100 protein-coding genes, 4 pseudogenes and 1 riboswitch (2 of these 105 only partly in view) are annotated in these 115343 nt (G+C 71.7%); of the genes and pseudogenes, 45 read left to right on the forward strand and 59 right to left on the reverse strand.

The annotated features are described in order from the left end of the window. Positions 1–229, reverse strand: partial view of a DUF6077 domain-containing protein gene (locus tag ACLQ29_RS10295; RefSeq protein WP_425771391.1) — the 5' end (the start) only. Its footprint begins 1886 nt before the window's first position; only the first 229 of its 2115 coding nucleotides appear in the window; its start codon is at positions 227–229; its stop codon lies beyond the left edge, outside the window. A gap of 123 nt (positions 230–352) precedes the next feature. Then, positions 353–991 carry a TetR/AcrR family transcriptional regulator gene (locus ACLQ29_RS10300; RefSeq protein WP_425771392.1) on the reverse strand — a complete coding sequence of 213 codons (639 nt, stop codon included), beginning with the start codon at positions 989–991 and terminating at the stop codon, positions 353–355. A gap of 179 nt (positions 992–1170) precedes the next feature. Here ACLQ29_RS10300 and ACLQ29_RS10305 point away from each other — a divergent pair, with 179 nt between their 5' ends. The 4 genes from ACLQ29_RS10305 to ACLQ29_RS10320 all read left to right on the forward strand — a co-directional run bounded on the left by ACLQ29_RS10305 (position 1171) and on the right by ACLQ29_RS10320 (position 6251). After that, positions 1171–2064, forward strand: a complete 894-nt coding sequence (locus ACLQ29_RS10305; RefSeq protein ID WP_393367413.1) for an ABC transporter permease — start codon at positions 1171–1173, stop codon at positions 2062–2064. A 34-nt stretch (positions 2065–2098) separates the two neighbouring features. Continuing rightward, complete coding sequence (locus tag ACLQ29_RS10310) at positions 2099–2875, forward strand: ABC transporter ATP-binding protein (protein ID WP_393367955.1); 777 nt, start codon at positions 2099–2101, stop codon at positions 2873–2875. Between the two features lie 135 nt (positions 2876–3010). After that, positions 3011–4528: a D-ribitol-5-phosphate cytidylyltransferase gene (locus ACLQ29_RS10315; protein WP_425771393.1), complete on the forward strand. Its 1518-nt coding sequence runs from the start codon at positions 3011–3013 to the stop codon at positions 4526–4528. A 34-nt stretch (positions 4529–4562) separates the two neighbouring features. Continuing rightward, positions 4563–6251, forward strand: coding sequence for a CDP-glycerol glycerophosphotransferase family protein (locus ACLQ29_RS10320; RefSeq protein WP_425771394.1), 1689 nt, complete (start codon positions 4563–4565; stop codon positions 6249–6251). 9 nt (positions 6252–6260) lie between these two features. Here ACLQ29_RS10320 and ACLQ29_RS10325 read toward each other — a convergent pair whose 3' ends face one another. From ACLQ29_RS10325 to ACLQ29_RS10350, 6 genes are all read right to left on the reverse strand, one after another. Next, entirely contained in the window at positions 6261–7379 is a 1119-nt protein-coding gene (locus tag ACLQ29_RS10325; RefSeq protein WP_425771395.1) for a hypothetical protein, read from the reverse strand. 58 nt (positions 7380–7437) lie between these two features. Beyond that, positions 7438–8184 carry an alpha/beta fold hydrolase gene (locus ACLQ29_RS10330; RefSeq protein WP_425771396.1) on the reverse strand — a complete coding sequence of 249 codons (747 nt, stop codon included), beginning with the start codon at positions 8182–8184 and terminating at the stop codon, positions 7438–7440. 133 nt (positions 8185–8317) lie between these two features. Beyond that, a complete protein-coding gene (locus tag ACLQ29_RS10335; RefSeq protein ID WP_425771397.1) occupies positions 8318–9166 on the reverse strand; it encodes a C39 family peptidase in 849 nt (282 codons plus the stop codon). A gap of 231 nt (positions 9167–9397) precedes the next feature. Then, positions 9398–9539: riboswitch (cyclic di-AMP (ydaO/yuaA leader) on the reverse strand. Between the two features lie 284 nt (positions 9540–9823). Beyond that, on the reverse strand, positions 9824–10594 hold the full coding sequence (locus ACLQ29_RS10340; protein WP_425771398.1) for a hypothetical protein: 771 nt from the start codon (positions 10592–10594) through the stop codon (positions 9824–9826). A 133-nt stretch (positions 10595–10727) separates the two neighbouring features. After that, entirely contained in the window at positions 10728–11087 is a 360-nt protein-coding gene (locus ACLQ29_RS10345; protein WP_425771399.1) for a hypothetical protein, read from the reverse strand. Between the two features lie 92 nt (positions 11088–11179). Continuing rightward, positions 11180–12415, reverse strand: coding sequence for an acyltransferase family protein (locus ACLQ29_RS10350; RefSeq protein WP_425771400.1), 1236 nt, complete (start codon positions 12413–12415; stop codon positions 11180–11182). Positions 12416–12680: 265 nt separating this feature from the next. Here ACLQ29_RS10350 and ACLQ29_RS10355 point away from each other — a divergent pair, with 265 nt between their 5' ends. After that, complete coding sequence (locus ACLQ29_RS10355; RefSeq protein ID WP_425771401.1) at positions 12681–13850, forward strand: glycosyltransferase family 2 protein; 1170 nt, start codon at positions 12681–12683, stop codon at positions 13848–13850. A gap of 130 nt (positions 13851–13980) precedes the next feature. Further along, positions 13981–15033, forward strand: a complete 1053-nt coding sequence (gene pseI / locus ACLQ29_RS10360) for a pseudaminic acid synthase (RefSeq protein WP_425771402.1) — start codon at positions 13981–13983, stop codon at positions 15031–15033. A gap of 95 nt (positions 15034–15128) precedes the next feature. Here the strand turns inward: pseI and ACLQ29_RS10365 are convergent, their stop codons facing one another. From ACLQ29_RS10365 to ACLQ29_RS10400, 8 genes and pseudogenes are all read right to left on the reverse strand, one after another. After that, on the reverse strand, positions 15129–15317 hold the full coding sequence (locus ACLQ29_RS10365; RefSeq protein ID WP_425771403.1) for a hypothetical protein: 189 nt from the start codon (positions 15315–15317) through the stop codon (positions 15129–15131). Between the two features lie 26 nt (positions 15318–15343). Further along, positions 15344–15748 (reverse strand): DUF6896 domain-containing protein, encoded by a 405-nt coding sequence (locus tag ACLQ29_RS10370; RefSeq protein ID WP_425771404.1) that lies wholly within the window; start codon positions 15746–15748, stop codon positions 15344–15346. A 5-nt stretch (positions 15749–15753) separates the two neighbouring features. Beyond that, the gene (locus tag ACLQ29_RS10375; protein ID WP_425771646.1) at positions 15754–19647 is read right to left on the reverse strand and encodes a DUF6531 domain-containing protein; all 3894 of its coding nucleotides are present in this window, start codon (positions 19645–19647) and stop codon (positions 15754–15756) included. A 60-nt stretch (positions 19648–19707) separates the two neighbouring features. Beyond that, positions 19708–20211, reverse strand: a pseudogene (locus tag ACLQ29_RS10380) (putative T7SS-secreted protein); the annotation flags it as partial. 251 nt (positions 20212–20462) lie between these two features. Further along, entirely contained in the window at positions 20463–20972 is a 510-nt protein-coding gene (locus ACLQ29_RS10385) for a hypothetical protein (protein WP_425771405.1), read from the reverse strand. After that, entirely contained in the window at positions 20956–21711 is a 756-nt protein-coding gene (locus ACLQ29_RS10390) for an SDR family NAD(P)-dependent oxidoreductase (protein WP_357569970.1), read from the reverse strand. Before ACLQ29_RS10390 ends, ACLQ29_RS10385 begins: the two co-directional genes overlap by 17 nt. Next, positions 21704–22993 (reverse strand): AMP-binding protein, encoded by a 1290-nt coding sequence (locus tag ACLQ29_RS10395; protein WP_425771406.1) that lies wholly within the window; start codon positions 22991–22993, stop codon positions 21704–21706. The genes ACLQ29_RS10390 and ACLQ29_RS10395 overlap by 8 nt, the downstream gene beginning before the upstream one ends. Further along, positions 22990–23241 carry an acyl carrier protein gene (locus ACLQ29_RS10400; protein WP_091401397.1) on the reverse strand — a complete coding sequence of 84 codons (252 nt, stop codon included), beginning with the start codon at positions 23239–23241 and terminating at the stop codon, positions 22990–22992. Before ACLQ29_RS10400 ends, ACLQ29_RS10395 begins: the two co-directional genes overlap by 4 nt. Before the next feature lie 100 nt (positions 23242–23341). On the opposite strand from ACLQ29_RS10400, the gene ACLQ29_RS10405 reads away from it, so the two are divergent. Continuing rightward, on the forward strand, positions 23342–23851 hold the full coding sequence (locus tag ACLQ29_RS10405; RefSeq protein WP_425771407.1) for a GNAT family N-acetyltransferase: 510 nt from the start codon (positions 23342–23344) through the stop codon (positions 23849–23851). Positions 23852–23944: 93 nt separating this feature from the next. Here the strand turns inward: ACLQ29_RS10405 and ACLQ29_RS10410 are convergent, their stop codons facing one another. Next, a complete protein-coding gene (locus ACLQ29_RS10410) occupies positions 23945–25678 on the reverse strand; it encodes a hypothetical protein (RefSeq protein ID WP_425771408.1) in 1734 nt (577 codons plus the stop codon). A gap of 365 nt (positions 25679–26043) precedes the next feature. Between ACLQ29_RS10410 and pseB the strand changes: the two genes are divergently transcribed. The 7 genes from pseB to ACLQ29_RS10445 all read left to right on the forward strand — a co-directional run bounded on the left by pseB (position 26044) and on the right by ACLQ29_RS10445 (position 33904). Then, the gene (gene pseB / locus ACLQ29_RS10415) at positions 26044–27027 is read left to right on the forward strand and encodes a UDP-N-acetylglucosamine 4,6-dehydratase (inverting) (protein WP_425771409.1); all 984 of its coding nucleotides are present in this window, start codon (positions 26044–26046) and stop codon (positions 27025–27027) included. After that, the gene (locus tag ACLQ29_RS10420) at positions 27024–28181 is read left to right on the forward strand and encodes a DegT/DnrJ/EryC1/StrS family aminotransferase (protein ID WP_425771410.1); all 1158 of its coding nucleotides are present in this window, start codon (positions 27024–27026) and stop codon (positions 28179–28181) included. The genes pseB and ACLQ29_RS10420 overlap by 4 nt, the downstream gene beginning before the upstream one ends. Positions 28182–28191: 10 nt before the next feature. Then, positions 28192–29085: a hypothetical protein gene (locus ACLQ29_RS10425; RefSeq protein ID WP_425771411.1), complete on the forward strand. Its 894-nt coding sequence runs from the start codon at positions 28192–28194 to the stop codon at positions 29083–29085. 1 nt (position 29086) lies between these two features. Beyond that, complete coding sequence (locus ACLQ29_RS10430; protein WP_425771647.1) at positions 29087–30856, forward strand: class I SAM-dependent methyltransferase; 1770 nt, start codon at positions 29087–29089, stop codon at positions 30854–30856. Between the two features lie 146 nt (positions 30857–31002). After that, positions 31003–31755, forward strand: a complete 753-nt coding sequence (locus ACLQ29_RS10435) for a cytidylyltransferase domain-containing protein (RefSeq protein WP_425771648.1) — start codon at positions 31003–31005, stop codon at positions 31753–31755. Next, positions 31752–32855 carry a PseG/SpsG family protein gene (locus ACLQ29_RS10440; RefSeq protein ID WP_425771649.1) on the forward strand — a complete coding sequence of 368 codons (1104 nt, stop codon included), beginning with the start codon at positions 31752–31754 and terminating at the stop codon, positions 32853–32855. Before ACLQ29_RS10435 ends, ACLQ29_RS10440 begins: the two co-directional genes overlap by 4 nt. 413 nt (positions 32856–33268) lie before the next feature. After that, the gene (locus ACLQ29_RS10445; protein WP_425771412.1) at positions 33269–33904 is read left to right on the forward strand and encodes an alpha-ketoglutarate-dependent dioxygenase AlkB; all 636 of its coding nucleotides are present in this window, start codon (positions 33269–33271) and stop codon (positions 33902–33904) included. 82 nt (positions 33905–33986) lie between these two features. Here ACLQ29_RS10445 and ACLQ29_RS10450 read toward each other — a convergent pair whose 3' ends face one another. The 5 genes and pseudogenes from ACLQ29_RS10450 to ACLQ29_RS10470 all read right to left on the reverse strand — a co-directional run bounded on the left by ACLQ29_RS10450 (position 33987) and on the right by ACLQ29_RS10470 (position 40655). Further along, positions 33987–34505, reverse strand: a complete 519-nt coding sequence (locus tag ACLQ29_RS10450; RefSeq protein WP_425771413.1) for a TrmH family RNA methyltransferase — start codon at positions 34503–34505, stop codon at positions 33987–33989. A gap of 283 nt (positions 34506–34788) precedes the next feature. Beyond that, a pseudogene (locus ACLQ29_RS10455) lies at positions 34789–36870 on the reverse strand (DNA gyrase subunit A); the annotation flags it as partial. Between the two features lie 393 nt (positions 36871–37263). Further along, a pseudogene (locus tag ACLQ29_RS10460) lies at positions 37264–38145 on the reverse strand (LAGLIDADG family homing endonuclease); the annotation flags it as partial. 12 nt (positions 38146–38157) lie between these two features. Further along, positions 38158–38559: pseudogene (locus ACLQ29_RS10465) on the reverse strand (DNA gyrase subunit A); the annotation flags it as partial. Between the two features lie 38 nt (positions 38560–38597). After that, the gene (locus tag ACLQ29_RS10470) at positions 38598–40655 is read right to left on the reverse strand and encodes a DNA gyrase/topoisomerase IV subunit B (RefSeq protein ID WP_425771414.1); all 2058 of its coding nucleotides are present in this window, start codon (positions 40653–40655) and stop codon (positions 38598–38600) included. Between the two features lie 399 nt (positions 40656–41054). On the opposite strand from ACLQ29_RS10470, the gene ACLQ29_RS10475 reads away from it, so the two are divergent. Next, complete coding sequence (locus ACLQ29_RS10475; RefSeq protein WP_425771415.1) at positions 41055–42311, forward strand: hypothetical protein; 1257 nt, start codon at positions 41055–41057, stop codon at positions 42309–42311. Between the two features lie 100 nt (positions 42312–42411). Next, entirely contained in the window at positions 42412–43275 is an 864-nt protein-coding gene (locus ACLQ29_RS10480; RefSeq protein ID WP_425771416.1) for an alpha/beta fold hydrolase, read from the forward strand. A 24-nt stretch (positions 43276–43299) separates the two neighbouring features. On the opposite strand, the gene ACLQ29_RS10485 is transcribed toward ACLQ29_RS10480, so the two are convergent. Then, entirely contained in the window at positions 43300–43470 is a 171-nt protein-coding gene (locus ACLQ29_RS10485; protein ID WP_393367388.1) for a hypothetical protein, read from the reverse strand. A 196-nt stretch (positions 43471–43666) separates the two neighbouring features. Between ACLQ29_RS10485 and ACLQ29_RS10490 the strand changes: the two genes are divergently transcribed. Both ACLQ29_RS10490 and ACLQ29_RS10495 read left to right on the forward strand, forming a co-directional pair. Continuing rightward, entirely contained in the window at positions 43667–44296 is a 630-nt protein-coding gene (locus ACLQ29_RS10490; RefSeq protein ID WP_425771417.1) for a hypothetical protein, read from the forward strand. 156 nt (positions 44297–44452) lie between these two features. Next, complete coding sequence (locus tag ACLQ29_RS10495) at positions 44453–44824, forward strand: hypothetical protein (RefSeq protein WP_425771418.1); 372 nt, start codon at positions 44453–44455, stop codon at positions 44822–44824. Between the two features lie 15 nt (positions 44825–44839). Here the strand turns inward: ACLQ29_RS10495 and ACLQ29_RS10500 are convergent, their stop codons facing one another. Further along, on the reverse strand, positions 44840–45751 hold the full coding sequence (locus tag ACLQ29_RS10500) for a DUF72 domain-containing protein (protein ID WP_425771419.1): 912 nt from the start codon (positions 45749–45751) through the stop codon (positions 44840–44842). A 129-nt stretch (positions 45752–45880) separates the two neighbouring features. Here ACLQ29_RS10500 and ACLQ29_RS10505 point away from each other — a divergent pair, with 129 nt between their 5' ends. Continuing rightward, positions 45881–46384, forward strand: a complete 504-nt coding sequence (locus ACLQ29_RS10505; RefSeq protein ID WP_425771420.1) for a DinB family protein — start codon at positions 45881–45883, stop codon at positions 46382–46384. 9 nt (positions 46385–46393) lie between these two features. On the opposite strand, the gene ACLQ29_RS10510 is transcribed toward ACLQ29_RS10505, so the two are convergent. Then, on the reverse strand, positions 46394–46918 hold the full coding sequence (locus tag ACLQ29_RS10510; RefSeq protein ID WP_425771650.1) for a mycothiol transferase: 525 nt from the start codon (positions 46916–46918) through the stop codon (positions 46394–46396). A gap of 78 nt (positions 46919–46996) precedes the next feature. Between ACLQ29_RS10510 and ACLQ29_RS10515 the strand changes: the two genes are divergently transcribed. Then, entirely contained in the window at positions 46997–47512 is a 516-nt protein-coding gene (locus tag ACLQ29_RS10515) for a 2'-5' RNA ligase family protein (protein ID WP_425771651.1), read from the forward strand. 336 nt (positions 47513–47848) lie between these two features. Here ACLQ29_RS10515 and ACLQ29_RS10520 read toward each other — a convergent pair whose 3' ends face one another. Beyond that, a complete protein-coding gene (locus ACLQ29_RS10520; RefSeq protein WP_425771421.1) occupies positions 47849–48571 on the reverse strand; it encodes a hypothetical protein in 723 nt (240 codons plus the stop codon). 211 nt (positions 48572–48782) lie between these two features. Here ACLQ29_RS10520 and ACLQ29_RS10525 point away from each other — a divergent pair, with 211 nt between their 5' ends. After that, complete coding sequence (locus ACLQ29_RS10525) at positions 48783–48968, forward strand: hypothetical protein (RefSeq protein WP_357245912.1); 186 nt, start codon at positions 48783–48785, stop codon at positions 48966–48968. Positions 48969–48983: 15 nt separating this feature from the next. Here ACLQ29_RS10525 and corA read toward each other — a convergent pair whose 3' ends face one another. Beyond that, entirely contained in the window at positions 48984–50114 is a 1131-nt protein-coding gene (corA, locus tag ACLQ29_RS10530; protein ID WP_425771422.1) for a magnesium/cobalt transporter CorA, read from the reverse strand. A 166-nt stretch (positions 50115–50280) separates the two neighbouring features. Between corA and ACLQ29_RS10535 the strand changes: the two genes are divergently transcribed. Both ACLQ29_RS10535 and ACLQ29_RS10540 read left to right on the forward strand, forming a co-directional pair. After that, entirely contained in the window at positions 50281–52239 is a 1959-nt protein-coding gene (locus tag ACLQ29_RS10535; RefSeq protein WP_425771423.1) for an amino acid transporter, read from the forward strand. 34 nt (positions 52240–52273) lie between these two features. Beyond that, positions 52274–52489: a hypothetical protein gene (locus ACLQ29_RS10540; RefSeq protein ID WP_425771424.1), complete on the forward strand. Its 216-nt coding sequence runs from the start codon at positions 52274–52276 to the stop codon at positions 52487–52489. 41 nt (positions 52490–52530) lie between these two features. Here ACLQ29_RS10540 and ACLQ29_RS10545 read toward each other — a convergent pair whose 3' ends face one another. The 3 genes from ACLQ29_RS10545 to ACLQ29_RS10555 all read right to left on the reverse strand — a co-directional run bounded on the left by ACLQ29_RS10545 (position 52531) and on the right by ACLQ29_RS10555 (position 58049). Further along, positions 52531–54165: a Na+/H+ antiporter gene (locus ACLQ29_RS10545; RefSeq protein ID WP_425771425.1), complete on the reverse strand. Its 1635-nt coding sequence runs from the start codon at positions 54163–54165 to the stop codon at positions 52531–52533. 181 nt (positions 54166–54346) lie between these two features. Further along, complete coding sequence (locus tag ACLQ29_RS10550) at positions 54347–57769, reverse strand: BTAD domain-containing putative transcriptional regulator (RefSeq protein WP_425771426.1); 3423 nt, start codon at positions 57767–57769, stop codon at positions 54347–54349. Positions 57770–57824: 55 nt separating this feature from the next. Next, positions 57825–58049 carry a hypothetical protein gene (locus ACLQ29_RS10555; protein ID WP_425771427.1) on the reverse strand — a complete coding sequence of 75 codons (225 nt, stop codon included), beginning with the start codon at positions 58047–58049 and terminating at the stop codon, positions 57825–57827. A 396-nt stretch (positions 58050–58445) separates the two neighbouring features. Between ACLQ29_RS10555 and ACLQ29_RS10560 the strand changes: the two genes are divergently transcribed. Together ACLQ29_RS10560 and ACLQ29_RS10565 are read left to right on the forward strand one after the other, a co-directional pair. Next, a complete protein-coding gene (locus tag ACLQ29_RS10560; protein ID WP_425771428.1) occupies positions 58446–58895 on the forward strand; it encodes a hypothetical protein in 450 nt (149 codons plus the stop codon). After that, complete coding sequence (locus tag ACLQ29_RS10565; RefSeq protein ID WP_393367374.1) at positions 58892–59287, forward strand: hypothetical protein; 396 nt, start codon at positions 58892–58894, stop codon at positions 59285–59287. The genes ACLQ29_RS10560 and ACLQ29_RS10565 overlap by 4 nt, the downstream gene beginning before the upstream one ends. A 3-nt stretch (positions 59288–59290) precedes the next feature. Here the strand turns inward: ACLQ29_RS10565 and ACLQ29_RS10570 are convergent, their stop codons facing one another. From ACLQ29_RS10570 to ACLQ29_RS10590, 5 genes are all read right to left on the reverse strand, one after another. Then, on the reverse strand, positions 59291–61462 hold the full coding sequence (locus ACLQ29_RS10570) for a hypothetical protein (protein ID WP_425771429.1): 2172 nt from the start codon (positions 61460–61462) through the stop codon (positions 59291–59293). An 8-nt stretch (positions 61463–61470) separates the two neighbouring features. After that, the gene (locus tag ACLQ29_RS10575; RefSeq protein ID WP_425771430.1) at positions 61471–62394 is read right to left on the reverse strand and encodes an SDR family NAD(P)-dependent oxidoreductase; all 924 of its coding nucleotides are present in this window, start codon (positions 62392–62394) and stop codon (positions 61471–61473) included. Between the two features lie 381 nt (positions 62395–62775). After that, the gene (locus ACLQ29_RS10580) at positions 62776–63543 is read right to left on the reverse strand and encodes a TetR/AcrR family transcriptional regulator (protein ID WP_425771431.1); all 768 of its coding nucleotides are present in this window, start codon (positions 63541–63543) and stop codon (positions 62776–62778) included. 56 nt (positions 63544–63599) lie between these two features. After that, a complete protein-coding gene (locus tag ACLQ29_RS10585; RefSeq protein ID WP_425771432.1) occupies positions 63600–65234 on the reverse strand; it encodes an MFS transporter in 1635 nt (544 codons plus the stop codon). Further along, the gene (locus ACLQ29_RS10590) at positions 65228–65923 is read right to left on the reverse strand and encodes an SDR family NAD(P)-dependent oxidoreductase (RefSeq protein ID WP_425771433.1); all 696 of its coding nucleotides are present in this window, start codon (positions 65921–65923) and stop codon (positions 65228–65230) included. The genes ACLQ29_RS10585 and ACLQ29_RS10590 overlap by 7 nt, the downstream gene beginning before the upstream one ends. 153 nt (positions 65924–66076) lie before the next feature. Here ACLQ29_RS10590 and ACLQ29_RS10595 point away from each other — a divergent pair, with 153 nt between their 5' ends. The 3 genes from ACLQ29_RS10595 to ACLQ29_RS10605 all read left to right on the forward strand — a co-directional run bounded on the left by ACLQ29_RS10595 (position 66077) and on the right by ACLQ29_RS10605 (position 69169). Then, a complete protein-coding gene (locus ACLQ29_RS10595) occupies positions 66077–67366 on the forward strand; it encodes a histidine kinase (protein ID WP_425771434.1) in 1290 nt (429 codons plus the stop codon). Continuing rightward, the gene (locus tag ACLQ29_RS10600) at positions 67354–68019 is read left to right on the forward strand and encodes a response regulator transcription factor (RefSeq protein WP_393367366.1); all 666 of its coding nucleotides are present in this window, start codon (positions 67354–67356) and stop codon (positions 68017–68019) included. Before ACLQ29_RS10595 ends, ACLQ29_RS10600 begins: the two co-directional genes overlap by 13 nt. An 88-nt stretch (positions 68020–68107) precedes the next feature. After that, entirely contained in the window at positions 68108–69169 is a 1062-nt protein-coding gene (locus ACLQ29_RS10605) for a Gfo/Idh/MocA family oxidoreductase (RefSeq protein WP_425771435.1), read from the forward strand. A 102-nt stretch (positions 69170–69271) separates the two neighbouring features. Here ACLQ29_RS10605 and ACLQ29_RS10610 read toward each other — a convergent pair whose 3' ends face one another. From ACLQ29_RS10610 to ACLQ29_RS10625, 4 genes are all read right to left on the reverse strand, one after another. Next, on the reverse strand, positions 69272–69475 hold the full coding sequence (locus ACLQ29_RS10610) for a hypothetical protein (RefSeq protein ID WP_425771436.1): 204 nt from the start codon (positions 69473–69475) through the stop codon (positions 69272–69274). A gap of 142 nt (positions 69476–69617) precedes the next feature. Then, positions 69618–69851 (reverse strand): winged helix-turn-helix domain-containing protein, encoded by a 234-nt coding sequence (locus ACLQ29_RS10615; protein ID WP_425771437.1) that lies wholly within the window; start codon positions 69849–69851, stop codon positions 69618–69620. 296 nt (positions 69852–70147) lie between these two features. Continuing rightward, positions 70148–70369, reverse strand: coding sequence for a hypothetical protein (locus tag ACLQ29_RS10620; protein WP_030335934.1), 222 nt, complete (start codon positions 70367–70369; stop codon positions 70148–70150). A gap of 157 nt (positions 70370–70526) precedes the next feature. Beyond that, positions 70527–71615, reverse strand: a complete 1089-nt coding sequence (locus ACLQ29_RS10625; RefSeq protein ID WP_425771438.1) for a hypothetical protein — start codon at positions 71613–71615, stop codon at positions 70527–70529. Here ACLQ29_RS10625 and ACLQ29_RS10630 point away from each other — a divergent pair. Beyond that, positions 71605–72594 carry a hypothetical protein gene (locus ACLQ29_RS10630; RefSeq protein WP_425771439.1) on the forward strand — a complete coding sequence of 330 codons (990 nt, stop codon included), beginning with the start codon at positions 71605–71607 and terminating at the stop codon, positions 72592–72594. The two genes, ACLQ29_RS10625 and ACLQ29_RS10630, sit on opposite strands and share 11 nt — an antisense overlap. Before the next feature lie 68 nt (positions 72595–72662). On the opposite strand, the gene ACLQ29_RS10635 is transcribed toward ACLQ29_RS10630, so the two are convergent. Together ACLQ29_RS10635 and ACLQ29_RS10640 are read right to left on the reverse strand one after the other, a co-directional pair. Then, complete coding sequence (locus ACLQ29_RS10635) at positions 72663–75323, reverse strand: AAA family ATPase (RefSeq protein WP_425771440.1); 2661 nt, start codon at positions 75321–75323, stop codon at positions 72663–72665. A 146-nt stretch (positions 75324–75469) separates the two neighbouring features. Next, positions 75470–76564 carry an NYN domain-containing protein gene (locus ACLQ29_RS10640; protein ID WP_425771441.1) on the reverse strand — a complete coding sequence of 365 codons (1095 nt, stop codon included), beginning with the start codon at positions 76562–76564 and terminating at the stop codon, positions 75470–75472. A 221-nt stretch (positions 76565–76785) separates the two neighbouring features. Between ACLQ29_RS10640 and ACLQ29_RS10645 the strand changes: the two genes are divergently transcribed. Then, positions 76786–78822 (forward strand): glycosyl hydrolase family 28-related protein, encoded by a 2037-nt coding sequence (locus ACLQ29_RS10645; protein WP_425771442.1) that lies wholly within the window; start codon positions 76786–76788, stop codon positions 78820–78822. Positions 78823–78864: 42 nt separating this feature from the next. Here ACLQ29_RS10645 and ACLQ29_RS10650 read toward each other — a convergent pair whose 3' ends face one another. The 4 genes from ACLQ29_RS10650 to ACLQ29_RS10665 are packed head-to-tail and all read right to left on the reverse strand — an operon-like array spanning position 78865 to position 82859. Then, entirely contained in the window at positions 78865–79494 is a 630-nt protein-coding gene (locus ACLQ29_RS10650) for a CG0192-related protein (protein ID WP_425771443.1), read from the reverse strand. A gap of 13 nt (positions 79495–79507) precedes the next feature. Continuing rightward, on the reverse strand, positions 79508–80611 hold the full coding sequence (locus ACLQ29_RS10655; protein WP_425771444.1) for an SRPBCC family protein: 1104 nt from the start codon (positions 80609–80611) through the stop codon (positions 79508–79510). Positions 80612–80665: 54 nt separating this feature from the next. After that, positions 80666–81715: an NAD(P)H-dependent flavin oxidoreductase gene (locus ACLQ29_RS10660; RefSeq protein ID WP_425771445.1), complete on the reverse strand. Its 1050-nt coding sequence runs from the start codon at positions 81713–81715 to the stop codon at positions 80666–80668. Between the two features lie 31 nt (positions 81716–81746). Continuing rightward, positions 81747–82859 carry a hypothetical protein gene (locus ACLQ29_RS10665; RefSeq protein ID WP_425771446.1) on the reverse strand — a complete coding sequence of 371 codons (1113 nt, stop codon included), beginning with the start codon at positions 82857–82859 and terminating at the stop codon, positions 81747–81749. A 321-nt stretch (positions 82860–83180) separates the two neighbouring features. Here ACLQ29_RS10665 and ACLQ29_RS10670 point away from each other — a divergent pair, with 321 nt between their 5' ends. Continuing rightward, positions 83181–83453, forward strand: a complete 273-nt coding sequence (locus tag ACLQ29_RS10670; protein WP_425771447.1) for a hypothetical protein — start codon at positions 83181–83183, stop codon at positions 83451–83453. A gap of 57 nt (positions 83454–83510) precedes the next feature. Here ACLQ29_RS10670 and ACLQ29_RS10675 read toward each other — a convergent pair whose 3' ends face one another. After that, positions 83511–84779 (reverse strand): Nramp family divalent metal transporter, encoded by a 1269-nt coding sequence (locus ACLQ29_RS10675; protein ID WP_425771448.1) that lies wholly within the window; start codon positions 84777–84779, stop codon positions 83511–83513. Between the two features lie 204 nt (positions 84780–84983). Between ACLQ29_RS10675 and ACLQ29_RS10680 the strand changes: the two genes are divergently transcribed. The 3 genes from ACLQ29_RS10680 (at position 84984) to ACLQ29_RS10690 (ending at position 87356) form a co-directional block, all read left to right on the forward strand. After that, complete coding sequence (locus ACLQ29_RS10680) at positions 84984–85391, forward strand: GntR family transcriptional regulator (RefSeq protein WP_425757728.1); 408 nt, start codon at positions 84984–84986, stop codon at positions 85389–85391. An 88-nt stretch (positions 85392–85479) separates the two neighbouring features. Continuing rightward, entirely contained in the window at positions 85480–86370 is an 891-nt protein-coding gene (locus tag ACLQ29_RS10685; protein WP_425771449.1) for an ABC transporter ATP-binding protein, read from the forward strand. After that, positions 86367–87356 (forward strand): ABC transporter permease, encoded by a 990-nt coding sequence (locus ACLQ29_RS10690; protein ID WP_425771450.1) that lies wholly within the window; start codon positions 86367–86369, stop codon positions 87354–87356. Before ACLQ29_RS10685 ends, ACLQ29_RS10690 begins: the two co-directional genes overlap by 4 nt. Before the next feature lie 55 nt (positions 87357–87411). On the opposite strand, the gene ACLQ29_RS10695 is transcribed toward ACLQ29_RS10690, so the two are convergent. Both ACLQ29_RS10695 and ACLQ29_RS10700 read right to left on the reverse strand, forming a co-directional pair. Next, a complete protein-coding gene (locus ACLQ29_RS10695; protein ID WP_425771451.1) occupies positions 87412–88242 on the reverse strand; it encodes an ABC transporter permease in 831 nt (276 codons plus the stop codon). After that, a complete protein-coding gene (locus ACLQ29_RS10700) occupies positions 88239–89210 on the reverse strand; it encodes an ATP-binding cassette domain-containing protein (RefSeq protein WP_425771452.1) in 972 nt (323 codons plus the stop codon). The genes ACLQ29_RS10695 and ACLQ29_RS10700 overlap by 4 nt, the downstream gene beginning before the upstream one ends. Positions 89211–89299: 89 nt before the next feature. Here ACLQ29_RS10700 and ACLQ29_RS10705 point away from each other — a divergent pair, with 89 nt between their 5' ends. Further along, complete coding sequence (locus tag ACLQ29_RS10705; protein ID WP_425771453.1) at positions 89300–89644, forward strand: hypothetical protein; 345 nt, start codon at positions 89300–89302, stop codon at positions 89642–89644. Between the two features lie 3 nt (positions 89645–89647). On the opposite strand, the gene ACLQ29_RS10710 is transcribed toward ACLQ29_RS10705, so the two are convergent. The 4 genes from ACLQ29_RS10710 to mmsA all read right to left on the reverse strand — a co-directional run bounded on the left by ACLQ29_RS10710 (position 89648) and on the right by mmsA (position 95008). Then, positions 89648–90904, reverse strand: coding sequence for an ROK family transcriptional regulator (locus ACLQ29_RS10710; protein WP_425771454.1), 1257 nt, complete (start codon positions 90902–90904; stop codon positions 89648–89650). Positions 90905–91016: 112 nt separating this feature from the next. Then, positions 91017–92120 (reverse strand): substrate-binding domain-containing protein, encoded by a 1104-nt coding sequence (locus ACLQ29_RS10715; RefSeq protein ID WP_425771455.1) that lies wholly within the window; start codon positions 92118–92120, stop codon positions 91017–91019. A 54-nt stretch (positions 92121–92174) separates the two neighbouring features. Then, entirely contained in the window at positions 92175–93464 is a 1290-nt protein-coding gene (gene mmsB, locus ACLQ29_RS10720; protein ID WP_425771456.1) for a multiple monosaccharide ABC transporter permease, read from the reverse strand. After that, entirely contained in the window at positions 93461–95008 is a 1548-nt protein-coding gene (gene mmsA, locus ACLQ29_RS10725; protein WP_425771457.1) for a multiple monosaccharide ABC transporter ATP-binding protein, read from the reverse strand. The genes mmsB and mmsA overlap by 4 nt, the downstream gene beginning before the upstream one ends. An 870-nt stretch (positions 95009–95878) precedes the next feature. Here mmsA and ACLQ29_RS10730 point away from each other — a divergent pair. Both ACLQ29_RS10730 and ACLQ29_RS10735 read left to right on the forward strand, forming a co-directional pair. Beyond that, the gene (locus tag ACLQ29_RS10730; RefSeq protein WP_425771458.1) at positions 95879–96463 is read left to right on the forward strand and encodes a TetR/AcrR family transcriptional regulator; all 585 of its coding nucleotides are present in this window, start codon (positions 95879–95881) and stop codon (positions 96461–96463) included. Next, positions 96460–97305, forward strand: a complete 846-nt coding sequence (locus ACLQ29_RS10735) for an alpha/beta fold hydrolase (protein ID WP_425771459.1) — start codon at positions 96460–96462, stop codon at positions 97303–97305. The genes ACLQ29_RS10730 and ACLQ29_RS10735 overlap by 4 nt, the downstream gene beginning before the upstream one ends. A 117-nt stretch (positions 97306–97422) precedes the next feature. Here the strand turns inward: ACLQ29_RS10735 and ACLQ29_RS10740 are convergent, their stop codons facing one another. Both ACLQ29_RS10740 and ACLQ29_RS10745 read right to left on the reverse strand, forming a co-directional pair. Further along, entirely contained in the window at positions 97423–97653 is a 231-nt protein-coding gene (locus tag ACLQ29_RS10740; protein ID WP_425771460.1) for a tautomerase family protein, read from the reverse strand. A gap of 30 nt (positions 97654–97683) precedes the next feature. After that, on the reverse strand, positions 97684–98400 hold the full coding sequence (locus ACLQ29_RS10745; RefSeq protein WP_425771461.1) for an SDR family NAD(P)-dependent oxidoreductase: 717 nt from the start codon (positions 98398–98400) through the stop codon (positions 97684–97686). 68 nt (positions 98401–98468) lie between these two features. Here ACLQ29_RS10745 and ACLQ29_RS10750 point away from each other — a divergent pair, with 68 nt between their 5' ends. From ACLQ29_RS10750 to ACLQ29_RS10760, 3 genes are all read left to right on the forward strand, one after another. Next, positions 98469–99089: a TetR family transcriptional regulator C-terminal domain-containing protein gene (locus ACLQ29_RS10750; protein ID WP_425771462.1), complete on the forward strand. Its 621-nt coding sequence runs from the start codon at positions 98469–98471 to the stop codon at positions 99087–99089. Positions 99090–99200: 111 nt separating this feature from the next. Further along, a complete protein-coding gene (locus ACLQ29_RS10755; RefSeq protein ID WP_425771463.1) occupies positions 99201–100916 on the forward strand; it encodes an ATP-binding cassette domain-containing protein in 1716 nt (571 codons plus the stop codon). Further along, positions 100906–102360 carry an aminotransferase class V-fold PLP-dependent enzyme gene (locus ACLQ29_RS10760; protein ID WP_425771464.1) on the forward strand — a complete coding sequence of 485 codons (1455 nt, stop codon included), beginning with the start codon at positions 100906–100908 and terminating at the stop codon, positions 102358–102360. The genes ACLQ29_RS10755 and ACLQ29_RS10760 overlap by 11 nt, the downstream gene beginning before the upstream one ends. An 18-nt stretch (positions 102361–102378) precedes the next feature. On the opposite strand, the gene ACLQ29_RS10765 is transcribed toward ACLQ29_RS10760, so the two are convergent. Continuing rightward, positions 102379–102777 carry a hypothetical protein gene (locus ACLQ29_RS10765; RefSeq protein ID WP_425771465.1) on the reverse strand — a complete coding sequence of 133 codons (399 nt, stop codon included), beginning with the start codon at positions 102775–102777 and terminating at the stop codon, positions 102379–102381. Positions 102778–103128: 351 nt separating this feature from the next. Between ACLQ29_RS10765 and ACLQ29_RS10770 the strand changes: the two genes are divergently transcribed. From ACLQ29_RS10770 to ACLQ29_RS10785, 4 genes are all read left to right on the forward strand, one after another. Continuing rightward, a complete protein-coding gene (locus ACLQ29_RS10770) occupies positions 103129–104376 on the forward strand; it encodes a family 16 glycosylhydrolase (RefSeq protein WP_425771466.1) in 1248 nt (415 codons plus the stop codon). 168 nt (positions 104377–104544) lie between these two features. Next, positions 104545–105567: a DUF4331 family protein gene (locus ACLQ29_RS10775; RefSeq protein WP_425771467.1), complete on the forward strand. Its 1023-nt coding sequence runs from the start codon at positions 104545–104547 to the stop codon at positions 105565–105567. Positions 105568–105687: 120 nt separating this feature from the next. Next, positions 105688–106236: a hypothetical protein gene (locus ACLQ29_RS10780; RefSeq protein WP_425771468.1), complete on the forward strand. Its 549-nt coding sequence runs from the start codon at positions 105688–105690 to the stop codon at positions 106234–106236. 130 nt (positions 106237–106366) lie between these two features. Further along, a complete protein-coding gene (locus tag ACLQ29_RS10785; RefSeq protein WP_425771469.1) occupies positions 106367–107257 on the forward strand; it encodes a hypothetical protein in 891 nt (296 codons plus the stop codon). Between the two features lie 51 nt (positions 107258–107308). Here ACLQ29_RS10785 and ACLQ29_RS10790 read toward each other — a convergent pair whose 3' ends face one another. Further along, a complete protein-coding gene (locus tag ACLQ29_RS10790; protein WP_425771470.1) occupies positions 107309–107539 on the reverse strand; it encodes a DUF2188 domain-containing protein in 231 nt (76 codons plus the stop codon). A gap of 72 nt (positions 107540–107611) precedes the next feature. Further along, positions 107612–108259 (reverse strand): M23 family metallopeptidase, encoded by a 648-nt coding sequence (locus ACLQ29_RS10795; protein ID WP_425771471.1) that lies wholly within the window; start codon positions 108257–108259, stop codon positions 107612–107614. Between the two features lie 190 nt (positions 108260–108449). Here ACLQ29_RS10795 and ACLQ29_RS10800 point away from each other — a divergent pair, with 190 nt between their 5' ends. Then, the gene (locus ACLQ29_RS10800; RefSeq protein ID WP_425771472.1) at positions 108450–108947 is read left to right on the forward strand and encodes a hypothetical protein; all 498 of its coding nucleotides are present in this window, start codon (positions 108450–108452) and stop codon (positions 108945–108947) included. A 67-nt stretch (positions 108948–109014) separates the two neighbouring features. On the opposite strand, the gene ACLQ29_RS10805 is transcribed toward ACLQ29_RS10800, so the two are convergent. Together ACLQ29_RS10805 and ACLQ29_RS10810 are read right to left on the reverse strand one after the other, a co-directional pair. Then, positions 109015–109698 carry a hypothetical protein gene (locus ACLQ29_RS10805; protein ID WP_425771473.1) on the reverse strand — a complete coding sequence of 228 codons (684 nt, stop codon included), beginning with the start codon at positions 109696–109698 and terminating at the stop codon, positions 109015–109017. Positions 109699–109714: 16 nt separating this feature from the next. Beyond that, positions 109715–115343: the 3' portion of a beta strand repeat-containing protein gene (locus ACLQ29_RS10810; protein WP_425771474.1), read on the reverse strand. The gene runs 5684 nt beyond the window's last position; 5629 of the gene's 11313 nt are visible here — the last part of the coding sequence; its start codon lies beyond the right edge, outside the window — the gene reads right to left on this strand; its stop codon occupies positions 109715–109717.

Consider the following 115343-nt stretch of genomic DNA (forward strand, 5'->3'; position numbering starts at 1 on the left):
GCCAGATCCGGAAGGTCACCGACGGACGCAGGTCACCCAGGAAGGCCAGGTGGTAGATCACGGTGAAGAGCGCGAACGCGAGCACGGCGCCATCGGTGAGCACCGCCGGGGCGACGGCCACCAGCGCGCGTACCCGGGACTGGGCCGGACGACGGCCGACCGGACGGGGCGCGGGCCGTGTCGGGTCCGGGTCGGCGGGCGCTACGGCGATGCTGTCGACGTTGGCCACGGTCGTCCTTACTCGTCAGACGGATGAGGGTTTCGGCACGGTGCCGGCCGGGTGTCCGGGGGCAGCGTAGCGGAATCGGACAGGGCGACCGCCGCTGCGGGCGGCGGTGTGTCGGACGCCTGGTCAGCCCGAGATCGGGGCGGGCCGAGGCTGGAGCAGGACAGTGTCGGCGCCGAGCCCGGCGGCCACGGACTCGACCAGGTTGTCGAGATAGCCGTCGGTGAGCGGGAGACGGGCGATGGCCAGCCGCCAGTAGAGCGGGCCCACGATGAGGTCGATCGCCGCGTCCGGATCGGTGTCGGCGGGCAGCTCGCCGCGCTGCACGGCACGGGTGACCAGGCGACCGCCGATCTCCTGCTGACGGGCGTGCAGCACCTGACGCAGGGTCGCGTCGATGCTGGGGTTGCGCGCCGCCTCGGCCAGCAGATCCGGGATGATCTGGGACGCCAGCGGGTGGCGCAGCGCACGTGCCACCGCCTGGAACAGCAGGGCGAGGTCGCCGCGCAGGGTGCCGGTGTCCAGGGCCGGTAGCTTGCCCTGGGCCGCCGCGGCGACGATCTCCAACACCAGGTCGAGCTTGGAGTTCCAGCGCCGGTAGATCGCCGTCTTGCTGACACCGGCGCGACGCGCCACCGCCTCGATGGAGAGCCGGCCGTAGCCGACCGCGGCCAGCTCCTGCGTCAGGGCACGCCGGATGGCCGTGGTGATCTCCCCACGCAGCACTGCCGCACCGGCCGGGGCACGCCTCTTCTCGGTCGTCACCAGGGACTCTTATCGCAGGTCACGGTGCCCAGGGTAGCGCAACGACGATACGGTTGCGTCCCGACGTGTTTCGGACTACTGTCCACGCAGCGACGAGGCGGCGCCCCGCGCACATCTCCCACTAGGATTCCATCGTCGCGAGCTACCCCGTCTGCACGAAAGATCGGAGCGCCATTTCCATGGCCACCACCGCGCTGGTCGACCCCGACACGGGCCTGACCCAGGCGCAGCTGGCCGCTCGGCACGGGTTACGGGTCGCCGGTGAGCGACCGACCCTCGTCGAGTACAGCCGCCAATTGTGGGCCTACCGGCACTTCATCGCCGCGTACGCCAACGCCAAGCTGGTCGCCTCCTACAGCAACGCCAAGCTGGGCCAGCTCTGGCAGGTGCTCACCCCGCTGACCAACGCGGCGGTCTACTACCTGATCTTCGGGGTGGTGCTGGCACAGAACGACATGCCGAACTACATCGCCTACCTCACCACCGGGCTGTTCATCTTCAACTTCACCCAGAGCGCCGTCCTGGCCGGCACCCAGGCGATCAGCAGCAACCTGGGGCTGATCCGGGCGCTGCACTTCCCCCGGGCCAGCCTGCCGCTTTCCACGACGTTGACGCAGTTCCAGCAACTGCTGGCGTCGATGGTGGTGTTGATCGGCATCGTGCTCGTCACCGGCGAGCCGATCACGTTGAAGTGGCTGCTGCTGGTGCCGGCCCTGTTCCTCCAGGCCGTGTTCAACGCCGGCGTCGTGCTCGTGGTGGCGCGGTTGGGCAGCAAGTCGAGCGACCTGAAGCAGGTCATGCCGTTCATCATGCGCACCTGGATGTACGGCTCCGGCGTCCTCTACAACGTCAGCCTCTTCGAGCGGCTGCCGAGCTGGGCGACGACGCTTGTGCAGTACAACCCGCTGCTCGTCTACATCGAGCTTGCGCGGTACACACTGCTGGAGGAGGCACCGCTGCTCAACGAGTCGCTGGCCCAGCTCTGGCTGGTCGGCGGCGGGTGGGCGCTGCTCGCCGGCTTGGGCGGTTTCATCTACTTCTGGCGCGGCGAACAGGAGTACGGCCGTGGTTGAGCACTTCGAGGCCCCCACCGAGGCGACCGCGACGATGACCGCGGCCCAGGAGCGCATCCCGACCGTGGTGGTCGACGACGCGCACATCATCTACCGGGTGCACCAGGGCGCCGGCGGTGGCACCACCCCGGTGGCCGCGCTGCGCCGGCTGGTCAAGCGCACCCACGCCCCGAACATCCGGGAGGTGCACGCGGTCAAGGGTGTCTCCTTCACCGCGTACCGGGGCGAGGCGATCGGGCTGATCGGCAGCAACGGCTCCGGCAAGTCCACGATCCTGCGGGCCATCGCCGGCCTGCTGCCGGTCAACCGGGGCGCGATCCACACCCAGGGGCAACCGTCGCTGCTGGGCGTGAACGCCGCCCTGCTCAACGACCTCTCCGGCGAGCGCAACGTCACCCTCGGCTGCCTGGCCATGGGCATGCACCCGGACGACGTGGCCCAACAGGCCGCCGGGATCATCGAGTTCTCCGGGATCAACGAGCGGGGCGACTTCGCCAGCCTGCCGATGCGGACGTACTCCTCGGGCATGGCGGCCCGGCTGCGGTTCTCCATCGCCGCCGCGAAGAAGCACGACGTGCTACTCATCGACGAGGCGCTCGCCACCGGCGACAAGGGCTTCCGCAAGCGCAGCGAGCAGCGGGTACGGGAGCTGCGCGAGGGCGCGGGCACGGTGTTCCTCGTCAGCCACCAGCTCTCCTCCGTACGCGACACCTGCGAACGAACGATCTGGCTGGAATCGGGCGTCCTGCGGATGGACGGGCCCACCGACGAGGTCATCCGGGCCTACGAGGCGTACGCGAACAGCAAGTAGACAGCCTGCATCGACACGACGCCACGGACCGCGTCGCCCGCGTTGGGGCGGCGCGGTCCGCGCGTTAAGGTTCATTCCGTCGCCGCTCGGGCGGAACCTTCCGTTAACGCATCCGAAGAGAGTGAGGATCCGGCAATGACGCAGGACCAGACCACTGGCCCGGACGCCACAGCGGAGACCCCGACGCCGTGGCGGCCCTCGCGGACGGTGGCCGTGGTTCTGGCCGGAGGCACCGGGACCCGACTGGGCCTCGGCATCCCCAAGCAGCTCCTCAAGATCGCCGGCAAGCCGATCATCGAGCACACCCTGGCGGTCTTCGAGGCGGCGCCGGAGATCGACGAGATCATCGTGCTGATGGCGACCGGCCACGTCGACGACGCCCAGCAGATCGTCGAGAAGGCCGGCCTGCGCAAGGTCACCAAGGTGATCGAGGGCGGCGACACCCGCAACGCCACAACCCGGATCGCGCTGGACGCGGTCGGCCCGGAGGACTGCAACATCCTCTTCCACGACGCGGTCCGCCCGCTGCTCAGCGGCCGGATCGTGCGCGAGTGCGTCAACGCGCTGTGGACCTACGACGCCGTGGACGTGGCCATCCCGTCCGCGGACACGATCATCCAGGTGGACGACAACGACTGCATCACCGACATCCCGGTGCGCTCCCGGCTGCGCCGTGGGCAGACCCCGCAGGCGTTCCGCTCCCCCACCATCCGCGAGGCGTACCGGATCGCCGAGGACGACAGGGACTTCGCCGCCACCGACGACTGCGGCGTGGTGCTGCGCTACCTGCCCGGCACCCCGATCAAGGTGATCGACGGCTCGGACGAGAACATCAAGGTCACCCACCCGGTCGACGTGCACCTGGCGGACAAGCTCTTCCAGCTCGCCGCGGCGCAGGCGCCCCGGCTGACCGACCACCGCAGCTACAGCGAGGAGCTGACCGGCCGCACCATCGTGGTGTTCGGCGGCAGCTACGGCATCGGCCACGAGCTGACCGAGCTGGCCCGACGCTACGGCGCCCAGGTCTTCCCGTTCAGCCGTTCCAGCACCGGCACCCACGTGGAGCGGGCCGCCGACGTCGAGGCCGCGCTGACGACCGCCTTCGAGGCCACCGGCCGGATCGACCACGTGGTGGTCACCGCCGGCATCCTGGAAAAGGGCGCCCTCGCCGAGATGGACGAGGAGACGATGGACCGGCTGCTCCAGGTCAACTTCGTCGGCCCGGTGACAATCGCCCGCCAGGCGCTGCCCTACCTCCAGCAGACCAAGGGTCAGCTGCTGCTCTACACGTCCAGCTCCTACACCAGGGGGCGGGCCCGCTACGCGCTCTACTCGGCCACCAAGGCGGCCCTGGTCAACCTGACCCAGGCGCTCGCCGACGAGTGGGCCGACGTCGGCGTGCGCGTCAACTGCATCAACCCGGAGCGGACCGCCACGCCGATGCGGACGCGGGCCTTCGGCGAGGAGCCGGAGCACACCCTGCTCGCCGCCGAGGCCGTCGCCCAGTCGTCGCTCGACGTGCTGATCTCCGACCTGACCGGCCAGGTCATCGACGTACGCCGGGCGCCCGGCGACGGGCCCACGCCGAGCGTGCCGGCCCAGTCCGGGCCGGGTCTCCTCAAGGCGCCGGCCGGCGCGGCGTCGACGAGCTGACACCTACCGGCGGCGGAACCACGAACGGAGCGACATGCGCGGCGACCTGGTCCGAAAGCTGGCCGCCCGGTGCCTGAGCACCGGGTTGGCCGTGCTGGCCTTTGTCGTGCTGGCGCTCACCGGCGCCACCGGCTGGGGGCTGGCGCTGGCCGTCGCCGCGCTTGTCGCCTCGGCGGCCGAGCAGCGGATCCGGCCCGGCGCCGACCTCGTCGCGGAGACGACTCTTGTCGCCGCCGCGATCCTGGTCGGATACTCCCGGCGGCTGGACGACGGGCTCAACCTCACGCTCGTCGCCACCTCCCTGGTCCTGCTGGGGCTGGTGCTGCTGGTGGGGCCTCTGCGTACCGCCGGCAACCTGGAGATCCGCGCGGCCAACCTGCCGATCCGCGCCTGGACGCCGCTGGTCGCCGACCGGCTCGGCACCGTACTGCTCGGGCTGCTCGCCGTCCTGGCGCTCGCCGCCGCGCTCACCCTGCCGGCCGGCGTGGCGTTGGCCGCGAGCCTGCTGGTCGGCGCGGGCACCGGGGCTGTCGCCCTGGACCTGGCCCGGCGGCGGTTCCGGCCGGGAGCCGGTGGCGGGCCGGTGGCCCGCGCGCTACGCCGCCACCAGCCGGAGTTCCTGCTCTACTTCTCCGCGCCGCCCGGCTCGGAATACCAGGTCACCATGTGGCTGCCGTATCTGCGGCGGATCGGCCGGCCGTTCCTCGTCGTGCTGCGCGAGCCGGAGTTCCTGGCCCCGATCGCCGCAGCCACCGACGCGCCGGTGGTCTACTGCCCCACCCTGCGGGCGATGGACGAGGCGCTGGTGCCGAGCCTGCGGGCCGCGTTCTACGTCAACCACGGGGCGAAGAACAGCCACTGCATCCGCTTCACCCAGCTCACCCACGTCCAACTGCACCACGGCGACAGCGACAAGGCGCCGAGCGCCAACCCGGTGTCCGGGATCTTCGACCGGATCTTCGTGGCCGGCCCGGCCGCGATCGACAGGTACGCCCGCGCCGGCGTGCGGATCCCGGCGGACAAGTTCGTGGTGGTGGGCCGCCCGCAGGTGGAGTCGATCGACGTACGCCCCGAACCGGCCCGGGGGTTGGCCCACCCTACGGTGCTCTACACCCCGACCTGGACCGGGCACCACGCCGACGCCGACTACTGCTCGTTGCCGGTGGCCGAGGGGCTGCTGCGTCGGCTCCTGGAGCGCGGCGTGACGGTGATCCTGCGGGCGCACCCGTACACGACGCAGAACCCGGCGTCGGCACGCCAGTTGGGCCGGCTGACGGAGTTGCTCGTCGCCGACCGGGCCCGCAGCGGACGCCCGCACGTCGTCGGCGCGGCGGCCCGCGAGCTGAGCCTGACCGAGTGTGTGAACTCCTCGGACGCGCTGATCTCCGACGTGTCCGGGGTGATCTCGGACTACCTCTACTCCAGCAAGCCGTACGCGGTCACCGACATGGGCGACGAGGGCGACAGGTTCGCCGAGCGGTTCCCGTTGGCCGCGTCGGGTTACGTGCTGCGTCGGGATCTGTCCAACGTGGACGAGGTGCTGACCGCGCTGCTGGACACCGATCCGCTGGCCGCGGAGCGCTGGGCCACCCGCCGGCGCTACCTGGGTGACTTCCCCGCCGAGGCGTACGCCGAGGCGTTCCTGACCGCCGCCCGCCGGGAGCTGGCGGCGACGGAGGACCCCGCGGCCGAGCGTGCGCCGCAGCTCTCCCCCCTCGCCTGACACAGGCCCCTAGCTCAATCCGAGCCTGCGCCCCGCGGTCAGCTCGATGCGAACGATCCCGGACGTGCCGGCCGGCGCGTGCCACTCGGCTGTCGCGATGTCGTCCGCCGACTCGGGGCGCGAGAACTCCCACGGTTGGAGTTCGGCGGAGGCGATGACGAACCGCAGCACCTCCTCGGCGCCCATCAGCGTGGCCCCGAGGTGCGCCACGATCCTTTGCCGCCCGTCGGTGAGGGTCTCGCTATCGACCGACTCGATGTCCTCCTCGTCGATCCCGACGACGTCCCGGACGACGGCCGCGGCGTCCGCGACCGGGCCGACGACGTCGACGGTCAGCACGACCCGTACGGCGTCCCGCAACGCACCCTCGATCGCGCTGATCAACTCGGCCTCGTCCGGACCGTCCTCACTCCGGCCCCGCAGCGCCATCTCCCGGGTCTCCACCGGCCGGTCGACCGGCCCCGGGTCGAACGGGTCGATGCCGGTCCGCACGTACAGCGCCTCGACCGTCGGGTCTTCGGTGAGTGGTCGGTCCGCCTCCATCGCCGCCACCATCCAGACGCCGAGCGGTGACCTACGCAGGTGCCCCGTCAGGAATCCGAACTCGGCGGCCAGGGCGTCCACCCCGGTCCCGAAGGGAGCCTGCGGTGACACCTCGACCAGGGGCAGCACCAGGAGCAGGGCCAGACCCCAGACGCCACCCCCGTCGACCGCCACCGGGTGGAGGTCGACGGACCACACGTCCGCCCGCCCGAGCAGGGGAAGGCAGCGGACCAGAGCGGTGTCGAGATCCGGGGCCGTCAACCGGGCGTGCACCCGGGCCACCACGTCGTCGTCGGACGCCGCCGCCGGCAGTCGCCGGACCCGTCGCCGGACGGCGAGGACGGAGGCGTCGGCGGGCAGCCACTCCGGCGGATCCCACCACTCCTCGGCCGTGCCACCGACCGCGCCGACGGACACGCTCACCCCGCCCTGGGGGCCGTCGACCTCGGTTCGGGACGCCGTGAGGCTCACCGCGCCGAGCGACGCGACGAGCGGCCGGCAGCGACGTGCCGCGTCGTCGAGTCGGGTGTCGACGAGGTTCAGGCTCACGCTGGTGATCGGGTCTTGCTCGGCGGTGGACATCACCGCGGAATGGTAGGCGTCGAGGTGGGGCGGCACTACGGGTTTATCACCCCGACGAAGCTCAGCGGTACGCGTCCAGCAGCGCCAGGACGGCCGCCGGATCCTCCACGTGCGCGTTGTGTCCGAGCCCGGGCAGCGTGGCGACCGGTACGCCGTACTCCTTGAGCTGCGCGTCGGTGACCATCGGATCGTGCTCGCCACGCGCCAGCAGCACCGGCACGTCGGTCGCCGCCAGCAGCGCGCTCAGGTCGGGCTCGCCGACGGCGAAGGCGTTCGGATCCATGGCGAGACGCCACCGGCCGTCGACCTGACGGAGGCCGGCGTCCACCACCGGGTGGTCCGGCGGGAGCAGGCCGGCCAGCCCGGAGACGCGCAGGTAGCGGCGGGCCGCCTCGGTGCGGCTGGCGAACCAGCTCACCGGACGGGCGGCCAGCTCGGCGGCGCGGTCCAGCTCGACGGGTGACCAGAGCGCCTTGATCCCCAACCCGACCACCGCGTCCACAGGCATCCCGGCGTCGCGCGCGGCCAACGCGAGGCCGACCACGCCACCCAGCGAGTGCCCGAGCACGACGAGCCGGTCGTCGGGGGCGAGGGCCGGCGCGATCCGCCCGGCGAAACCGGCGAAGGAGTACGACGGCAGCGGCGGCGTCCAACCGTGGCCGGCGAGGTCCGGCGCCAGCCACCGGCCGGGCCAGTGTCGTTCCAGGTGCGGCGCCCAGGGCAACCACACGTCACCGGTCGCCCCCATGCCGTGCAACAGCAGCAGGACCGGCCGTCGACCGGTGTGACCACCCGATTCATCCACCACGGCCGCAGTCTCCCACGGTTCACCGACAGGGACGAGAGTCGTCGACGGGGGCGTGCCCCGGACCGGCGGGACAGACGCCGCGGGCGCCGGCCCCTCGTGAGGGACGGCGCCCGTGGCGGTCAGCGTGCCTGGGTCAGGCGGAGTAGCCCCGGCTGGCGATCCAGTTGGCCAGGTCGATTGTGGTGATCCAGTACGACGGGTCGGACGGGTTCGCCGAGTCGGCGATGCGTACCGTGCGGCCGTTGTCCTTGTAACCCACGACGGCGATGTAGTGCCCGCCGCCGTAGGAGTGCCAGCTGCCGTCGGTGTCGGTGGCGTCCCCGACGACGTTGGCGACCACGCCCCGGCCGTCGGTGATGGCCTTGACGACGTCGGCCTGGAGGCGGTCCATCTGGGCCCGGCTGGGCGCACCGGCGAACATCCGGGTCCGGTACGGGGAGCCCTTCACCTCGGCGTTGAGCACCCTCGTGGTGTCCTCGGCCGAGTTGGTGCCCATCTCGGTGGTGCCCAGTTCGGCACCGAGTTCCTCCTGGGTACGGTCGATCCCGGTGGCGCTGAGCGCGTTACGGGTGGCCGCCGGACCGCAGTTGTAGTAGGTGTTCTGCGCCTCGTACTCGTAGTCGAGCACCTTTGTCGCGGGCGGCTTCGGCCGCTCCGGCTTCCGGGTCAGGTCCGGGTTGCTGCTGGCCTTGGCGGCGGGCGCGGCGGCGCTGGTGGCCGGGGCGGCGCTTGTCGGCGCGGCGCTGGCCGACGGGGAGGCGTCTCGCACCTCGCCACGGGAGGCGGCGACGTCGCTGCGCATCTCGGCGACAGTGGTCGCGGTGCGCTGGCCGGCCGGCGCGTCGTCGGTGGTGGCGAGCAGGGTGCCGGTGGTGGTGGCGATCACGAGGGCCGCGGCGGAGGCGGCGGCGATCTGGTACGGGCGCTGGGTGGCGAAGCGGCGGAGCTGACGCTGCATGGTGTGCTTCACGGGGTCCTCCACGGATCGGGGGGAGAGCGGCACACCGGGGCCGGACGGGTATCCGGGCAGGGGCCAGCGCGCGGACGATGGTCCGCGGATGGTGAACCGCTCAGGGGAACACCCGGCGTGGCCGGGCGGTTGGGCGATGACCCGGGGGTCAGCTCACCGTCACGTGACTGATGAGCGGGGGCACCGCTGCGCCGTGGAGGCGAGGGAACAGCCGAGGGGTGGAGAGATGCTGCACGAGGATGGAACTCCTTCCGAGACCGCCTACCGGGTTAGCTGACGGATTCGGGCGGGAAGATCGCCCTACCGCGGGCCGTGGCTCGCGGATTCACCCCGGACTTACTGATGGGTCCCCGGTTCGTTCATCACGATTGAGCGGGTCGGCGCGGCGTCGCCTCTTGCGATCGGTTACCGCACCGGACGGGACGACACTACTGGCCCGTTCACACCCTGCCAAGCCAGGTTCACCTGCGTAAACCCGGATCGGCGCAGCAATTTCTGCGCGTCTGGCCGATGACGTGACTCGATGGGACAAGCGGTTACGGTGACGCCTACGGGCGACAACCGGACAGGTCGCCAAAAGTGCGGCCACAATCCCGGGAACAATCGAGCCGATCGTGCCGGACGCCCGATTTCGGAATGCGGTGAGCGGGCTCACATAACGGATCGAGCTCAACCCGCACGGGCGGGACGCCAGCGTGTCACGACGGCGGGGCGGGTCGAGCCGCGCACCAGCCGGCGGGCCGGTGCCCGGCTCGGCCGCAGCCGGGCCGCTGCCAAACCCGCCTCCTCGGCAAGAGCCCGCGCCGACTCGGCGGCCAGTTCGGCGGCCCGCCACGCGGCCCGCTCCGCGTCGGCGGCGGCCTGGTGGTCGACCCGTCGCGCGTCCCGGATCGCCCGGCTGAGCAGCGCTTCCTGCTCGACCGGGTGCCGCCGGGGATCCCAGCCGTGCCGCCGCCCGAACACGTCGCTGAGCTGCGCCATGCTCAGGTCGCCCCGCCAGTACGCCGCCGTCGCCGCACGGTGTAGGTAGCGCTCCCGGGCGGCGTACTCGGCGGGGGTGCGGGGGGTGCCCGGAGTGGGCAGCGCCCCGGATCCCGCGAAGCGACGCGCCGCGGCGTCCGCCTCGGCGTACCGCGCCCAGGCACGTTCCGCCTGCTCCTGACTGATCAGCCAGGCATCGCGCCGCCGCTGGGCCGTCCTGGCCGCGCCCGCCGCGGCGACGGCCACCTCCTCGGCGTACCGGCGCCTGTCGACGATCTCGGCAGCGGCCACCTCGCGGGCGGTCGGCACGGCCGGCGACGGGTCACCGATGGGCCGGTCCCGTTCGGGCCTGGCGACCAGCACGGCGAGCACGCCCAGCGCCAGGAGGAACAGAGCCGACCAGATGGCGGCGGCCTGCGGTACCTCGGTTACGAACTGGTAGAAGACGGCGGTCTCCATGGTCGGCACCTCGCGGAGGAAGCAGAGCGATGAGGGCCCCGCGAGCCACCTGACCACGGGCGGGCCAGGGGTCGGCGGGGTGCGGAGCTGGTCTGTCGACAGGGCGCGGCGACGGGACGCTTGTCCCGTTGGCTCAGCGCCCGGGTGGGCCCCGGGGCGCCCGGCTGCGGGAGCCGTCGACGAGGGGCAGCCGGTCGGACGCCGCCGCACGCACCGGCAGCGCACCGGTCACGACGGCGCCCTGGCCGCCGGGGAGCGCCGGTTGCGCGTCGACCGACCAGGCCGGGAAGGCCTCCCCGGCGACACCCGCACTCGGCGCGGTGCCCACGGTCGGCGCGGTGCCCAGGCTCGACGCGGCGGCCGGGCTCGACGCGGCGGCCGAGGCCGGGCCGGCGCCGAGCGCCAGGGCCGCGACGACGGCGAGGCTGGTCAGCACCCGGGTCGCCCAGCGCGCCACCCACCACAGGGGACAGGTGAACGCGACCGGAAGCACGTCCCCACGCTACCGTCGGGCCGACCTGGGCGCATCGACCACGGGCGTGTCGACGCGCGCCGCGCCGAGCCCGCTGACCAGGGCGGATGGCGTCAGCGCGTGTCCGCGTACGTTGATCGACTGTCGGTCTGGTCGGGCCCGCCGGCCTCGGTGCGGGTCCCCACGCCGGTCTCGGGGGCGTCGTTGCCGGCGGCCCGGGTGCCGGCCGTGCGTTGTCCGGGGACGGACGCCGATCGGGCCGGGCGGCGCGGTGCGAGCCGGCGCATCATCGGGGTTTCGACGTAGCGATGCAGCAGCCCGGCGAGCAGCAGTGTCACCAGCAGGAAACCGAGCACCACGACCGGGCCACGCCAGCCCTCGAAGCCCGTCCCCCAGTCGCCGGTGAAGCGCAGCACGCTCGTCATCACCAACACGTGGACCAGGTAGAAGGCGAAGGAGACCTCGCCGAGCCAGACCAGCGGGCGGGACCGCCACGGCGACCGCTGGTCCCGCACGTCCGCGTCCGCGGCGGCGGTGATCACCAGCAGGTACGCGACCGCGAGCAGCGTGGTCCACAGCTCCGCGGGAATCCACTGCGTGGCAGCCGCCCAGGTGCCCACGAAGATGACGCTGGCCCAGGTCAGCCCCGGACCGCGCCAGAGTCCCCGGCGCATCAACTCGGCCGCCACCGCGCCCAGCCAGAACTCCAGCGACCGGACCGGCGGGAAGATCTGGGTGAACCACCACCGGCTCACCTCCGGCACCAGGTGCTGGGCCGGCCAGAGCGCGAGGATCAGCAGGGGCAACGCGACGACAAGCGCCACCAGCAGCTTCGGCCGGGCCCGGCGCAGCAGCGGCAGCACCAGCGGCAGACAGAGGTAGAAGAAGAACTCACAGGACAGCGACCAGCTCACCGTGTTGAGGCTGTAGAACCAGCCCGGCCGGGGATCCCAGGCCTGCAACAGCAACACGTTCTCCAACGCGGCCGCCGGCAGGACCGGGTCGGCGAACCACCAGGCGACAAGCAACGTCGCCCCGAACAGCACCAGGTGGTTGGGGTAGATCTTGGCAATCCGCCGCCGCCAGAAGGTACGCCGGGAGTCGCCGACCCGGGCCGACCAGACCAGCACGAACCCGCTGAGGATGAAGAAGAACTGCACCCCGGACAGGCCGAGGCCGAACAGCTTGTCGACAACGGCCTTGTAGTCCGGCTCGGCGATGATCCGCATGGTGCCCGCGTGGAACCCGAAGACCAGCAGCGCGGCGATCCAGCGCAGCCCGGTCAGCGAGGGCAGCCGGGGCGGTGCGGGGGCGGGCCGGGCGGTTGACGGCGCGGCGGCGCTCGTCATGAGCGGATACCGAGGCTTGGCAGGGTCACCAGCACGTTCGTATCCTCCTCGGCACGGCGTGGACGGCCCGGCGGCGACGCCCGCGACGGCCCGGCGGGGCCGCACCCGGGGCACCCTACCGGGTGAACCGGACGAGTCCCACCGGTCCCGGGCGTGGTGGGGCAGGCGGCGTTAACCTGCCGCTGGGCGGGAGTTCAGCGACTCCACCATCGGCGGCCACGTGCGGTTCCGGGGCCGGCCACCCGGGTCGTCGAAGGTGGCGGGCGTGGTCAATGAGCCGACGCACGCACCGCTGCTGAGCATCGTCGTGCCCGTGTACGGCGTCGAGGCGTACCTGTACCAGTGCCTCGAGTCGATCCGGGCCGACATCCCGGCCGGTGAATCGGACGCGGTCGAGTTGATCGCCGTCGACGACGCCTCCCCGGACGGCTGCGGCGAGATGCTCCGCTCGTACGCCGCCGGCCACGACCGGGTCCGCGTCGTGCACCTGAGCAGCAACGTGGGTCTGGGTCTGGCCCGCAACGCCGGGCTCGACGTGGCCACCGGCCGGTACGTCTGGTTCATCGACAGCGACGACTGGGTGCCGCCCGGCACGATCGCTGCGGTGCTGGACCGCCTTCGCCAGCACCAGCCCGACGTGCTGATGCTGGACCACCTGCGGGTGCACGAGGACGGCCGGCGGGAGGTCGACGCGAGCAGTCATCTGCTGCGCGGGATTGCCGACGTGACCCGCCTCGACGACCAGCCGCACCTGCTGCGGGTGCAGCACACCGCCTGGAACAAGGTGGTCCGCAGGGACTTCCTGGACCAGTTGGAACTGCGGTTCTTCCCCGGCTGGTACGAGGACATCCCGTTCAGCCACCCGCTGCTGATCGGCGCGGAGAAGATCTCCGTGCTGGACCGGGTCTGCTACCTGTACCGGCAGGGCCGGCACGGCGCGATCACCTCCACCCGCAGTGGCCGGCACTTCGACGCGTTCGCCCAGTACGAGCGCCTGTTGGACTGGGTCGCCCGCAGGCACCCCGACGAGCGGTTGCGGGCCGAGCTGTTCCAACTGATGATCAGCCACTACCTGGTGGTGGTGGGCAACGACGACCGGCTGCACCCGCACCTGCGGCGGGACTTCTTCCGCCGGGCCGCCGCGCACTACCGCCGGTACCTGCCCACCGGCGGCTATCCGCTGCCCACCGGGGTGACCGGGCTCAAGCACCGCCTCGTCGGGCGCGGTGACTGGCTGGCGTACTCGGCGCTGCGCCAGGCGCACCGGGTCGCCGGTCGTCTGCGCCGCGGCGCCCCGGCGGGTGGCGTCGGCACCGCGGCCAGCCCGGTGAACGCCGACGAGGACCCGGGGCGAGGGGCGGACGTCGCGACGACGCGGGGCGGCGGGATCACGACGGATCGGCGCGACGCGCTGGCCGGGAGTCGCCTGCCGTGACCACCGCACACCACGCCGGGAGCCGGATCGACTCCCGGCGCACCGGTTTTCCAGGTCGTCCGCCCGCCGGGTGGGCGACGACAGCAGCACCACCGCACGCGGGTGCGGGCATACCTGAGCAGAGGTCGGAATGACGGCGACAGTCAAGATCGGACCGCACCTGGTCGGTGCCGGGGAGCGACCGTTCGTGGTGGCCGAGATGTCCGGGAACCACAACGGCGATCTGAACCGGGCGCTGGCCATCGTCGACGCGGTGGCCGAGAGCGGGGCGCACGCGCTGAAGCTCCAGACCTACCGGCCCGACACGATCACGATCGACGTCGACACCCCGGCGTTCCGGATCTCCACGGGGCACGAGTTGTGGGGCGGGGAGAACCTGTACCGCCTCTACGAGCGGGCGCACACCCCGTACGAGTGGCACGCGCCGATCTTCGAGCGGGCCCGCGAGCGTGGGCTGACCGTCTTCTCGTCACCGTTCGACGCGACCGCCGTGGAGCTGCTGGAGTCGCTGGACGCGCCGGCGTACAAGATCGCTTCTTCGGAGCTTGTCGACCTGCCGCTGATCCGGCTCGTGGCCAGCACCGGCAAGCCGATGGTGATCTCCACGGGGATGGCGACGGTCGCCGAGATCGACGCCGCGGTACGCACCGCCCGGGACGCGGGCGCGGCGGGCATCGTCCTGCTGGCCTGCACCGCGTCCTACCCCGCGCCGCCGGCCGACAGCAACCTGCGCCGGCTGCCGGTGCTGGCGGGCGCGTTCGACGTGCCGGTCGGGCTCTCCGACCACACGCCCGGCATCGGGGTGGCGGTCGCCTCGGTGGCGCTCGGCGCCTGCTTCATCGAGAAGCACGTCACCCTGGACCGGGCCGATGGCGGCGTGGACTCGGACTTCTCGCTGAATCCGACCGAGCTGACGGCGCTTGTCGCCGAGTCCGGCCGGGCGTACGAGGCGCTGGGTGGCACCGCGATCGGCCCGACCCCGGCCGAGCGGGAGGGACTGCGGTTCCGCCGCTCGCTCTTCGTGGTCGAGGACGTGCGCGCCGGTGACGAGGTGTCCGCGCAGAACGTGCGCTCGATCCGGCCGGCCGGCGGCCTGCCCCCCGTGGAGATCGACCGGGTGCTGGGCCGCACCTTCACCACCGACGTCTCCCGCGGCACTCCCCTGAGCTGGGATCTGATCTGACGGTGCGGTTGGCCGGGTTGACCCGGAGGTGATGGGCCGCTGGGCCTATGCAGCAGGGAAACTCAGCCTCGGTGTGAGGCTGGGGTTGCCTGGGTCTAGCCAACCTTGGGCGGTTTCCTGGCTGGAGGCTTGCGCCCGGCGGGGGTTGGCCTGGGTGGCGGAGGAGGGACGAACTGCACGTGCTCGGGCATCAGGAACAGGGAGCGTCGGGCTATCGCGTCGCCCTTGTCGTCGAGCTGGTAGCAGTCGATCCAGCACCAACCGTCGTAGGTGCTCCAGTCCACGACGGCCGGCGTGCTCGCGAGTAGCACTAGGGACGATCAACGAACTCGAAAGTCACCTTGTCGACCCGTCGTAGGGCACCTTTCTGAGCATATCCGTCGCAGGCAGTGGAGAGAGCCTCAAGCGATGGGATGTCATCGGTAATCTCATCCAAGTAGAATCTCAGATCGTACAATTTGAAGCAGTCCCGCTGCGCCCCGCTCGCATCAATGTGAGCCTGCGCATCGTTCGAGAAGGTCACGGTGTACCCCACACCGTGCACCATGTACTCGACCCCATCCTGGCAATGACCATTTCGCGGCACGCTGCCATTCAACACCGCCGCCACCAGTTCAGCGGCGGAAGCAACACCGAGGCACCGGCTGATGATGCGACGCGCCTCGAAGAACGCGTCGATGACCTCACCCAGATTATTGTCTACCGCCTTGGTCATCCTGCTCACCTCAACTTGTGTGGGTTGAGACGGTTACCGGTGAAGGATTCCGCCGATCTCAGCACGTCGTCCATATCCCGGTAGCCGAGGAAGCCTTCTCTGACAAGGTCGTCAGTCACGTCCCGGACCCGAACCTCGTCCACATTCGCGTACTTGGCCGCAGCGAGCCGGTGGTGCCCGTCGACCACGTACGTGGACCCATCATGACGAACGACCGAGATCGGGCTCTGCTCCCAGTCGAATTCACCGTTTCGCATGTCGTTGCGGTAACGCGCGACACGCTTCGAGGAGGAGTCGCCCGATATGGGATGCGTCGGCCGCAGGTCTGCTGGCTTGGCCGGGTAGGGCGTCAACCCGAGAGGATCTGACTCGGACCAGGGGTTGGGGACGTAGCTATGCGGATTCGGGCCGGCATCAAGGCCCAGCGGATCCATCGTGAGATACCGAGCGGTGTCGGGATCGTAGTAGCGGTGATAGTTGTACGAGGCGCCGGTCTCCGGGTCATGAACCTGCCCAGGAAAGCGCAGCGGGCAGTCGACATCCGAGGCACTGACGTGGGTCGGAACTCCCCAGATGGTGGTCCGCTGCTGCCAGGCGACCTCGCCGTCCAGACTCACCAGTTCGGTGGGCGCACCGACCAGGTCCGTCACGATGGCGTAGAAGCGGCGGTCCGCCTCGTCCTGATCGGCCGAGCCGTCGGTCTGGCTGATCGGGGTGAACGTGCCCGGCGCATACTCCCAGGTGCTGATCCGGTGGCTGCCGTCACCGCGACGGGTCTGCTCGATCAGGCGCGGGCCGTCCCAGGCGAAGTCGACCTGCTCGACCACGCCGCCGTCGGCGTCGAGGCGCTGCTTGGCGACCCGACGGCCGAACGCGTCGTACCGGTAGCGCCACCGGGTGCCGTCCGGTGCCGTGACGGCGATCAACCGGTCCTCGCTGTCCCAGGTGTAACGCCAGGTGAGCGGCTTCGTCGAACGCTGCTTGACTTGCCGCAACGTGACCCGACCGGCGGCGTCGTGCTCGTAGCGCACATCGCCGGCCCGCCGAATGAGTGTGCCGGCGTACTCCCGCTCACCCCGAGCCTTGCCGCTGTCAGCCGGACCGTCCCAGGCCGCGCTGGCCACGTTGCCCGCGACGTCGTACGCGTATCGCTCAGTCCACTCGCCGGCCCGCATTGCGGTGATCCGTCCGGCCCGGTCCAGCTCCAGGCGGCGTTCGCCGGTGAACTGGTCGGTGACACCAGTCGCGTAGCCGTCGGCACGATACTGGTAGGCCCGGTGAGCGACGAGGTTCGGCACACCATCGGCCGGGCCACCGTCGGTGGGACCCGCGGTGAGGATCTGGGAGAGCAGGCGGTGGTTGGCGTCCCAGGTCTGGGTGAGCGCGAGGCCACCGACCGACCGTCTGGTCTCCCGACCGGCCGCGTCGTGGGTGAGGCTGACAGTCGTGCCGGCGGTACGCAGCGATGCGGTCCGGCGGCTGGCGTCGTACACCCAGGCGCTTTCCACACCCGAGGGGGTACGCCGCCCCACCCGCCGGCCGAGCACATCGTAGGACGAGGTGATCACCTCGCCGTCGCGGATCTCGGACAACACCCGCCCCAACGGATCCCGCTCGAACTGGAGTGCGACATCGGGTGAGGCGGCGTGTAGGAGCCGGCCGACCGGGTCGTACCCGAAGGTGGTGATGCCCTCGGCGGTGCGTTTCTCGACGACGGTGCCGAGCGTGTCGCGGATCAACTCGATGGTCTGCCCGGCGCCGTTGGTGCGGGCCACGACCTGGCCGGCGGGGTCGTGCGTGTAGGTCTGGGTCCGGCCGTTGAAGTCGGTTTCGGCGATGAGTCGTCCGGCTGGGTCGTAGTCGTAGGACCAGACGAGTCCTTGCGGGTTGGTGACCGTGGTGAGGCGCAGCTCGGTGTCGTAGGCGAAGGCGAGTCGGGCGCCGTCCGGGTCGGTGCGTGCCGCGGTGAGGTCGAAGTGGCCGATCTCGAATTCGGTGGTTGCCCCGGTCTGGTCGGTGTGGGTGAGCAGGTTGCCTTCCGGGTCGTAGGTCCATTCCTCGCTTGCCCCGTCCGGGGTGCGCCGCCACGCGAGTCGCCCCTCGACGGTCCAGCCGAGGCGGGTGGTGCCGCCGAGCGGGTCGCTCACCTCGGCAACCCGTCCGGCCGAGTCGCGCCGGTAGGTCGTCACCGCGCCGGTGGGATCGGTGAGCTGGCTGATCAGCCCGGTCGGGTCGGTGGCCACCAGCAGGGTGTTGCCCAGGGCGTCGGTCACCTCGCTGAGGTGGCCCGCGTCGTCGTAGGCGTAGCGGGTGGTCGCGCCGGCCGGGTCGGTGATCATGGTCAGGTTGCCGCGCTCGTCGTACGCGCGCCGCCAGATCGCGCCGTCGACGTCGGTGACCACGACCGGCTGACCCGCGTCGTTGTACGACGCCAACGCCCGGCTGCCGTCCGGGCGGGTGACCTCGACCAGGTTGCCGTCGTCATCGTAGGACCAACGAGTCGTCCGACCGAGAGCATCGGTCTCGGACAGCTTCCGATCAAACCGATCCCAGGTGAAGGAGGTGACGTTCCCCAGCGGATCCGTGACCCGTTCGGCCTGCCGCAGGTCGTTGAGCCCGTAGACGGTCGAATGGCCAAGCGAGTCGACCACCGTGGTGACCCGGGCCTCGGTGTCGTACCGCAGCAGGCCGGTCAGGTAACCACCGGTGCCGGAGGTGGCGACACAGCGGCCATCCTCGTCATAGGTGTAGCGGTACTCGGTGCCGTTGCGATCGGCCCACCGGGTGACCTGTCCGTCGATGTCGTAGTCGAAACGCAGCGGCATTCCGGAGGAGTTGACGACCTCGGTCAGGTCGCCGGCCTCGTCGTAGCCGAAGCGGACCAGCTCGGTATCGGTGTCGTCGCCGGCAAGGTCGAACCCGACGATCCGGTCCTCCTGCGTGCGCACCCGAACCCGGTAACCACCGGAGTGCACCAGCTCGACAGGTGCACCGCTGTCGTCGTGCCGCACGTCGACCCGGTGACCGTTGCGGTCGGTCAGCGCGACCAGCGGGAGTTGGGCCGCCAGGCTGCCGGGCACCGGCCCGAAGTGCCAGGTCCAGCCCCGTGTCGGGTCGGTGACCTGGTAGGTGCCGCCCGCCGGATCCTGCGCCAACAGCCAGCGCGGCCCCTCGGTTGGCAGCCGGTCCGGACGACCGTCGTCGCCGGCCGGGTAGATCAACGTCATCCCATCGGCGGTCGCGACGTAGACCCCGCTCTCGTCGACCTCGATCCGCTGATCGAGCGTGGAGGCCCAGGACCGGCCGAACCAGCTCCCCATCCGGTACGACGACAGGTGCGTGCGGGACAGTAGTAGCGGCAACGCCCCGGGCAACTCGACGTCGGTCTGGGTGAGCACCATGTCGCCGCAGGCGATGTCGATCGGATCCAACCGCGCCAGCCGCTTGATCGCCTCGATGCCATTGGCCCTCGGGTTCGCCAACCCCCACCGCGCCAACGAACCCATGTTGCGACCCCGGGCGGCAACCGACGAAAACGCCGACGCCACACGGGTGCCCTTGAGCGCTCCGGCCCCGAGCCGAGCCAACTTCCCCACCCCAGGAAGCAGATTGAGCCCAACATCGATCAGGATCGTCTTCAGGCTGCCCTTACCGGTCGCCGCGTAGATCGACAGGTCGATCGCGGACGCGAGCAGAGCGCTGCCGATCGCGATCGGACCCATGATCGGCGCGAGAATCGGAATGAACGACAGCAGACCCGCGACCAGGGAGACGATCTTCAACGCCCCCGAGAGTTGCGCCAACAACTCCTGGTTGTCCCGCACGAAGTTGGTGAACTGACCCTTCAGATCCCACCACTTCGGATTCTCCTTGAACCGCAAACCCTTCGCATCATTCACAACCCGCACGCAATCACGCACCGCCGTCGCCAACTCACCCCGCAACGCACCCGCCTGGGCCACACACTCGTCCCAGTCCCGCTGCGCCTGCGACAACGCCGAACCCGCCGCCCCCGCATCCGAGCGATACGCATCCGGCACCGCAGCCGCGGCCTCCTCCGGCGGCCGGTCGGCGACCTCCCGCTCATGACGCTCATCAGCCTGCCTCGCCCGATCAGCCCGCCCCCGCGCCGCCTGCAACGCCGCCCACAAACCCGGAGCACGCTGCGCCAACGGACGCATCCGATCCTGCAACGACGACAACGACCCCGCGAACGCCGTCAGCCCGGTCGACACTTTGCCGAACGCATCACCCGTGACCCGCAAATGCCCCGGCATCTGGGCATTGAGCCCCTCCCGGAACAGATCCCCCTCCGGACCCACGAACTGACTCGTATCCAAACCCGTGATCTGCCCCGCCGCCTGCGACGCCGCCGAACCAAAACCAGACCACTTCGACGCCGACGACCGAACCGCCGACGGATCACCATCCATCCTGAACAAATGCGCCGGAAACTCAGCCATCGCGCCAGGACCTCCCCGTGCCCACGCCAACAAGCCTGCGGCCCTCACAGCGCCCGATGTGGGAGAGCTATCCGACCCGCACCAGGGACCAGGACGAGCTCTGGTGAGGTCGTCCTATCGCCATTCGAACATAGACATCCGCCAAACTTTGACCGCTGCTTCAGTCGCATTTGGCACCATGTGCGTTCCGACGCGCAGCGGTTGCCCCGGCGGCTACCCCGCAGGTGGGGCAGTTCTACAGGCTGCCGTGTCTACAGGCTGCCGTGGCGCCCTACCGCCGAGTCCAGGCCCGGCCTCGCGCGCTCGGCCGCCACGAAGCCGGGCGTGGGGACACCGCCGGGTGCGGGGGCGACGCCGACGGTGACCACCAGGTCGGCCACCCGCAGGGTCCGCCAGACCGCCGACCCGTCGGCCGGCGTACTCAATCCGTGCCGACGCCACCACGCCGCCACCGGCACGTTTGTCAGCTTGCAGCAGCACTCGGCGCGGGTCCACCGCGCCCAGAAGTCCTCCACGCCGAACCGGCGGGCCAGCGCCGGGGGCACCGGGGCGTCGGCCCGTTCCGCGTCGATGGCCACCCGCCACCCCGGCGTCCGCGGGCCGTACCAGCCGACGCAGCGTCCGTCGTCCAGGTGACTGCGGGTCACCGCGTCGGTCAGGGCGGCGGGAGCACCGATGCGCAGGTGTCGTTCGGCGACGGCCAGCAGCCCCGGCACCGGACGGGGCCGGAGCAGCCGGTCCAGGTCAGATGGCGGCGGCACCGTCCACCACGATGACCTGGCCGTTGATGTTTGTGTGCTCCCGCAGCAGCATCCGCACCACGGGCGTGACCTCCGCCGGCTCGGTCAGGTGACCGGTCGGGGTACGGCGCACGATCTGGTCGAGCTGCGTCGGGCCGAGCACGGCGGACATCTCCGAGGCGAAGAAGCCGGGGGCGACCGAGTTGACGAGCATCCGGCCGCCCAACTCCCGGGCGAGCGAGCGGGTGGCGGCGTCCATGCCGCCCTTGGTGGCGGAGTACGCGACCAGACCCGGAAAACCGCGTTGCCCGCAGATCGAGGTGATGTTGACGATCCGCCCGCGCATGCCCTTGCCGAGCATCCGGCGGACCACCAGCCGGGTCAGCTGCAACGGGGCGGTCAGGTTGGTCTCGATGATCCGGGCGATGTCGTCGGTGGCGGTGTGCACGTGCAGCGAGTCCTGCCCGACGGCGGCGTTGTTGACGATGCCGTCGATCGGGCCGAGGCGTTGCTCCACCTCGCGGACGAAGCTCTGCGCGGCCCGCAGGTCGGTGACGTCAACCGAGCCGACGTGCACCCGGTCGGGGTGCTCGGCGGCGAGCTTCGCCAACTCCGGCGTGACGGTACGGGCGAACGCCGCCACCCGTACGCCCGCGTCGAGCAGGTCGGTGACGATGGCCAGGCCCAGCCCACGGGAGCCGCCGGAGACGAGGACGACTGTGCTGGGCGGAACGAGCGGGGTGACGGCGGGATCAGACATCGCTCTTCAGGGTCTCCTTGACGGGAATGTCGGTGAGCACACGGATCCGGCGGGGCACCGCGTGCTCGGGGAGCCGATCCGCGCACCAGCGGACCAGCGCGGCCTCGTCCGGCACACCGGTGCCGACCGAAGGCGGGCCGGCGGGGTCGGTGGGGTTGAGGACCACCTCGGCGACCACCATCCGGCCGAGCACCGGGGCGCGGCGGCCGGTCACCCGGGCCCAGGCCACCGCCGGATGCCCGGCCAGCACTCCGCGGACCACGCCCGCGGAGACCTTGCTGCCGCCGACGTTGATCTCGTCGGAGTCGAGGCGGCCGGTGATCAGCACCCGGTCGTCGAGCACCTGCGCCCGGTCCCCGGTGTGGATCGGGCCGGACAGCCCGGCCCCGTGGTGCGGGGAGGTGACCACCAGCTCGTCGTCGCGGACGGAGAGCGTGGGGCGGCCCGGGGTCTCCCGGTCCAGCCAGTCGACCGGGAAGCCGGCGCGCCCGTCGTGCACCACAATTGACGCTCCCACCTCCGACGAGGCGTATATCCAGGAGATCCGGGCCGAGGGGAACATGTCCCGGAGCTGGTCCAGGATCGCCTGGTCCACCGGCTCCCCGCCGAGGGTGATCTGGCGCAGGGGCACCCGGGCCAGCGCGGCGGCATCGCGGTAGAGGGTGCGCCGCCAGAAGGTCGGTGTGCCGGAGGCGGCGTCGACCCCGTACGCGGCGGCGATGCCGGGCCAGTCGTCCAGCTCGTCGGGCTCGACCACCACGAGGTGCTGGCCGGGCTGGGTCAGCGACAGGGTGACCACCTGCCACCAGGCGTACGTGCCGGGCGCGTACGGGCAGAGCCAGGTCCGGTCGGGCTGCTCGGCCCGCACGGTGGTCAGCGTGTCGAGGGTGTGCCCGACCCGCTTGGGACGCCCCGTCGAGCCCGAGGTCAGCAGCCACAGCCGGCCGGCCTCGGGGGCGCGGGGCCGGGCCGGCGCGCTCGGGTGCGCTCCGTCGTCGTCGAGGACGCCGACGGTGAACCCGGCCTCCCGCAACTCCGCGCGCATCGCCGTGTCGACCCGACTCGCGGTGCTGAGCAGCAGCTCGGTGCCGTGCACGGCGTGCTGCCGAGCGGCGGTGAGCGCGTGCACGCCACGGTGGGCGAGCACCGCGGCCGGGTCGGGCAGCGTCGGCGTGGGCAGTGCCCGCCAGGTCAGCGCGGTGCCACCGACGACGATCCGGTTGTCGGCGCCCGCCTGCTCCCGGGGCGTGGGTGCCGTGTCGCGTGCCGTCGCGACGGTCACTGGTGTTGGAGCTCGACGAGGAAGTCGAGGACGTCTCCGACGGTGGCGATGCGGCGTAGGCCGGGGGCGTCGAAGTTGAGCTCCTCCCCCGTCTCGTCCTCCACCCGCAGGGCCAGCTCGGAGAAGTCGAGTGACCGGAACCCGATCTCCCGCAACTGCGCCGCGTCGTCCGCGGGCAGCTCCTTGTCCTGGTTCTTCAGCACCTGAGCCATGAGGTCGCGGATCTGCGCGCGACTCAATTCGTTCATGCGGCGCAGTCTACAACCCAACGAATGCATATCTGCTTTCCCGGTGCCCCCGGGTAAGGTTCTCCGACCGGACGTGAACAGTTAAGAAAGCGAGACGCACGTGCTGCGCGAAGCGACGGCGGACGACGTTCACCTGATGTTGTCCTGGCGTAATCAGGAAACCAACCGTCAGGTCAGCAAGACCAGCCACGAGATCACCGCCGACGAGCACGCCCGGTGGTGGTCGGCGGTCCGCGACGACAGGTCCCGGCGGGTGCTGGTGTACGTCCGCGACGACCGACCCTGTGGCGTCGTCACCTTCTTCGACCTGCGGTTCGACGGCCCTCGCACCGGGGCGTGGGGCTTCTATCTGGACGCCGACGGGCTGGCCGGTCGGGACGAGACGCTGCCCGCCTGGCTGGGGGTCATGCGGGAGGCCGTCGAGTACGCCTTCGACGGGCTGCACCTGGACCGACTCGACGGCGAGGTGCTCGGTCACAATACCGTCGTACGACAGATGAACCGGCGTTTCCGATTCGTCGAGGGCACCCCGAGACAGGAGTTGTCCGACGGTCGGGAAATCACCGTCATCCCGATTTCCCTGGCTCGGGCCGACCGCCGCCAACGCTGATTGTCGTACCCATTCGGGTAATGGACCCAAATCATTAACCGATGGTGTTCCCGGTGGACATCCGCCGTTCACGAACAGCGGTGTCCACCGGGGTCAGGCGCGCCGCCAGGCCGCCCAGTGCTGCGCCGGGTTGCCGCCGAGCCGGACGAAGCCGTACGCGGTGCCGTCCCAGTCGTCGGGCTGGCCAGGCGCCCAGCGGGCGAACACCACCTGCGCAGCGGCCGGCGGCTGCTCGCCGAACCACCGGACATCGGTCCAGGTCACCTGGTGGCTCAGGTTGAACCGCAGGACGTAGTGCACGCCGGTCGAGGCCCAGACCCGCTCGCCGGGGCGTACGCCCACGTCGGCGACCCGGGGCGTCGGCGCGGTGCTCGCGACGGCGGGCCGCACGATGCGGTGCTCGATCACCTGCATGGTGACGAGGTTGGCCACGACGAGCACGCCGAACATCGGCAACCGCAGTCGGGGCACCAGCGCGGCGGCGACGAGCAGCAGGCAGCCGCCGATCCCGACGAGTGACCCGAGCACCGGGCGCATCTCCCGCCAGCCCCCGGTCAACGCCGCCAGGTCCGGCGCGCTGAAACCGCCGTAGCGCAACCGGTGGCCCTGGCTGGCCACGTACGCGAGGCGGACGGCGATGAGCGCACCGCCGCCGACCAGCAGGGCCACCGCGACGGCCGCCCGGCGCAGCACCACCCGACGCCCGGCGGTGAGCAGCACCCCGAGCCCGACCAGCAGCCAGAACGGCGCCAGCATCTGCACGTAGCGGCCGTAGATCGCGTCCAGCGGCTTACCGGTGATGCCGGCCAGGATCACCGACGCCCCGCCGGCCACCCCGACGGTCACCACGAGCGCCACGCCCATCGTCCAGCGCGCGGCGTCACCGTGCCGTGGACGCCACAGTTCGCGCACAGCGGCGGCCCAGGCCACTCCCGCCATCCCGAACGTGATCACCACGAGGTACCAGAGCTGGGTGGCGACGCCCGCGCCGACGCGGACCACGCCCTGGACGGAGGCGACCGCCTCGACCGTGCCGCCGCCGGGGGTGCTGCCGAGCAGGTAGACCCTGTCGCCGAGGTAGCGGATGGCGGCGGCGTTGACGAGCGCCATGGCGAGCACCGGCAGCAGCGCGGTGAGCACCGAGGGTGGGCCGATCCGGCGGCGGACGAGCAGCAGCAGGACCAGTCCGGCGTGCACCGCCACGATCACCAGGCCGCGCGAGTGCAGCAGGTGGAACCCGCCGACCAGCAGGCCGACGGTGGCGGCGGCGAGCGGGCCGGGCCGGGAGATCCAGCGGTGCACGGCGAGCAGCCAGGCGACGACGAGCGGGGCCATCACCGTGTCGATCATCGCGATGCCCGCGTAGAAGGCGGTGGCCGGCAGGGTCGCCGCCGCGACCGCGCCGAGCAGCGCGTACGACCGGCGCAGCCCGAGCAGGCGGCGACCGAGCAGGTACGCCAACGGCAACAGCGTCGAGTTCACCATCGCGTTGATCAGCTGGACGATCCGGTAGCTGTCGCTGAAGTCCCGGTCACCGAGGAACGCCGGCGAGATCAGCATCGGGTAGCCGACCCGGCGCAGCAGGTCGTTCTCACTGCTGAAGCCGCCCGGCCCGCCGGTCAACGCGCGGGCGGTGTTCAGGTAGCTGTCCTCGTCGGTGTGCGCGATGGGCAGCACGATGTGCCGGGACAGCCACATCCGCCAGGCGACGCTGAGCACCCAGCCGACGACAAGCAGCAGCGGCACCAGCCACCGCCGCGCGGGTGCGGGGTCCCGTGTCCGCGCCGGCGCCGCCGGCCGGTCGATCACGTCGCTACCGGATGCCATGAACGCCTCCAGAACTGCCGGCCGGGCCGGTCCCCGCGTGGACCGGCCGGGCCTGTCGGCCGGCGCCGGCGACGCGTGGGGTGACCCGCTCGCACCGAGCCGATGCGGATGTCGGGTGAACGCGAAACCGGCCGCAAACCGGGCTGCCGGGTCACTCGCGCGGTCACTGTAGCGGCCGGATCCGGCCTGGTCAGGCCGGTTACGGGCCGACCGGAAGTGTTTGCCTACGCGGTGCTCGGCATTCACAGGAGCAGGGGTCGCGGTTCACCCGCGAGCGTCGGGGAGTTAACCCGCCATGGCTAGCGTCTCACCCCGGTCGGCCGGCCGAGGGCCGCCCGTTCATCCACGATCACGGGAGCACCACATTGAGTGAGTTGAATGGATCGTCCATTCTGATCACCGGGGGAACGGGTTCCTTCGGCAGGACCTTCCTCCGCCACATCCTCACCGAGGCCGACCCCGCCCGCGTGGTCGTGTTCTCCCGCGACGAACTCAAGCAGTACGAGCTGCGCCAGCAACTCGGCGACGACCCGCGGTTGCGGTGGTTCATCGGCGACATCCGCGACCGGCACCGCCTCACCCGGGCCATGCACGGCGTCGACCACGTCGTGCACGCCGCCGCGCTCAAGCAGGTGGACACCGCGGAGTACAACCCCTCCGAGTACATCGCCACGAACATCACCGGTTCGCAGCACGTCGTCGACGCCGCGATCGAGGCCGGCGTCCGGAAGGTCATCGCGCTCTCCACCGACAAGGCGTCCAGCCCGATCAACCTGTACGGCGCGACGAAGCTGGTCGGCGACAAGCTGTTCGTCTCGGCCAACCACTACGCCGCCCAGCACCCGACCCGGTTCGCCGTGGTGCGCTACGGCAACGTGGTGGGTAGCCGCGGCTCGGTCGTCCCGCTGTTCCGCCGGCTGGCCGCCGAGGGCAAGAGCCTGCCGATCACCGACAAGCGGATGACCCGTTTCTGGATCACGCTCGACCAGGCCGTGCGGTTCGTCCTGGACTCGTTCGACCAGATGCAGGGTGGCGAATTGTTCGTGCCCCGCATCCCGAGCATGCGCATCCTCGACCTGGTCGAAGCCGTGGCCCCGGACGCCACCACCCACGAGATCGGGATCCGGCCGGGCGAGAAACTGCACGAGGAGATGATCGCGCCCGACGACAGCCGCCGGACGCTGCGCGCCGACGGCCGGTTCATCGTCCAGCCGACGATCGCGACCTGGGGCTACCAGCCGCCGGTCGACTGCGACCCGGTGCCGGACGGCTTCGCCTACCAGTCGGACACCAACGACGAGTGGCTCACCGTCGAGCAGCTGCGCGACATTCTCGGCCTCACCGCATGACGGGGATGCTCCCGTACGGCCGGCACTCGATCACCGAGGACGACATCGCCGCCGTGGCCGACGTGCTGCGCGGCGACTGGCTCACCACCGGCCCGCAGGTCGACGCCTTCGAGGCCGACCTCGCCCGGTGGACGGGCGGGGTCGGTGTCGCCGCCGTCGCCAACGGCACCGCGGCCCTGCACGTGGCGTACGCGGCGGCCGGCGTCGGACCGGGCGACGAGGTGGTCGTCCCGCCGATGACGTTCGTGGCGACCGCCAGCAGCGCGGTAGCCCTCGGCGCGACGATCGTGTTCGCCGACGTCGACGACGAGACGTTCTGTCTCGACCCGGCCGCGGCAGCCGCCGCCGTCACCTCGCGGACGAAGGTCGTCGCCGCGGTCGACTACGCCGGTCACCCCGCCGACTACGACGCGCTGCGCGCTTCGGTCGCGGGCAGCGACGCGTTGCTCCTCGCCGACGCGGCGCACTCGATCGGCGGGACGTACCACGGTCGGCCGGTCGGCTCACTCGCCGACCTGACCACGTTCTCGTTCTTTCCCACCAAGAACCTGACCACCGCCGAGGGCGGCGCCGTCGCCGCGCTGGACCCGCGGCTCCTCACGCGGGCCCGCCGCTTCCGTGGCGTCGGGGTGGTCCGCGACCGCGACGAGCTGCGCTTCGGCGACGAGGGCGGCTGGCACCAGGAGGTGCACGAGTTCGGGCTGAACTACCGCCTGCCGGACGTGCTCTGCGCCCTGGGCCGCAGCCAACTGCGCCGGCTCGGCGAGTTCACCGCCCGACGCGCCGCCCTGGTCGCCCGCTACGACGAGGCACTTGCCGACCTGGACGGCGTACTCCGGCCGACCCGGCGGTCCTGGGCGGAGCCGGCCTGGCACCTCTACCCGATCCGGGTGCTCGACGGGCGTCGCCGCGAGGTGTACGACCGGATGCGCGCCGCCGGCATCGGCGTCCAGGTCAACTACCTTCCGGTGCACTGGCATCCGGCCTTCGCCGACCTCGGCTACCGGCGCGGGTCCTGCCCGGTGGCCGAGTCGTTCTACTCCCAGCAGTTGTCCCTGCCGCTCTACCCGGGGCTCAGCGACGCCGAGCAGGATCGCGTCATCGACGCGCTGACCGCGGCCCTGCGGGTCGGCTCGGTGCGTTCCGCCGCCTGATGGGAACCTGATGCACCACGCCAACCACTTCTACGGCCACGCGCACGTGCTGGCCCGCTACGCCGGTCTCGGCGACCGGCACCCACCGCGGATCAACGGGTACGTGCAGCACGGCTGGAACATCGGCGACGGCCTGGCGCCCGGTCACCCGTACGCCGAGCGCGCCCCGAGCCTGCTCTGGTCGGAACAGACCCGCCGGCGGGCCTGGTCGGTGGGACGGCGCAACGTGGTCGTCATCGGCGCGCCGTTCGCCTACCTGCTGGCCCTGCGCCCCGAGGACCCGCCGGCGGAGGAGCGGGAGGGCACCATCTGGTATCCGTTCCACGGCTGGGAAGGCCAGCACGTCAAGGGCGACCACCGGAAGTTGATCGCGCTGATCCAGGACACCGAGCCCGGCCCGGTCACCGTCTGCCTCTACTGGCACGAGTACCGGATGCGCAGCGTCCGTCGGCTCTACGAGCGCGCCGGCTTCCGGGTGATCTGCCACGGCTACCGGGGGCACTGGTGGAAGGACACCGACCCGGAGTTCCTCGACAAGCAGTTGACCGAGCTGCGTCGACACCGCCGGGTAGCATCCAACCGGCTGACCAGTGCGATCTTCTACGGCATCGCGGCCGGCTGCGAACCGGCGGTCTACGGCGACCCGATGATCCTGTCCAACGAGGACCCGACCTTCGGCGGGACGGCCCGCATCCGGCGGCAGTGGCCGCAACTGCACGGCACCGAGGTCGACAGGCCCACCGCGGTCGAGATCGCCCGCGCCGAGCTGGGCACCGACCACCGCTGCACGCCGGCAGAGCTGCGGGAGCTGCTCGGTTGGGCGAACCTCCAGGAGGAAGAGGACCACAGTGACGACAGCCTCTGCGACGGCATCCGCCGGCCGGATCACCCTGCCCGGCGGTGAGATGCTGGCCTGGTCCGACCTGCCGCGGCAGCGCCTGGCCGACGGTGGACCCGTCGCCGCGCTGGCCGCCCGGCTCGTGCCGCCCGGCGCCCGGGTGCTGGTGGCCGGGCCACACGATCCGGCCCTGCTCGACCAGCTCGGCCACGCCGAGGTGACAGGCCTGCTGCGCAGCCACCCGGACGCGGTCGCGCTCGCCCAGCGGGCCGCCCACCTGGTGGTGGGTGGGCCGGCCGGGTTGCCCGACGACGAGACGTACGACGTGGTGATCGCCGCGGCCGGGCTGGACCCGGTGGAGTCGGTGGAGGGCGCCCGCCTCGGTTGGGACGGCGTGCTGGCGCGACTGGTCGCCGCCCTGCGTCCGGGTGGCGCGCTGGTGCTGCGCGTGGACAACCCGCTCGGCCTGCACCGACTCGTCGCCACCACCCCCTGGTACGCCGGCCGGGACGATTCCGCGTGGACGATCGGCGGGGCCCTCGACCGGACCCACCCGGCCAACCGGGACCAGCTCCGCGAGCGGCTCACCGCGGCGGGGCTGCGGCCGGGCGCGTGCTGGGCCGCGTACGCCGACGCCGACGCCCCGACGGCGCTGCTCGACGCCGACCACCTCGACTCCGACACCGGCTCCGGGCTCTTCGACGCGGTGCTGCACGGCGCGTGCGCCGGTTTCCCGAGCGGCACCGTGCTCCAGGACCCGTCCCGGCTGGCGGTGGACGCGCTGCACGCCGGCCGCGCCGCCGACCTCGCGCCGGGTTGGCTGGTGCTCGCCCACCGGCCCGCCGACCCGGCGGATCCCACCGCACCGGCCGTCGACCGGGACCTGCCGGTGGTGCTCGTGCAGACCGGGCGGCCCGGGATCGGTGTGCTGGAGGTGCTGCACGGCCCGTCGGGATGGCGGTGGGGGCGGATCGCGACCACCGAAACGGACCTGCCGGCCGCCGCGCCGTTCGCCAGCCGCGAGGCCGCGTACCGGGACGCCGGCGCGCTGTCCGGGCCGGTGCCGGCCGGCCGGCTGCTGCGTACCCTGCTGCTCGACGCGGCCCTGCGCCGCGACCTGGCCACCCTACGCACGCTGCTGCACGGGTACGCGGGCTGGCTCGCCGACCAGGCCGACACCGATGGCCGGATCCCCGGCGCGGCGGCGCTCGCCAGCGCCGACAACGTGGTCGTCGACGGCGAGCGGTACGTGGTGCTCGACCCGAGCTGGCGGGCCACCGAAGCGCTGCCCGCCGACGTGGTGCTGGCCCGCGGGCTGTGGCGCTTCGCGACGGCCCTGCTCACCGGCGGGTACGCCCACCCGTGGCCGTCCACCCTCGACGTCGCCGGCCTGACCGTGGTGCTCGGCGGCCTCGCCGGCCACGACCTGGACCGCGCGACGGTCGCCGAGGCGGTGGAGGCCGAGGCGGCGATCGCCGCGGCGCTGCACGGGCTGGACACCGACGGCAGGCTCCACCTCGCCACCGAGCTGCACGCCGTCTCACCCACCGACCCGCCGGTCGGCGCGGGCAGCTACCAACAGCTACGCGAGGCGTGGCTGCGCCAGCGCGAGGAACTCGCCCGGCTGGCGGCACTGACCGCGTGGACCGAGGAGCTGCTCACCTCACGGGAACGGGCGCTGCGAAGGGCCGAGACGACAATCGGCCTGCTCAGCGGATCGTTGAGCTACCGGGTCGGCCGACTCGCCATCACACCGGCCCGGCTGGCCAAGCGGGGCGCCCGCGCCGCCAAGCGCCGGGCCACCGCCGCGCTCAGCCCGAAGGAGGAGCAGCAGTGACCGGCGTACCGGCCGACGGGGTGCCCCCGACGCGCGAGGTGGCGCCGGCGGACGGCGCGGCCCCGACGGACGGGATGGCCCCGACGGACGGGATGGCCCCGACGGACGGGATGGCCCCGACGGACGGGATGGCCCCGACGGACGGGATGGCCTCGGCGGACGGCGCGGGAGCCCGGATCGTCGGCATCGTGCAGGCCCGGATGGGTTCGTCCCGGCTGCCCGGCAAGGTGCTCCGCCCGCTCGCCGGACGTTCGGTGCTGGGCCGGGTGGTGCGCGCCGCACGCGACAGCGGTGTCCTGGCCGACCTGGTGGTCGCGACCAGCACGGACCCGGTCGACGACGCGGTGGTGGCCGAGTGCGCGCGGTTGGGCGTGGCGTGCCACCGCGGCCCCGTCGACGACGTGCTGGGCCGATTCGTGGGTGCGCTCGGGGCGCACCCGGGCGACGCGGTCATGCGATTCACCGCCGACTGCCCACTGCTCGACCCGGAGATCATCGCCCTGGTCGCGTCGGTGTACCGGGCGGTCCCCGGGCTCGACTACGCGAGCACGTCGATCGCCCGCACCCTGCCCCGCGGCCTGGACGTGGAGATCATCGCGGCGGAGACGTTGCGCACCCTGGACCGGCTCGCCACCGACCATCACCGGGTGCACGTGACCTCGTACGCGTACACCCATCCGGAGCTGTTCCGGGTGCTCGGGGTGACGCTCACCCCGGACCGATCGGCGCTGCGGCTGACCCTCGACACCGAGCGGGACTGGGCACTGGTCACCGCGGTCGTCGACCACTTCGGCGACGTCAGCGTGCCGCTGGCCAAGCTCGCCGACTGGCTGCACGGGCAACCCCACCTCCGCGCGCTCAATGCCGACGTCCGACAGAAGCGGCTGGAGGAGTGCTGAGCACGCCGCGGGTCGGGCTGCGCTGCGACGCCAGCCCTCGGCGGGGCGTCGGCCACCTCGTCCGCTGCCTGGCACTCGCCGAGGAGTTCCTCGCCCGAGGCGCCCACGTCGCCGTGTTCGGCACCGTCGAACGGCTCCCCTGGGCGACCGCGGAGCTGACCGCGCGGGGCATCCCCCTGCACCCGGGCCCGGACTCGCCGGCCGAACTGGTCGAGGCGGCCCGCCGACACCACCTCGACGTGCTGGTCCTCGACTCCTACGAGCTGGACCCGGCCGGGGCGGGCGCACTACGCGCCGCCGGCGTGTTCACCCTCGCCGTCATCGACGGGGACAGCCGGGGCCAGGTCGCCGACCTCTACCTCGACCAGAACTTCGGCGCGGAGCTGCCGGGCCTGGGTTCCGCGCCGGAGCCGCCGGGGCTGCCGGGGCTGCCGGGGCTGCCGGGCCGGCTGCTCGCCGGCAGCGATTACGCCCTGCTGCGCGACTCCGTGATCTCCGCCCGGCCGGCGGCGCCTCCGCCCGCCACGGCGGTCAGCCGACCCCGGGTGCTGGCCTTCTTCGGCGGCACCGACGCGGTCGGCGCGGCACCGGTACTGACCCGGGTGCTCGTCGCCACCGGCCATCCGATGGACCTCACGGTCATCGTCGGTCGACCCGAGATCGAGGCCGAGGTCGAGGACGTCGCCCCCGGCCGCGGGCAGATCATCCGGCCGGCGCCACCCACCAGCACGCTGCCCGACCTGATCACCGAAGCCGACCTGGTGGTCAGCGCCGCTGGCACGTCCACCTGGGAACTCTGCTGCCTCGGCGCACCCGCCGCGCTGGTGTGCGTGGTCGACAACCAACGCGAGTCGTACACCCGGGTGGTGCGGCACGGCCTCGCCGCCGGCCTCGGCGAGTTGCCGGAGCTGACCGCCGCCGGTGTCGCCGGACGCGCCGCCCGCGCGGCGGCGGCACGGACCCTGCTCGGGCTGCTCAGCTCACCGCAGCGCCGCGCGACGCTCGCCGCGCGGGCCTGGTCCACCGTCGACGGGCGGGGCCGGTCCCGGGTCGTGGACGCGGTGTTCGACGCCGTACGCGCCGCCGCCGGTCCCGGCTGACCCCAGCAGGTCATGCTGTTGTGCCGGGGTGGTCTTGTCCCTCGACCCAGGTTGATCGGCCGGGGGTGCGTGGGTGCCGGTCGGCGGGGCGGCCACTGCGTGTCCGGGGGTGGGCGGGGGTCCTTTGCTCTGCACCCGCGGGTGCGACGGCTACGGTCTGCGACCGGTGCATATCGGGGTGCAGAGCAAAGGGGGCGACTCGTGCACCGTGCCACGCCGAGGGAACGGTTGGCGGTCGAGGTCTTTCCTGGCCGGCCGCAGCGCCAACGCAACCGCGTTGTCTGGAAACAGTCCCCCTCGAACACGTCGGAAGACCACGACAACCAGGATCGAGCACGATCTCCGCGAGTGGCAGCGGCCCGGCGGGTCCCGCCATTGGCACGGGTGTACGAAACTGCTGCTAGGGTGGCCATATGACGCAGGCCGCCTACCAGCCGTCGATGCTCGACCTGGCCGACGCCGGGCCGACCCTGGGGCCGCTGCCCGGCCTGATCCGCCGCCACCAGCTCAGCCGGGGCGCCTGGGTCGACCACCTCCCCGGCTGGGTGCACGGCTCCGACGCCGTCCTCGACACCCTGCTCACCGAGGTCCCCTGGCGGGCCGAGCGGCGCACCATGTACGACAGCGAGGTCGATGTGCCCCGCCTGCTCTGCTGGTATGACGGCGACCGGCGACTGCCGCATCCCGTGCTCACCGAGGCCCGGGCCGCGCTGACCCGGCACTACGCCCCCGAGCTGGGCGAGCCGTTCGTCACCGCCGGCCTGTGCCTCTACCGCTCGGGGCGCGACAGCGTGGCCTGGCACGGCGACACCATCGGCCGCTCCGCGCACACCGACACTGTCGTCGCGATCGTCTCCTTCGGCGCGCCCCGTCCGCTGCTGCTGCGCCCGCGTGGCGGCGGCGACAGCCTGCGCTTCCCGGTGGGCCACGGCGACCTGATCGTGATGGGCGGCTCCTGCCAACGCACCTGGGAACACGCCATTCCGAAAACCGCCCGCCCGGTCGGCCCCCGGGTGAGCGTCCAGTTCCGCCCCGTCGGCGTGGCCTGACGTCGCCCCGCCCCGGCACGCCCCCCCGCCCCGGCACGCCCCCCGGGCCTGGCGCGGGCTGGCCAGCACCCCCGATACCCCCCTACAGCAGGCCGGCAAGTTTGTAGAGGACCAGCGATCCGGCGACGGCGACGTTCAGGCTCTGGCCGTGCCCGACCATGGGAATCTCCACGGCCGCGTCCAGGTGGTCGAGCACCTCGGGCGGGATGCCTGTCGATTCGTGCCCGAGCAGCACCACGGTGCGCCCCCGAGCGGCGGGCAGGTCACCGAGTCGGACGGCCTCGTCGGCCAACTCCACCCCGAGAATCCGGGTACCGGCGGCCCGTTCGGCGTCCAGCCACCGGAGCGGGCTGCCGACCCGGTGGACGCAGCCCGGCCGGCGCAGGGTGTTGCCGCGGGCGAGAGCCTCGTCCACCCACCGGAACGGCGGCACGGCCAGGCAGGCACCAACCGCGTCGCAGGTGCGCAGCAAGGTGCCCAGGTTCGCGCCGTGCAGCGGCCAGAGCGGAGCGGCGATCAGGTGGCCCCAGCAGCCATGCTGGCGGGGTCGGCGGGCGGCACGCAGCTCGCGCCTTGGCCGGACCCGGATGGCGGCGCTCACGCCGCGCCGGCGACTCCGCCGGACCGAAGAAAGATCATGTGAGAGGTGCTTGGCGGCGCACCCGGGCCATCACCGACAACAGGAGCCCTCACCATACCGCCCTCGCGGGCTCCTCCACATGATCGTGCTCCATCCACGATCGAGCGCGATCAGGCGGAGGCGCGAAGACCAAGATCCGCGCAGCTTCGGGGATAGTGCTGCCTGCGACGCTTCCGAGGCAGCACTATCCCCGGTGTTGCTGCCTCGGATCCTGCGGACGGGCGAACGGGCACCCGGGTTGAGATCAGTCGCGTTCGATCACGTGGCCGACCACAGTTGGGCCGAGCATCACCGCGAAGCCGGAGCCGTCGCGACGGGGATCCGCCGCCGGCAGCTCCACCGGCTCACCGGTGCCGGTCGCGCCGACCGGGCGCGGACCCACCCAGGCGACGACCACGTCCGTCTCACCCTTGAGGAAGCGGTGGGCACGCACGCCGCCGGTCGCCCGACCCTTCGCCGGGTACGACTTGAACGGCGTCACCTTGACCGTCGCCCCGGTGGAGGTGACCACCATCGGCTCACCGTGCCCCGGGTCGTCGGTGCGGACCGCGCCGAAGAACGCCACCCGCGCACCGGCCGGCAGGTTGATGCCGGCCATCCCGCCGCCCTTGAGGCCCTGCGGACGGACCAGCCCGGCCGGGAAGCGCAACAGCGACGCCTCCGACGTGACGAACGTGAGCGATTCGGTGCCATCGGCCAACCAGGTCGCACCCACCACCTCGTCGCCGTCGCGCAGGCCGATCACCTCGAACTCGTCGGAGCGCACCGGCCACTCCGGCGCGCAGATCTTCACCACGCCCTGCCGGGTGCCCAACGCCAGCCCCGGTGAGCCCTCCGCCTGCCCGCCCAGCGGGGCCAGGCCGACGACGGTCTCCCCCGCCGCCAACGGCACCAGCTCGGCCGCGGACATGCCGCCCCGCAGCGACACCGTGCCGGCCTGCTCGGGCAACACCGGCAGCGGCAGGACGTCGACCTTGAACGCCCGACCGGCGCTGGTCAACAGCAGCACCCGACCACGGGCCGTCGAGTGCACGATGGCGCGTACCGTGTCGTGCTTGACCCGGCCGTTGCGCCGACGCCCCTCGGCGCTCTCCTCCGACTCGGCCGCGGTCCGGGCGACGAGCCCCGTCGCCGAGAGGATCACCTGGCACGGGTCGTCGGCGACCTCCAGCGGGCCGGCCGGCGCGGACGCGGCCAACACCTCCTTCAGGTCACCGTCGACAAGCGTCGTCCGTCGTTCGGTGCTGAACTGCTTGACCACGGCCGCCAGCTCGTCGGAGACCACCTTCCGGAGCACCCGCTCGTCGTCGAGGATCTTGCTCAGCTCGGCGATCTCGGCGCGCAGCCGCTCCTGCTCGGTCTCCAGCTCGATCCGGTCGAACTTGGTCAGCCGGCGCAACGGCGTGTCCAGGATGTAGGTGGCCTGGACCTCGGACAGGCCGAACCGGCTCATCAGCCCGTCCTTCGCGGCCTGCGCGTCGTCGCTGCCCCGGATCAGCCGGACCACCTCGTCGATGTCCAGCAGCGCGATCAGCAGACCGTCGACCAGGTGCAGCCGCTCCTGACGCTTCCGGCGACGGTACGAGGTGCGTCGGGTGACCACCTCGTACCGGTGCGCCAGGAAGACCTCCAGCAGCGCCTTGAGCCCCAGCGTGCGCGGCTGCCCGTCGACCAGGACCAGGTTGTTGACGCCGAACGACTGCTCCAGCGGGGTCAGCCGGTAGAGGTCGGCGAGCAACGCCTGCGGGTTGACCCCGACCTTGCACTCGACGACGAGTCGGGTGCCGCTCTCCCGGTCGGTGAGGTCCTTGACGTCGGCGATGCCGGTCAGCCGCTTGGTCTTGGTGACCTCGTTGGTGATCGCCGCGATGACCTTCTCCGCGCCAACGCCGTAGGGCAGCTCGACCACTGTGATCGCCTGGCGGCCCCGGCTGCCCTCGATCGGGCCGATCTCCACCTTGCCGCGCATCCGCACCACACCGCGCCCGGTCTCGTACGCCCGGCGCACCTCGTCCAGGCCGAGCAGCACCCCACCGGTGGGCAGGTCGGGGCCGGGGACGAACTCCATGAGCTTGTCCAGGGTGGCGTCCGGGTGGTTGATCAGCCAGCGGGCCGCGGAGACGACCTCGGCGAGGTTGTGCGGGATCATGTTGGTGGCCATCCCGACCGCGATCCCGGACGCGCCGTTGACCAGCAGGTTGGGGAAGGCGGCCGGCAGCACTGTCGGCTGGGTCAGCGACCCGTCGTAGTTGGGCTCGACGTCGACGGTGTCCTCGCCCAGCTCACCGACGAGGAGCATGGCCTCCCGCGACATGCGTGCTTCGGTGTTGTGGTTGACGAAACCGCCGGCGAGGAAGGAATGGTCCTCGGACTTGACCCGGACCGAGTAGACCTCCGCCGGCTCGCAGGACGTTACCTCGGTGACGCGCTCGAACCGGTACCCAGAGTCCATGATCGGAAGAATTGTCGCCAGCAGTTCCGGCTCTTTGATGCGATCAATGATTCGAAGGCGCTCGGTCTCCCATCGCTCGACGCGATCGAAGTTGTGCGTCGTCAGCCACTTGCGCCCGCTACCACGACGGTCAAAGTCCAAGGCGTCACGCACATATGCGGCGACGAAGGGAACGTGATCCTTACTCAGCCGATGCGGACGCAGCGGCGCGTGACGCAGAACCTTGTTCAGCTTCGCCTGTTTGGTGCGGAGGAAGCCCACCCGATTAGCGAATGCCTTGATGTTTCGCAGACCGGAAATCACCAAGCGGTGCTCGACCGAGCCGCTGGGACGCGTGTAGCGGCGCCAGCAGGCGACGACACCGAATTCGGTGAGCAACTCTTGGACATCCCTGGTGAGCCGCGCACTGTAACTCGTGTACTGGATGGTGAAGCTGTCCTTGGCGACCCGCACCCCGCCGTCGCCTTCAAAAAGAGCCATCAGGAAGGCGCGCTTGACACCCCAGCCACCGTTCCAGACGAATTGCGGGATGAACTTGTCCCGGGCCTGATGCCCGATGAACTCCACCAGTGGGCTTGCCCGGAAAGCGTCCATGCCGCCGGCATGGATCTGGATGTCGATTTCCTGAATGCGCTTCCGGTCGCGACGGGTCTGCCGCTCGCTGACGTAACGCCGACCACCAACCACCTGGTCGTACGCATGCAGAACCTCATCGAAGAAGTGCTCGTCGGTGTTGTTGAACCCAGCCCTTGTCTCACTCGCGAAGCCCTCGGACGCCCATGCGCCACCGAGAATGCCCAGCGAGTATTCGCGAGCGGTGGGTATGACCTGCGACCAAGCATTGCGCGCCACACAGACAATCGAGCCGACTGCAAGCTCGTCGAGCCGTCGCCACTGAAAAATGGGGACGCCCATGGGCGACTCAAGACAGAGCACCAGGTGATTTTCACTGCCCCGAAGCGAGAAACCGGCATCCGTGCCGATCCGGACCGTCGGATGGACGCCGGAGTTGAACACCCTGTCAACCTGAACGGCTTTACCGTCTTTGTCGAGCACCTCGAAGTCGACGTCGACCTCGCTGTCCGCAGCGAGGCTTACCAGGTCAGCAATTCGCGGGCTGGTGCCGTCAGCAAGTCGAATCCGGGTATCTCCCGTAACGCAGTAGCGCGAGGCAGCCGGGCCATCGTCTGGGGACCCAAAATTCCCGTGCCCGTCGATAAGTGGCACGTTGAGTGAGAAGTCCTGTGCGAGTCGGACCATCGCATCATAAATGGCTGTATCACCATGTGGATGATACTTTCCCATTGTATCCCCGACAATTCGGGCAGACTTCACGTGCCCGCGATCCGGGCGGTAGCCCTGCTCGTACATCGACCAGAGGATGCGCCGGTGCACGGGCTTGAGGCCGTCGCGCGCGTCGGGCAGGGCGCGGGAGTGGATGACCGAGAACGCGTACTCCAGGTAGGAGTCGGAGACCTCGGTGACCAGCGGGTTGTCGAAGACCCGCGCGCCGGCCTGGTCGAACGAGGAGAGATCGACCTTGTTTTCCTTACGGCGTGCCATGACTCAGCTCTCCAGGGGAACTGGAACGGAACGGGCGCTCACGCGTCGATCGCTTCCCGGTCGACCCGGTCGGCCGAGTCGATCAACCAGTTGCGGCGCGGCTCGACCTTCTCGCCCATCAGCAGTTCGAGGATGCGTTCGGCGGCGTCGACGTCGTCGAGGGTGATCCGGCGGACGGCCCGGGTGGCCGGGTTCATCGTGGTGTCCCACAACTCGTCGGCGTCCATCTCACCGAGACCCTTGAACCGCGGGATGGGCGTGACGATCTGCTTGCCGGCCTTTTCCAGCTTGCGGACCGTCGTCTCCATCTCGGCCTGGGTGTAGGTGTAGACGGTCTGCGGGTTGCGCCCCCTGGTGGTGATCTTGTGCAGGGGCGGCATCGCGGCGTAGAGCCGACCGGACTCGATGAGCGGCCGCATGTACCGGGCGAAGAGAGTGATCAGCAGGGTACGGATGTGCGCGCCGTCCACGTCGGCGTCGGCCATGATCAGCACCCGGCCGTAGCGCAGTGCGGAGAGGTCGAACGTACGCCCCGAGCCGGCACCGAGGACCTGGACGATCGCGGCGCACTCGGCATTGTCCAGCACCTGCTGGAGGTTGGCCTTCTGCACGTTGAGGATCTTGCCCCGGATCGGCAGGAGCGCCTGGTATTCCGACGATCGTGCCATTCTGCTCGTGCCGAGGGCGCTGTCACCCTCGACGATGAACAGCTCGCTGCGTTCGACGCCGGTGGCCCGGCAGTCGACGAGCTTGGGCGGCATCGACGCGCCCTCCAGGGCGGTCTTGCGCCGGGCGGCGTCCTTCTGTTGTTTCTGGGTGAGCCGGACCCGGGCGGCTTCGACGATCTTCTGCAGGACGGTGCGGGCCTCGGCCTTGGTGCGCCGGTCCTCCAGCCAGGCCTTGACGTGGGCGTCGACAAGGCTCTGGAGCACCTTTGTGATCCCCGGGGTGGACAGCTCGTCCTTGGTCTGCGAGGTGAACTGCGGCTCGGGGATGCGCACGTGCACCACTGCTGTCATCCCCTCCAGGACGTCGTCCAGCAGGGGCGGCTCCTCCTTGGCCTTGAGCAGGCCGCGGGTGTTGCGGACCGCGTCGGCGAGGGCGCGCACGAGGGCCCGCTCGAAGCCCTTGCGGTGGGTGCCGCCGTGCGCGTTGCGGATCGTGTTGGTGAAGCACTCGACAGTGCGCTCGTAGCCGGTGCCCCACCGGAACGCCACCTCGACCTCGGCGCGTCGCTGCACGTTCGACTGCATGACGCCGTTGGCGTCGGCGGCGTTCTCCCGGTAGGTCCCCTCGCCGTTGACCAGCAGGGTGCCGGAGACGGGGCGGTCACCTGCCGGCGCGAGGAACTCCACCATGTCGCTGAGCCCGTTGGGGTAGTGGAACCGCTCCTCGGCGGGCGCCTCGCCGGTCAGGTCCCGCAGCAGGTAGGTCACGCCGGGGACCAGGAACGCGGTGTTGCGCAGCTTGGTGCGGACCGCGTCCACGTCGAGCGCGGCGCCGGTCTCGAAGTAGCGGGCGTCGTGCCACCAGCGGATCGAGGTGCCGGTGCGCTGGTTGCGCTTCATGGCGCCGCTGACCTGGAGGCCCGGGCCGGCGGTGAAGGGCGCGTCCGGTCCGGGGCCGTCGAAGACGCCCGGGACGCCGTGCCGGAACGACATCGTGTGGATCTTGCCGGCTCGGCGGACGGTCACGTCGAACCGTCGGGACAGCGCGTTGACCGCCGAGGCGCCGACGCCGTGCAGACCGCCGGAGGTCTTGTAACCGGAGCCGCCGAACTTGCCACCGGCGTGCAGCCGGGTGAGCACCAGCTCGACCCCGGAGATGCCGGATTTGGCGTGCACATCGGTGGGGATGCCCCGGCCGTCGTCGTCGACCTGTACCGAGCCGTCGGCGTGCAGGATCACCTCGACGGTGCTGGCGTGGCCGGCGACACCCTCGTCGGTGGAGTTGTCGAGGATCTCGTTGACGAGGTGACCCACGCCACGGCTGTCGGTGGAGCCGATGTACATGCCGGGCCGCTTGCGGACGGCGTCCAGCCCCTCAAGGTGGGTGAGGTCATCGGCCCCGTACAGGGTGTCAGGCTCTGCGGTCAACTGGTCGTACTCCCCGGTCTCGGCTGTGTGCTGCCGGTCACCGGCGACATCAGCCGGCGTGGCGCGCCGCAGCGAGCCTAGCCCGAGGCTAGGACAACTCCCGGAGGACCTACGCGACCCGCCGCGCGACAGCCGCCGGACGTGAGCCACGGAACAGTCAACCAGTGAGCACGGGACCACACAGAGACACCTTCTGTCCGACTCGGTCCAGGTCCTGATGTCGGTCGTCACGCCGTTCTTCGGCATCCTGCTCGTGCGAGACCTGCGGCGGCCGACCCGCGGCGGAGCCACGTGTCTTTCATCGAACGATTCTGTTACGGGCCATTGACGCCCGTTGCACAGGGGTGATCTGATCGCGCTCTCAGAGAATCTTTCATCTTTCGATGGATGGGGGCCCCCATGCCCAGGTTCCGCCGTACCGCGCTCGCCGCGGGACTAACGCTCGCCATGGCCGCGCTGTCGACAGCCGTCGCGCTGCCCGCACCCGCGTCCGCGGCGCTACCCACCGCCGCGGTGGCGCTCGGGGACAGCTTCATCAGCGGTGAGGGCGCCGGGGCGTACACCCCTGTGGTCGACGTCAACGGCGTCGCCCAGGGGTTCCCCGGCTGGACTGCCGCGAACAACAACGCGTTCTTCTGCCACCGTTCGGCGAACGCCTCGCTCAACCAGGCCAACCTGCCGGGCATCCAGAACCGGTTCAACCTGGCCTGCTCCGGTGGCCAGCCGCACGACATCGCGACCGCCTCGCAGGCGCGGACCAACGGCCGTACGGTGGCCTCGCAGCTCGACCAGCTCCGCGCCGTCGCGCAGACCCAGGACATCGACCTGGTACTGATCGGTCTGGGTTCCAACAACAGCTCGTTCACCTTCGGCAGCGTCGCGGAGAAGTGCGCCAACCGGTTCATCGCCGACGCGTGGACCGGCTGGTGGGAGTTCTGGGCGTACCTCAACGGCCCGGTCGAGCAGAAGCCGTGCAGCGACGCCGACCTGGCCACCGCCGCGCAGCTCAGCGCCGCGACCGCCGAGACCACCGCCGCCGTCCGCCAGGTGCTGACCACTCTGGACCAGATCGACGCGGACGGGCAGCACCGAGTGGTGTTCCAGGACTACACGAACCCGCTGCCGCTGGACCTGAACCCGCAGTTCCACGAGGAGGACAGCCGCGACGACACCCGGGACAAGTTCCGTGACCTCGGTGCCGAGCGGTACGCGGCCGGCTGCCCGATCCACCGCGCCAGCCTGGCGCCGGGCCACCGCTTCTCGCAGGGCCTGGGCGCCATCGTGAAGTCCACCCGGGACACCCTGGCCGCCGAGTTCCCCGCCGACGACCTGGTGTACCTGAACGTGCAGCAGGCCTTCAACGGCGCCCGGCTGTGCGAGCAGACGAACAGCCCGACGGGTTCGCTGGCCACGCCGATCCGGTTGCAGGACGGCGCGAGCGGCACCTTCGTCACCAGCCTCGCCGGCAAGGACAAGATCGCCATCCAGCGGATCGCCAACACCTGCGTCAGCTACTTCCAGACCTGCCAGGAGTCGTGGCACCCGAACGCCACCGGGCACCAGGTGCTCGGCCAGTGCCTGAGCGGGGCGGCCTCCACAAGCGCCCGCGCGGTGGCCTGCGTCCGCGCCGGAAACGGGACGATCTCCGTCTCCTGACCCCGTCGCCAACCGGAGGGCTCCGCCACGGCGGGGCCCTCCGTCGCGTCCGAGCGCCGCCGGCTACCCGCCGGTAACGCCGGAGCCGTAGGCTGGGCCGGTGGACGCAGACCCGGGGTACGCGCAGGAGTTCGTCGACGTCGACGGCGGCCGGTTGGGTGTGCAGGTCTACCCGGAGCCGGTGGGCACGACGGGCGCGCCGGTGGCCGTGATCTGGCCCGCGATGGGTGTGCGGGCCCGCTACTACCGGCCCTTCGCGGCCGAGCTGCGCGCCGCCGGGCTGGCCGTGGTCGTCGCCGACCTGCGCGGAAACGGGGCGAGCACCCCGACGCCGAGCCGGGCCGACCGCTACGGCTACGCCGAGTTGGCCGACGACGTCGGCGCCGTGCTGGGCGCGCTCAAGCCACGGCTGGACGGTCGTAACCGGCTGCTGGTCGGGCACTCGCTCGGCGGCCAGGCCGCGCTGCTGCACCTCGCCCTGCACGGCGCCGACGAGGTGGACGCGTTGGCGCTGATCGCGGTCGGCATCCCCTACTGGCGAAGCTATCCGGGCCTGCGCGGCCTCGGTGTGCTGCCGTACACCCAGGGGATCGCCGCCACCGCGGCCCTGCTCGGGGTCTGGCCGGGCTGGGGTTTCGGCGGGCGGCAGGCACGCGGCGTGATCCGCGACTGGGCGCACACCGCGCGGACCGGCCGTTTTCCCCGGCTCGACGGTACGGACACCGAGGCGGCGGTACGCGCGGTGCGCACACCCGTGTTGGCGGTCAGTGTGGACGACGACCAGTACACCCCGCACGAGACGATGGACGACCTCTGCGCGAAGCTCGCCGCCGCCCCGCTCACCCGGGAGCGTTACACGGCGGCGCAGGCCGGCGCCGCACTGGACCACTTCTCCTGGGTCCGCGCGAGCACCCCGCTGGCGCGGCGGGTCGCCGGTTTCGCCGGCGACCTGCCGCCCCGCTGAGCCGTACCGGGCGTCCCGGAGGGCTCAGTCGTCCTGGTCCAGCGGCACCAGCTCGCCGTCGCGCTCCACCTGGATCTCCGCGTGCTCCTTGCGGGGCGCGACCTCCGCGGTGTTCCGGTGTGGGTCGTTGTCCGGGTGCATGAGCACCGCGTCGGTTTTGGGGGTCTTCTCCCGACTCTCGTCCGGCTGCGACATCCCGTTCCCCTCTCCGTCAGCGTCGATGGGGATCTACCCGCCACCGCGCGGACGACTCCTGCCGGCGGCGATGGTCGACGTCGAGACCCGAACGTCCCGGTCGTACCGGCGCGGCGCGGATCAGCCGCCGGACGACGGGGTTAGCCGCCCGGGCGGCGGGTAAGCCGCAGCGCCCAACACGGCGGAAGGGGATCACATGTCCGAACGGCATACCGCACTGCGCTCGATGCACGATCTGGGTCTCGCGGCCTGGTTCGGCGGCTCCCTCATGGGTGCCTTCGGCGTCAACGGCGCAGCCGGGAAGATCAGCGACTCGACCCAGCGACTCTCGGTCGCGTCGGCGGGGTGGTCCAGATGGACCCCGGTCAACGCTGCCGCCATCGGCGCGCATCTGGCCGGTGCGGTCGGCGAACTGGTGACCGAGAGCCCACGCGTGGCGGCTCAGTCCGGGGTCGGCCGAACCAGCGCCATCAAGACGGCGTTGACGATCGGCGCGCTCGCCGTGACCGGCTACAGCCGGTTGATCGGCATGCGCCTGGAGAAGGCCGGCGCCTCACCGGTGAGCGGGACGACCGAGCCCAATCACCAGACCCCGGCGAGCGTGGCCTCCTCGCAGCGGCAGATGAAGCTGCTGCAGTGGGCCATTCCGGCGCTGACCGGGACCCTGGTCGTGGTCACCGCGTACATGGGTGAGCAGCAGAAGCCCGGCCAGGTCTTCAAGGGGATTCTCGGTCGGGGCGGCAACATGAAGGGCGCCTCGAAAGGCATGATCAAGATGGCCGGCATGAGTAACGGCAAGCGGCCGATGGCGATGGCCGGACGCTGAACGCCGGGCCGGCCGGCGTCCCGCCGCCCTCTCGACGGCGGGGCGCAGGCCGGCCCTGCGCGCGCAGCGCCGCGACGACCCTCGGGTGGCGACACCGAGCGACCTGAGGAGAGCACACCGTCCGCCGACCGCGGCGGACCGAGGAGCGGGGTGGCCATGACGGCACACAAGGGACGCAGCGGTGACAACGACCGGCAGGAGCCGGAGGCGACCCAGCCGTGGGGCGGCGGCGACGGCGTCGACGCCGACGCGCCCTGGGGCACCGACGCGGATTCGCCGATGGACGAAGGCAGCGAGCAGACCGCGGTGCCCGAGGGACGACGCGGGGAGCGGCGGGCGGGCGCCCCGGCGGGCCGAACCGACCCGGCGGGACGGCACGGCTTCGGCTCGGTGGAGCCGACCCGCACGACGATGGCCGGACCCGGTGCCCCACCGGACCCGGCGCCGAGCGGCCGGACCTTCCCGGACGACGCCGACATCGGCGAGTCGACGCAGGACGCGCTGCGCAGCCGGGGCCGACGCTCCTGACCCCGCCGGGGACGGTCAGCCGGTCGATCCGGCCGCGACGGTCCGATCGGCGATCATCGTCTCGGTGAGCAGTTGCGCCAGCCGGGTGGCGTCGCGTTGGGCCTGACCGGCGCAGCAGTTGTTGAACAGCACGTGCAGGTCGTCGGTCGGGCCGGCGAGGTCCGCAAGCAGGCCGGCCCAGTGCCGCAGCTCGTCGTCGCCGTAGGCGTACCGGAACTTCTCCTGCTTGTCGCCGTCACGCCAGGCCTGGCTGTGGCCGTGGAACCGGACGATCGCCGGCTCGGCGGTCCCGGTCAGGATCGGCGGCACCGACGACGGGTGCCCCTGCGGCATGTCGACGCAGACGAGTGACAGGTCGTGCGCGCGCAGCAGGTCCAGCGTCTCCGTCGCGGCCGGACCGTCGAACCAGGAGCCGTGCCGCAGCTCCACGCCGACCCGCCACGGGCGGCAGCGCTGCGCCAGCTCGACGATCCGGCGTTCGGCCGCTTCACCGCGTACCAGCCAGGGTGGGAACTGCAACAGCACCGCGCCCAGCTTGCCGGCCGCCGCGATCGGGTCGAGGGCCGCGCGGAACCGGGCCCACAGCTCGTCGTACGCGCGCTCGGGCAGGTCACGACGGCGGATCCGGCTCGGGCCACCGGCCGGACGCAGGTCCCGGGGTAACGCGGCGACAGGTGTCGGATGGCCGGTGAAGAGACTGAACGCCTTGACGTCGAAGGTGAAGTCGTCGGGTGTGGCGTCGACCCAGCCGTGCGTGGTCTCCGGGACGGGGACCGCGTAGTAGGACGTGTCCACCTCGACGAGCGGAAACCGGCCGGCGTAGAAACCGAGTCGACGGGCCGGCGTGTTGGCCGAGCGTGGATACCACCCGGAGCGCAGCAACGACTGGTCGGCCCAGGACGACGTGCCCACCTTAATCACACCCATGTCATTCAGTGGACCGCCACGGACGCGGATCGGCAACCGCTGGCGAATCGCGCGTCGCACGCCGTGTCCGGCACCGGAAGTGTCGGTGCCTCGCCCTAGGGTGGGTGAACATCGACGAAGGGTGGCGGCATGACCAGCACGGAGCAGCTCACCGGTGAGCGGGCCGATCTACTGCAGACGCTCCGCCGGCACCGGGGTTTCCTCCTGCACACGGTGGACGGGCTCACCGACGAGCAGGCCGCTACCCGCCCGACGGTCAGCGAGCTGAGCCTCGGCGGCCTGGTCAAGCACGTGGCAGGCGTCGAGCACCGGTGGATGCTCTTCGCCGTGGGTGGAGCGGAGGCGATGCAGCGCGAGGAGATCGACTGGGTCGGTCAGTTCCGGATGACGCCGGGCGAGACCCTCGCCGGTCTGGTCGAGCGGTTCCAGGAGGTGGCCCACCAGACCGACGCGCTGATCGCCACCCTCGACCTGGACTCGGCGCACCCGCTGCCGCAGGCGCCCTGGTTCGAGCCGGGGGCGAGCTGGACGGTCCGCCGGGTGCTGCTGCACCTCATCGCCGAGACGTCCCAGCACGCCGGGCACGCCGACATCCTGCGGGAGTCGATCGACGGCACGAAGACGATGGGCTGACGGCGAGCCCTATCGACCGTTGCCCGCGTCCGCCTCGATCAGGCCGCGCACGTAGGCGGCCTGGCCGACGTGTTGCAGGTCGTCGTCGGCGATGCTGACCAGCCGGACGCCGAGGGTGACCGGCGGGTCCCACGACTCGTCGACCACCCGGTCCAGGTCCGCCGGGCGCAGGCCGGCCAGGAACGATCCGGTCCGCGACGCCACCGCCTCGTAGTAGTCGACGAGCGCCTGCGCGCTCTCCGGCCGCACCGTCTCGACCTGGGCGGCCGAGTGGCCGTAGCCGGTGTTGTCCGGGTCGGCGGTGAGCCCGAACCGGCCCGCCCAGTCGCCGCTGACCCAGACCTGGTCGGCGTCGAGCAGGTCGGCGACGTGGTGATCCTGGACCCGGGTCAGGTGCCAGACGAGCCAGCCGATCGAGTTGGCACCCGGGCCGGGCGCCCAGCGCAGCTGTTCGGATCCCAGCCCGTCGACCGCCGCACGCACGAGGTCGGGCAGTCGGTCGTACGCCTCGGTCAGCAGGTCACTCACGTTCACTGGCACGCCCTCCGGGTCGATTTCCTCCTCAGGTACCGCTGGCGCGTGCGATCAAACCTCGGCCACTACGGTGATCGGGTGGTCGCCGCGTTGGAGTTGTATCTGGACCCGGACGCCACCCGGCGGATCCGGGCGCTCTGGGACGCCCTGGAGGCCGAGGGCGTGCAGAGCATGCGTTCGCTGTGGGAGCGGCGCCACCGGCCACACGTCTCGCTCGCGGTGGCACCCCGCTTCAACCCCGAGCAGGTCGCCGAGGCGCTGCGCGGGACCGTCGTCGCGGCCCCGCTGCGACTGGACTTCCAGCACGCCGGGCAGTTCGTCGGCCGGGTGCTCTGGCTCGGCCCAGCCCCCACCCCGGAGTTGCTGACCCACCAGCGGATGGTGTCCGACCGGCTCACCGCCGCCGGCATCCCCCTGACCGAGCACTACCGGCCGGGCCGCTGGGTGCCGCACTGCACGCTCTCCATGCGGGTGCCGAACGCGCTGATGGCCGCCGCGGTGCGCCGCTGTCTTGAGGTGTTGCCGCTGGCCGCGACCGTTGTCGGCGCGGCGCTCACCGACCACGCCCGGGGCATCGCCCACCCGCTGCCCTGACCACAACCGGCCCCGCGCCGACCGGACCGACGTCCGACGTGGACGGGCGCGGTCACCTGTCGCGCCGCCGTCGTGCGGAGACCGTCGCCGCCACCGCGGCCGCGAGCGGGACCGACGCGCCGGCCACCAGCAGCAAGCGGGGACCGACGCGCCGGCCACCAGCAGCAAGCGGGGACCGACGCGCCGGCCACCAGCAGCAGGCGGGGGCCCCGCGGGGCGAGCGCCCCGGCCAACCCGATGCCGAGCGAGCCGGCGTCCCCCGCAGCGCGGCCGTCGACACGAACACCTGCGCTCGCACGGCCTCCGGCGCGTACGCCGACCACGCCGCCAGGGTGGCTACGAACAGCGGCGCCGTCGCCGCCCCGGCCACGGCGAACACGACGACCGCCACCGGAAAGCTGGGTACGGCGGCGCAGAGCGCGAGCCCCACCGAGCTGAGCGCCGCCCACCGCACGGCGAGACGTCCGGCTCACCGACCAGCGGAAACGCGGTGACCAGGAGCGCGGCGGCCAGGTTGCCACAGCCGCACGCGGCGGCCAGCGGGGCCCGGCCAGGACGGCGAGGGCGGCCACCGCGCCCGGTCCGGCGCTGCCACCCACCCCGTACGTCACCGCGTCCCAGCCCTGACCGCGCCGTTGCACCCGTTCGTCGGGGTCGAGCAGTCCGGCGAGCCGACTGCTCAGACCCCCGGTCAACAGCGGTCCGCAGGTCCACGCGACGATCAGCAACACCGCGGGCAACACCGACCGGCACCCGACCGAGCAGCAGCCCGGCCGCCGCGACCGCCGCGGCGTACGTGGCGAAGCCGGCCGCCAACCGGCCCCGGCCGTCCGGCGCCCGGTCCAGCCAACGGGCCAGCAGCGGCCCGAGCAGGTGCGGCGCGGTCAGGCAGGTGGCCAGCAGGCCGCCGAGCAGCGCCGGACGGGCCGCCCCCACCGCCGGCAGGGTGACCAGCAGCACCACCCCCACCGCCGCGCCGGCGTCCGCGCCTCGGGCCAGCGTCGCGGCGACGAGGTAGGCGGGCAACGCTCGGCGGGCGGGGACGACGGGCGAGACCATTTCGGCAGCTCGGCTCACCCGGTCTCGCTACCCAGTCGTCAGGTCCGTCCAACGTCGATGCGTAATGTCCGGTTTGGCAGGGCGCAGTCGGAAACCCGTAAACAAGCGGTGCGAATATGGCCGAACGTGGGAAGGTTCGAGTGGCTGTCGTACCGGTGGAGCGTGGACGTCGCGCCGCCGACGAGGGCTTCGACGAGGAGAGGCGGGGCCCATGCAGGCTCAGCGCAGACCAGCACGTGCGGAGCGGAGCCAGGCCCGGGACGACCGGACCGGCGGCGGCATGACCGGGGCGGCGACGCCACTGACGATCTGGGCCGCCGCCGTCCTGCTGGGCCGGATCGCCGCCGGCGACGACGACGTCGAGGACGAACGGCACATCCTGCGCGGCATCGAGTGATCTCGACCGCGCGGTTCACAGCCAGCCGCGCCGCTTGAAGATCACATAGAGGGTGCCGCAGACCAGCAGCATCAGCAGCAGCGCGAACAGGTAGCCGAAGCGCCAGTTCAACTCCGGCATGTGGACGAAGTTCATCCCGTACACGGTGCCGATGAGTGTGGGAGCGAACAGGATCGCCGCCCAGGACGAGACCTTCTTCAGCTCCTCGTTCTGCGCGTAGCTGGCCGCGGTGAGGCTGCGCATCTCCTCGTTCTGCTGCTGCGAGACGAGGGTCGCGTTGACGGTGAGGATGTTCTGCAACAGGTGCCGGAACCCGTCCACCCGCTCCACCACCTGGGTCAGGTGGTCGGTCACGTCCCGCAGGTAGCGGCGCAGCTCCTCGTCCGCGCCGGCGCTGCCGGCCCCGTCGGCGAGCGCGTCGAGCACGGCGAGCAGGGGGCGGGCGGCCCGCTGGAACTGGATGACCTCTCGGCTGAGGCCGTAGATGCGCCGGCTGGCGTTCGGGTCGCCGCCGAACACCTGGGTCTCGATCTCGTCGATGTCGTTCTCCAGCCCGGCCACCACCGGCGCGTACCCGTCGACGACCTGGTCGAGGATCGCGTACAGGACCGCCTCCGGGCCCCGGGCGAGCATCGGCGCGTCGGTCTCCATCCGCCGGCGCACCGCGGCCAGATCCGGGACCTCACCGTGCCGGACGGTGATCACGAAGCCCGGCCCGATGAACAGGTGCAGCTCGGAGAACTCGACCTCCTCGCGCAGGTCGTCGTAGCGGGCGGCGCGCAGCACCACGAACAGGGTGTGCCCGTACCGCTCCAGCTTGGGTCGCTGGTGGGCGTTTATCGCGTCCTCGACCGCCAGGTCGTGCAGCCGGAACTCCCGGGCCAGTGACGTGATCTGTTCGATGTCGGGCCGGTACAACCCGATCCAGGCCATTGCCGCGTCCTGCTCCTGCAGGCAGCGGTACGTCTCGGCGAGCCCGGACGGCGAGGCGAAGCGGTGCCCTCGGACGTAGACGGCGCTGTCCACCAGACCGCCGGTGGGTTGGTCGGGCGGCACCGTCGGCGGTGGCACGCCAACCGTGGTCTCGTACTCGTCCAGTTGGCGACCGAAGCCACCACCAGGGCGGAAGCGACGGCCACCGACCATGCCTGTCCCCTCCCCGGCGCCGTCCGGTCCGGTGCGCGCCCGCACACCCGGGGGCGCTGCATCCCCCGTGTCCGCCGCCCGAAACCCCGCCCCGCGACGGGTGGGTTCCGGGCACCTGGGGACGGGCGCGGCCCAACGGGCGGATACTCACGGTGACCATGGGCGGATGACGGGGGACGCGCCGATGGAGGTCGACAGGCGCGGAGGCCGGCTGCGGGGGTGGTTGCTCGACGCCGGCTCGGACCAGGCCGTGCGGCATCCGGGGCCACACGGACGCCCACCGGAGCACCGGCAGCATCCGTGGTGGAAGGTGATGTGCCTGACCGGCGTCGACTACTTCTCCACGCTGGGCTACCAACCGGGCATCGCGGCGCTGGCCGCCGGGGCGCTGTCGCCGGTGGCGACCCTGGTGTTGGTGCTGGTGACGCTGCTGGGCGCGCTGCCGGTCTACCGGCGGGTGGCGGTGGAGAGCCCGCACGGTGAGGGTTCCATCGCGATGCTGGTACGCCTGCTCAGCTACTGGCCGGGCAAGTTGCTGGTGCTGGTGCTGCTCGGTTTCGCGGCCACCGACTTCATCATCACCATCACCCTGTCGGCCGCCGACGCGACCGCGCACATCGACGAGAACCCGTTCTGGCCGGACGGGTTCACGGGACACGAGGTACTCGTCACCCTGGTGCTCGTCTCGCTGCTGGGCGCGGTGTTCCTCAAGGGATTCACCGAGGCCATCGGCATTGCCGTCGTGCTGGTGGCGGTCTACCTGGCGCTGAACGCGGTGGTGGTGGTCGACGCGCTGTGGCGGGTGGTGACGCACCCGAGCGCGGTCGAGGACTGGACCACGACCCTGACCACCGCGCACGGCGATCCCTGGCTTGTGGTCGGGCTGTCCCTGCTGGTCTTCCCGAAGCTGGCGTTGGGCCTGTCCGGCTTCGAGACCGGGGTGGCCGTGATGCCGAGCGTGCGGGGCGACCCGCAGGACTCCGAGGCTCGACCGCTGGGCCGGATCCGCGGCGCGCGCCGACTGCTCACCACGGCGGCGGTGATCATGAGTGTCTTCCTCATCACCAGCAGCGTGACGACCACCATCCTGATCCCGGCGGAGGACTTCCGGCCGGGCGGTCCGGCGAACGGCCGGGCGCTTGCCTACCTGGCGCACCAGCACCTCGGGGAGGTGTTCGGCACCGTCTACGACCTGTCCACCATCGGGATCCTCTGGTTCGCGGGGGCGTCGGCGATGGCCGGCCTGCTCAACCTCGTCCCCCGCTACCTGCCCCGCTACGGCATGGCACCGACCTGGGCACGGGCCGTCCGGCCGCTGGTGCTGGTCTTCACCGCGGTGGCCTTCCTGATCACGGTCGTCTTCGACGCCAGCGTGGACGCGCAGGGCGGGGCGTACGCCACAGGTGTGCTGGTGTTGATCACCTCGGCGGCGACGGCGGTGACGCTGGCGGCGGCCCGGCGGCGTCAGCGCGGTCGCACCGTCGGGTTCGGCGTCATCGCGGTGGTCTTCGTCTACACCACCCTGGCGAACGTGGTGGAACGCCCCGACGGCGTCAAGATCGCGGCCTGTTTCATCGGCGGGATCATCGTGGTCTCGGTGCTGTCCCGGGTGTCTCGTGCCTACGAGCTGCGGGTGGACCGGATCGAGCTGGATCCGGTCGCCACCCGGATGATCGACGAGCGTGCCGGACGGCGGATCCGGCTCGTCGCCCACGAGCCCGACCGGCACGACGAGGCCGAGTACCGCGCCAAGTTGGAACAGACGATGGCGGACAACGACTTCCCCGACGACAGCGACGTGATCTTCGTCGAGGTGCACGTCACCGACCCGTCGGACTTCGAGACCGAGTTGCTGGTACGCGGCGTCCTGACCGACGACCGCTTCGCGGTGCTCAGCCTGACCAGTTCCTCGGTGCCCAACGCGCTCGCCGTCCTGCTGCTGGAGATCCGCGACCGCACGGGACGGCGACCGCACATCTACTTCGAGTGGAGCGAGGGTGGTCCGGCCCGCAACTTCCTGCGCTACCTGGCGTTCGGGCAGGGCGCGATCGCCTCGGTCACCCGGGAGATCCTGCGCCGCCAGGAGCCCGACCCGTGTCGCCGGCCGCACGTGCATGCCGGTTGACCTGCGCCTTCACATGATCGGCTAGCTTGCGCGGATGAGCTACGACACGGTCGTTCAGCGGTTCGCGCAGGGCGATGCGGCGCCGATGGCGGGTGCGGCGTTCCTGGCCGTCTTCGCGCCTCGCGTCGACAGTCGAGAACCTGAGGACAGCTACTGGCACATCAGCGCCGACGGCGGCGGCACGGCGGACGTCTACGCCACCCCTGCCGGCGGCTTCCCGAGGTACTTCGCCCCGACGCCCTGGTCGTGACGGCGGGTGCGGACATCGAGCGCGTCCTGCGGAGCTGCTAATTATTCGTTGGGCTCGCGCCCCAGCAACCGGATCTCCTCGTTGTCCAGCGCGGCCTGAAGCTCCTGTAGCACCAGGTCGTCGATCTCCTGGTTGTCGCGCAGCCGGGTGACCTCCCGCCGCTTGTGGGCGAGGACCCCGAGGCGCAGTCGACGTTCCACGCGACGTTCCTCGGCGGTGCTCCCCCCGGTCTCGTTGACGTCCGCCAGGTGCCGTTGGTACTCGGCCTGCAACCGGCGCACCGACTCCTCCCGGGCACCCACCTCGGCGGCGACCTGCGGCAGGGCAGCCAGGCCCGCCTCGGTGGCGCGTCGCCGCGCGTGCCTGGTCTCGTGGACCCGTCCGGGATCGCCGACCAGCCCCGCCCAGCGCACCACAAGCGGCAGGGTCGTGCCCTGAAGCAGCATGATCAGCACGATCACCAGCGCGGTGACGAAGATGATCAGATCGCGTTCGACCACCGGCCGGCCGGCGACCGTCATCGTCGGGACGGCCAGCGCGGCGGCGAGCGACACCGCGCCCCGGAAACCAGACCAGCCGCCGACCACCCCCACCCGCCAGCCGGAGGGACCCTGGGCGTCGTCCACCATCCGGCTACGCCGCAGCCGCGCCGACTGCGCGGTGAGGTAGATGAAGACCAGCCGGGTGGCCACGACGACAAGGGTGACCACCAGCACGATCACCAGAGCCCGCTCGGGCGAGGTGCTGGTGATGCCCCGCACCGCCCTGGGTATCTGCGTGCCGAGCAGGACGAACAGCCCGCCGTTGATCAGGAACGTGCTCAGGTCCCAGAACGCGTACGCCAGCACCCGGGATCGGGCGCGGATGACCCGTGGGCCGGCGTAGGCCAGCACGAGCCCGGCGACCACCACCGCCAGCACCCCGCTGGCGTGCACCGAGTCGGCGAGCAGGAAGGCCCCGAACGGTGTCAGCACGCTCAGCGCACCCTCGCGCAGTGGATCGTCGAGCCGCTTGCGGATCAGCACCACGGCCGCCCCCACCAGCAGGCCGGCGACCACGCCGCCGACGCTGGCGCCGACGAACTCCTCGCTGATGCCCAGCACACCCGGCTTGGCGCTCTGACTGAGCAGACCCACGGCCACCGCGAAGACCACAAGTGCGGTGCCGTCGTTGATCAGGCTTTCCGCGTGCAGGGTGGTGAGGAGCTTGCGGGGCAACCGTTTGGCGAGGCCGGTGACCGCGGCGGCGTCGGTCGGCGCGAGGACCGCGCCGAGCACCCAGGCGGCGGCGGGATTCACGCCGAACGCCTGCGCGGTGAACGACACCGTCACCATGGTGAGCACCACCAGCACCACGGCGAGCAGCCCGATCACCGGCAGGTTGGCCCGGATCTCCCGCAGGCTGATGGTGAGGCTCTCCCGGTAGAGGATCGCCGGCAGGAAGATCAGCAGCACCAGGTCCGGTTCCAGGGTCACCTCGGACAGCGGCGGTGTGAGCCCGAGCAGCACCCCGAACGCGATGAGCAGGACCGGCGGGGCGACCCGGTACCGACCGCCGAGGGTGGTGCCGATCAGGACGGTGCCGCCCAGCACCACGATCAGGACGAGCACCTCCACGCGTACCCCCTCGACCGTCGGCGCGACGGTGCGCGCGCCGGTGGTTACATCTGACCGCACCCCGGTTGCCGGTTCGGCATGTTCCGGCAAGTCGCGGGATGCCCGAGCGCGAGGGCGCGCCAGATGGCACGGGAGCGAACGCCGAAAGGAAGCCTCCGGTCGGGCAGAGCTACGGAGACCAGCCGGGGTCGCCGTTCACACCGGCCTGTCGATCATGGAGTTGTGGTGCCGGACTTGCGGTTTACGAGGGTTCTGGCGCCCGCCACAACTCCATGATCGGCCAGGAGTGGGGGCGCGCGGTGAGCGCGTGGGCGGTACGGCGGTGCGCGGCGGCTTCCTCGTCGTGGCCCAGAGCGGTGGCCAGCTCGGCCAGGTGCCCGGCCACCGGGCCGGCGGTGACCATTCCGCTGCCGGCGGCCAGCTCGGCGGCGGCCGGCCGGAGCGCGGTGGCGACGCGTTCCATGGTGGGCCGGTCGCCGATGGCGAGCGCCGCCCGAGCGGTGAGGCACAGCCGCACCTCCCGCAGCAGGTCGTGCGGCTCGTCCGGGAGGGCCCGCAGCGCCGCCCGGGTGGCGACCCGGTCGCCGGCGGCGGCGAGCAGCAGCGGCCGGACCCAGGGCTCGTGTGGACCCCAGTCCAACCGCGCCCAGTCCTCGTCCGGCCCGGGAATCGGGCGCTGACGCCCGGGGCCGGGCCCGGCATCGCTGACGGCGTCGGCCAGTCGCAGGCCGAGCAGGGCGAGCGGCAGCAACCCCTGGGCCAGGCCCGGCATGGCGTCGGCGGGCAGGCGTTCGGCGGCGGCCCGGTACGCGGTCGCCGCGGCGTCCCGGTCGCCGCTCACCGCCAGGCGCAGCGCGGCGTACCAGCCGGTGAAGACCCCGACCAGCGGCAGCTCGTAGCGCTGCGCGAGGCGGTCGGCGGCGCGGGCGTGCGCGTCCGCGCCGGCCCGGTCGGCACGCGCGCAGCAGGACTGGACCAGGACGAGGTGACCCAGCACCTCGAAGGTCACCAACTGCTGCGCGGTGGCCAGGTCGACGAGCTCCGCGCCGATCCGGGCCCGCTCGTCGGCCAGCCCGACACGGTGGAAGGCGTGCATGAAACGCGCGTTCAGTGCGAATGCCAACAGCCCGGGATCCCCGACGGTCCGGGCGATCCGCTCGGCCTCGGCCGCGGCCCGGCGGCCACGGTCGCCGGTGGCGCCCCGCACCTCCAGCGCGAGCGTGCTCAGCAGCCGGCTGCGGTGCGCCGAGCCGGTCGGGCCGAGGCCGGTCAGGGCGTGCTCGGCGGCACGCACGATCCGCTCGGAGAGCGCGTCGTCGTCATTGCGGGTCCAGATGGCGGGCACGTCGAACCCGGCGAGTACCTCCGCGGTCAGCCGGGGGTCGCCGACCGCCTCGGCGTCGGTGATCGCCGCCGCCCGGTACCGCCGCGCCTCGGCCAACCGACCCGTCACCGCGAGCCCACGCCCGAGGCCCAGCACCGCGCCGAGCCGCTCGCGCCGCTCGTCCCGCCCGGCCCGGTCGTACGCGTCGATGACCTGCGCCCACAGCCGGGCCGCCTCGTGCGGGTTGCCGTCGCGTTCGGCCTGTTCGGCGGCGGTTCGGGCGTAGCCGGCGGCGCGGTGGGCGGCCTCCTGCCCGCCGGCGTGCAGCAGGTGGTGGGCGAGCGCGGCGGGGTCGACGGGCTGCTGCCGTCGCATCGCCTCGGCCACGGCCGCGTGCCAGGCCGCGCGACGCGACGCGGACAGGTCGGCGTAGAGCGTGTCGCGGACCAGGATGTGGGTGAACCGCAGCCGCCCGTCGGACTCCTGCTCGGTCAGGAACCCGGCCTGCAACCCGCGGTCCACGGCGTCCAGCACTGCCGCCGGGTCGTCCGCGAGCGCGCCGAGCACCGCGGGGTCGAGGTCCCGGCCGAGCACCGCCGCCTGCCGCAGCACGGTACGGGTCGGCGCGGGTAGCTGGGCGAGGCGGTGCCGGATCACGTCGCGCACCCCCGGTGGCACCGCCGCCAGCGCCGCCTGACCCGCGCTCGCGGACAACTGGGCCAGCTCCCGGACGAAGAACGGGTTGCCGCCGCTGCGGTGGTGGATCAGCCGGACGGTGGACGCATCCAGCTCCGGCCCGGCGACGGCACGGGCCAACGCGCCGGTCGCCTCGCCGGACAGTCCGCCGACGTACTCCCGCACCGGTTCGAGTCCGGCCGCGCGGGCCAGCGCGGCGGTCAGCTCCGGGCTGATCTCGGTGGCCCGGTAGGTGCCGAGGACCAGCATCGGGCCGGTGGCCGGCTGCGGGCCGGCGAGCAGGCCGGTGAGCAGGTCCAACGTGTCCCCGTCGGCGCGGTGCAGGTCGTCCAGGACCAGCAGCAGGGGTCCCCGGGCGGCGACGGCGGAGACCAGCGCCGCCACCGCGCGGTGCCGACGGAACCGGGCCACGGCGGGATCACTCGGGCCACCGGTCACCACCGGCTCGGCCAGCGCGCCACCCACCGATCCGGCCGGCTCGCCGCCCGCCGGCCCGGCCGGCTCGCCGCCCACCAGCCGGCCGCTCACCGATCCGGCCGGCTCGGTGAGCGCGTCGGTGATCTGCGTCCACGGCCAGGCGGCCGGGGCGCCGTCGTACTCGGGGCTGCGACCCCATGCCGTGGTCCAGCCCTCGGCGACGAGCTGCCGGCTCAGCTCCTCGGCCAGGGCGGACTTGCCGGCGCCCGGGTCCCCGCTGAGCAGGGCGAGCGTTGGCCGACCCGCCCGGGTGGCGGCCTCGGCGGCGTGCCGCAGCCGCGCCAACTCCGCGTCCCGTCCGACGAACGGTCGCCCCGGCGGCGAATCCGACCCGCCACCGCGAACGGCACCGGCCGCGACGGCCACCGCGGGGGTGGGGGTGAGGTGCGCCGCCTGGGCCAGGATGTCGGCCTCCAGCCGGCGCAGCTCGGGCCCCGGGTCCACCCCCAGCGCGGACACCACGGTGTCGCGGGCTTCGCGCAGCGCGGCCAACGCCTCGCCCTGCCGGCCGGCGCGGTAGCGGGCCAACGCGAGCAGCCGCCAGGCGTCCTCCCGCAGCGGATGGCCGGCGAGGTGGGCGGGCAGGTCGGCGGCGGCCTCGTCCGGCCGACCCAGCGCGAGCAGGGCCTCGGCCCGCCGTTCGACGGCGAGCAACCGCAGTTCGTCCAGCCGGTTGGTCTCCGCGACGGCCCAGACGGCGCCCACGCAGTCCGCGTACGCGGGTCCGCGCCAGAGCCCGAGCGCCGCGTCCAGCGCCGTCAGGGCCGGCGCGGGCAGGTCGGCGGCCAGCAGTCGTCCCGCCTCGCCGACGGCCGCCTCGAAGCGTGCCGCGTCCACCGCGTCCGGGGCGGTCCGCAGCGCGTACCCCGAGGGTTCGGTGAGCAGGAGGCGGGGTGGCTGCCGGGGCGGCCGGTCGGGCTCCAGCGCCCGGCGCAGGTCGGCGACGAAGGTCCGGATCGCGCCCACCGCGCCGTCGGACGGGACCTCCCACAGGTCGTTGACAAGGCGGTCCACCGGCACCACCCGGCCGTGGGCGATCAACAACCGGGCCAGCACCAGGCGCTGCCGGTGCCCCCGCAGCGGGACCGGGCCGCTCTCGGTGGCGGCGGTCACCGGCCCGAGTACGCCAAACGTCACCCGCGCCGGTGACGTCGACTGCCTGGTCATGACACCAATCTAGGCGGCCGTGCCGGCGGGGCACTGATGCGGCGCTGACCGGGCACTAGCCGGCCGAGCCGCCGGCCGGGTCTTCCGCGCCGTCCACCACGGAGCGAACGCAGGCCAACCAGTCGTCCCACGCGGCGGGGTCCGTTGGTCCGCCGTCTGCCTCGATGTGGATGTCTCCCAGAAGCGTGAGCAGGTCGTCCCCGGCCCGGTTCGCGAACTGCCACACGAAGCGGGACATCGCCACGAATGCCTCGCGCTCGTCCATCGAATAGCGGCTCATCGGACCTCTTCCCGCGGGCGGAACCCGCTCTGCGGCTGTGATCGTCATCGTGCCGAGTCCGGCACAGGTATGGCCACCGATAATGATCGTGGTGGAGCCAGGGACGACGGTAATACCTCCGACACGTGAGCGGGCCGCCGGACGCTCCCGTGCCGGAAGACCGCCGAAGGTGGCCGTGACCTGCGGAAATGCGACTCTGCGCGGGTGGACGCGAACCGGTCGGCGGTGATACACAGGCAGATACCGGCAGCCAACGGCGGCGAGTCGCCCATCGACCGTTCCCCTGCACCGCCGCCCTCGGGCTTCGCCGCACGGACCGCCTCGCGGTCGCGACCCACCCCACGGCACAGGCCCGGTGTCGGTCTGGCGAGCACGGTCCTCGACCAAGGAGTCGCCGTGGGGCATCTGCGCAACCGCGCCAAGCACCAACCGTTCGAGGTGGCCGCGTTGATCACGACACCCGTCTGTGGTGTCCTGCTGCTCGCGCTCGACGTCCGGCCACCGTCGGTCCAACTGTCCATGCCGGAACCCATCCAGCTCGGTTGGGAGGTCGCCCTGATCGCCGTCGGCGTGGGCGGGCTGCTGGGCATCCTGTGGCCCGGTCGGCTCTCCACGGGCCTCGGCATCGAGTTCGCGTCCGTGCTGATGCTCGGCACCATCACCGGCATGTACGCGGTGGCGCTGGTGGCGGTGGCGGGCCAGCAGGGCATCGTCGCCGCGTCGTTGATCAGCGCGGTGGTGCTGGGGTCCTTCTGGCGGATCGCCCAGATCGCGTCCGACCTCCGCTGCCTGGCCTACGGGCACCAGTGCACGACTCACCGACGGGTCGTGGGAGGTGTCACGTGATCTCGGTATCGACACCCGAGGCACCGCACTGGGTCCAGGTGTTGCTCAGCCTGCTCGGCGTCCTCGGCGGCACGACCGGCCTGGCCGCCATCGCCACGGTCGTGTCGCAGCGGGGCAAGTTCAAGGCCGACGCCGCCGACACGCTCACCGAGGCCGCCCTGACGCTCGTGCAACCCCTCCAGACGCGGATCACCGAGTTGGAGAGCGAGGCGGTGAGCGCCCGGTCGGAGTTGGGGCTGCTGCGCGAGCAGGTCAACCAGTTGCAGTACGTGGTCCGGGTGCTGACCCGCACGCTGGACAGGTGGCGGACCGCAGTGCACGCCCCCGACGCCACCCTGCGCAAGATCCGCACGGTGGTCGCGGAGTCCGAGCGACTGTCCGAGGACCGGTGAGGCTCATTCGTCGTCCGACCGGCGCAACCGGCCGGCGAGTTCCCGCAGGGCCGCCCGGAACTCGGGCGCGGACTCGTCCGGGTGGTGCCCGCGCAGCGGTGGCGGTCGACGCTCCCCCGGTGCGGGCAGCAGGTCCCGGGGGTCGCGCAGCCTCCGGTCGACACGCCCGGCCGGGTCGGCGGCGTCCGGCGGCGGATCCCCGGGCCGGTGCGCGGCGAAGATCCAACCGCCGACCGGGTCCGTGTCGCGCCAGAGGTTGAGCCACCGCCAGCCGACCCGCTCCCCCACCTCGCGCAACACGGTCTCGTTCAGGTACGCCGGAAAGAGCCGGGCGTAGAGGCGGTCCAGCGGGGAGCCGTAGGTGAGCAGCGCGACCCGTCGGCGGGTTCGCGGCGGCAGCCGCAGCACCGCGAGGGCCAGCAACGCCGAGCCGTGGCTGTGCCCGCACAGCACCACCCCGGCGTGCCGCTCGGCCAGTTGGGTGATCCGGTCGGCCAGCTCCGGCACGGCGCGGTCGGCGTAACTCGGGGGCGCGAACGGGTGGGCGGCCCGGGGCCAGAAGGTGCCCAGGTCCCACAGGATCCCGACGTGCCGGCGGAACCATGCCGTCCGGTAGGCGAACACACCACCCGACAACAGGACGAGGACCACTGCGGCGATGACGTAGGTGCCCACGGTGAGCGCCATCCCGACGAACCCGGTCGGCAGCCCGAAGACCTGCCACGCCACCTCGTCCGGTTCGCGCCCGAACTGTCCGAGCAGACCCGCGGCCAGCCCGACCACGGCGAGCACCGCGTACCCGGTGGCCAGAGGGCCCAGCCACTCGGTGAACCGCGCCCGGGCCACCGCCCCGGTGACCTCCCACAGCCGTCCGGTCGCCTCCGGCGGCGGCGTGGGGAAGTCGCGGGCGGTGATGTCCGCCGCCGCATGCCACCGGCGACGCCGGGACAGGACAGTCAACGCGGTGCACACCAGCGCCGCCGCGACCAGGTGCAGGAACACCGCCAGGATCGTCCAGCGGTACGGCAGCGGCGGCTCGTCGTCGGCGCGATAGCCGCCGAGCAGTACCCCCGTCTGATAGACGAGGTCGGCGGAGAACGCGCCGGACAGACCGACCGCGATGGCCGCGATGACCGTCGCACCCAGTCCCCGCGGCAGGGCAGACCGCCCCCGGACGTGACCGTGCCGCCACAGCACCAGCCCGCAGAGCAGCACCAGCAGCACCATCTGGCCGAGCAGCGCCCCGCCCGTGATCGCGCCGTAGCCCGGGAGCGTGGCCGACGATGCCCAGCCCCGCTCGTCGCCCGCGACAGCGACGAGGGTCGCCACGGTCAGCCCGGCCGCCACCAGGGCCGCCGCGCGGGCGGCCCAGGTGGACATCCGTGCGGTCGCCGCACGGTCGATGAGCCCCGGCACGGCGAGCAGACCGACGCAGGCCAGCAGGACCGCCGCGCTGAGCGTCAGCAGCAGCGTCGTCGCGGGCGTCGCGCCGCCGCCGCGACGGGCCACGAGCAACAGCAGATCGAGTACGGCGAACGCGGCGGCGACATGGATCGCCCGCAGCCGCCCCACCAGCGGCTCCACCGCCCACAGCGGGTTGCCGGACGGGCGGGACCTGCGGGTTCCGAGCAGCCGCAGGAGCGCGACCGCGGCGATCGGCAGCAGCGCCAGCGCGGCCAGCCGCTGCCCGACGTGCCGGTCGTCGAGCCCGGCCAGCGTGTCGAACGGCGCCCGGCAGTCCGCCGCGCCGAGACACCGCCAGGCGAGCAGGTCGAGGCCGACCCCGGCGATGGACACCACGTAGACCACCGTGAGGTTCAGCGCGAGGAGCCGGCACAGGACGGTGACCCCGGCGGCGGCGCGGCCGGCGGGCCGCATCCACACCGCCAGGTTGCTGAGCATGAACGGCAGCAGGAAGACCAGGGAGAGCGTCCGCGCCACGGTGCCCGAGGGCAGGTCACCCCAGCGGTACGCCTCCAGCGTCAGCCCGTCCGGGTCGGTGTCGTCGGGCCCGGCGCGGCGGTGGAAGCCCCCGCTGTCGTCGCCCGCGACCTGCCGCACCCTCGCCTCGCGCAGCACGACCGAGGGTCGCGCCCCCGACACGCCGTGCACCCGCAACTCCACCACGTCGTCGCGTCGCGGTTGGTCGCCGTGCCTCGGTGGTCTCTGCGGCATCGGGCCGGCTACCCGGCCGCAACCAGCTCCGCCGCCACGTCCCAGAGCCGCCGCGCGTTGCCCGGATCGAGGGCGTACGCCGCCACGCCTGTGTAGTCGGCGGGCCGCTCGGTGACGACCGGGGCCTCGGCGCAGTCCTCGAAGTAGCGACCGCCGACGCCGTCGAGCAGCGGGGACGCGGCGAGCAGAACCGAGGTCGCGGCGCCCTGCTGCGGGGTCTTCTGGCGTTCCCTGGGCGTACGCAGCCCGCCGGTGTGCTTCTGCAGGCCGGTGGCGATCGCACCCGGGTTGAGCGCGTTGGCGTAGATGCCCTCGCCGGACCAGCGGCGGGTCGCCTCGACGGCGAGCAGGGCCTCGGCGCTCTTGGACTGCCCGTAGGCCAGCAGCGGGTCGTACGGCCGGAACGCGAAGTGCAGGTCGTCGAAGATCACCGGGGAGAAGAGGTTGCCACTGGAGCTGACCGACACCACCCGGGCGCCACCGGCGGCGGCGAGCGCGTCGTGCAGGCCGACGGTCAACGCGTAGTGCCCCATGAAGTTGGTGGCGAACTGCATCTCCCAGCCCTCGGCGGTGCGCTCCAGCTCGGGCAGCGCCATGATCCCGGCGTTGTTGACCAGGATGTGCAGCGGCTGGTCCCAGCCGGCGACGAACCGGCGTACCGAATCCTGGTTGGCCAGGTCCAGCTCGCGGACGGTGACCCGGTCCGCGCCCAGGCCGGCCGCGATGTCCGCGGCGGCCTGCTCGCCGGCGCTGACCCGACGGACCGCGAGCACGACCTCGGCGCCGGCGGCGGCCAGCGAGCGGGCGGTCTCGACGCCGATGCCGGCGGCACCTCCGGTGACGAGGGCCCGTTTGCCGCTCAGGTCGACTCCGGCGAGGACCTCGTCGGCGGTCGAGGCGAACCCGAACGGGGTCGTGAGTCGCTCGCTCATCTCTGTCCCATCTCTCGTTGGTGCGTACGCCCCAAACTGTCACCCCGCCGGCCGGCGTTAGCCGGGTTCCTGGTTTTCCTGGTAGTGGCAGGACCAGGATGGGCGGCTGGTGGCCGCTCCTAGGATGGGTTGGTGCGCACGGCCGGTGCGCACGGTGAGTACCTGCGTGCCCGGCGCGAGCTGATCAGGCCGGGCGACGTCGGGCTGCCCGCGCCCTAGGGCGTGTGTCAAAGTCCTCGGTCGAGCCGAGGCGGAGTCCAGGCGGCGGTCCGGCAAGGCGGAGATTGGTCCGGATACCGGTGTTGTATCCGGACCAATCTCCAACGCGGCCGGTCGTCGTCTGGGCCCGCCGCAGGCCGGCCAGGGGCTTTGACACACGCCCTAACCGGCGGTGGCCCGGTCGGCGACCACCACCGAGATCCCGTCGAGGACGCGTTGCAGGCCGAACTCGAAGGCGTAGTCCGGGTCGTAGGGGGCACCGTGCTGTTGGCCGGCCGCCGTGCCGACCCGCGAGGCGGTCGGGTAGGCACCGGCCGTCAGGAACGTCTCCAGCCAGGGCGCGTGCGACTGCCACCACTGCCCGTCGGTCATGCCGGTCTCGCGCTCCAGGTCGACGACCTCGGTGGCGGCCCGGGCGGAACTCTTCACGTGCCCGAGGACGAGCGTGAGCACCGCGTCCATCTCGACGTCGGTGAGCCCGATGTCGGCGACCGCGCTCAGCTCGCGGTCGTACTTGGCCACCAGGTGCGGGCCGAGCACCGGCCGGGTCGTCTCGGCCCGGAGCATCCACCGATGCCGCAGGTAGAGCGCGAGATTGTCGCGGGCGACCCGCTCCAGCCGGGCCCGCCAGTCCCCCTCGGCGGCGGGGTGCGGCAGCTCGCCGTACGCGGTATCGATCATGACGGCGACGAGTTCGGCCTTGCCCGGCACGTAGGTGTAGACCGACATGGTGCCGACGCCCAACGCCTCGCCGACCCGGCGCATCGTCAGCGCGTCGAGGCCGTCGGTGTCGGCGATGTCGATCGCGGCCCGGACGATCCGGTCGACGCTGAGACCCGGGCCGGCGCTGCGGCTTGCCGGTTCCCGGGTGCGCCAGAGGATGGCCAGGCTGCGGGCCGGGTCCGCGGTCCCCTTGCGTTCACTCGCCATGATCCGGTCATCCTAACAACGCGGGCGTACGCCGTACGTCGCCCGCCGGCCCGACCTCACAGCTCTTCGCGGTCGTCGGACAACGTCGGGCCGGCGGCGGCGGGCACGAGGTGCCGCACCTCCGGTTCGTCGTCGGTGAACTCCCGGGCCCGTTCCTCGGCCGCGCGATCCTCGCCGGTCAACCGACCGCCGTGCTGACGCAGGTGTTCGTCCCAGGACGGCACCAGGTACACCTCGACGAACCGGTCCGTCGTCTCGGCCGGCCGGAACAACCCCCACCGCATCGCGCCAGTCCGCTGCCGCGCGCCGCGCACCTGGTCCATCGCCGCGAGGAACGACCCGGCCCGCTCCGGCCGGACGGTGTACTGCACCGTCACCAGCACCGGCCCCACCCCCGGGTCCGGTTCCTGCGCCAGGTGCAGTTGCGGCCAGTAGGCCGCCGGCTCGCGGTTGACCGACCGCAGGTCCGGCAACGGCCAGAGCCGGCTGGTCGCGGTGCCGACGAGCATCAGCGCCGCCGCCGCGAGATAGGCGAGGACCAGCCCGGCCATGTCGGCCACCAGGCCCCAGACCAGAGCGCCGACCGCCTGCCCACCGGCGAAACACACCTGGTAGACGGCCAAGCCCCGGGCCCGTACCCAGCTGGGCAGGAAGAGCTGCATCTCGGCGTTGACGTTGGCCAGGACCGTCACCCAGGCCATCCCGGCGGGCAGCAGGGCGAGGAGCACCAGGGGTACCACCCGCACGGTGCCGACCACTGTCAGCGCCACGGTGAACAGCACGCCGGCGATCAGCAGGAGCTGGTTGGCCGACAGCCGGGTGCGGATCATGGCCAGCAGCACACCGCCGGTGATGGCGCCCACGCCGAGAGCCGCCAGCAGCAGCCCGTACCCGCCGGAACCCAACCCCAGCCGCCGGGCGGCCACCAGCGGCAGCAGCGCCCACAGCGCGCTGGCCGGGACCACGAAGACCAGCGCACGACGCAGGAGCCGGCGCACGGTCGGCGAGTGGCGTACGTACCGGCTGCCGGCGCGCAGGGCGGCGGTGAACCGCTCGGGCACCTCGACCGCGCGGGCGTTGCGGGGCCGCCAGCGCCACAGCGCGTACGCGAAGATCCCGAAGGCGACCGCGTTGATGCCGAAGACCGGGGCGACGCCGGTACGGGCGATCAGCACGCCGGCCACCGCGGGCCCGACGGCCCTCGCCACGTTCACGCTTATCGAACCGAGCGCGGACGCCGACCGAAGCTGGTCGGACGGCACCAGCTCCGGGATCACCGCCGCCCAGGCCGGCAGGGTCAACGCCTGCCCGACCCCGAACGCGAAGGTGAGGGTGAGCAGCAACGCCGGCGGCATCCGGTCGGTCAGGGTGAGCAGCGTCAACGTCACCGCCACCGCCACCAGGAACAGCTGCACGGCGATCAGCAGGTGCCGGCGGTCGAAGGTGTCGGCCAGCACCCCGGCCGGCAACGCCAGCAGCAGCACCGGCAGCAGGCTGGCGGTCTGGACCAGCGCGACGAGAGTGGACGCGTTGGTGTGGTGGATCAGCAGCCACTGGGCGCCGACCGTCTGCATCCAGGTGCCGATGTTGGCGGCGAGCAGGGCCAACCACAGGTTGCGGTAGACCGCGGTCCGCAGCGGCGCCCAGGCCGACGCCGGACGGTCGTCGGGTCCGGCTCCGGCCGTCACCACCGCCCGTCCGCGCGCAGCACGCGCTCACCGGAGACGTAGAGGTCGTCGGGTTCGAGCAGCAGCAGCCGGACGACCTCGGTGGCGACCTGTTCGGGCATGGCGTACACCTCGTCCAGGAACTCGGCGCCCACCCGTTCCTGTAGCCGCGTCGGCATCGGTCCAGGATGCAGCTGCATCACCTTGACCCGGTTGCTGTGCTGGGCCTCGGCCAGCGAGTCGACAAGGCTGTTGCCGTAGCTCTTGGTGGCCCGGTAGACGGGGATGCCGGGCCGGGGGGCCGCCAACGCCAGCGCGCCGATGTAGACGACGTTCCCGTGGCCCTGCCGGTGCAGGTGCTGCACCGCCTCCCGCAGCAGGTACGTGATGCCCAGAACGTTGATCTCCACGGCCCGACGGATGTGCTCCACCGACAGGTCCCCCAGGTCGCCGCCCGCCCACATCGAGGCGCAGGCGGCCACCCCGTCGATAGTGCCGTAGCGCTCGACCACCTCGGCGAACCCGTCGCGGACCTGCTCGTAGGAGGAGATGTCGCAGACGGCACCGTCGCAACCCAACTCGTCGGTCGCGGCGGCGACCTCGGCCGGCACGTTGCCGAACACCACTACCTGATGCTCGTCGACGAGCAGTCGGGCCACCGCGAGGCCGAGGCCACTGGTACCGCCGACAACCACGAAGGTGCTGGCACCCATGTCTCTCCAGCCGCCGCCCGGACAGGTCACGTACGCCGCGTTCTTCCCGTTTCCGGAGGCCGCACACGCGAGGGGTCGGTAGTGCTGGACCTACCTCGGAAAGGGGATCTGGACGGCTGGGGCGCCAGGTCGTGCCCGATTAGCGTCTTCGGTATGACCCCGGAACCCCCTACTCGGCTGGACGAGGCGCTGCGTCGCCGCACCTGGCTGATCTCCGCCTGGCCCTGGCGCGCGCTGGCCTACGTGCTCAGCACCGTGCCGATCGCGGGCATCCTCGCCACCGGGCTGCTCGTCATCGGCGCGCCGCTGCTGGCCGCCGCCAACGGGTTGCTGCTGCACGGTCGGCCGCCCGGCGTCGCGCTGCTGCTGTTCCTGGCGGTCGGCAGCCTCAGCCTGCTGGCGGTCGCGCCGATCGTGAGCTTCCCGGTGGCCGTCATCGAGCGGTGGCGGCTCCGGCTCGTGGACAACCGTCCGCTGCCCGCGCCGCCGTGGCCGGGTCTGGTCGCCCGCTACCGCAGCGCCGGGGCCTGGCGAGAGGTGGCGTACCTTTTCTGCCTGGGCGGGCTCGTGCCCGTCGTGTACTGGTTCTTCCTGCTGCTGGTGCTGCTCGACCTCGGGATGATCACCAGTCCCTGGCTGGCCGGCGACGCCGAGCCGGTCGTCATCTGGCAGCCGATCGAGACCACCGCGGAAGCCATCCCGTACGCGATCGTGGCGGTGCTGCTGCTGCCCGTCTTCTGTTACGCGACCGGTCTGATCGCCGCCGCACAGGCAGCCATGACCCGGTGGGCGCTGGCCTGGCCGGTGAACGCGGCGGCGCTGCGCGAGGTCGCCCGTTCGCGCACTCGGCTGGTCGGCGCGTACGAGGCGGAACGGCGCCGGATCGAACGGGACCTGCACGACGGCGCGCAGCCACGACTGACAAGCCTCACCCTCCAGCTCGGTCTGGCCCGGTTGGACGTACCCGAGGACTCCCCGGCCGCCCGGCCCCTCGCCGTGGCACACGACCAGGCCCGGGGCCTGATGGTGATGTTGCGACAGTTGGTGCACGGCATTCGCCCGCAGAGCCTCACCGACCTCGGTCTGGCCGGCGCCGCGAGCGAGCTGGCCGACGTCGCCACCATCCCGGTCACCGTGCACGCCGACCTGCACGGCGAGTTGCCGGAGATCGTCGAGACGACCGCCTACTTCGTGGTGTCCGAGGCGCTGGGCAACGTCGTCCGGCACGCCGGGGCGACCCGCGCCGACGTACGCCTCACCCGGGTCGGCGGTGACCTCGTCGTCGAGGTGACCGACGACGGTCACGGCGGCGCCGACCCGGCCCGGGGCACCGGCCTGACCGGGCTCGCCGACCGGGTCGCCGCCGTGGACGGCCGGCTGCTGCTGTCCAGCCCGCCCGGCGGGCCTACCCTGGTCCGGGTGGAGCTGCCATGTCGTCGGTGACCCGAGTGGTCCTCGCGGAGGACGAGGTGCTGCTGCGGGAGGGCCTGGTCGCGCTGCTGACCCGCTTCGAGTTCACGGTGTGCGCCGCCGTCGGCTCCGCGCCCGAGCTGCTGGGCGCGGCCCGCGAACACCAACCGGACCTGGTGCTCACCGACATCCGGATGCCGCCGGGTCGCCACGACGACGGGCTCCGGGCGGCCGTCGCGTTGCGCGCCGAGCGACCCCACCTGCCGGTGGTGGTGCTCAGCCAGTACGTGCAGACCGGGTACGCGGCGGCGCTGCTGGACAGCGGCGACGGTCAGCGGGTGGGCTACCTGCTCAAGGACCGGGTGGCCGAGGTCACCGAGTTCGTCGACACGCTGCGCCGGGTCACGGCCGGCGGCACCGCCATCGACCCGGACGTGGTGCGGCAACTGCTGCACCGCCCGCGCGATCCGCTCGCCGCGCTCTCCGCCCGCGAACGCGAGGTGCTGGCGCTGCTGGCCGAGGGTCGGTCGAACGCCTCGATCGCCGGCCGACTGCACGTCACCGAGGCGGCGGTCGGCAAGCACGTCGGCAACATCCTGCTGAAGCTCGACCTGCCGCCCAGCGACGACACCAACCGCCGGGTGCTCGCGGTGCTCACCTACCTGCGCCGCGACCCGACGGGCTGACCAGCACCGGGCCGAGGTCGGGGCGTAGATTCGACGCGCGGTGCCGCCGCCACCGATGGGCGCGGGCCGGCGAGACGGGGGTACGGGCATGGCGGAGGCGCTGCGGGTCGGTCTGCTGGGATATGGGCTGGCGGGTCGGGTGTTCCACGCGCCGCTGATCGCCGCGACCCCCGGGCTGCGGCTCGACGCGATCGTGACCCGCGATCCGCAGCGACGCGAACAGGCCCGGCAGCACTTCCCGGACGCCCGCCTGGTCGACGACGCCGACGAGCTGTGGCGTACCCCGGATGCCCTGGACCTGGTCGTGGTGGCGACGCCGAACCGGCAGCACGTGCCGATGGCCCGAGCGGCACTGGCCGCCGGGCTGCCGGTGGTCGTCGACAAGCCCCTCTCCCCGACCGCCGCGGAGGGTCGCGCCCTGATCGGCGAGGCCACCGAGCGTGGGGTGCCGCTGACGGTCTTCCAGAACCGGCGCTGGGACGGCGACTTCCTGACCGTCCGCCGCCTGGTCGAGCAGGGCGAGTTGGGCCGGGTGCTGCGCTTCGAGTCCCGGTTCGAGCGGTTCCGTCCGACGATCAAGCCGGGCTGGCGGGAGCTTGCCGGTCCCGAGGAGGCCGGCGGCGCCCTCTTCGACCTCGGCGCCCACCTCGTCGACCAGGCGGTGCAACTGTTCGGCCGGGTCGAGCGCGTCTACGCGGAGGTGGACCGTCGCCGCGCGGGCGCGGCCGTCGACGACGACGCCTTCGTGGCGTTGACCCACGCCAACGGGGTGCGCTCGCACCTGTGGATGGGCGCCATGACCGCTCAGCTCGGGCCGCGCCTGCGGGTGCTGGGCGACCGGGCCGGCTACACGACGTACGGCCTCGATGTGCAGGAGGCGGCCCTGCACGACGGCGGCCGACCGGGCCAGCCGGGGTGGGGCGAGGTTCCGCCGGAGCGGTACGGCCTGCTCGGTGTGGATGGCGACCTGCGGGCGGTGCCGACCGAGCCCGGCGCGTACCAGAGCTTCTACGCGCAGGTGGCGGCGGCGCTGCGCGACGGCACGCCGATGCCGGTGGACCCGCGGGACTCGGTCGCCACCGTCGAGCTGATCGAGCTGGCGCACCGGTCGGCCGCCGAGGGCGCGGTGCTGCCGGTCCCGACCGCCTGAGCGAGGCGATCACCGCCGGCCCGTTCATGATCGACTCGGTTTCCGTGAAGTCGGGGTGTCAGACCGCCCCGGACACACCGACTTCAACGAAGGCGAGTGGACCTACTGGTCGGTGTCCTGCTCGGAGAGGGCCTCGTCCGGCTCGGAATGGGCCTCGTCCTGCTCGGAGGGGGCCTCGTCCGGGGCTCGGGCGTCGTCGTCGGCAAGCGCGTCGTCCGACGAGGTGGTGAGGTTGCCGAGCCGACGCTCGGCTTCCCGAACCTCCTCGTCGAGGCCGGGGTTCTCCTCGTCGGGGCTCTGCGACATGGGCGACCTCCATCGGGCACGACCGGCAGGTCTCCGTGTACCCGGCCTGAGGGCGGGGTACACGGACCGCGCGGGGCGTCCCTTGATCAGGTGATGAGAAGTAGTCGAATCCGCCCCCGGACACCTACTTCTCATCACCTGATCAAGGAGAATCCACATCCTCAGCGACCCACAGGCCACGGCCCTGGAGACCGACCACCACGCCACGGGTCTGCAGGACGATGATCGCCCTCTGGACCGTGGTCACGCTGACGTCGTACAGGTTCGCGAGTTCGTTGTAGGTGGGCAGACGCTCTCCTGCCGCGTACTCCCCGCTCTTGATCCGGGCGGCGAGGTCCTCGGCCACCTCGCGGTATCCGCCGGTAGGTATGGGCATGTGAAGGTTCCTTCGTTCGGCACCTTCCATCGGACCGGACTCGTGCTCTCGACAGGCCGTGGCGAGCAGGCGGCTGCTTCGAGTGCGGAGGTCGCAACGACTGCCCACAGCTTGCTTGGGCGCTGGCGCTGATAGCGGACGTCGCTTCGGTCATGCTCCAAAAGCGGTGACCCGCAACCTGGGCGTCTGTCGGCCCGACGACCGCGAGCGCGCGAGCTGAGCCGAGCGCCGGGCCGGCCGGGGAGCGCACCGGGCGGGGAACCCAGGAGCGTTTGCCGGCCCGGCCCGGTGCCGGATCAGCGCTGCTTCAGCTCGCGCCAGGATGGGTGGGTGCCGCGCCAGGCATCGGCGAGGATGGCCGCCGAGGCCCGGCTTGGGCACTGCTGCACCCGCTCACGACCCGACGCCCCACCGATCTGGGCGCGGACCTCCCAACCCTGCCCGTCAGTACGGATATACACGTCCCGGCGTCCGCGCGGGGTCGTGTCTCCGTTCCACCAATGCTCCTCGACCTTCATTCGCCGACCGTATAGCAAATTTTGCGCCGGGGGTACGGCGCAGGTGGGCTTATACCAGGGCGATAGCCGTAATTCCGGCGCATTTCGGCCTATGCGTTGACGAGGAGGACCCGCATCGGCGGATCCTCCCCGTCCTGAGCGACCAATCAGGGGGTGCTCACATGTCGCCGAGCACTCCGGCCAGGGCGGCGGCCAACGCGTCCTGGCCTGCGGGGCTGGGGTGCGGTGAACCACCCTCGGCAGTGATCTGAATGTCGCCGGGCGTGAACGGCGGCGGGGCCGCCACCCGCACGGCCGGGTCGAACGGCACGCCGAGCTGGATCGCCCAGTTCAGATCGCTGATCACTGTCCGTACGGTGCCCACCCAGAGCGGGTCGATGAGCGGTTGCAGCGTCGACACCGGAGCCGCCGGCAGGTAGGACTGCAACCCGGTCGGCAGCAACGACCTGAGCTTCGCCCAGGAATACTGGCCGATGTCGACGTTGGCCGGGGTGATGTCGTAATACAGCATCCAGACGACCTTGTCCGCGCCGGCGGCCAGCAACGAGTTGACGATCGTGGTGGCGTCGGCGGTGATGCCGGCGTACTGAGCCGGGCCGTTGTAACGCGGCACCCCGATGTTGATGTAGTAGTCCTCGCCGGCCGGCAGGTCGAGCCAGAAGTTGCAGCCCCCACCGTTGGTGACGATGCCCTGCTTGCCGCCGACGGCCGCCCACTCGAAGCGGAACAGGCCCGTGGGGTTGAGGCTCTCCCCGGCGAACTCCAGCGCGCGACACATGGCCAGCCGGATCAGCACGGTGTTCCAGTTGGTGTTGTTCACCCCTCCGGTCGTGGCGTGGTACGCGTGGTGCCCGTCCGCCTTCGCCTTCGCGATCCGCGCGGTGGCGAGGCCGAGCGGGCTGGCCACCCGACCCCAGGCGTTCCCGCACGCGTCGGGCCCGGCGCGACCGGCGATGATGTCCCCGGTGCCGTACCCGGTGCGCGCGTAGTTGTCGTAGTCGACGACGCTGCCGTCCAGGTCGAAGTACCGCCGGCCGTAGCTGTAGACGCCGTTGTTGCCGGGCATGCCGCGGCCGTCGAACGAGGTCATCGGGCAGCCGGGGCCCACCCCGAACCCGAACTGGTGGTGCGCGGAACTGATCGAGTCACCGGTCAGGGTCAGCACCGTGTCGTCCGTGACCGTCTGCACCTCCCGGCAGCGGATCCGGTCCTTGTTCGCGTCCACCAGGGTGGGGTTGCCGGCCACGTTGGGGCAGCCGGTCGGCGGCGGGGGTGGTGGCGAGGGCGGCCCGCCGGTGGGCGGGTCGGTCGGGTTGGGCGGATCGGTCGGCTCCGGCGAGCCGCTGCCGCTGGGCGACGCGGACCCGGACGGTGACGCGCTACCGGACGGCGACGCACTCCCCGACGGTGACGCGCTCCCCGACGGCAAAGAACTGCCCGACGGCGAGGCGCTTCCGGATGGCGAGGAACTGCCCGACGGCGAGGCGCTTCCGGATGGCGAGGAACTGCCCGACGGCGACGCGCTCCCCGACGGAGAGGAACTACCGGACGGCGACGCACTGCCCGAGGGGGACGCACTGCCCGAGGGGGACGCACTGCCCGACGGCGACGCACTGCCCGACGGCGACGCGCTGCCCGACGGCGACGCGCTGCCGGATGGGGAGGCGCTGCCGGAGGGGCAGGGCGTCCCGGTGGGCGACGCCGTCGAACTGGGTGAGGCGGTCGAGCTGGGTGACGTCGTCGAACTGGGTGACGTCGTCGTGGTGGGTGCGGTCGCGGTGGCGGCGGGGGCACGTTTCGCGACCGGCTCCGCCGTGACGGGCGGCCGGGTCGCCCGGGTCGGCGCGGTCGAGGCCGACGGCGACCCGCTCGGGTCCGGGCAGTCGGCAGCGGCGGCGGCTTTCTGGGTACGGATCCGCGCGAGCCGCGCCTCCACCTCCACCGGAAGCTTCCCGCCCGGCTTGACGCACGGGTCGAGCAACCAGGTCGTACCCTCCAACTCGCGGGTGCACGGCGGCGCGTCGTACGACGCCCGCTCCGCACCGGCGGCAGCGGGGGTGGCCGGTGCGCCGCCGGCGGCCGGGGCGACGAGTGCGGTGACCATGGCCACCGTCACCGCCACCCCGGCGGCGAAAAGAACATTGTGGACGCGGGGCGACCTCGTGGGTCGCGGTCCTGGCGGTCCACCAGGGTGCAAATGGCTCATGCCGTCCTCCAGGGACTGAGGTGCGCCGGTAGTTGTTACCGCACGGTAGGCAGGTGTGCGGTAGCCCGGTAGATCAGTCGCCCTTACCTACTGTGGAGGATCAATCGCGCCCGGTGACCTGTCCGGCGCCCCCGGTCGGTCGTGGCCGAGCACCACGGCCAACTCCCGGCGGTTGCGCACACCCAGCTTCGTGAAGACGCGGGCCAGGTTGTTGTTGACGGTGTTCACCGACAACCCCAGCCGGTCGGCGATGCTGCGGCTGGGCAGGGTCACCGCGAGCATGGCCACGTCCCGCTCCCGACGGGTCAGCGTCGCCTCCTCGGCGCCCGCGGCGGTCGCGGTGAGCAGGGGTGTCCGGACCGCTCGGCACTCCCGGGCCAGCGTCGCGGCCCGCTGCGCCACCGCCACCCGTGGTCGGCCGCGCCGCGCGTACGCCCGGGCGGCGGCACCGAGCGCCTCGGCGGCGAGCAGGGTGTGGCCACGGGCGACGAGGTCGCCCGCGGCGGTCTCCAGCGCCGGCCCGTCATCGCGCACCAGAGCGTCGGCCGCGCCGGCGAGCGTCGACGCCAGCCCGCCGAGCCGTTCGGCGAGAGCGCCCAGCCGCTCCCGTACCGACTCGGGCGCGCCCAGCCGCGCGCACTCGTAGAGCGCCACCGCCTCGATTGTCGGCTGTTCGCTGCCCCGAGCCAGGTCGGCGGCGGTACGGGCGGTACGCATCGCCGCGGTGAGATCACCCTCGGCCACCTGCACCCAGGCGCGATCCAGCTCCACCCACGGGTGGAAGATCCGGTTCGCCGCGCGCTCCCGCGCATCGGCGGCGGCCAGCCAGCGGCGGGCGCCGGACGGGTCGCCGGCCAGCGCGCGGACCCCCGCCAACGCCGCCCAGTACGTGCGCACCAGGTGGTACTGGTCGTTCTCCTCGACGAGCGCGATGGCCTCCCGCAGGTCTGCCTCGGCGGCGTCGAGCCGTCCCTGGGTCTTCGCGACGATCCCCCGGAACCCGGCCCACACGGCGACCATTCCCCGCGCGTCGCTGGCCACCGCCGCGGCATAGCCGTGATCGGCCAGGTCGGCGGCTGCGGTCAGCTCGCCGGCAGCGTACTGGGCGTAGCAGAGCCCCAACCCGACCTGCGCCTCGTTCCACGGCATCGGCTCGGGTTCGGCGGCGAGCACCGCCCGGCCCCGCTCCGCCAGCTCGGCGGCGAGCCCGAGCCGGCCGAGCATCCCGGCCGCCGACGCCGCGCCCATCGTCGCCCAACTGGCCGCCCGTACCCCGGTGTCGGGCCGGGCCAGCACGGCCTGGCCGACGGACAGTGCGGCCTCGCACCGGCCGTCGTAGAACAGCACCCACGACCGGGTGGCCTCGGCCAGGTCGTGGCCGGGCGAGCCCGCAGGCACCATCCGCAGCGTCTCGTGCGCCTCGTCGATCCGGTCCAGGCCCCAGTAGAGCAGGCCGGCGCGGGTGATCGCCCACATGGCGAGGCGCTTGCTGCCCGGCGGTGGGGCCGGCGGAAGCATGTCGAGCGCCTCCTGGCTGCGCGCCTGGTACTGCAACACCCGGGCCAGCAGCCACTGCGCTTCCCAGCCCGGCGCGGCGTCGTACGCCGTGCGGGCCAACCGCTCGGCCAGGTCGATGTCGAACCTGTCGATCGCCTGCCGGGCGGCGGCCAGCGCGATGCCCGGATGCCGGACGCTGCCCGAACGGAGCTGCCACACTCCGGCGACAAGCGCGTCGTCCCGCCGCCGCAGCGGCATGCTGGCCAGCACGTCGGCGAGTTGCCCGAACACGGTGCGGGACCGGCTGGCCGGCATGCTGGCGCGCAGCGCCTCCCCGTAGAGCGGATGGGCCATGCGCAGCGCCGTACGGGCGCCGGAGCGTTCCGCGACCACCATGCCGCTGCGTTCGGCGGCCTCGATCGCGACCGGGTCGGTGAATCGTTCCAGCAGCGCCAGGGAGAGCGGTTCGCCGCAGGCGACCACCTCCAGCACCTGCCGGGCGGCCGGTTCCAGGGCGCGCAGCCGGGCGCTGACCAGCTCGGCGAGCCGGGGGCTGCCCGACGCGGTGCCGCGCCACCGCCAGACCCCCCGCGACTCGCGGAGCCCGCCGGTGTCCATGGCGTCGGCCAACAACTCCCGCAGCAGCAGCGGGTTGCCGTCGGCGAGCCGCGTCAGCCGCCGGCGGCTGATCGCGTCGAGCGGACCGGGCGCGGCCTCGTCGAGCAGGTGTTCCACTGCGGTGGCCGGAAGGGGGCGTACGTCAAGTCGCCGGCCAGAACCGGCCCACAGCGAGGTGAGCGCGTCGGAGAGCGGGAGGCCCGCCCGGACGGTCGCCACCGCCACGGCGAGGCCGTGTACGGCGAGCTGGTGCAGCAGCCCGGCCGAGGGTTCGTCCAGCAGGTGGGCGTCGTCGATGCCGATCACGATCGGGCGGTCACCACCGCGCCGGGCGAAATCGCGTTCGACAGTGCCGACCAGCCCCACCGGATCGGCACGCGGTCGGGTCTGCGCGGGGATCAGGTGCGAGACCGCGCCGAACGGGATCGACCGGGCCGCTCCGGTCGCGGAGACCCAGTGACACTCCACGCCGTCCTGGGCCGCACGGGCCAGCGCCTCCCGCAGCAGCCGCGTCTTTCCCACCCCGGCGGCACCGACAAGCACCAGCCCCGGCAACCGCGACGACACGACGTCCTCGATGATCTTCAGCTCGTCGTCGCGGCCGACGAGCGTCCATTCGCCACGTCCCGGCATGACGACCCTCACCTCGCCCTCGGGCAGCCCTACCACTCACCCTAGGGGGAGTTCCGGCACTCCCGCTCGACAGCCGTCGATGCGAGGCCGGGCGGGCCGGGCGAGGCCGGGCGGGCCGGGCGCTGCCGGCGCAGCGGGCGTGGCGCTCAGCTCTGAGTGGTCAGCAGGTAGTCGTCGGCTTCGGGGCTCCACCGCAGGTCGACCACGCCACCGGTGGCCGCGGCCTTGCAGAATTGCAGGAAGCTGCGGTAACCGAGCTTCTTCTCGCTGAAGTCGGGCCGGGCCCGGCGCAGTTGGTTCTTCAACCCGGACAGCGCCACCGGGTTACCGCTGCTGCCCAGCTCCGCCACCACGCCACGGAGCAGGCCGAACGCCACCTCCCGGTCACCGTGCTCGGGCAGCGAGACCCCGGGGTCGCCCTTCGCGGGCCCCTCGGCCAGCTCGATCACGGTGTGCTCGGCGAGGTGCCGCAGCAACTCCCCGAAGGTGCGGAAACCGTAGTCGGACTCGCTGAACGTCGGGTCCTTGCGCAGCAGGGTGCGCTTGAGCCGGGACGCGGTGACCTCACCGTTGGCGCTGCCCTGCAACCCGGCCACCGTCTGGGCGACGAGCACGGCGAGCGCGTCCACGTCCCGTCCGGGCTCCTCACCGGCCGGCCGGCCCACCTCCGGCTCCGGCTCCCGCTCGAGTTCCGGCTCCGGCGGGCGCTGATCCGGGCCGGCCGGGCGGGTCGGACGACCGCGCCGGCTGCGGGTCGGCGGGATGTCCACGCCCTCCAGGCGGTCGTAGTAGAGGAACTCGTCGCACGCCGGCGGGAGCAGCGCCGACGTCGACCCCTCGACACCGACGCCGATGACCCGCTTGTTCAGCTCGCGAAGCTTGTGCACGAGCGGGGTGAAGTCGCTGTCGCCACTACAGATCACGAACGTGGAGATGTAGTCGCGCTCGAACGCCAGCTCGATCGCGTCGACGGCCATCTTGATGTCCGCGGCGTTCTTCCGGGACGCGCCCATCCGCTGCGGGATCTCGATCAGCTCGACGTGGGACCGGGTGAGCATCCGACGGTCCTCGTCGAAGTAGGACCAGTCGGCGTACGCGCGGCGGACGACCACCCGACCCCGTTCGGCGAGCGCGTCGGCGATCGGCCGGAAGTCGAAGTCCGCGCCGCCACGATGATCGCGCGCCCCCAACGCGAGGTTCTCGTAGTCGAGGAACAGGGCGATCCGGTCTTCTTGATCCACGAGGCCCAGCGTACGCCGGGCGTGGGCGGTCTGGGCGCAGGCGAAGCGCGACACCTCAACTCGCCGATCGTCCATTTCTTGCGGTTTAATGGTCGTCGATTTTCGTACTTCGATTGTGGTCTTGCAGTGCGATGTTCGGTGCTGCATCATGACGATCAATGTCGGGCGTCGGGGGAAGCGCCGGGCGGACCTCCACCACCACCCATCCAGGAGGGTCACCGATGATTCGCAGCATCCTGCCGGCCCGGGGACGCCCCGGCCGACAAGCCGGCGCCGCCGTGGCGCTCGCCGCCGGCCTCGCCGTGCTTGTCGCCGTGCCCACCGTCGCCGTCGCCGGCCCGTCCGCGCCCGCCGGCACGCGGCCGGTGGTCACCCGCGCCGCCCTCGATCCGGCACTCGTCGCCGGGCGCGGCGCCGACGTCGACTTCGTCGAACAGGAGGCGGAGAACGCCCGCACCAACGGCGAGATCATCGGCCCCGACCGGACGGCCTACACGCTGCCCGCCGAGGCCTCCGGCCGCCGGGCGGTCCGGCTCGCCCCCGGGGAGTACGTGGAGTTCGTCCTCCCCAGCGCGGCGAACGGGATCAGCGTGCGGTACAGCATCCCGGACGCCCCGTCCGGCGGTGGGATCACGGCTCCGCTGCGCGTCGACGCCAACGGCAGGCACGTCCGCACCATGACGCTGACCTCGCAGTACTCCTGGCTCTACAACCAGTACCCGTTCTCCAACGACCCGCAGGCCGGGCTGCTGCACCCGGACTGGTGGATCACCGAGTGCCAGTGCGTGCCGGCGGCCACCACGCCGTACCCGAGCATCAGCACGCCGTTTCGGCCCACCCACTTCTACGACGAGCAGCGACTGCTGCTCGGGCGCACCTACCGAGCCGGTGACCGGATCCGCCTGACCGCGCCGACCGGGAGCGCCGCCGCCTGGACCGTCATCGACCTGCTCGACTCCGAGCTGGTCGCGCCGCCCCGCGTCCGGCTGCTCGCGGCGAACGTGCTCGCCTTCGGCGCCGACCCCACCGGCCGGCGGGACTCCGCCGACGCGATCGATCGGGCCATCGCCTTCGCCCGGCGCGCCCACCTCAAGGTCTACCTGCCGCCGGGCACCTACCAGGTCAACCGGCACATCATCGTCGACGACGTGACGATCGAGGGCGCCGGCAACTGGTACACCGTCATCAAGGGCCGCGAGGTCGCCCTGCCCACGCCCGCGCCGGACGGCTCGGTGCACACAGGCGTCGGGTTCTACGGCCGCGACGCCGCCGACGGCGGCAGCCGCAACGTCCACCTCTCCGGCTTCACCATCGAGGGGGACGTCCGGGAACGCATCGACACCGACCAGGTAAACGCGATCGGTGGGGCAATGAGCGACTCCACGATCGACGGGCTCTACCTGCGCCACACCAAGGCCGGCCTGTGGTTCGACGGGCCGATGCGCAACGTCCGCGTCACCAACAACATCGTCGTCGACCAGATCGCCGACGCGCTCAACTTCCACACCGGAGTGACCGACTCCCTCGTGGCGCACAACTTCGTCCGCAACACCGGCGACGACGGTCTGGCGATGTGGTCGGAGAAGACGGCGAACGCGCGCAACACGTTCGACCACAACACCGTGCAGTCGCCCACGCTTGCCAACGGCATCGCCATCTACGGCGGCACGGACACCACCGTCTCGCACAACCTCGTCGCCGACCCGGTCCGCGAGGGCAGCGGCATCCACGTCGGGGCCCGCTTCGGCGCGGAGCCGTTCACCGGGCACCTGCGGATCACCGACAACACCACCGCCCGCGCCGGCACCTACGAGTTGAACTGGAACATCGGGTTGGGCGCCATCTGGTTCTTCGCCCTGGACCGGAGCATCGACGCGGCCATCGAGGTGACCGGCGACGCGTACCTCGACAGCACCTACAACGCGATCATGCTGGTCAGCGACTGGCCGGTGAAGGACCTCTACTCGATCTCCAACGTGCGGTTCCGCGACATCCGGGTCGACGGCACCGGCACCTCGGTGGTCAGCGCCCGCACGGCCGGATCCGCCTCGTTCACCAACGTGGACGCCCGCCACGTGGGCGCGGTGGGGATCAACAACTGCGGTTCGTTCCACTTCACCCCGGCCGGCTCGGAGTTCACGGTGACCGACCTCGGCGGCAACGACGGCGGGTGGCTCGCGCCGTGGCTGCTGCCCAACACGATCACCTGCGACGACCGGCCGCCCGTGTCGCCGCCCCCGCCTCCGGCGCAGTGGTGAACGCGGTGGGCGGTCCGACTCGTCGGGCCGCCCACCGCAGCGTCACCGCGCTCGCAGGTACGCCAACGGCACGCTCGTCGGCTGCCCGCTCCACCTGCCGAGCAGGGCAGCGCCGGCGACGTCGGCAGCGCCGGGGCGGCGGACGACGACAAGTTCGACGGTGTCGGTGACGACGAGCGTGCGGTCCTCGTCGACCACCCGGCGCACCGCGCCGACCGGGGGCGCGTCGGCGTCCCCGGCGCCGCTGACCGCGATCGTCATGCTCGGCTCACGCACCTCACGCCGACCGTCCACCTCGAAGTACTGCTCCGCCTGGCCGGCGCCGGTGCGGATGGCGTGGGCGAGCGCGGCGGCGTACACCTCGTCGACGCAGCCGTCGTACACCCAGCGCCGGCCGAGCACCGAGTGGTCGGTGGTGCCGACCAGCCAGGCGTCCGCGCCGTCGAGGGGCGCGGCCCGATAGGTGAGCGGGACGTGGTGCACCGGCCCGTCGGGGGTGCTGACCAGCAGTGTCTCGATGCCGACCGCACCGGCCGGATCGTCGAAGCGGTAGGCGCCCCGGCTCACCAGCTCGACGCCGGCGGACCCGGCGTACCACTCTCGGTCGGGAAGCCAGGTCGCCAGCAGGTCGAGCTTCGTGGGGCGCAGGGTCGCCTTGTGCAGCAGTGCCATGCCGGCAGCCTAGTCAGAGTCCCGCGCAGGGTTGCCCGCCGATCGTGCAGCTCTCCGGTTCCCGGGCCTTCGGCCGGCTGTCGCGGACGTCGAAGCTGATCGTCTGCGAGCCTCCGGCCGCCACCGCGGCTCCGGTGAAGGTGATCGCCCGCCCGTCCTGTCGCCAGTTCGCGCCGTCGACGTCGTCGACAGTCGTGCCCTCGCCGAGAGTGACCACCACGGCCCAGTCCGCCACCGGCACGCCGCCGGGGTTGCCGACCACCACCGCGCCGGTGTAGCCGAACAGTCGGCTGGAGTCGGTCTCGTAACGGGCCACCATGGGCACCGGCGGCGCTGGCGGCGGGGGTGGCACAGCGGACGCGGGCGGACTCGGGGGCTGCGCCGACGGGGTCCGACTCGGGCGGGTGCTCGCCGACGCGGTGCTCCGCGAGGGGCGCGCCGAGGGGGTCGCCGTCGGGGCGGCGGCGGTCGTGCCGGCCAGGACGGACGGCGACGGCGATCCGGTCGACGCGGGCGCGGCGGTGGGCGTCGACTCGGGCGGCACCGTTATCCAGGCCGCCGTCCCCGCCAGCAGCGCGGCACCGGTGACCAGGGCGGCGACCAGGGTGCGACGCCGACGGCGGGTGCGGCCGGACGTGCCGGGCGCACCAATCAGCGGCAGCTCGGCGGTCATCCCACCGTCGGCGCGGCGCAGGTCGACCTGCTGGAACGCGAGCCAGTCGAGGATGGCCGGCAGTCGTACGGTGAGCGCCTGCCGCAGCTGCTGCTCACGCGGGTCGTGCTGGTCGGCGGACCACGCGCCGTGCGTGGTGACCTCCCGTACCTCCAGCCGGCAGCCCTGGCTGGTGGCCGTGACCGCGCAGGTCAGCTCACTGAGCCGGCCGGCCTCGTCGCAGGCCAGCACGAGCAGCGCCGCCTCCTGCCGCTCGGTCACCTCGACCTCGACGTTGGCCTCGAAGCCGGGCAACTCGGCCGTGTGCAGCAGCAGTCGGTCCGCCACGCCCTCGACCGTGTCGGCCTCGGCGAACCACCGTCCGAGCAGCTTCCGATCGGTGAGTGCGCGCCAGACCCGGTCGGGCGGGTGGGACAGGTCGACCTGCGCACCGATCTCGATCACGGCGAGACTCTACGGGTTTCCCGGTCGGCGGTCCCGACCGCCCGAGGCCGCCGGTCAGCCCCAGCGCGCGGACCGCTCGACCACCACCGCCAGCGCGGTTCGGGCGCCGGCACTCACCTCGGTGACCACCTCGGCCGCCGGCAGGTCCCGTGCGAGGGGGTGCGCCTGCCCCGCCCACAGGTTCGCGACGGACGCGTCTTCGTCGCTCCGGGCGGCGGCCAGCAACGGACGCGTCAGGTGCAGCACCTGCGGGTAACCGGTCGGCGCCGACGCGTCGTGTTGGCGCAGGAAGTCGTTGGCCACGCCCCGGGCCCGCTTGCCGGTGTACGACCGGGTCAGCGCGGTCGGCGCGGCCCCGGCCACCGCCGCCCGGTGCATCGGCGAACTGCCCGCCTCCGGGCAGCGCAGGAAGGCCGTGCCGAGTTGCGCGGCGGCGGCGCCGGCAGCCAGCACGGCGGCCAGCCCGGGACCGTCGACGATGCCCCCCGCGGCCACCAGGGGCCGGTCGCAGCGGGCGGCGGCCAGCCGGAGCAGGGGCAACAACGCGTAGTCGTCGTCGTCCGGCAGCCCGCCCCGGTGCCCGCCGGCCTCGGTGCCCTGCACCACCACCGCGTCCACGCCCAGGTCGGCGGCGGCCGTCGCGGCGTCCGGGCGGGTGACGGTGGCCCACACCTCGGTCCCCCGCTCGCGCAGGGCGAGCACCACCGCCCGCTCGGGCAGCCCGAACACGAAGGACACGACTCCGACCGGGTCCGCGAGCAGCGCGGCCACCTTCTCCGGGTACGCGTCGTCCCCGCCGACCGGCTCACCCAGGCGCACCCCGCGCGCGGCGGCCTGCGGGGCGAGCCGTTCGGCGTACGCCCGGACGGCGGCCTCGTCCACGCCGCCGGGGTCGGGCAGGAAGACGTTGACGCCGAACGGCCGGTCGGTGCGGGCGCGAACCTGCGCGACGTCGGCGGTCATCCGCTCGACGTCGATCATCCCGGCGGCCAGGAAGCCCAGTCCACCGGCGGCGGAGACGGCCGCCACGAGCGCTGGCGTGGACGGGCCACCCGCCATCGGGGCCGCGACGATCGGGTGACGCAACGTGGACAGCACGGACATCCCACCATCCTGCCGCACCTCCGGCGTGCGCTCAGCGGCGCGCCGTGTGCCGCCACCGCAGCACGCCGGCCAGGGCGAGCAGCGCCACAAGTGTTCCGACGCCGGCCGCCACCAGCCAGGTGCGGTTGCCCGGGCCGGTGGTGTCCTCGGCGATCGGTCGGGCGAGGGTGGGCAACGCCGAAGCGGCGGGACCTGTCGGGCGCGCGGCGGTGGCCGGTCCGTCGGTGGCCGGGTAGCGCAGGATCGTCGGACGGGTGCCGGGCGGTTGGTCGGCGGACTCGGAGACGGTGAGCAACGAGCGGCCGTCGCGACTGTAGGTGATCGACTCGCCCTGGGGCTCGTCCGGCAACGGGGTGATCCGCGCGGTGCCGGCGGTCAGCGCGCTGACCACGTCGCCGTCGGGCACGTCGTACTCGAACGCGTCGGCGTAACTGCGCAGCACCACCCGGCGCCCGTCCGGAGCGCTCGCCGCGCCGGTGATCACGCCGCGCCCGAGGAACGAGAACGGATTGCTGGTGTTCGTCGTCGGCAGGGTCACCTGGCCGACCGAGGCCAACGGCGTCGTCGCCCCGGACCGCAGCGCGGCGGTCGGGGCGTACAGGAAGACGGTGCCGCTGCCGCCCTTCGTGACGACCACCGGCCGATCGGACGCGTCGAGCAGCAGCGCCTCCGCGTCGTGCGGGCGGTCCGGGTAGGTCATCCGGTGCAGCACCGGCTCGTCCGCTCCGGGAGCGAGCCGCCAGACGGCGATCGTGGCCCGGGAGTGGTCGTTGTCGCCGATGTCGGCGACCCAGACCGTGCCGTCGCGGCCGATGGCCAGGTCCTCGGTGTCGCGGGGGCGGGACGGGTAGGCCACCGCCCGGACCACCACGCAGCGCTTGTCGAGGAAGAAGATCCGGCGGCGGGCCTCGTCGTCGGCACCGTCGTTGATCATGACGTACCCGTCGTCGGTGGCGACCATGCCGGAGAGCTCCCGGAGCCGGTCGTCGCGCACCTGGCAGACGGGCGTCCCGGCCGCCGCCGCACCCGCCGCCGCTGCCGGCGTCAGCGCGACGGCCGGCGCCACCGCCGCGGCGAGCAGCGCCACCGACGCCACACCCGCACGGGTACGCCGCCCCCAGGTCAACCGCCCGCTTACCCGCATCGCCCACCCTCCTCGTCGCGGCCGGGACCGGCCACCTGCCCATCCTGGCCGATCGCGGCCACCGGCGGGGTCAGCGGGGACGTGGCCCGGCCTGTCGTCGAGCAAACGGCACCCCGCGGGTCACCGGCCGCCGAAGGCCGGTCCCGCGGGGGTACGACGCTTGGGGGCATCCGCGTACTCGGCAGCCAACTCCACAACCGCCCACCCCGTCCGACCGACGGTGACGAACAAGGCTGACGAGGCACCCCAGGCGTGCCGGCGGCTGTGCCGGGTAGGCAGCGGCCCGGCGGCCTGTCGACACCCGCCGGGCAGGAGGCTCCGATGAGCACGTACTCAGATGATCAGGGCGACACGTTCCCTCCTCCGGAGGCGGACGCCCAGGAGCAACGACAGGACGCCGTCGACTACGGGCCGCCGGACCGGGTGTCGGGTGACCTCGACCCGGAGGCGTCCGAGGCCGACCTTGCCGAGCAGGGCGCTCTTCCGGCGGGCACGCTCGACGAGGTGACGTCACTGCCGGCCGACGCCAACCCCGCCGACGCCCTGGAGCAGCGTCAGGAAATCCCGGGCCGCGACGAGGGCCGGCGCACCTGACCACACCCATCCCCCGCCGGCCTCGCCGGCTCGACCGGGCATGCCGGACCAGCCGGCTCAGCCAGTGGTGACCTGCCAGAGCAGGAACGCGTTCAGCGCGACCACGAGCAGGGCCACCAGCGATGCGGCGGCGGTGGTCAGCGGGTGGTTGACCAGGTTGCCCATCAGGTCGCGCCGGCGGGTGAAGGCGACCACCGGGATCAGCGCGAACGGGATGCCGAAACTGAGGATGACCTGGGACAGGACCAGGGCTCGGGTGGGGTCGAGGCCGATGGCGAGCACGGCCAGGGCCGGCAGCAGGGTGACCAGCCGGCGCAGCAGCAGCGGGACCCGCCGCCGCAGGAAACCCTGCATGATGACCTCGCCGGCGTAGGTGCCGACGCTCGTGGAGGCCAGCCCGGACACCAACAGGGCGACGGCGAACCCGAACGCCGCCGCGGTGCCGATGGTCTGGCCGAGCCCGGCGTGCACACCCTCCAGGCTGTCCGCGCCACCCGGGCCGCCGCCACGGAAGCTGGCCGCCGCGATCAGCAGCATGGCGAGGTTGACCGCGCCGGCCGCGCTCAGGGCGAGCAGCACGTCGGCGCGCTGACCGCGAAACAGGGTCCGGCGCTCGGTGTCGTCGGTGGCCGGGATGCGGTCCCGGGTCAGTGCGGAGTGCACGTAGATGACATGCGGCATGACTGTGGCGCCCAGGATGCCGGCGGCCAGCAGCACGCTGTCGGTGCCCTGGAGCCGAGGCACCAGACCGGCCAGGGCGGAGCCGGGATCGGAGCCGGACGCGAGCAGGTTGGCGGCGAAGGCCAGGACGATCACACCGAGCAGTACGGCGATGGCGATCTCGAAGGCGCGGAACCCGCGCGAGCGCAGGGCCAGCACGGCGAACGCGGCCGTGCCGATGATGAGTCCGCCGGGCAGCAGCGGGATGCCGAAGAGCAGGTAGAGGGCGACCGCGCCACCGATCACCTCGGCCAGGTCGGTGGCCATGGCGACCAGCTCGGCCTGCACCCACATCAGCCGGTTCAGCGGCCGGGGCAGCCGTTCCCGGCACAGCTCGGGCAGGCTGCGCCCGGTGGCCAGACCCAGCTTGGCGGTCAGTGTCTGCACCAGCATCGCCATCAGGTTGGCCACCACCACGACCCAGACCAGCAGATAGCCGTAGCGGGCACCGGCGGCGGAGTTCGTGGCGAAGTTGCCGGGGTCGACGTAGGCGACGGCGGCGACGAACGCCGGGCCGAGCAGGATCAACCGCCCGCGTACCCGCCCCCGGGAGCGAGCCACCTGTAGTGGAGTCGCTCTCGACGTCGCCACCTCGTTGGTGACCATCGAACACCTCTCCGTCGGCACGAATTCCGTGCCGGTCCCTTCCCGCTGGACTGGCCCGTTGGTGCCAACCTCTGGCCCGCCGGTGCCACCCCGCCCGACGCGCCAGACGCATCGCGACGCGCCGCGTACTTGACAGCGACGGGGGCACCGATAAAGCTGTCTATTAGTCCTACTGTCGTAGGACAACAGGAAGGATCATCACGCGTGATCGAGTTCGTGTTGGACAGCCGGTCGAAGGTGAACACCTACATGCAGCTCGTGCAGCAGGTGAAGCAGGCGCTGCGCGTCGGTCTGCTGACGCCGGGCGACCAGTTGCCGAAGGTCCGGGACGTCGCGCAGTCGCTGGCGATCAACCCGAACACGGTGCTGAAGGCGTACCGGGAGTTGGAGATCGAGGGTCTGGTCGGCGGCCGACCCGGGGTGGGCACGTTCGTCCAGCGCACCCTGGCCGGCGCGTCCCTGCCCAACCAGGCCGAGCTACGCGAGGACCTGGTGGCCTGGTTGCATCGCGCGCAGGCCGCGGGCCTCTCGGCCGAGGACGTCATCGCGCTCGTCGAGACCACGCTGCGCGCCACCCTCGCCGACGACGCCCCGCAGAGGGAGCCCGCCTGAGCGCGTGCGGCGAGCTAACCACCAGGCATCGCACCAAGGGCTGCTCCGCCACGAAGCCGCGGACGCAGCCGGATCGAGAGGACAGAGGATGGACATGGTCTTGGAGGCCGACCGGCTCGGCAAGCGGTACGGCAGCACATGGGCGTTGCGGGACTGTTCGCTGCACCTGCCGGCCGGCCGGATCGCCGCGCTGGTCGGGCCGAACGGTGCGGGCAAGAGCACGCTGCTGCACCTGGCCGTCGGGTTGCTCAAGCCGGACGCGGGCGCGGTCCGGGTCTTCGGCAGATCCCCGTACGGCGACACGAAGGGGCTGGCCGACATCGGGTTCGTCGCCCAGGACACCCCGCTCTACCGGGACTTCACCGCCGCCGAGCTGGTCATCGCCGGTGGCAAGCTGAACAGGCGGTGGGACGCCACGTTGGCCCGTCAGCGGTTGGCCCAGCTCGGCATCCCCCCGGACCGACCGGTCGGCAAGCTCTCCGGCGGTCAACGGGCCCAGGTGGCGCTCGCCCTCGCGTTGGCCAAGCAACCCCGGCTGCTGCTGCTCGACGAACCGGTGGCCAGCCTCGACCCCCTGGCCCGACGGGAGTTCCTCCAGTCGCTGATGGGCAGCGTCGCGGAATCCGGCACCACGGTCCTGCTCTCCTCGCACCTGCTGGCCGACCTGGAGCGCGTCTGCGACTACCTGATCGTGCTGAACTCCGCCCAGGTGCAGCTCACCGGCGCGGTCGACGACCTGGTCGCCGAGCACCGCCAACTGGTTGGCCCCCGCCACGACGGCGGCGTCATCGGGGGCGTCGCCGCCGTGGTCCGGGCCAGCCACACCGACCGGCAGTCCACGCTGCTGGTCCGCACCGACGGCCCGGTCACCGAGCCGGCCTGGACGGTCCGCGAGGTCAGTCTGGAGGACGTCGTGCTGGCCTACCTGGCCGACGGCACCACGCAGACCCGGCACAGCGAGTGGGGAGTGGCAGCATGATCTGGTTGACCTGGCGGCAACACCGCAAGCAGGCGCTCTACACCCTGCTGGGGCTCGTGGCGCTCGCCGCCCTGCTGGTGCCCATCGGCCTGGCGATGCGCAACACCTTCGGCGACCTCGGGCTGACCGACTGCGCCAGTCAGCTCGCCCGCGCCGACGTGGCGCAGGCGACCCGGGAGGCGTGCGACGCGGGCTATCGGCGTTTCGGCAACCAGTACGGCAGCCTCAGTCTGGTGGCCGTACTGCTGATCACCCTGCCGGTGCTCGTCGGCCTCTTCTGGGGCGCGCCGCTTGTCGCCCGCGAGGTGGAGCAGGGCACGCACCGGTTCGTCTGGACCCAGGGCGTCGGCCGGACCCGCTGGGCCCTGGTGAAGTTCGGTGTGGTGAGCGGGGCCGTCCTGGTCCTCGCGACGGTCTACGGGCTGGGCATGTCCTGGTGGGTCGACCCGCTCACCAAGTCCGCGCACGAGGGCCGGTTCGGCATGATCATCTTTGATCTGCAGGGCATCGTCCCGATCGGGTACACCCTGTTCGCCGTGGCCCTGGGCGTCTTCGCCGGCACGGTCTGGAAGCGGATGCTTCCCGCCATGGGCATCACCCTCGCCGGCTACATCGGCGTACGGGCCGCGGTGGAACTCCTGGCCCGACGGCACTACCAGCCGGCCCGCACCCAGACCTTCTCGATCGAGGGGGAAGGGCCACCGGAGATCAGTCGGGGGGACTGGGTCCTCGCCCAGGGCATCCGGAACCCCGACGGGACGATGATCTCGGAGGGCGGCCGGATCCAGTGTCCGCCGGGCGGCAAGGGGCCGGACGGTCGGGTCTGCGGTGCGGAGCTGGGGCTTGAGCCGGGCGCGTACAACTGGCAGCTGTACCAGCCGGCGGACCGGTTCTGGCTGTTCCAGGGGATCGAGACGGGCCTCTTCGTCGCCCTCGCCCTGCTCCTGCTCTACCTCGCCATCCGCCGGGTGCGTCGGATCGCGTAGTCGATGACGGGTGATCGCCGGGCCACGGGGGCTCGGCGATCACCCGTCGAGTGGGTCAGCCGGCCAGTCGCCGGTAGCGGGCGACCGAGAGCGGCAGGAAGACCGCGACCAGGACGACCGGCCAGAGCACCGCCAGCAACGGGTAGTGCTGCGCCGCCCAGGAGTCACCACCCCAGCCGGGGTTTCCGAACAGCTCCCGGGTGGCGCCGACGGTCGCCGACAGCGGGTTCCAGGCGGCCACCGCACCGAGCCACGCGGGCATTGTGGACGGAGCGACGAACGCGTTGGAGAGGAAGCCGAGCGGGAACTCCAGGGTCTGCACGGCCACCACGGCCGTCTGCCCGCGGGTGACCAGCCCGAGGAAGATGCCGACCCAGATCAGGGCGAAGCGCAGCAGCAGGATCAGCCCCACCGCCTCGAGCGTGGCACCGGCCCCGCCGTGCGCCCGCCACCCGATCGCGAGGCCGGTCAGCAGCAGGACCCCGAGCGTGACCAGGGCGAACAACATGTCGGCCACGGCCCGGGCCGCCAGCGGGGCCAGCGACGCGACGGGCATCGACCGGAGGCGGTCGGTCACCCCGCGCTCCAGGTCCTCGGCGACGGCGATCGTGGTGAGGCTGATGCCGAACACCATTGTCATCACGTACATGCCGGGCATCAGGAACCCCCGGTAGCTGCCACCGCCGGGCACCTGCAACGCGCCACCGAACAGGTAGGCGAACATCAGCACGATCAGGATGTTGAAGCCGAGTGAGGCGATCAGCGGGCCGGGGTCGCGTCGCCACCGGGCCAGGCCACGCCAGATCAGCGTGCCGCTGTCGGTCAGGAGGGCGGGCCGACCGGGCGTCAGGTCCACCGCCGGGGCCGGCGTGCTCGCCGCGCTCATGCCGCCACCTCCTCGGCGGCCCGGGCGCGGTGCCCGGTGAGGTGCAGGAACACGTCGTCCAGGGTGGGGCGGCGCAGCGCGACGTCCGCCACCGGGACGTGCTCGGCGTCCAGCGCCCGCAACACGTCGACGAGCGCGCCGGCCCGGTGGCCGACCCGGACGCTCACCACTCGCCGGTCCACGTCGACAGTCGGTTCGTCGCCGGCCACCCGGCGCACCTGGGCGACGGCGACGGCGAGGTCGGTCGGGGCCGCGACGACCACCTCGATCCGATCGCCGCCGAGGCGGGCCTTGAGGTCGTCGGGAGTGCCCTCGGCGATCACCCGGCCCGACTCGACCACCGAGATCCGGTCGGCGAGTTGGTCGGCCTCGTCCAGGTGCTGGGTGGTGAGCAGCACTGTGGTGCCGGTGCGCACCAACTCCCGGACCGCCTCCCACACCTCGTTGCGGCCCCGCGGGTCCAGCCCGGTGGTGGGCTCGTCCAGGAAGAGGACCGCGGGGGCCAGGATCATGCCGGCTGCCAGGTCGAGCCGGCGGCGCATGCCCCCCGAGTACGTGCTGACCGGGCGCTCGGCCGCGTCGGCGAGACCGAAGCGGTCCAGCAGCTCGACCGCTCGCTGCCGGGCGCGGCGGCGACCCAGATGGAACAGCCGGCCGAAGAGCACCAGATTCTGCCGGCCGCTGAGCGCCTCGTCGAGCGCGGGATGCTGCCCCACCAGCCCGATGCGGTAGCGCACCTGGTCGGGCTGGCGGGTCACGTCGAACCCGGCGACCTCGGCACGACCCTCGTCCAGCCGGAGCAGGGTGGACAGGATCCGTACCGAGGTGGTCTTGCCGGCCCCGTTGGGGCCGAGCAGGCCACACACCGTCCCCGGCCGCACCCGCAGGTCGAAGCCGTCCAGCGCGTAACGGTCCCGATACCGCTTACGCAGCCCTTCCGCCACTATCGCGTCGTCTCTCGTCGGCACAGTGCTCCCCTTCCGCAGGCGTTCAGGCGGCGATACCGTACACCATACGGTAGGACGTACGGGAGCGATGCGTCGATTAGGTTCGGCAGATGACGATCTCCTTGGACGGTCGGCGATTCCGGGCCGTGGCGGATGTGGTGGCCGGCGAGGTGGGCACGCAGACCGTCTTCACGTACCACGAACGGGCCGGCGAGGTGTGGGCCGAGTACGCCGGCGGGTCGATCCGGCGCGGTCACCTGGTCGGCACCCGCGCGGGTGACCGGCTGGACTTCCGCTACGTCCAGCTCAACGCCGACGGTCAGACGTCCTCGGGGCACTGCGTCTCCGACGTGTCGGTGCTGCCCGACGGCCGGGTCCGGCTGCACGAGACCTGGTCGTGGGAGTCCCGGCCGGGCAGCGGCAGCAGCGTCGTGGAGGAGGTGCCGGCTCCCTGACGACTACTCGCCGGTCCCGACCTGGCCCGCCACGCCGACGTTCAGCGGGTCGACAAGGAGTTTGTCGAAGGCCAGCTCGGCCGCGCCGATCAGGGCGGCGTCCCGCCCCAGCGCCGCCGCGCGCAGCCGCAGGTGCGCGCGGGAGGCGGGCAGCGGCATGCTGTCCAACCGCTCGCGGACCACGTCCGCTCCGGCGGTGAAGATGTCGCGAAGCGAACCGCCGAACACCACGGCATCCGGGTTGACCACGTTCACCAGATTGGCCACACCGAAGCCGAGCCATCCGGCGACCTGCTCGACGGCGGCGCGGGCGGTTCGGTCGCCGTCCGCCGCCGCGCGCAGCACCTCGGCCACCGCGGCGCGATCGCTCGGATCACGGCCCGCGTGCCGCAGCAGCGCGGCTTCGGAGATCTCGGTCTCCCAACAGCCACGTGAGCCGCAGCCGCAGGGCAGGCCGTTCGGGTTGACGACCATGTGGCCGACCTTGCCGCTGTGACCGCGGTGGCCCATCACCAGCCGGCCACCGACGATGATGCCGGCGCTGATGCCCAGGTCGCCGTGCAGGTAGATGACGTCGGCGATGCCCACCGCCACGCCCCGGACGTGCTCGGCGAGCCCGGCGATGTCGGCCAGGTCACCAGCCACGAAACCGGGGCCGCCGCTGAACTCCGCCTCCAGCGCGACAGCGAGCGTCTCGTCGATGCTGGCGATCCGGATCCGGCCGTCCGGGTCACGGGTGGTGTCGGTGACCGCGGCGGCGCCGCCGACCAGCAGCGCGTCGGTGGCCACCGACCGTTCCATGTCCCGGACCAGGTCGGCGAGGGGCGCGACGGCGTCGACTGCCGACAGGCCACTGGGTCGCGCGATCTCCCGCCGATCGAGGATCTGCCCACCGAGACCGACCCGGGCGGCACGTAGCCGGTCCGCGTCGATGCTCAACGCGTGGGCGTAGACCCGGTCGGAGCGGGGACTGACCACGAGTGAGGGCCGGCCGGCGCGGCGGGCCGTGGTGGGTGCCTCCTCGGTGACCAGGCCGCTGGCGACCAGGTCGGCTGCGAGGGCACCGATGGTGCTTCGGTTGAGGCCGAGCCGGCTTGTCAGTTCGGCCCGGGACGTCGGCCCGTGCACGTGGACGTAGCGCAGCACGGCGCCGAGATTCTGCCGCCGGATCTCCTCCTGGCTGGCGCCGGGGACCGACGGCAGCGGGGGTTCGGTGGGGCGGCCGACGCCGGCTGGTCTGGACCGGACGGGTGTTGCCACGGTCAGACCTCCTTCCGGGTCGAAGCCGGTTGGCGCGGGGGCGTGAGGACGACGATGGGTCCCGGTAGAGGAGACCCGGGACCCATCGGCGTTGCTGCCTACCGTGCGGTGATTACTTGGTGAGCGGCGCGAGCTTCGGGTCGGTGGCGTACGCCTCCGCGGCGTTCGCCTTGGTGACGGCGACCGGCGGGAGCAGGTACGTGTCGACGACCTTGCTGCCGTTGTTGTAGGACTTGGTGTCGTTCACCTGCGGGGCGTCACCGGCCTGGAGAGCCTTGACCATGTTGATGGTCTCCTTCACCAGGTTGCGGGTGTCCTTGTTGATCGTCATGTACTGCTCACCCTTGACGATCGACTTGACCGACTCGACCTCGGAGTCCTGGCCGGTGACGATCGGGGTCGGCTTGCCAGCGCCCTTGACCGAGGTCAGGATGGCGCGGGCCAGCGTGTCGTTCGGGGAGAGGACGCCGTCCAGCTCCTTGCTGCCGTAGGTCGAGGTCAGCAGCTGGTCCATGCGGGCCTGCGCACCCTCGGCCTTCCAGCCCTGGATGGCGGTCTGCTTGACCTCCTTCTGACCGGAGGCCACGACCACGGTGCCCTTGTCGATCTCCGGCTTGAGCACGCTCATCGCGCCGTCGAAGAAGACACCGGCGTTGTTGTCGTCCGGCGAGCCGGAGAACAGCTCGATGTTGTACGGGCCGTTCGGCTTCTTGGCCTTCATGCCGTCCAGCAGGGCCTGGCCCTGGAGCTGGCCGACCTTGAAGTTGTCGAACGCGACGTAGTAGTCGAGGTCCGGCGTGTTCTTGATGAGCCGGTCGTACGCGATGACCTTCACGCCGGCCTGGTGGGCCGCCGCGACCTGGGTCGACAGCTGCGCGGCGTCGGTCGCGCCGATGACGATGACCTTGGCGCCCTTGGTCACCATGGCGGTGATCTGGGCCTGCTGGTCGGCGACAGTGGTCGACGCGCCGGCGTACTGCACGTCACCCTGGAAGCCGGCCTCCTTGAGGCCGTTGGTGAACAGGTCACCGGCGAGGACCCAGTTCTCGGAGGTCTTGGCCGGGAGGGCCACGCCGATCAGCGAGTTGGCCGCGAAGCCCTTGGCGTCGCCGCCCTTGGCGTCGGAGTCGCCGTCACGGCCGGAGCCGCAGCCAGCGAGGGCCAGCATGGCGGCGGCGCTGATGGCGACCACCGACGTGCCGAAGAATTTACGCATGGTGAGGACTTGCCTTTCTGGATGTGGAACAGGGTGGTGAGGGGTCGGTGGCCGTCAGCCGGACACCGCTGCCTTGGCGGGCTCGCGCTCCGCGTCCGGCGGTGAGGCGGAGTCGTCGCGGCGGAACGGCCGCATCAGGCTCCCGATGATGGAGAAGCGCCCCTGGCTCTTGTTGTAGACGTCGACCGCGACGGCCAGCAGCAGGACCAGGCCCTTGATGATCTGGACCTTGTCGGTGCCCACACCTTCGAGCTGGAGGCCGTTGTTGAGCACGGCCATGACGAGACCACCGACGATCGACCCGCTGATGGTGCCGATACCGCCGGCGACGGCCGCGCCACCGATGAAGACCGCGGCGATGGCGTCCAACTCCCAGCCGTTGCCGTCCTGCGGGCCGGAGGCCGCCGAACGGGCCACGAAGATCATGCCGGCCAGCGCGGCCAGGACGGACATGTTCATCATGACGAAGAAGTTGACCCGCTTGAGCTTCACGCCGGACAGTTCGGCCGCCCGGGAGTTGCCACCCACCGCGTAGATGTGCCGGCCACCGGCCGTGTTGCGGGTGTAGAAGGAGTACGCGATCACCAGGACCAGCAGGATGATGCCGGAGATCGGGAAGCTGGTGCCGACGCGACCGCTGGCGAAGCGCAGGGTGGCGAAGGCGATGACCCCGACCATGATGGCCAGCCGCAGGATCGAGACCCACATGGGCGCCGGGTCGGCGTCCATGGCCCGCCGGGTGTTACGGGCCCGAAGCTCGCGCCACACCACGGCCACCGCGGCGGCCAGGCCGAGCAGCAGCGTCGCGTTGTTGTAGCCGGTGTTCGGGCCGAACTCGGGCAGGAACCCGGAGCCGATGTCCCGGAAGCCCTCCGGCACCGGGATGCTCTGCGCGTTGCCGATGAACTGGTTGCCGCCCCGGAACAGCAGCATGCCGGCCAGGGTGACGATGAACGCCGGCACCCCGATGTAGGCCACCCAGAACCCCTGCCAGGCGCCGATCACCGCGCCGATGGCGAGACCGAACACGATGGCGGCGGGCCACGGCAGGTCCCACTCGGTCATCGACTTGGCGACCAGGATGCCGGTGAAGGCCGCGACCGAGCCGACCGACAGGTCGATGTGCCCGGCGACGATCACCATGAGCATGCCGATGGCCAGGATCAGGATGTACGAGTTCTGCTGGAACAGCGCGATCAGGTTGTCCGAGCGCAGCGTCAGCCCGTTGGTCCAGATCTGGAAGATCAGGACGATCGCCACCAGAGTGAAGATCATCCCGAACTGGCGCGCGTTGGAGGTCGTACCTCCAAACAGATTCTTCTGAAGGTCCTTGATACGGCTCATCGGGAGGCCAACTTCTTCGTCGAGGTCATCTGCTTCATGAGGTTTTCCGGGGTGGCGTCGGCCCGAGCGATCTCGCCCGTGATGGCGCCTTCGAACACGGTGTAGATGCGGTCGCAGAGCCCGATCAACTCAGGGAGCTCCGAGGAGATGACGATGACGCCCTTCCCCTGGTCGGCGAGCCGCTGGATGATGCCGTAGATCTCGTACTTGGCGCCGACGTCGATGCCGCGCGTCGGCTCGTCGAGGATCAGCAGGTCCGGGTCGGTGAACATCCACTTCGCCAGGACGACCTTCTGCTGGTTGCCGCCGGAGAGCTTCGAGACGCTCTCGTCGACAGTCGGGGCCTTGGTCCGCAACTCCTTGCGGTACGCCTCGGCCGCCTGGTACTCCTCGACCTGGCTGAGGACGCCGCGGTGGGAGATCTTGGACAGCTTGGCGGCCACCGTCGACGTCTTGATGTCGTCGAGCAGGTTGAGGCCGATCGCCTTGCGGTCCTCGCTGACGTACGCGAGCCCGTTGTCGATCGCGTCCGCGACCGACTTCAGGACGATCTCCTTGCCGTCCTTGATGATCGTGCCCGACTCGAACACCCCGTAGGAGCGGCCGAAGACACTCATCGCGAGTTCCGTGCGGCCCGCGCCCATCAGACCGGCGAAGCCGACGATCTCGCCGCGGCGCACCACGAAGCTCTCGTTCTTGCAGACCTGCCGGTCGGCGGAGATCGGGTGCCGGACGTTCCAGTCGCGCACCTCGAAGAAGACGTCACCGATCTTCGGGGTGTGGTCCGGGAACCGACTGCTCAGCTCACGGCCGACCATGCCCCGCACGATCCGGTCCTCGTCGACCCCGTCCGCCTTGACGTCGAGGGTCTCCACGGTCCGGCCGTCGCGCAGGATGGTGATCTGGTCGGCGATCGCCTCGATCTCGTTCAGCTTGTGCGAGATCATGATCGAGGTGATGCCGCGGGAGCGGAAGCCGCGCAGCAGGTCCAGCAGGTGCCGGGAGTCCGCCTCGTTCAGCGCGGCCGTCGGCTCGTCCAGGATGAGCAGCTTCACGTCCTTGGCGAACGCCTTGGCGATCTCCACGAGCTGCTGCTTGCCGACACCGATGTCCTTGATCAAGGTGTCCGGGTCCTCTTGGAGACCGACCCGGGCCATCAGGTCCAGCGCCATCCGGTTCGCGGCCTTCCAGTCGATCGCGCCCCGCTTGCGCGGTTCGTTGCCGAGGAAGATGTTCTCGGCGATCGACATGCCCGGAATGAGCGCGAGCTCCTGGTGGATGATCACGATTCCGGCGTTCTCGCTGGCCCGGATGTCGGAGAACTTGCTCTCCGACCCCTGGTAGACGATCTGGCCGTCATAGCTGCCGTACGGGTAGACCCCGCTGAGGACCTTCATCAGCGTGGACTTGCCCGCACCGTTCTCGCCGCAGATGGCATGGATCTCACCGGCGCGAACCACGAGGTTGACGTCGGAGAGGGCCTTGACTCCGGGGAACTCCTTGGTGATGGAGCGCATCTCAAGGAGGGTCGGCACGTTGCTCATCGCTCGTACCACCTCGCCAACGTCATCGGTTGCCTCCGGAAGGTTGAACCTTCACTTGGTTTTGTTGTTGACGGCAACGTATTGCGGCCGAAGGGCCATCCGCAAGGCGAGGGACTGTTGAAAATGTAACAATCCGGCAATATCGACGAAGCACTCTTTTCGCCCGTCACAGCCGCCTCCGCAGCCCCTCCCGGCACCTTCGCCTGCCGGTGGCAACGTTGTCAAACGAAGACAACGCCGCGATCGGCTCCCATCATCCCCAACAGGCCCGCCACCAGCCACGATCCTCGTCGGGCCGAAAGAGGGCGTCGCAACGCGCGCCGGCCACCATCGAATGATCGTGATCGGGCCGCGACGCCGGCACCCCACCCGGCGCGGCCCGGCGACCCTCGGCCGACGGTGTGACCCACGCCTCCATCGGGGGGTCGGATCGACGGTGATCGTCCCGTCACGCCCGCCACCAGGAGACGGATCCACGCCTTAACGTCCCTTAAGGGCGGATCGGGGACCGTCTGCCCGCCCGCTCCCCCGGTGCCGACGGGTCAACTCTGGCGCAACACCGCCTTGATCACCCCGTCCTCCCGGCGGTCGAAGCGGCGGTACAGCTCCGGCGCGTACCCGTACCCGGCTCACCGGGCACGGGTACGCATGCGTCGGTCTCCGCCTCCAGCGTCGCGTCGGGCACCTCCCGCACCGCGACGGTCCGGACGTCGGCGTAGACGACGGCGCGCATCCCGGGTCTCCTGTTCGGCGGCGAAAGAGCCGGTCTTCCCCCGACCGGGCCGTTCATGGCCGGGGCAGGTGGAACCACGCGGACCCGGTGCTATCTTAGGAGTCCTAAGTTTCTTCCTAGCGAGACAAAGGTTCGCGATGCCACGGCAGGGTCTGACCAGCGCGCGCGTTTCCGCCGCCGCGGCCGAACTGGCGGACGTGGTCGGTCTGTCCCGGCTGACCGTCGCGGCCGTCGCCCGGCACTTCGGCGTCTCGGACGCCGCGCTCTACGTGCACGTCCGCAGTCGGGACGCCCTGATCGAGCACGTCGCGGTCCGGGCGGCGGCCGCGTTCGCCGACCAGCTCGCGATCGCCGTGGCCGGGCGGGCGGGCCACCGGGCTCTCGTCGGGTTCGCCGACGCCTGGCGCGCGTTCGCCGTGGCGCACCCGGGGCAGTACGCCGCTACGCAGCTCCCGCTTCCGCCCGAGGTCGGCACGAGTTCGGCCGGGCATCTGCGCCTGATCGAGCTGAGCTACGCGATGCTGCGCGGCTACGGGCTCGACGAGCCGGCGCTCACCGACGCGATGCGATTCGTCCGCAGCACCCTGCACGGCTTCGCGAGTCTCGAAGTCGTCGACGGTTTCGGGCATCCCCGCGCCGTCGACGCGTCCTGGCACTCGATCCTCGACGCGGTCCACACCACCCTGAGTAACTGGCCAACCCATGAACGGGAGCAGCAGTGAACAGTCGTGACCAGTCGGTCGAGTCGGCCGACGGCACCCGCCTGGTGGTGCGACGCCTGGGCGTCGGGGACCCCATCATCCTGGTGCACGGCTCGGGTGGCGGGCTGCACTCCTGGGCCACCGTGGCTGAGCACCTCGCCGACGACCACGAGGTGTGGCTGCCGGCGCGGCGCGGCTACGGCCCCAGTGACGTCCCGGCCGGCACCAAATCCTTCCGGGACGAGACCGCCGACCTGCTCGCCGTCATCGACGCGGCCCGCCAATCGTCGAGCCGACCGGTCCATCTCGCCGGCGCGTCCTACGGAGCGACGCTGGCGCTGCACACCGCCCTGGCCGATCCGCGCGACGTCCGCTCCCTGGCCATCTTCGAACCACCGCTCTTCGCGGCCGGGGCGGAGATCGCGCCGCTGCTCGACCGGTACCGTGCCGCCTTCGAGCGCGACGACGCCGTCGCGATGGCAGCGGCTCTGAACGACGTGACGCGGGTCCCGGCCGAGATCGTCGCCGCGATCGCCGCCGGCGCGGCCGATCGGGTGCCCGACCCGGTCGAGGCGCGCCGCTCGGCGATCGGCTGGCTGCACGATCTCGAGGCCCTCGCGCAGGACAGCACCGACATCGCGCGGTGGTCCGCGATCGCCGTGCCGACTCTCCTGTTGGCGGGCGCGGACACTTGGGAGCCGATGCCCACCACGATGGACACTCTCGCCAGGACGATTCCGGCAGCCCGCTACGTCGTCTGGCCGGGCCAGTCGCACTTCGTCACCATGACGGCACCCACCCTGGTCGCCGACGCCCTGCGGCAGTTCTTCGTCGAGGCACCGGCGGCCCAACCGGGAGGGTGACCCCAGCCGGGACGGCGGCCCGGCCGGGACGGTGACCGCCACCCGCTGACGCCGCCGGGGCAGGATCCCGCACCGCAGGTGCGGATCCTGCCCGTCGCATCGGCGGACGCCCCCGGCCTACTCGGGCGCCTGCTGTTGGCGGAACTGTTGCACCGGGAGGCCGCCGCGACCCCAGTTCTCGGTGTCGACCTCGTCGATCACCACGAATGTCGACGTCAGCGGCTTGTTCAGGACGTCGCGCAGCAACTCGCTCACGCCCTTGATGAGGGCGGCCTTCTCCTCGGCGGTCGCCGCGGACGCGCCCGCGGTGCTGCCCTCGCGGGTGATCTGGATGGTCACGATCGGCATCGTCTGCTCCTTCTGCGGTGGTGGGTGGCGTCAGTGACCGGCGTTCTGGCCGCCGTCGACGTGCAGGATCTCGCCGGTGACGAAGGGAGCGGACTCCAGGTAGAGAACGGCGTCGACCACATCGCTGGTTTCGCCCATCCGGCCGACCGGGTGCAGGCCCGCGAGCGTCTGGTGCGTCTCCACCGGGTGCATCGGGGTCTTGATGATGCCGGGCGCGACGGCGTTGACCCGTACGCCGCGAGCCGCGTACTCGATGGCCAGGGACTTGGTGGCCGAGCTGAGGCCGCCCTTGGTCAGCGAGGCGAGCACCGACGGAACGTGCGAGCTGGGCTGGTCGACGAAGCTGGTCGTGATGCTGACGATGTGCCCCGCGCCCCCGGCCACCAGGTGCGGCAGGACGCGTCGGGTGAGGTGGAAGAACCCGGCGAGGTTGACCCCGGTGACCAGGTCGAACTCCTCGTCGGTGTAGTCGGTGAACGGCTTGGCGACGAAGATGCCGGCGTTGTTCACCAGGGTGTCGATCCGCCCGAACCGGTCCAGGGCGGCACGGACCACCCGCTCCGCGGTGTCGGCCTCGGCGATGTCGCCCCGAACCGTGACGACCTCCGGGTCGGTGGACGCGCCGATCGAGCGTGAAGTCGCCACGACGCCGTACCCGAGCTTGCGGTAGGCGTCCACGAGGTCGGCGCCGATGCCCTGGGAGGCCCCGGTGATCACGACGACCTTCTGTCCCTGACTGCTGTTCATGAGGAAACCACCTTCACTAGACGACTGGTCTACTAAAAGCTAGCCGACCGGTCGTGTATCGTCAAAGCATGGGACGCACAAGTGACGCGCGGAACAAGATCCTCGACGCGGCCGCCGCGCTTATCGAGCAGCGCGGCTATACGGCGCTCGGGGTGGCCGAGATCTGCACAGCGGCGGGAGTGCCGAAGGGCAGCTTCTACTACTTCTTCGAGTCCAAGCAGGCGCTCGCCCGCACCGTCATCGACGAGCACTGGGTCACCCAGCGCCGCCAGTGGGAAGAGGTGCTCGGCAGCGAGCGCGACCCGCTACAGCGGCTTCGGGACCTGTTCGAGGCCACCGAGGAGATCCAGCGCGTCGGTCAGCAGAAGGCCGGAGTCGTTGCTGGTTGCCTGTTTGGCAACCTCGCCCTCGAACTCAGCAACCAGGCCGAGGAGATCCGCGGTCGGCTCCAGGAGATCTTCGAGGAGCAGATCAGCCTCATCGAGCAGGTCGTCGTCGAGGCGAAGGAGAACGGCCTGGCGGGCCCGGGTGTCGACAGCCGGGAAGCCGCCCGATCGATCGTCGCCCAGATCGAGGGGCGGGTCCTGTTCGCGAAGTTGCTCAACGATCCGACCCAGCTGGAAACGCTGTGGCGCAACTGCCTCGATCTCCTCCAGGTCCCGGCGGAGGCGCGGACCACCACCGGCTGAACGGACCGCTGTCGTTGACCGTCCACTCCGGGCGCGCTGCGCGGTCGCTCAGTAACATCGGCGGGGCACGATGTTCAGGCGGACCACCACCGACCGGATCGGGCACCCGACATGACGACCGAGCAGACCACCTCTCCGCCACGTGCCGGCGTCGGCATCGTCGCCAGCGCCCTGGGCCAGAGCGTCCGCGGTCCTCGCCCGATCCTCGCCGACATCTCGCTGGCCATCGCGCCCGGCGAACTGGTCGCGATCATCGGTGCCAGCGGCGCCGGCAAGACCAGCCTGCTGGAGCTGCTGGCCGGGGTCCGGCGACCGACGGCGGGCGCCGTGACCTACGACGGCGCCGCCCCGGCGGGCGCGATCGGTCTCGTCCCGCAGGACGACATCATCCACCGCGAGCTGCCACTGGCCCGCACCCTGCGCCACGCCGCCCGGTTGCGCCTGGCAGCCGGCACCGGGCCGACCGAGGCCACCCGCCGAGTCGAGGAGGTGCTCGCCGAACTGCGCCTCACCGAACGGGCCGCCACCCCGGTGGGCCTGCTCAGCGGTGGTGAGCGCAAACGCGCCAGCATCGCCGTCGAGCTGCTCACCCGGCCCGGCGTGTTCTTCCTCGACGAGCCCACCTCGGGTTTGGACCCGGCGATCGCCGTGGAGTTGCTCCGGGTGCTGCGTACGCTCGCCGACTCCGGGACCACTGTCGTGCTCACCACACACCAGATCACCGACGTGGACCGCTGCGACCGGGTCGTCGTGTTGACCCGACAGGGTCGTCTGGCGTTCACCGGCACACCCGCCGCCGCGCGGGAGTTCTTCGACCTGCGGTCCCTCGCCGAGGTACACCTGCGGCTCGACGAGGCGGCGCACCCGGCCGAGTGGCCCGACCGCTTCGCCGCCCAGAACGACGCCGAGCAGCGCGACGGCGAGCGCCCCGACGCCGAGCGGCGGCACCGCGCCGGCGACGACAGTGACATCGCCACGACGCCGCCCCGGCGGGTCGGCCGACTACGCCAGTGGGCCGTCCTCACCACGCGCAACGCGGAGATCGTCGTCCGCAATCGGCTGACCCTGGCGATCCTGCTCGGCTCACCGCTGATGGTGCTCGGCATGTTCGCGCTGCTGTTCCGACCCGGGGCGTTCGAGCCCACCCGGCCGAGTCCGACGGTGACCGTGATGATCCTGTTCTGGATCGCGTTCGGCGGCTTCTTCTTCGGGCTGACCTACGGGTTACTGCAGATCTGCACCGAGCTGGCGATCCTGCGCCGGGAGCGGCTGGCGGGTGTCCGGCTGCTGCCGTACCTGCTGGGCAAGGTCGCGGTGCTGCTACCGCTGCTGGCCCTGGTGGACCTGGCCCTGCTCGGGGTGTTGCGCGGGATCGACCGGCTGCCGCCGGTCGACGGCACTGACTTCGCGGCCCTGTACGCGACCCTGCTGCTCTCCTCGGCGGCGGCGCTCACCCTCGGCCTGCTGTGCTCGGCGGCGGTCTCCGACGCGGCCCAGGCGACGCTCATGCTGCCGATGCTCTGCTTTCCGCAGGTGCTCTTCGTCGGTGCGATCCTGCCGGTGCCGGCCATGGCGGTCGGCGGTCAGTGGCTCAGCCTCGCGATGTCGAACCGCTGGGCGTTCGAGGGTCTGGGGCACACCGCCGGGGTGGAACGACTCTGGCGCGACGGCGGCTCCCCGCTCGGCCCGCCGCTGCTGGCCACGTACGGTGACAGCTTCTCCCGGCCGGTCTGGGTGAACTGGCTGGTGCTCGGCGGTTTCGCGGTGCTCTTCCTCGGTGCCGCCTGGGCGGTGCTGGCCCGACGGGACTCCCGTCGTGCCTCCTGAGCCGATCCCGCACGCCTCCCCCACCGCGCTGCCGGGCTTCGCCGCCACCGGCCGGATCGACGAGTTACGCGCCACCGAATACCGGCACCTGGACACCGCCGGGCAGGTGTACCTCGACTACGCCGGTGCCGGGGTCGCGGCACAGGCACAGGTACGCGAGCATCACGACCGACTGCTGGCCGGCCTGTACGGCAACCCGCACTCGGAGAACCCGAGCAGCGCGGCGGCCGGTTCCCTGGTGGAGTCGGCACGACGCGCGGTGCTCGACTTCTTCCGCGCGGACCCGTCCGAGTACGCGGTCGTCTTCACCCCGAACGCCAGCGGCGCCTGCCGACTGGTCGGCGAGGCGTACGCCTTCGGCCGCGCCGCGCCGCTCGTGCTGACCTGGGACAACCACAACTCGGTGAACGGCATCCGCGAGTACGCCCGGGCGGCCGGCGCAGCCGTGCGCTACGTGCCGCTGAGCGGGCCGGAGCTGCGGGTCGCGGAGTCGGATCTGACCAGGGTGCTCGACGCCAGCCGTGGCGGGCGCTGGGGTCGGGGGCGTCGAGGGCTGTTCGCCTATCCGGCGCAGAGCAACTTCTCCGGCGTGCAGCACCCGCTGGGCTGGGTGGAGCTGGCCCACCAGCACGGCTACGACGTGCTGCTCGACGCTGCCGGCTTCGCGCCGACGAATCGGCTGGACCTCAGCGTCGTCCGGCCGGAGTTCGTGTGTCTGAGCTGGTACAAGCTCTTCGGCTACCCGACCGGGGTCGGCGCGTTGCTGGCCCGCCGCGACGCGCTGGCCCGGCTGCGCCGGCCGTGGTTCGCCGGGGGCACGATCCGGGCGGTAAGCGTGCAGGGTGACTGGCACCGGTCGATGGACGACGAGTCGGCGTTCGAGGACGGCACGCTCAACTTCCTGAGCATCCCGGACGTGGAGTTCGGGCTGCGGTGGCTGGACTCGATCGGCGTGGACCTCGTGCATGCCCGGGTCGGCCTGCTCACCGAGTGGCTGCTGGCGCGGCTGACCACGCTGCGGCACGCCAGCGGCCAACCCCTGGTGCAGGTGTACGGCCCGACGACGGGCGCGGGCCGCGGCGGCACGGTGACGTTCAACCTCCGCGACCCGGACGGCGTGCTTGTCGACGAGCGGCTTGTCGCGCGGGAGTCGGCGGCGGCCGGCTTCGCCCTGCGGACCGGCTGCTTCTGCAACCCGGGCGCGGGTGAGGGCGCGTTCGGCATCAGCAGGGACTCGCTGCGGCGGCGGCTGTTGGCGCGGGTCGACACGATCGACAGGTACCTTGCCGAGCTGCGCCTGCCGACGGGCGGCGCGGTCCGTGTCTCGTTCGGGCTGGCGTCCACCGCGACCGATGCGGAACGCTTCGTCGACTTCGTCCAGTCGACATACCTGGACCGCGGTGTCGGCGTCGAGGCGCCGCTGCCACCGCGGTTGCGGTGTTGACCCGGACGCGCGGGCGCGTCAGCTGACCTGGGCCACCGGCGCCGGGCGGTGCGTGATCTCCTCCATGAACGGGAACTGGGCGGTGAGCTCGGCGATCGTCAGCCCCGACTGCCAGGCAGCGGCCACCGTGGCGACCTGCAACAGGTCCATCACGTCGCCGCGCGCCAGCACCTCGCCGGACACCCGCAGGTCGATCATGAAGTAGCGGGCCTGCGATCCCAGCTTCACACAGACCACGCCCTGCCCAGAGTGCAGCTCGGCGCAGGTGAATCGGCTCCGCCCCTGCTCGGGGGCGGTGACCCGACCGAGATCGAGCCCGTGTCGGGCAGCGGTTTCGATGAGCGCGGGGGCCAGACCACCTCGCTCGACCAGATCCGGGTAGAGGCGCACACCCAGCGCCGTCGACGCGTCGCTCATGACTGACTCCCACTTCCTTGTGACAGAGACCAGCAGCGCGCAGGTTACGAGGAGGTTTCCCGCACGCCTCGTCATCCTGTCCCGGGTGGACGCCTCACGGCAATAGGAAGGGTCGATTCGACCGCTATCGAGTAACAGACGAGGGCCACCGCTCCGGGGGCCGTCGCGTCCATCTCGGAGTCCCGGGACGGTCGCCGAGCCGCGCTCGGTGTCGACGACGTGATGGGCGATGCGAGCTTATTGGAAACACTCTTGACAGAAAGACATGATATCGACATGCTTCTCTACAGAGAGCGCTCTCCGCCCTTTTCGTCGCGCAGCCTCCACCACTCCCCCGCCGAGGAGCCTCCCGTGTTCACAGCCCGCACCCGGTCTCGTCCCCTCGTCCTCCTGGCGGTTGCCCTCGTCGCGACCGCCGGGGCGCTCGTCCCGGCGCACCCCGACCGCGCCGAGGCCGCCATCGGCTCGATCAGCTGGCAGGACGAGTTCAACTCCCCGTCCGGCACGCCCGTCGACCAGAACAAGTGGCGGTTCGACACCGGCGGCGGCGGCTGGGGCAACAACGAGCGGCAGTACTACACGAACAGCACGAGCAACGCCGTCCACGACGGCCAGGGCAACCTGGTGATCACGGCCCGCCGGGACAATCCCGCCAACTACCAGTGCCACTACGGGCGCTGCGAGTACACGTCGGCGCGGCTGCTGTCGGCGGCCACCTTCACCCAGACCTACGGCCGGTTCGAGGCCCGGATCAAGATTCCGCGCGGCCAGGGCATCTGGCCGGCCTTCTGGATGCTCGGCACCGGCGGCGGCTGGCCCGACGCCGGCGAGATCGACATCATGGAGAACATCGGCCGGGAGCCCAACACCGTGTACGGCACCGTGCACGGGCCCGGCTACTCCGGCGGTGGCGGCATCACCGGCAGCCGCAGCCTCGGTGCGCCGCTCGCCGACACCTTCCACACCTACCGGGTGGACTGGGAGCCGAACGTGATCACCTGGTACCTGGACGGGGTCCAGTACCACCGGGTCGATCCCGCACGGCTCGGCGGCAACCGCTGGGTGTTCGACCACCCCTTCTTCATGATCCTCAACGTGGCGGTCGGCGGTAACTGGCCCGGCTACCCGGACGGCTCGACCCAGTTCCCGCAGCAGATGCTCGTCGACTACGTCCGGGTGTCCAGCTACACCTCCGGCGGCGGTGACCCGGCACCTGGCACCAGCCGGATCAGGGGCGCGCAGAGCGGGCGGTGCGTCGACATTCCCAGCGCCAACCCGGTCGAGGGCGCCAAGCTGCAGATCTGGGACTGCAACACCACGGCGGCCCAGAGCTGGACCTTCGCCTCCGACGGGACGGTCCGCGCGATGGGCAAGTGCATGGACCCCGCCTGGGCCGGCACGGCGAACGGCACCGAGGTCAACCTGGTCAGTTGCAACGGCAACACCGCGCAGCGCTTCACCCTCAACGCCGCCGGCGACCTGGTCAACCTCAACGCCAACAGGTGCGTGGACGTGCGGGACGCCAACCCCAACAACGGCGGCAAGCTGCACCTGTGGGACTGCCTCGGCGCCGCCAACCAGAAGTGGTCTCGCATCTGACCGGCCGAGTGCGAAGGCGCGGGCCGTCCGAGGGAAACTCGGGCGGCCCACCGCCGTGCGGGCCGGCGCTCACCTCCTCGAACCGGATTGACTCGATGAGCGGAGGGCATGACTTACGCCCACTATGTTCGGATTAGTCCATAATCCGGCAGTTCCGGGAGTGAGCTCATGTCGCACCACCTCGATACCCCCCTGGCCGCCCAGGGCGGCCAGTTGTACATCGACGACCTGTACGTCTTCAACGGTGACCGCGCCACCGTGTTCGTCATGGACGTCAACAGCTCGGTGACCAAGGCCGACATCAAGCGCGGCTTCCACGCCGAGGCGCGCTACGAGATCAAGATTCACATCAACCGGTCCGAGGTGGAGGACCTCACCTACCGGTTCGCCTTCGGCGAGCCGGACGGCGACGCCCGGCAGGCCCTCCAGGTGTACGAGCTCAGCGGAGCGGACGCCCGCGACGACGCCGCGATGGGCACCCCCGTCGCCGAGGGGCGCACCGGCGAGGTGACCACCGGCGGCAACGTCCGGATCTGGGCCGGCCGGATCACCGACCCCTTCTACGTCGACCTCGACGAACTCGCCACCATCAACGGCGCCGTCAAGAACGGTTCGCGGGTGGACCGCTCGGCGTGGCGGGTCGACCAGGCCAGGAACAGCTTCGCCGGCACCACAGTCGAGTCGATCGTCCTTGAGGTCTCCCATGACGAGCCACTGCTGCGCGACGGCACTGAGATCGGCGTGTGGTGTCGCACCATGCTGGCCACCGACGCCGGCGGTTGGCGCCAGATCAACCGCGCCGGCCACCCGATGATGTGGCCGATCTTCTGGCCACACGACACCGACTTCTCCGACCCCGCCAACTTCCGGCACCCCGGCAACGACCTCACCGAAGGCGGCGAGGAGATCGCAAACGCGGTCGCCGGGGTGGTCAAGGCGAACGGCACCGCACCGGACCCGCAGGCGTACGGCTGGAGCGTCGCCCGGCAGCTCTACCCCGACCTGCTGTCCTACACGGTCGGCACGGCAGCGAACTTCGGTTTCGCGGTCCGCAACGGCCGCACCCTGGCCGACAACGCGCCCGAGGTGATGTTCTCCCTCGTGTTGAACACCGGCACGACCTCCGGGCTCACCCCGGAGGTGACCAAATCGGCCCGCGCCGAACGGTTCCCGTACGTGATCCCCGCCTGACCAGGCAGCCACGCGCTACTCGTGGGTGGGAAAACACCCTTGTAGTCCGATATGCGGTTGTTTGCGCAGATAGTCTCATCAGTGCAATCCCACGGGGGATGTCAGGACGAAGGAGACTTGATGCGCAGGAAACTTCTCGCCGCCGGCCTAGCCGGTTTCGCCGCTGCCGCCGCCCTCGCCGGGCCAGCCGCCGCGGACACGACGGGCGACACGATCGTGACCCTCACCGTCAACGCCGCCGGTGGCCTCTCGATCACGGTGCCCGCGACAGCGAACATCGGAAACGGCGTGGAGGGCACGACCGTCTCCGGCCAACTGGGCCCGGTCACCGTGCTGGACCAACGGGGATCGCTCACCCCGAACTGGACCGCCACCGTCGTCTCGACCGACTTCGTCACCGGCGGCGGCACCTCCGGGGAGACCATCCCCAACATCAACGTCCTGTACTGGTCGGGTAACGCGACCGGGACGGCCGGCAGCGGCACCTTCACGCCGGGGCAGCCGAGCTCAGCCCAGGCGGTGATCATCAATGTCCCGCGGACGGCGTTCAGTCACACGGGTGGCACCGGCAACAACTTCGCGAGCTGGAACCCCACGCTGCAGGTGAACGTTCCGGATGGAACCGTCGAGGGCGTCTACACCGGGACGGTGACACATTCGGTGGTCTGAGCCGCTCGGCCGGCTGGTGCTGCTGGCCTCGGTCGCTCTCGTAGCGGTCGGGGCGTCGGCGGCACCAGCCGTTGCCGCGCGGGAGCAGCGGTACGAACCTGGGGACGATCCCGCCGCGATCAATTTTCGATTGCTGGACATCCCCACCGCCCGGGCCGAAGATCCCCGCGCCCGGGTCTACATCATCGACCACCTCAAGCCAGGCGCGACGATCAGCCGCCGCGTCGAGGTGCGCAACGATTCTCCGGCGACGCAGAAGATCGAGCTCTACGCCGGCGCGGCCTCGGTCGAGAACACCGCCTTCACCGTGCCCGACGACCGCACCGGCAACGAACTCAGCGGCTGGATCAAACTGACGACGGCCGCCGTCGAGCTCGCCCCGGGCGAACGTGACTCGGTGGCGGTGGACATCGCCGTTCCGAAGAATGCGTCCAAGGGCGAGCGGTACGCCGCCATCTGGGCGCAGGTGACCAGCGGTTCGAAGCAGAACGGCAACGTGGTGCAGGTGCACCGAGTCGGTATCCGTGTCTACCTCGACGTCGGTCCGGGCGGCGAGCCGCCGACGGACTTCCGGATCGGCGACCTGGCAGCCGAGCGCGGAATCGGCGAGTTCCCCGTGGTCACCGCGATCGTCACCAACACCGGCGAACGGGCGCTGGACATGACCGGACGTCTCACGTTGAGCAAGGGAGCGGTCCAGGCCGGGCCGTTCAAGGTCACCAACGGCGTGACGATCCTGCCGGGCCAGAGCGGCAAGGTCCGCATCGCGGTCGATCAGTCGCTGCCCGCAGGCGTCTGGGACGTGCAGGTGTTTCTCGCCAGCGGGCTGGTGGAACGGAAGGCGGAGGGACGTATCACCCTGCCCGTTGCGGCACCGATGGAGCTCGCCCAGTCCCCGACACCGATCTGGCTCGCCTACGCGATCGGCGTCGCGGCGATGCTGGTGCTGCTCGTGCTGGTCGGCTGGTATCTCGCTCGACGACGACGGACACGATTCACGCCAGGTCACCGCGTGAGCTGACGCGGACTGACCTCGTCGGCGCGGCCGAGGAGGTCAGTCCGCGGGATGCTGTCAGCCCTCGATGTCCCGGGGGTCGCGGCTGCGGGGGTAGGTGTTCTTCTCCCCGATCGTGCCGTCCTGCTTCTTGACCACGTGCTCGACGCCGCGGTCGGCCGCCATCTCGCGGCCCTGGGCCTGCGCGTCGACCTTCACGTCATGCGTGCTGGTGGCCCGCTCGTGGCCCTCCGGCTTGTTCTTCCACTGCCCGTCCTCGTGGTACGTGTCGACGTCACCCTTGGCCATGGCCGGCTCCTCTCCGCGTCTGAACTGTCCCCCCAGTCAGTGCCCCGAGCCGGGCCGGGCAAACCGCGGTCCTCAGGAGACGGCCGGGCAGTTGTTGCTCACCCGCCGGAGGATCTGTTCACGTTCGTCGGTGGTGATGCCCGACGCCGTGCCGTCGAAGTACGTCTCGACCTTGTCCCAGCCGCGTCGCTGCTCGTAGTGCAGGTGCGGCGCGCCGGAGTTGCCGGTGCTGCCGAGCCGCCCGAGCTGGTCACCCTGGGCGACCTTCTGACCGACAGCGACCAGGGGCGGTTCGAGCATGTGCAGGTACTGCGTCTCCCACTTGCTGCCGTGGTCGATCTTCACCCAGTAGCCGCCACCGCGCCCCCGTGGGCCGTCCGGGTTCTCCGGGGTGCGGCCGCCCAACGACCCGTTGATGCCCGCCACCGTGACCGTGCCGGCGGCGGAGGCGAGCACCGGCCGCCCCCACGCCTCGCCCTCGATCGGAAAGAAGTCCACGTCGTAGTCGTCGTGACCGGGGTAGGTGCTGAGCTGCCACGTCTCGCCGCAGGAGACCGGCATCTGGAAGAGCGGGCGCGGGCCGGCCGGTCGCAGCATCGGCACCGCGACCACCGCGATGCCCAGGACGGCCGCCACCGCGACGAGCGCGAGGAGGATGCGGAGGGCGCGACTGCGAGGACGGCGGTGGGAAGGGGCTCTGGGCGGGCGGCCGGTCGTCATCGAGCCGAGCATGGCAGATGCCGGCAACACCTCGGCCCCCGCGGGTCTGCACGATGTCCACTTTGGCAGTGCCCAGGGATCACGGCCGATAGGCTCGGTACAAGGAGACGCAGCGGATTAGCACGTGATGACGGGAACAACAATGCGCAGGCCCTTTGAACTGACCGTGGCAATCGGAGCGGCATGCCTGGTGGCTTGTCCCACGCCCGCCCGGGCCGACAGCACCGGCGACGTCACGGCCACCGTCGTCGTCGCCGGCGGTGAACTCTCCATCATCGTGCCGGCGAGCGCAGATCTCGGGCAGGGGTCGCCCGACGAGGGCATCTCCGGTCAGCTCGGCACGGTCACCGTCGTCGACGATCGCGCGCAGCTCACGGCGACCTGGGTGGCGACCGTGACAGCGACTGACTTCACCACCGGTGGCGGGACGCCGGAAGAGACGATCCCGGCCAGCACGATCGACTACTGGTCCGGACCAGCTACGCAGGACGTCGGCACCGGCGTCCTCGTACCGGGTCAGCCCACCGCGGCCGAGGCGGTGCCACTCGCCACGGAGCCCAGGGCGTTTAGCAGGACCACCGGTGACGGACTGAACAGGGCCAGCTGGAACCCGACCTTGATCTTCGAGCTGTCACCGTCCACGGTGGTAGGCGTCTACACCGGAACGGTGACCCACTCGGTCGGCTGATCGGCGCCGTACGACAAGCGCCGGCTCGGCAACCGCCAATCGGCGGCCAACGCGGCTCGCGGCTCGCTCAATCCAGACTGACCGCGCCGGCCATTCGGTCGGTGCTCTCGGTCGGTCGGGACGCCGAGTGGGCGGGCGCGGGCGCAACCCGGCGTCGGCGGTGGCGAAGCAGGACGATCGCGCCCAGGCCGACGATGAGCAGCGCCACCACCGCACCCGCGGACCAGGGCCAGGACATGCCGGAGCGCTCGGCGGCCGGGGCGACGGCGCCGGCCGGGAGCAGATCGGAGTGGGTCGCGCAGACGAGTGGCTTCTTGCCGTCCTTGGCGGTGGCACACGCAACCGTGGCGAGTCGCAGAAGATCCTTTGGCGTCTCACCGACCCGGGCCACGGTGGTGAAGGTGGACTCCTGACCCACAGTGAGGTCGGTGTCCCAGGTGACCGCGCCGTCCCGAGACTTGCCTCCGCGGTCGGCGGAGACGAGGGTCAACCCGGTCGGCAGGCTCTGCGAGACCTTGATGTCCGCCACTTTGGTGGTGCCGAGATTGCGGACGGTGAGCCGGTATGTCAGCTCGTCGCCGGCGGCGACCTCGGTCCGGCCGTCGTCCACCGTGATGCTGAGCAGCGGGCCGGGCGGCGAGGCCGACGCGGACGGCTTCGGCGTTGGGGCCGCCGCCTGCGCCGGGGCGACCGCCGGCCCGGCCAGCACCCAGGCGGCCAGTGCGGTCGCCAGGACAGGGATCCTTCGCATGATGCTCCTCAGGCTGTTACTCGGTAATCGCCACGTACTCCAACGTCGTGGAGTACTCGTCGGCTACGACCGCGGGAATGCTGACCTCGTAGTCGTTGCCGATCGCGTCCCCGCCCGGCGCCGACGGCCCGGGCTGGCGGTGCACCACCACCGGCGTCACGTCGGAGAGTTCGCGGAAGACGCTGGTACCGCTCTCCCGTACCCTCAGGTTCTCGATCGGGATCGTGTACGGATTCGCGGGATTCGCCCCGACCAGTTCGGGCGCCAGCCCGCGCACTGTCACGGCGTATCCGGTGGGGCTGTTGGTGGTGACGGTCATCGTGACCGCCTCGGGCCGACCGACCACCTGCTGAGGCCGGCCGGTCAGGGTGAACCCGGCCGGCAGGCCAGACAACGTGATCGACTGCGCGGCCACGACGACAGTTGCGGTGCATGCTGGGCCGCCCCCACCCGCCGGGCAGGTATTACCGAGGGTGGTGGAGGCCACGGTGTTGACCAGGCTCCCGTCGCCGGAGACCGGTTGGTTGACGGTGACGCTGTAGGTGATCGCGGCGGTGGCACCGACCGGCAGGTCACCGGTCCAGGTGAGCACCGGGGCGGTGTAGGACAGCACGCCCGTGGTGGTGACGGCATCGCCGACGTACACGGCGTCATCGAGGACGCCGACGAGCGAGTCGGTGAATGTGGCGCCGCTGTAGGGAGCCTGCCCGCTGTTGGTGACGAGCACCGAGTACCGCACGGTCCCGCCAGCGACGACCGTGCCGGTGTCGGCGGTCTTGGTGATGCTCAGTTCAGGGATCCGGACCGCGACCGTCGCGGTGCAGGCCGTCGATCCCGGACAGTCGGCGCCCACGGTGCTGGAGCTGACGGTGTTCACCAGGCTCTGGTCGCCGGTGTCCGGGAAGTTCACCGTGACCGAATAGGTGATCACCGCGACCGCCGCGACGGGAAGGTCACCGGTCCAGGTCAGCACCGGTGCCGCGTAGGAAACCAGACCGGAACTGGAGGTGGCGTCCGCGTTGTACACGGCGTCGTCGAGCACACCGGTGAGCGAGTCCGCGAGGGTCGCGCCGGTGTACGGCGACTGTCCGGTGTTGGTGACCGTGACCGTGTACGTGACAGTGCCGCCGGCGGTGACGGTGGCGGTGTCCGCGGTTTTGGCGATGCTCAGCCCCGGGATCAGGATGGCGACCTGGGCGCTGCACCTCGGGTCGGCGTTGCCGACCGCGCAGTTGTTGGCCTGCGCGCCGGAGCTGACCGTGTTGACGAGGGTGCGACCGGCGACCTGGCTGTCGCTGACCGTCACGGTGTAGGTGATCGTCACGGCGGTGCCGACCGGCAGGTCACCGCGCCAGGTCAGCACCGGTGCCACGTAGGAGACCACCCCGGAACTGGAGGTGGCGTCGGCGTTGTAGACCGCGTCCCCGAGCAGGCCGGCGAGCGAGTCGGTGATCGTCGTGTCGACGTACCCCGTCTCTCCGGTGTTCGTGGCGGTGATGGTGTAGGTGACGGTGCCACCTGGCGTGATGGTCGGGTTGTCGGTGGTCTTGTCGATGGCGAGGCCGGGCAGCAGCACGGCGACGCTGACGGTGCAGGCGGGGCCGGGCGCCGCCGTCGAACAGTTGCTGCCGGGCGCGTCGGTGGTGATGGTGCTGGCCAGGGTCCGGTTGCCGGTGTCCGGGTTGTTGACCGTGACCGTGCCGGTGATGACGATGACGCCGCCGACTGGGATGTCGCCGGTCCAGGTCACGTCGGCACCCACCACGGTCAGGGTGCCGGAGCTGGCGACCTGGTCGCCGTTGGGTCGGGCGTCGTCGAAGACGTTCGCGGCGTCGGTCACCACCCGGATGCCGACGTACGGGGTCGGGCCGGTGTTGGTGAAGGTGGCGGTGAACCGGACGACGCTGCCGGGCGTGGTGGTGGCCACATCGGCGACGTTGGTGATGCTGAGCGCCGGGATGAGCACGGTGACGGTGACCGTGCAGCCCGGGTCGGTTCCCCCGGCCGGGCAGTTGCTGCCCGGCGTCGTGGAGGTGACGGCGTTGGTCATGCTCCGGTCGCCGTCGGAGGGGTTGTGCACCGCGACCGAGTAGGTGATCACGGTGCTGCCGCCGACAGCGAGGTCACCGGTCCAGGTCAGGGTCGGCGCGGCGTACGACACCACGCCACCGGTGGCGACCGCGTCGTCGTTGAAGGTGGCGTCGTCGAGCACGGCCGCGAGGCTGTCGCTCAGGGTGGCCCCGGTGTAGTCGGTCTGGCCGCTGTTGGTGACGGTGATGGTGTAGCCAACCGTGCCGCCCGGGGTGGTGGTGCCGACGTTGGCGTGCTTGTTGATGCTCAAGGCCGGCAGCAGCACCTGGACGGTCGCCGTGCAGGCCGGATCCGAGCCTCCGGGCGGGCAGTTGTTGCCCGCGGCGGTGGAGCTGACCCTGTTGACCAGGACGCGGCCGCCGGTCTGCGGATCGTCGGCGGTGATGGTGTAGGTGATCGTGACCGACCCGTCGATCGCCAGGTCACCGGTCCAGGTGAGGGTCGGCGCGGCGAAGGCGACGACGCCCGAGCTGGCGACGGCGTCACCGTTGTAGGTGGCGTCGTCGAGCAGGCCGGCCAGGTCGTCGGTGACGGTGGCACCGGTGTACGGGGTCTCGCCGACGTTGGTGACGGTGATGGTGTAGCCGACGGTGCCGCCGGGGACGGTGCTGGCCCGGTCCGCGGTTTTGAGCACGGTCAGCGCCGGGATGAGGATCGTGACGGTCGCCGTGCACGCCGGGTCGCTGCCGCCCGACGGGCAGTTGTTGCCGGGTGCGGTGGAGTTGACCACCGAGGTCATGATCCGGTTGCCCAGGTCGGGGTCGTGCACCGTGAACGAACGGGTGATGGTGAGCACCGCACCGACCGGCAGGTCACCGGTCCACCGGATGGACGACGTATTCGGCACCAGCTCCAGCGTGCCCGTCGAGGCTGTGGCGTCGCCGTTGTAGGTGGCGTCGTCGACCGAGCCGGCGAAGTTGGTCGTTATCTCGATTCCGGTCAGCGGGGTCGTTCCGGTGTTGGTGGCCGTGGTGGTGTACCGGACCGTGCCACCCGGTATCGAGGTGGGGGCGTTCGCCGTGTTGACGATGCTGAGCACCGCCACCGTCACGGTGGCCGTACAGGCCGGGTTGGTGCTGCCGACGGCGCAGCTGCTGCCGACGGCCGGCGAGCTGACCCGGCTGGTCAGGAGGCGATCGCCGTTGTCCGGATCGGCGACCGTCACGGAGTAGGTGACAGTGGCCGTCGCCCCCGGGGCGAGGGTGCCGGTCCAGAGCAGGTTCGGGCTGGTGAAGGTGACCGTGCCGGTGCTCGCGGTGGCATCTCCGTTGTAGGTCGCGTCGTCCAGCAGCCCGGCCAGCGCGTTGGTCACCGTGACGGCGGTCTGCGCGGTCTGTCCGGTGTTGACGATGGTGATGGTGTAGCCCACCTGCGCGCCGGGCGTGGTGCTGGCCGTGCCGGCGGCGACGGTGATGCCCAGGCCGGGCGTGAGCACGGGTACCAGCACCGAGCAGTCCGGGTTGGAGCTGGCCGGCGGGCAGGTGCTGCCGACCTCGGTCGAGGAGACGGCGTTCACCATCGTCTTGTCTCCCGGGTCGGGGCTGAGCACGGTCATGGTGTACGTGATGACGGCGCTCTGCCCCGCCGCGAGGTTCCCGGTCCAGGTGAGCGTCGGCGCCGCGTACGACAGAACGCCCGCGGTGGCGGTGGCGTCGTTGCCGAAGGTCGCGTCGTCCAGCGCGCCGGTCAGGTCGTCGGTGACCACCGCGCCCACGTACGGTGCGGTGCCGGTGTTGTTGACGGTGATGGTGTAGCCGACCGTGCTGCCGGGTGTCGTCACCGGCGTGTTGGCGACCTTGACGATGCTCAGGGCCGGCACCAGCACGTCGACCCGGACGGTGCAGCGCAGATCGGTGCCGCCGACCGGGCAGTTGTTGCCCTGGATCGCTGAGCTGGCCGTGCTTGTGATGATCTTGTCGCCCTGGTCCGGATTGCGGACCAGGAAGGTGCTGGCGATGGTCACAACGCCGCCCACCGGCAGGTCACCGGTCCACGTGAGACCGCTCGGTCCGACCACGAGAACGCCGGAGGTGACCGTGTCGCCGATCGGCACGGCGTCGTCGAGCAGGTCCGCGCCGCCCAGGTTGACAGCCGCGCCGAAGTAGGCGGTGCCGCCGTCGTTGGTGATGGTGGTGGTGAGGACGACCGTGCCGCCGGGCAGCGCGGTGGCCATGTCGGCGGTGTTCAGGATGGTCACCTGCGACACGGTGACCCGCGTGGTGCACCTCGGGTCGACGCTGCCGGCGGCACAGTTACCGCCGTCGGAGTCGGAGACCAGGGTGTTGACCATCAGGTTGTCACCGGTGACCGGCTGCACCGTCACGCTGTAGGTGATAGTGACGGACCCGGCCGTCGGCACGTCACCGGTCCAGGTGAGCACCGGGGCGGCGTAGCCGATGGTGCCCACCCCGCCGGCCGAGGCGTCGTTGTTGTAGACGGCGTTGCCGAGCACGTCGGCCAGCGAGTCGTCGAAGGTCGCGTCGAGGTACGGGGTGAGCCCGGAGTTGGAAACCACCACCGTGTACGTGACCACCGACCCAACGCTTGCCGAGGCCACGCTCGCGGTCTTGGCGAACGTCAGTTGGGACTGGTCGACGATCGCGACGGTCACCGTGCACTGGGGGTCGGCGCCGCCCACTGGGCAGTTGGCCCCAGCCGCAGCGGAGGTGACGACGTTGGTGAGCACGTCGTCACCGGTGGCTGGATTGTCGACGGTCACGCTGTAGGTGACCGTCACGGTGGCACCGACGGCCAGGTCGCCGGTCCAGGTGAGCACCGGCTCGGCGTAGGAGACCGTGCCGGCCGTGGCGCTGGCGTCCGCGTTGTAGGCGGCGTCGTCGAGAATCCCGGTCAGGTCGTCGGCGACGCTCGCGGCACTGTAGTCGACCTGACCCGAGTTGGTGATGGTCAACGTGTAGGGCACCGCACTGCCCGGCAGCGCGGTCATGGCAGTCGTCGACTTGGCGATGGTCAGCGCCGGGGTGAGGACGAGCACAGTCGAGCTGCACCCGGGCGCCTGAGTCGTCGGGGTGCAGGAACTGCCGACGGCCGTGGACTGCAGGGTGTTGAACATGATCTTGTTGCCCGGGTCGGGCGAGCGCACCACCACCGAGTAGGTGATCGTGACGACCGCGCCGACCGCCAGGTCACCACTCCAGGTGAGGGTGGTGCCGGCAAAGTCCAGGGTGCCGGCGCTGGTCACCGCATCGCCGCTGTACGTCGCGTCGGTCAGCACCGCCGCCAGCGAGTTGGCCACACTGATCGCGGTGTACGGCGCGGTGCCCGAGTTGGTGATCGTCACGGTGTAACCGACGGTCTGCCCCGGCACGGCGGTCGCCGTGTCCGCGACGATGTCCAGTGCGAGGCCCGGCACCAGCACTGCCACGCTGAAGACGCAGCGCGGATCCGTACTCGCGGGTGGGCAGTTGTTGCCCGCAGCCGCCGAGAACGCGCGGCCGCTGATCTGCCGGTCGCCGGTGTCCGGGTCGAGCACCGTCGCGGTGCCGGTCAGCGTGATGGTCTGCCCCACCGCGATGTCACCGGTCCAGACCGCA

Source organism: Micromonospora sp. DT228, from assembly GCF_049841595.1.
Taxonomy (GTDB): Bacteria; Actinomycetota; Actinomycetes; order Mycobacteriales; family Micromonosporaceae; genus Micromonospora.

Coding starts and splice junctions, on each gene's coding strand:
- ACLQ29_RS10475 (WP_425771415.1), top strand. CDS start 41,055: ATGCCCAGGTTCCGCCGTACCGCGCTCGCCGCGGGACTAACGCTCGCC.
- ACLQ29_RS10435 (WP_425771648.1), top strand. CDS start 31,003: ATGGCCTCGGCGGACGGCGCGGGAGCCCGGATCGTCGGCATCGTGCAG.
- ACLQ29_RS10775 (WP_425771467.1), top strand. CDS start 104,545: ATGTCGCACCACCTCGATACCCCCCTGGCCGCCCAGGGCGGCCAGTTG.
- ACLQ29_RS10645 (WP_425771442.1), top strand. CDS start 76,786: ATGATTCGCAGCATCCTGCCGGCCCGGGGACGCCCCGGCCGACAAGCC.
- ACLQ29_RS10410 (WP_425771408.1), bottom strand. CDS start 25,678: ATGGCATCCGGTAGCGACGTGATCGACCGGCCGGCGGCGCCGGCGCGG.
- ACLQ29_RS10520 (WP_425771421.1), bottom strand. CDS start 48,571: ATGGTCTCGCCCGTCGTCCCCGCCCGCCGAGCGTTGCCCGCCTACCTC.
- ACLQ29_RS10580 (WP_425771431.1), bottom strand. CDS start 63,543: ATGGCGAGTGAACGCAAGGGGACCGCGGACCCGGCCCGCAGCCTGGCC.
- ACLQ29_RS10400 (WP_091401397.1), bottom strand. CDS start 23,241: ATGAACGAATTGAGTCGCGCGCAGATCCGCGACCTCATGGCTCAGGTG.
- ACLQ29_RS10425 (WP_425771411.1), top strand. CDS start 28,192: ATGCACCACGCCAACCACTTCTACGGCCACGCGCACGTGCTGGCCCGC.
- ACLQ29_RS10670 (WP_425771447.1), top strand. CDS start 83,181: ATGAGCACGTACTCAGATGATCAGGGCGACACGTTCCCTCCTCCGGAG.
- ACLQ29_RS10765 (WP_425771465.1), bottom strand. CDS start 102,777: ATGAGCGACGCGTCGACGGCGCTGGGTGTGCGCCTCTACCCGGATCTG.
- ACLQ29_RS10505 (WP_425771420.1), top strand. CDS start 45,881: ATGACCAGCACGGAGCAGCTCACCGGTGAGCGGGCCGATCTACTGCAG.
- ACLQ29_RS10370 (WP_425771404.1), bottom strand. CDS start 15,748: ATGACCAAGGCGGTAGACAATAATCTGGGTGAGGTCATCGACGCGTTC.
- ACLQ29_RS10575 (WP_425771430.1), bottom strand. CDS start 62,394: ATGAGCGAGCGACTCACGACCCCGTTCGGGTTCGCCTCGACCGCCGAC.
- ACLQ29_RS10550 (WP_425771426.1), bottom strand. CDS start 57,769: ATGACCAGGCAGTCGACGTCACCGGCGCGGGTGACGTTTGGCGTACTC.
- ACLQ29_RS10495 (WP_425771418.1), top strand. CDS start 44,453: ATGACGGCACACAAGGGACGCAGCGGTGACAACGACCGGCAGGAGCCG.
- ACLQ29_RS10675 (WP_425771448.1), bottom strand. CDS start 84,779: ATGGTCACCAACGAGGTGGCGACGTCGAGAGCGACTCCACTACAGGTG.
- ACLQ29_RS10590 (WP_425771433.1), bottom strand. CDS start 65,923: ATGGGTGCCAGCACCTTCGTGGTTGTCGGCGGTACCAGTGGCCTCGGC.
- ACLQ29_RS10430 (WP_425771647.1), top strand. CDS start 29,087: ATGCTGGCCTGGTCCGACCTGCCGCGGCAGCGCCTGGCCGACGGTGGA.
- ACLQ29_RS10350 (WP_425771400.1), bottom strand. CDS start 12,415: ATGACGAGCGCCGCCGCGCCGTCAACCGCCCGGCCCGCCCCCGCACCG.
- ACLQ29_RS10635 (WP_425771440.1), bottom strand. CDS start 75,323: ATGCCGGGACGTGGCGAATGGACGCTCGTCGGCCGCGACGACGAGCTG.
- ACLQ29_RS10755 (WP_425771463.1), top strand. CDS start 99,201: ATGACGACCGAGCAGACCACCTCTCCGCCACGTGCCGGCGTCGGCATC.
- ACLQ29_RS10610 (WP_425771436.1), bottom strand. CDS start 69,475: ATGTCGCAGAGCCCCGACGAGGAGAACCCCGGCCTCGACGAGGAGGTT.
- ACLQ29_RS10570 (WP_425771429.1), bottom strand. CDS start 61,462: ATGCCGCAGAGACCACCGAGGCACGGCGACCAACCGCGACGCGACGAC.
- ACLQ29_RS10795 (WP_425771471.1), bottom strand. CDS start 108,259: ATGACGACCGGCCGCCCGCCCAGAGCCCCTTCCCACCGCCGTCCTCGC.
- ACLQ29_RS10595 (WP_425771434.1), top strand. CDS start 66,077: ATGACCCCGGAACCCCCTACTCGGCTGGACGAGGCGCTGCGTCGCCGC.
- ACLQ29_RS10650 (WP_425771443.1), bottom strand. CDS start 79,494: ATGGCACTGCTGCACAAGGCGACCCTGCGCCCCACGAAGCTCGACCTG.
- ACLQ29_RS10315 (WP_425771393.1), top strand. CDS start 3,011: ATGACGCAGGACCAGACCACTGGCCCGGACGCCACAGCGGAGACCCCG.
- ACLQ29_RS10390 (WP_357569970.1), bottom strand. CDS start 21,711: ATGTCTGATCCCGCCGTCACCCCGCTCGTTCCGCCCAGCACAGTCGTC.
- ACLQ29_RS10600 (WP_393367366.1), top strand. CDS start 67,354: ATGTCGTCGGTGACCCGAGTGGTCCTCGCGGAGGACGAGGTGCTGCTG.
- ACLQ29_RS10500 (WP_425771419.1), bottom strand. CDS start 45,751: ATGGGTGTGATTAAGGTGGGCACGTCGTCCTGGGCCGACCAGTCGTTG.
- mmsB (WP_425771456.1), bottom strand. CDS start 93,464: ATGAGCCGTATCAAGGACCTTCAGAAGAATCTGTTTGGAGGTACGACC.
- ACLQ29_RS10690 (WP_425771450.1), top strand. CDS start 86,367: ATGATCTGGTTGACCTGGCGGCAACACCGCAAGCAGGCGCTCTACACC.
- ACLQ29_RS10730 (WP_425771458.1), top strand. CDS start 95,879: ATGCCACGGCAGGGTCTGACCAGCGCGCGCGTTTCCGCCGCCGCGGCC.
- ACLQ29_RS10805 (WP_425771473.1), bottom strand. CDS start 109,698: ATGCGAAGGATCCCTGTCCTGGCGACCGCACTGGCCGCCTGGGTGCTG.
- ACLQ29_RS10525 (WP_357245912.1), top strand. CDS start 48,783: ATGCAGGCTCAGCGCAGACCAGCACGTGCGGAGCGGAGCCAGGCCCGG.
- ACLQ29_RS10665 (WP_425771446.1), bottom strand. CDS start 82,859: ATGCGGGTAAGCGGGCGGTTGACCTGGGGGCGGCGTACCCGTGCGGGT.
- ACLQ29_RS10340 (WP_425771398.1), bottom strand. CDS start 10,594: ATGGAGACCGCCGTCTTCTACCAGTTCGTAACCGAGGTACCGCAGGCC.
- ACLQ29_RS10420 (WP_425771410.1), top strand. CDS start 27,024: ATGACGGGGATGCTCCCGTACGGCCGGCACTCGATCACCGAGGACGAC.
- ACLQ29_RS10780 (WP_425771468.1), top strand. CDS start 105,688: ATGCGCAGGAAACTTCTCGCCGCCGGCCTAGCCGGTTTCGCCGCTGCC.
- ACLQ29_RS10540 (WP_425771424.1), top strand. CDS start 52,274: ATGAGCTACGACACGGTCGTTCAGCGGTTCGCGCAGGGCGATGCGGCG.
- ACLQ29_RS10745 (WP_425771461.1), bottom strand. CDS start 98,400: ATGAACAGCAGTCAGGGACAGAAGGTCGTCGTGATCACCGGGGCCTCC.
- ACLQ29_RS10485 (WP_393367388.1), bottom strand. CDS start 43,470: ATGTCGCAGCCGGACGAGAGTCGGGAGAAGACCCCCAAAACCGACGCG.
- ACLQ29_RS10445 (WP_425771412.1), top strand. CDS start 33,269: ATGACGCAGGCCGCCTACCAGCCGTCGATGCTCGACCTGGCCGACGCC.
- ACLQ29_RS10320 (WP_425771394.1), top strand. CDS start 4,563: ATGCGCGGCGACCTGGTCCGAAAGCTGGCCGCCCGGTGCCTGAGCACC.
- ACLQ29_RS10695 (WP_425771451.1), bottom strand. CDS start 88,242: ATGAGCGCGGCGAGCACGCCGGCCCCGGCGGTGGACCTGACGCCCGGT.
- ACLQ29_RS10490 (WP_425771417.1), top strand. CDS start 43,667: ATGTCCGAACGGCATACCGCACTGCGCTCGATGCACGATCTGGGTCTC.
- ACLQ29_RS10705 (WP_425771453.1), top strand. CDS start 89,300: ATGACGATCTCCTTGGACGGTCGGCGATTCCGGGCCGTGGCGGATGTG.
- ACLQ29_RS10715 (WP_425771455.1), bottom strand. CDS start 92,120: ATGCGTAAATTCTTCGGCACGTCGGTGGTCGCCATCAGCGCCGCCGCC.
- ACLQ29_RS10535 (WP_425771423.1), top strand. CDS start 50,281: ATGACGGGGGACGCGCCGATGGAGGTCGACAGGCGCGGAGGCCGGCTG.
- pseI (WP_425771402.1), top strand. CDS start 13,981: ATGACGGCGACAGTCAAGATCGGACCGCACCTGGTCGGTGCCGGGGAG.
- ACLQ29_RS10790 (WP_425771470.1), bottom strand. CDS start 107,539: ATGGCCAAGGGTGACGTCGACACGTACCACGAGGACGGGCAGTGGAAG.
- ACLQ29_RS10620 (WP_030335934.1), bottom strand. CDS start 70,369: ATGAAGGTCGAGGAGCATTGGTGGAACGGAGACACGACCCCGCGCGGA.
- ACLQ29_RS10305 (WP_393367413.1), top strand. CDS start 1,171: ATGGCCACCACCGCGCTGGTCGACCCCGACACGGGCCTGACCCAGGCG.
- ACLQ29_RS10660 (WP_425771445.1), bottom strand. CDS start 81,715: ATGTCCGTGCTGTCCACGTTGCGTCACCCGATCGTCGCGGCCCCGATG.
- ACLQ29_RS10685 (WP_425771449.1), top strand. CDS start 85,480: ATGGACATGGTCTTGGAGGCCGACCGGCTCGGCAAGCGGTACGGCAGC.
- ACLQ29_RS10310 (WP_393367955.1), top strand. CDS start 2,099: ATGACCGCGGCCCAGGAGCGCATCCCGACCGTGGTGGTCGACGACGCG.
- ACLQ29_RS10615 (WP_425771437.1), bottom strand. CDS start 69,851: ATGCCCATACCTACCGGCGGATACCGCGAGGTGGCCGAGGACCTCGCC.
- corA (WP_425771422.1), bottom strand. CDS start 50,114: ATGGTCGGTGGCCGTCGCTTCCGCCCTGGTGGTGGCTTCGGTCGCCAA.
- ACLQ29_RS10750 (WP_425771462.1), top strand. CDS start 98,469: ATGGGACGCACAAGTGACGCGCGGAACAAGATCCTCGACGCGGCCGCC.
- ACLQ29_RS10605 (WP_425771435.1), top strand. CDS start 68,108: ATGGCGGAGGCGCTGCGGGTCGGTCTGCTGGGATATGGGCTGGCGGGT.
- ACLQ29_RS10740 (WP_425771460.1), bottom strand. CDS start 97,653: ATGCCGATCGTGACCATCCAGATCACCCGCGAGGGCAGCACCGCGGGC.
- ACLQ29_RS10555 (WP_425771427.1), bottom strand. CDS start 58,049: ATGAGCCGCTATTCGATGGACGAGCGCGAGGCATTCGTGGCGATGTCC.
- mmsA (WP_425771457.1), bottom strand. CDS start 95,008: ATGAGCAACGTGCCGACCCTCCTTGAGATGCGCTCCATCACCAAGGAG.